103 protein-coding genes, 2 tRNA genes and 1 pseudogene (2 of these 106 cut by a window edge) are annotated in these 115343 nt (G+C 52.7%); 54 read left to right on the forward strand and 52 right to left on the reverse strand.

Translation table 11 applies throughout. The annotated features are described in order from the left end of the window. The 9 genes from EBAPG3_RS00245 to purL all read right to left on the reverse strand — a co-directional run. A protein-coding gene (locus tag EBAPG3_RS00245) for a tetratricopeptide repeat protein (RefSeq protein ID WP_004180251.1) crosses the window boundary here: on the reverse strand, positions 1-146 show its start. Its footprint begins 493 nt before the window's first position; only the first 146 of its 639 coding nucleotides appear in the window; it begins with the start codon at positions 144-146; the stop codon falls past the left edge of the window. 27 nt (positions 147-173) lie between these two features. Beyond that, positions 174-1445, reverse strand: coding sequence for a histidine--tRNA ligase (gene hisS, locus EBAPG3_RS00250; RefSeq protein WP_004180249.1), 1272 nt, complete (start codon positions 1443-1445; stop codon positions 174-176). Continuing rightward, on the reverse strand, positions 1442-2695 hold the full coding sequence (ispG, locus tag EBAPG3_RS00255; protein ID WP_004180243.1) for a flavodoxin-dependent (E)-4-hydroxy-3-methylbut-2-enyl-diphosphate synthase: 1254 nt from the start codon (positions 2693-2695) through the stop codon (positions 1442-1444). The genes hisS and ispG overlap by 4 nt, the downstream gene beginning before the upstream one ends. A 39-nt stretch (positions 2696-2734) precedes the next feature. After that, positions 2735-3715 carry a RodZ domain-containing protein gene (locus tag EBAPG3_RS00260; protein ID WP_004180241.1) on the reverse strand — a complete coding sequence of 327 codons (981 nt, stop codon included), beginning with the start codon at positions 3713-3715 and terminating at the stop codon, positions 2735-2737. Between the two features lie 109 nt (positions 3716-3824). Beyond that, the gene (rlmN, locus tag EBAPG3_RS00265) at positions 3825-4991 is read right to left on the reverse strand and encodes a 23S rRNA (adenine(2503)-C(2))-methyltransferase RlmN (RefSeq protein ID WP_004180238.1); all 1167 of its coding nucleotides are present in this window, start codon (positions 4989-4991) and stop codon (positions 3825-3827) included. Positions 4992-5013: 22 nt separating this feature from the next. Next, the gene (gene ndk, locus EBAPG3_RS00270) at positions 5014-5439 is read right to left on the reverse strand and encodes a nucleoside-diphosphate kinase (RefSeq protein ID WP_004180236.1); all 426 of its coding nucleotides are present in this window, start codon (positions 5437-5439) and stop codon (positions 5014-5016) included. Positions 5440-5806: 367 nt separating this feature from the next. Then, the gene (locus EBAPG3_RS00275) at positions 5807-7864 is read right to left on the reverse strand and encodes a M1 family metallopeptidase (RefSeq protein WP_004180234.1); all 2058 of its coding nucleotides are present in this window, start codon (positions 7862-7864) and stop codon (positions 5807-5809) included. Next, positions 7861-9099: a ChaN family lipoprotein gene (locus EBAPG3_RS00280; RefSeq protein WP_227869240.1), complete on the reverse strand. Its 1239-nt coding sequence runs from the start codon at positions 9097-9099 to the stop codon at positions 7861-7863. The genes EBAPG3_RS00275 and EBAPG3_RS00280 overlap by 4 nt, the downstream gene beginning before the upstream one ends. Before the next feature lie 85 nt (positions 9100-9184). Next, entirely contained in the window at positions 9185-13219 is a 4035-nt protein-coding gene (gene purL / locus EBAPG3_RS00285) for a phosphoribosylformylglycinamidine synthase (RefSeq protein WP_004180222.1), read from the reverse strand. A gap of 89 nt (positions 13220-13308) precedes the next feature. Between purL and EBAPG3_RS00290 the strand changes: the two genes are divergently transcribed. After that, a complete protein-coding gene (locus EBAPG3_RS00290; RefSeq protein WP_004180221.1) occupies positions 13309-14823 on the forward strand; it encodes a bifunctional ADP-dependent NAD(P)H-hydrate dehydratase/NAD(P)H-hydrate epimerase in 1515 nt (504 codons plus the stop codon). A 169-nt stretch (positions 14824-14992) separates the two neighbouring features. Here the strand turns inward: EBAPG3_RS00290 and EBAPG3_RS00295 are convergent, their stop codons facing one another. Further along, positions 14993-17863, reverse strand: coding sequence for an AMP-binding protein (locus tag EBAPG3_RS00295; protein WP_004180220.1), 2871 nt, complete (start codon positions 17861-17863; stop codon positions 14993-14995). A gap of 391 nt (positions 17864-18254) precedes the next feature. On the opposite strand from EBAPG3_RS00295, the gene EBAPG3_RS00300 reads away from it, so the two are divergent. Together EBAPG3_RS00300 and EBAPG3_RS00305 are read left to right on the forward strand one after the other, a co-directional pair. Next, positions 18255-18857, forward strand: coding sequence for a peroxiredoxin (locus tag EBAPG3_RS00300; protein WP_004180219.1), 603 nt, complete (start codon positions 18255-18257; stop codon positions 18855-18857). Positions 18858-19047: 190 nt separating this feature from the next. Beyond that, the gene (locus EBAPG3_RS00305; RefSeq protein ID WP_004180218.1) at positions 19048-19506 is read left to right on the forward strand and encodes a ferritin-like domain-containing protein; all 459 of its coding nucleotides are present in this window, start codon (positions 19048-19050) and stop codon (positions 19504-19506) included. 58 nt (positions 19507-19564) lie between these two features. On the opposite strand, the gene EBAPG3_RS00310 is transcribed toward EBAPG3_RS00305, so the two are convergent. The 12 genes from EBAPG3_RS00310 to hemP all read right to left on the reverse strand — a co-directional run bounded on the left by EBAPG3_RS00310 (position 19565) and on the right by hemP (position 29139). Then, complete coding sequence (locus EBAPG3_RS00310; RefSeq protein WP_161493767.1) at positions 19565-19756, reverse strand: hypothetical protein; 192 nt, start codon at positions 19754-19756, stop codon at positions 19565-19567. A 96-nt stretch (positions 19757-19852) separates the two neighbouring features. Next, complete coding sequence (locus EBAPG3_RS00315; protein ID WP_040853052.1) at positions 19853-20125, reverse strand: hypothetical protein; 273 nt, start codon at positions 20123-20125, stop codon at positions 19853-19855. A 152-nt stretch (positions 20126-20277) separates the two neighbouring features. Further along, positions 20278-20763: a hypothetical protein gene (locus tag EBAPG3_RS00320; RefSeq protein WP_004180212.1), complete on the reverse strand. Its 486-nt coding sequence runs from the start codon at positions 20761-20763 to the stop codon at positions 20278-20280. Further along, entirely contained in the window at positions 20760-21374 is a 615-nt protein-coding gene (locus EBAPG3_RS00325; RefSeq protein ID WP_004180210.1) for an acyl-homoserine-lactone synthase, read from the reverse strand. Before EBAPG3_RS00325 ends, EBAPG3_RS00320 begins: the two co-directional genes overlap by 4 nt. 595 nt (positions 21375-21969) lie before the next feature. Beyond that, complete coding sequence (locus tag EBAPG3_RS00330; RefSeq protein ID WP_227869241.1) at positions 21970-24126, reverse strand: TonB-dependent receptor; 2157 nt, start codon at positions 24124-24126, stop codon at positions 21970-21972. Positions 24127-24343: 217 nt separating this feature from the next. Further along, positions 24344-25120, reverse strand: coding sequence for a PepSY-associated TM helix domain-containing protein (locus EBAPG3_RS00335; RefSeq protein WP_004180204.1), 777 nt, complete (start codon positions 25118-25120; stop codon positions 24344-24346). After that, positions 25117-25773 (reverse strand): DUF4198 domain-containing protein, encoded by a 657-nt coding sequence (locus tag EBAPG3_RS00340; RefSeq protein ID WP_004180201.1) that lies wholly within the window; start codon positions 25771-25773, stop codon positions 25117-25119. Before EBAPG3_RS00340 ends, EBAPG3_RS00335 begins: the two co-directional genes overlap by 4 nt. A 79-nt stretch (positions 25774-25852) precedes the next feature. After that, positions 25853-26884 carry a multicopper oxidase domain-containing protein gene (locus tag EBAPG3_RS00345; RefSeq protein ID WP_081607295.1) on the reverse strand — a complete coding sequence of 344 codons (1032 nt, stop codon included), beginning with the start codon at positions 26882-26884 and terminating at the stop codon, positions 25853-25855. 292 nt (positions 26885-27176) lie between these two features. Beyond that, entirely contained in the window at positions 27177-28136 is a 960-nt protein-coding gene (locus EBAPG3_RS00350) for a DUF2325 domain-containing protein (protein WP_161493768.1), read from the reverse strand. Between the two features lie 99 nt (positions 28137-28235). Further along, positions 28236-28700 carry a bacterioferritin gene (bfr, locus tag EBAPG3_RS00355; RefSeq protein WP_085921872.1) on the reverse strand — a complete coding sequence of 155 codons (465 nt, stop codon included), beginning with the start codon at positions 28698-28700 and terminating at the stop codon, positions 28236-28238. A 39-nt stretch (positions 28701-28739) separates the two neighbouring features. Further along, a complete protein-coding gene (locus EBAPG3_RS00360; protein WP_085921873.1) occupies positions 28740-28934 on the reverse strand; it encodes a (2Fe-2S)-binding protein in 195 nt (64 codons plus the stop codon). Positions 28935-28953: 19 nt separating this feature from the next. Continuing rightward, positions 28954-29139 carry a hemin uptake protein HemP gene (gene hemP / locus EBAPG3_RS00365; protein ID WP_085921874.1) on the reverse strand — a complete coding sequence of 62 codons (186 nt, stop codon included), beginning with the start codon at positions 29137-29139 and terminating at the stop codon, positions 28954-28956. Positions 29140-29929: 790 nt separating this feature from the next. Here hemP and EBAPG3_RS00370 point away from each other — a divergent pair. The 7 genes from EBAPG3_RS00370 (at position 29930) to EBAPG3_RS00400 (ending at position 36524) form a co-directional block, all read left to right on the forward strand. Beyond that, positions 29930-30712, forward strand: coding sequence for an ABC transporter permease (locus EBAPG3_RS00370; RefSeq protein ID WP_004180518.1), 783 nt, complete (start codon positions 29930-29932; stop codon positions 30710-30712). A gap of 4 nt (positions 30713-30716) precedes the next feature. Beyond that, the gene (locus EBAPG3_RS00375; protein WP_004180520.1) at positions 30717-31487 is read left to right on the forward strand and encodes an ABC transporter ATP-binding protein; all 771 of its coding nucleotides are present in this window, start codon (positions 30717-30719) and stop codon (positions 31485-31487) included. 531 nt (positions 31488-32018) lie between these two features. Next, complete coding sequence (locus EBAPG3_RS00380) at positions 32019-32519, forward strand: glycoside hydrolase family protein (protein ID WP_193791344.1); 501 nt, start codon at positions 32019-32021, stop codon at positions 32517-32519. Continuing rightward, positions 32491-33795 (forward strand): glycosyltransferase family 2 protein, encoded by a 1305-nt coding sequence (locus tag EBAPG3_RS00385; RefSeq protein ID WP_004180523.1) that lies wholly within the window; start codon positions 32491-32493, stop codon positions 33793-33795. The genes EBAPG3_RS00380 and EBAPG3_RS00385 overlap by 29 nt, the downstream gene beginning before the upstream one ends. Positions 33796-33804: 9 nt before the next feature. Beyond that, positions 33805-34524, forward strand: coding sequence for a class I SAM-dependent methyltransferase (locus EBAPG3_RS00390; RefSeq protein ID WP_081607299.1), 720 nt, complete (start codon positions 33805-33807; stop codon positions 34522-34524). Between the two features lie 34 nt (positions 34525-34558). Further along, positions 34559-35338, forward strand: a complete 780-nt coding sequence (locus tag EBAPG3_RS00395; protein ID WP_004180524.1) for a TylF/MycF/NovP-related O-methyltransferase — start codon at positions 34559-34561, stop codon at positions 35336-35338. Positions 35339-35351: 13 nt separating this feature from the next. Continuing rightward, on the forward strand, positions 35352-36524 hold the full coding sequence (locus tag EBAPG3_RS00400) for a DegT/DnrJ/EryC1/StrS family aminotransferase (protein ID WP_004180527.1): 1173 nt from the start codon (positions 35352-35354) through the stop codon (positions 36522-36524). Positions 36525-36805: 281 nt separating this feature from the next. Here the strand turns inward: EBAPG3_RS00400 and EBAPG3_RS00405 are convergent, their stop codons facing one another. After that, a complete protein-coding gene (locus EBAPG3_RS00405) occupies positions 36806-37903 on the reverse strand; it encodes a glycosyltransferase family 2 protein (RefSeq protein WP_040853117.1) in 1098 nt (365 codons plus the stop codon). A 74-nt stretch (positions 37904-37977) separates the two neighbouring features. On the opposite strand from EBAPG3_RS00405, the gene EBAPG3_RS00410 reads away from it, so the two are divergent. Continuing rightward, positions 37978-38799 carry a phytanoyl-CoA dioxygenase family protein gene (locus EBAPG3_RS00410; protein WP_004180530.1) on the forward strand — a complete coding sequence of 274 codons (822 nt, stop codon included), beginning with the start codon at positions 37978-37980 and terminating at the stop codon, positions 38797-38799. A 91-nt stretch (positions 38800-38890) separates the two neighbouring features. Continuing rightward, positions 38891-39526 (forward strand): WbqC family protein, encoded by a 636-nt coding sequence (locus tag EBAPG3_RS00415; RefSeq protein ID WP_227869309.1) that lies wholly within the window; start codon positions 38891-38893, stop codon positions 39524-39526. Between the two features lie 75 nt (positions 39527-39601). Here the strand turns inward: EBAPG3_RS00415 and EBAPG3_RS00420 are convergent, their stop codons facing one another. After that, positions 39602-40318, reverse strand: a complete 717-nt coding sequence (locus EBAPG3_RS00420; RefSeq protein ID WP_004180532.1) for an acetyltransferase — start codon at positions 40316-40318, stop codon at positions 39602-39604. Between the two features lie 123 nt (positions 40319-40441). On the opposite strand from EBAPG3_RS00420, the gene EBAPG3_RS00425 reads away from it, so the two are divergent. From EBAPG3_RS00425 to arfB, 6 genes are all read left to right on the forward strand, one after another. Continuing rightward, positions 40442-41395, forward strand: coding sequence for a glycosyltransferase family 2 protein (locus tag EBAPG3_RS00425; protein WP_004180534.1), 954 nt, complete (start codon positions 40442-40444; stop codon positions 41393-41395). A 209-nt stretch (positions 41396-41604) separates the two neighbouring features. Further along, on the forward strand, positions 41605-41847 hold the full coding sequence (locus EBAPG3_RS00430) for an AbrB/MazE/SpoVT family DNA-binding domain-containing protein (RefSeq protein WP_004180535.1): 243 nt from the start codon (positions 41605-41607) through the stop codon (positions 41845-41847). Continuing rightward, positions 41847-42185, forward strand: coding sequence for an endoribonuclease MazF (gene mazF / locus EBAPG3_RS00435; protein ID WP_040853119.1), 339 nt, complete (start codon positions 41847-41849; stop codon positions 42183-42185). Before EBAPG3_RS00430 ends, mazF begins: the two co-directional genes overlap by 1 nt. A gap of 76 nt (positions 42186-42261) precedes the next feature. Next, positions 42262-43176 (forward strand): glycosyltransferase family 2 protein, encoded by a 915-nt coding sequence (locus tag EBAPG3_RS00440; protein WP_004180537.1) that lies wholly within the window; start codon positions 42262-42264, stop codon positions 43174-43176. Between the two features lie 155 nt (positions 43177-43331). Further along, positions 43332-44222, forward strand: a complete 891-nt coding sequence (locus EBAPG3_RS00445) for an NAD(P)H-binding protein (protein ID WP_040853121.1) — start codon at positions 43332-43334, stop codon at positions 44220-44222. Between the two features lie 82 nt (positions 44223-44304). Beyond that, a complete protein-coding gene (arfB, locus tag EBAPG3_RS00450; RefSeq protein ID WP_004180540.1) occupies positions 44305-44808 on the forward strand; it encodes an alternative ribosome rescue aminoacyl-tRNA hydrolase ArfB in 504 nt (167 codons plus the stop codon). Between the two features lie 59 nt (positions 44809-44867). Here arfB and EBAPG3_RS00455 read toward each other — a convergent pair whose 3' ends face one another. From EBAPG3_RS00455 to EBAPG3_RS00465, 3 genes are all read right to left on the reverse strand, one after another. Continuing rightward, on the reverse strand, positions 44868-46376 hold the full coding sequence (locus EBAPG3_RS00455) for a sensor histidine kinase (protein ID WP_004180542.1): 1509 nt from the start codon (positions 46374-46376) through the stop codon (positions 44868-44870). A 27-nt stretch (positions 46377-46403) separates the two neighbouring features. After that, positions 46404-46877 (reverse strand): response regulator transcription factor, encoded by a 474-nt coding sequence (locus EBAPG3_RS00460; RefSeq protein WP_004180552.1) that lies wholly within the window; start codon positions 46875-46877, stop codon positions 46404-46406. Positions 46878-47287: 410 nt separating this feature from the next. Further along, a complete protein-coding gene (locus tag EBAPG3_RS00465; protein ID WP_004180554.1) occupies positions 47288-47974 on the reverse strand; it encodes an alpha/beta hydrolase in 687 nt (228 codons plus the stop codon). Positions 47975-48087: 113 nt separating this feature from the next. Between EBAPG3_RS00465 and EBAPG3_RS00470 the strand changes: the two genes are divergently transcribed. Then, on the forward strand, positions 48088-49194 hold the full coding sequence (locus tag EBAPG3_RS00470) for a transglutaminase-like domain-containing protein (protein ID WP_004180556.1): 1107 nt from the start codon (positions 48088-48090) through the stop codon (positions 49192-49194). Between the two features lie 226 nt (positions 49195-49420). On the opposite strand, the gene yjgA is transcribed toward EBAPG3_RS00470, so the two are convergent. Continuing rightward, the gene (gene yjgA, locus EBAPG3_RS00475; protein ID WP_004180559.1) at positions 49421-49996 is read right to left on the reverse strand and encodes a ribosome biogenesis factor YjgA; all 576 of its coding nucleotides are present in this window, start codon (positions 49994-49996) and stop codon (positions 49421-49423) included. Positions 49997-50636: 640 nt separating this feature from the next. On the opposite strand from yjgA, the gene pmbA reads away from it, so the two are divergent. The 3 genes from pmbA to EBAPG3_RS00490 all read left to right on the forward strand — a co-directional run bounded on the left by pmbA (position 50637) and on the right by EBAPG3_RS00490 (position 54512). Then, the gene (gene pmbA, locus EBAPG3_RS00480; protein ID WP_004180561.1) at positions 50637-51995 is read left to right on the forward strand and encodes a metalloprotease PmbA; all 1359 of its coding nucleotides are present in this window, start codon (positions 50637-50639) and stop codon (positions 51993-51995) included. 156 nt (positions 51996-52151) lie between these two features. Continuing rightward, positions 52152-53192 (forward strand): Regulatory protein, RpfE type, encoded by a 1041-nt coding sequence (locus tag EBAPG3_RS00485; protein ID WP_004180562.1) that lies wholly within the window; start codon positions 52152-52154, stop codon positions 53190-53192. 585 nt (positions 53193-53777) lie between these two features. Beyond that, positions 53778-54512 (forward strand): LuxR family transcriptional regulator, encoded by a 735-nt coding sequence (locus EBAPG3_RS00490; protein WP_004180566.1) that lies wholly within the window; start codon positions 53778-53780, stop codon positions 54510-54512. A gap of 32 nt (positions 54513-54544) precedes the next feature. Here EBAPG3_RS00490 and xth read toward each other — a convergent pair whose 3' ends face one another. Next, the gene (gene xth / locus EBAPG3_RS00495) at positions 54545-55339 is read right to left on the reverse strand and encodes an exodeoxyribonuclease III (protein WP_040853185.1); all 795 of its coding nucleotides are present in this window, start codon (positions 55337-55339) and stop codon (positions 54545-54547) included. Positions 55340-56022: 683 nt separating this feature from the next. On the opposite strand from xth, the gene folE reads away from it, so the two are divergent. Together folE and EBAPG3_RS00510 are read left to right on the forward strand one after the other, a co-directional pair. Continuing rightward, on the forward strand, positions 56023-56592 hold the full coding sequence (gene folE / locus EBAPG3_RS00505; protein WP_040853186.1) for a GTP cyclohydrolase I FolE: 570 nt from the start codon (positions 56023-56025) through the stop codon (positions 56590-56592). A 276-nt stretch (positions 56593-56868) separates the two neighbouring features. Then, the gene (locus tag EBAPG3_RS00510) at positions 56869-57762 is read left to right on the forward strand and encodes a hypothetical protein (RefSeq protein ID WP_004180570.1); all 894 of its coding nucleotides are present in this window, start codon (positions 56869-56871) and stop codon (positions 57760-57762) included. Positions 57763-57821: 59 nt separating this feature from the next. Here the strand turns inward: EBAPG3_RS00510 and recN are convergent, their stop codons facing one another. Both recN and EBAPG3_RS00520 read right to left on the reverse strand, forming a co-directional pair. Further along, entirely contained in the window at positions 57822-59498 is a 1677-nt protein-coding gene (gene recN, locus EBAPG3_RS00515) for a DNA repair protein RecN (protein WP_004180571.1), read from the reverse strand. Positions 59499-59742: 244 nt separating this feature from the next. Continuing rightward, positions 59743-60627 (reverse strand): NAD kinase, encoded by an 885-nt coding sequence (locus EBAPG3_RS00520; protein WP_040853123.1) that lies wholly within the window; start codon positions 60625-60627, stop codon positions 59743-59745. Between the two features lie 455 nt (positions 60628-61082). Between EBAPG3_RS00520 and hrcA the strand changes: the two genes are divergently transcribed. Both hrcA and hemH read left to right on the forward strand, forming a co-directional pair. Then, positions 61083-62102: a heat-inducible transcriptional repressor HrcA gene (hrcA, locus tag EBAPG3_RS00530; protein WP_004180575.1), complete on the forward strand. Its 1020-nt coding sequence runs from the start codon at positions 61083-61085 to the stop codon at positions 62100-62102. A 207-nt stretch (positions 62103-62309) separates the two neighbouring features. Continuing rightward, positions 62310-63416 carry a ferrochelatase gene (gene hemH, locus EBAPG3_RS00535; RefSeq protein ID WP_004180576.1) on the forward strand — a complete coding sequence of 369 codons (1107 nt, stop codon included), beginning with the start codon at positions 62310-62312 and terminating at the stop codon, positions 63414-63416. 16 nt (positions 63417-63432) lie between these two features. Here the strand turns inward: hemH and EBAPG3_RS00540 are convergent, their stop codons facing one another. The 6 genes from EBAPG3_RS00540 to queA form a co-directional block, all read right to left on the reverse strand. Further along, complete coding sequence (locus tag EBAPG3_RS00540) at positions 63433-64086, reverse strand: DedA family protein (protein ID WP_004180577.1); 654 nt, start codon at positions 64084-64086, stop codon at positions 63433-63435. Positions 64087-64157: 71 nt separating this feature from the next. Then, positions 64158-65093: a protein translocase subunit SecF gene (gene secF, locus EBAPG3_RS00545; protein ID WP_004180579.1), complete on the reverse strand. Its 936-nt coding sequence runs from the start codon at positions 65091-65093 to the stop codon at positions 64158-64160. Positions 65094-65151: 58 nt separating this feature from the next. Continuing rightward, a complete protein-coding gene (gene secD / locus EBAPG3_RS00550) occupies positions 65152-67047 on the reverse strand; it encodes a protein translocase subunit SecD (RefSeq protein WP_004180580.1) in 1896 nt (631 codons plus the stop codon). Between the two features lie 81 nt (positions 67048-67128). Continuing rightward, a complete protein-coding gene (yajC, locus tag EBAPG3_RS00555; RefSeq protein WP_004180581.1) occupies positions 67129-67461 on the reverse strand; it encodes a preprotein translocase subunit YajC in 333 nt (110 codons plus the stop codon). A gap of 36 nt (positions 67462-67497) precedes the next feature. After that, positions 67498-68607, reverse strand: a complete 1110-nt coding sequence (gene tgt / locus EBAPG3_RS00560; protein WP_040853127.1) for a tRNA guanosine(34) transglycosylase Tgt — start codon at positions 68605-68607, stop codon at positions 67498-67500. A gap of 204 nt (positions 68608-68811) precedes the next feature. Further along, positions 68812-69846, reverse strand: a complete 1035-nt coding sequence (gene queA / locus EBAPG3_RS00565; RefSeq protein ID WP_004180584.1) for a tRNA preQ1(34) S-adenosylmethionine ribosyltransferase-isomerase QueA — start codon at positions 69844-69846, stop codon at positions 68812-68814. Between the two features lie 80 nt (positions 69847-69926). Here queA and EBAPG3_RS00570 point away from each other — a divergent pair. After that, positions 69927-70013 (forward strand) — tRNA-Leu (locus EBAPG3_RS00570). Between the two features lie 162 nt (positions 70014-70175). Here the strand turns inward: EBAPG3_RS00570 and EBAPG3_RS15325 are convergent. After that, a pseudogene (locus EBAPG3_RS15325) lies at positions 70176-70407 on the reverse strand (transposase); the annotation flags it as partial. A 97-nt stretch (positions 70408-70504) separates the two neighbouring features. Continuing rightward, positions 70505-70798: a hypothetical protein gene (locus EBAPG3_RS14855; protein WP_151898835.1), complete on the reverse strand. Its 294-nt coding sequence runs from the start codon at positions 70796-70798 to the stop codon at positions 70505-70507. Between the two features lie 893 nt (positions 70799-71691). Here EBAPG3_RS14855 and EBAPG3_RS00580 point away from each other — a divergent pair. Continuing rightward, positions 71692-72465, forward strand: coding sequence for a hypothetical protein (locus tag EBAPG3_RS00580; protein WP_004180589.1), 774 nt, complete (start codon positions 71692-71694; stop codon positions 72463-72465). A 182-nt stretch (positions 72466-72647) separates the two neighbouring features. Here EBAPG3_RS00580 and EBAPG3_RS00585 read toward each other — a convergent pair whose 3' ends face one another. Both EBAPG3_RS00585 and EBAPG3_RS00590 read right to left on the reverse strand, forming a co-directional pair. Beyond that, positions 72648-72977 (reverse strand): BON domain-containing protein, encoded by a 330-nt coding sequence (locus EBAPG3_RS00585; protein WP_004180591.1) that lies wholly within the window; start codon positions 72975-72977, stop codon positions 72648-72650. 309 nt (positions 72978-73286) lie between these two features. Further along, positions 73287-73362, reverse strand: a tRNA-Met gene (locus EBAPG3_RS00590). Between the two features lie 235 nt (positions 73363-73597). Between EBAPG3_RS00590 and EBAPG3_RS00595 the strand changes: the two genes are divergently transcribed. Both EBAPG3_RS00595 and EBAPG3_RS00600 read left to right on the forward strand, forming a co-directional pair. After that, positions 73598-74767 carry a UbiH/UbiF family hydroxylase gene (locus EBAPG3_RS00595; RefSeq protein WP_004180593.1) on the forward strand — a complete coding sequence of 390 codons (1170 nt, stop codon included), beginning with the start codon at positions 73598-73600 and terminating at the stop codon, positions 74765-74767. A 264-nt stretch (positions 74768-75031) separates the two neighbouring features. Beyond that, positions 75032-75748: a DsbC family protein gene (locus EBAPG3_RS00600; protein ID WP_004180595.1), complete on the forward strand. Its 717-nt coding sequence runs from the start codon at positions 75032-75034 to the stop codon at positions 75746-75748. Between the two features lie 43 nt (positions 75749-75791). Here EBAPG3_RS00600 and mltA read toward each other — a convergent pair whose 3' ends face one another. Further along, positions 75792-76985, reverse strand: coding sequence for a murein transglycosylase A (mltA, locus tag EBAPG3_RS00605; RefSeq protein WP_004180596.1), 1194 nt, complete (start codon positions 76983-76985; stop codon positions 75792-75794). Between the two features lie 258 nt (positions 76986-77243). Here mltA and gdhA point away from each other — a divergent pair, with 258 nt between their 5' ends. Then, the gene (gdhA, locus tag EBAPG3_RS00610) at positions 77244-78587 is read left to right on the forward strand and encodes an NADP-specific glutamate dehydrogenase (RefSeq protein WP_004180599.1); all 1344 of its coding nucleotides are present in this window, start codon (positions 77244-77246) and stop codon (positions 78585-78587) included. A 79-nt stretch (positions 78588-78666) separates the two neighbouring features. Here gdhA and EBAPG3_RS00615 read toward each other — a convergent pair whose 3' ends face one another. Continuing rightward, the gene (locus tag EBAPG3_RS00615) at positions 78667-80031 is read right to left on the reverse strand and encodes an NAD-dependent succinate-semialdehyde dehydrogenase (RefSeq protein WP_004180601.1); all 1365 of its coding nucleotides are present in this window, start codon (positions 80029-80031) and stop codon (positions 78667-78669) included. A gap of 95 nt (positions 80032-80126) precedes the next feature. Between EBAPG3_RS00615 and EBAPG3_RS00620 the strand changes: the two genes are divergently transcribed. The 3 genes from EBAPG3_RS00620 to EBAPG3_RS00630 are packed head-to-tail and all read left to right on the forward strand — an operon-like array spanning position 80127 to position 84298. After that, the gene (locus EBAPG3_RS00620; RefSeq protein WP_004180603.1) at positions 80127-82118 is read left to right on the forward strand and encodes a lytic transglycosylase domain-containing protein; all 1992 of its coding nucleotides are present in this window, start codon (positions 80127-80129) and stop codon (positions 82116-82118) included. Continuing rightward, the gene (locus EBAPG3_RS00625) at positions 82105-83043 is read left to right on the forward strand and encodes a complex I NDUFA9 subunit family protein (RefSeq protein ID WP_004180604.1); all 939 of its coding nucleotides are present in this window, start codon (positions 82105-82107) and stop codon (positions 83041-83043) included. The genes EBAPG3_RS00620 and EBAPG3_RS00625 overlap by 14 nt, the downstream gene beginning before the upstream one ends. Before the next feature lie 22 nt (positions 83044-83065). Further along, entirely contained in the window at positions 83066-84298 is a 1233-nt protein-coding gene (locus tag EBAPG3_RS00630; protein WP_040853193.1) for a multifunctional CCA addition/repair protein, read from the forward strand. Positions 84299-84379: 81 nt separating this feature from the next. On the opposite strand, the gene EBAPG3_RS15115 is transcribed toward EBAPG3_RS00630, so the two are convergent. The 6 genes from EBAPG3_RS15115 to EBAPG3_RS00655 form a co-directional block, all read right to left on the reverse strand. Beyond that, the gene (locus EBAPG3_RS15115; protein WP_004180608.1) at positions 84380-84541 is read right to left on the reverse strand and encodes a hypothetical protein; all 162 of its coding nucleotides are present in this window, start codon (positions 84539-84541) and stop codon (positions 84380-84382) included. A 193-nt stretch (positions 84542-84734) separates the two neighbouring features. Then, on the reverse strand, positions 84735-85487 hold the full coding sequence (locus EBAPG3_RS00635) for an SDR family oxidoreductase (RefSeq protein ID WP_004180612.1): 753 nt from the start codon (positions 85485-85487) through the stop codon (positions 84735-84737). Between the two features lie 47 nt (positions 85488-85534). After that, positions 85535-86185 (reverse strand): thiol:disulfide interchange protein DsbA/DsbL, encoded by a 651-nt coding sequence (locus EBAPG3_RS00640; protein ID WP_004180614.1) that lies wholly within the window; start codon positions 86183-86185, stop codon positions 85535-85537. Positions 86186-86243: 58 nt separating this feature from the next. Further along, on the reverse strand, positions 86244-86927 hold the full coding sequence (locus EBAPG3_RS00645; protein WP_227869242.1) for an SPOR domain-containing protein: 684 nt from the start codon (positions 86925-86927) through the stop codon (positions 86244-86246). 85 nt (positions 86928-87012) lie between these two features. Next, positions 87013-88761 carry an arginine--tRNA ligase gene (gene argS / locus EBAPG3_RS00650; protein ID WP_004180618.1) on the reverse strand — a complete coding sequence of 583 codons (1749 nt, stop codon included), beginning with the start codon at positions 88759-88761 and terminating at the stop codon, positions 87013-87015. Positions 88762-88885: 124 nt separating this feature from the next. Beyond that, positions 88886-90121 carry a TIGR03790 family protein gene (locus EBAPG3_RS00655; RefSeq protein ID WP_004180620.1) on the reverse strand — a complete coding sequence of 412 codons (1236 nt, stop codon included), beginning with the start codon at positions 90119-90121 and terminating at the stop codon, positions 88886-88888. Between the two features lie 208 nt (positions 90122-90329). On the opposite strand from EBAPG3_RS00655, the gene EBAPG3_RS00660 reads away from it, so the two are divergent. The 13 genes from EBAPG3_RS00660 to EBAPG3_RS00720 all read left to right on the forward strand — a co-directional run bounded on the left by EBAPG3_RS00660 (position 90330) and on the right by EBAPG3_RS00720 (position 104100). Continuing rightward, entirely contained in the window at positions 90330-91415 is a 1086-nt protein-coding gene (locus EBAPG3_RS00660; protein WP_004180624.1) for a rhomboid family intramembrane serine protease, read from the forward strand. A gap of 244 nt (positions 91416-91659) precedes the next feature. Then, positions 91660-94494: a ribonucleoside-diphosphate reductase subunit alpha gene (locus EBAPG3_RS00665; RefSeq protein WP_004180627.1), complete on the forward strand. Its 2835-nt coding sequence runs from the start codon at positions 91660-91662 to the stop codon at positions 94492-94494. 30 nt (positions 94495-94524) lie between these two features. Further along, positions 94525-95691 carry a ribonucleotide-diphosphate reductase subunit beta gene (locus EBAPG3_RS00670; protein ID WP_004180629.1) on the forward strand — a complete coding sequence of 389 codons (1167 nt, stop codon included), beginning with the start codon at positions 94525-94527 and terminating at the stop codon, positions 95689-95691. A gap of 317 nt (positions 95692-96008) precedes the next feature. Continuing rightward, complete coding sequence (locus tag EBAPG3_RS00675) at positions 96009-96596, forward strand: hypothetical protein (protein ID WP_004180631.1); 588 nt, start codon at positions 96009-96011, stop codon at positions 96594-96596. 349 nt (positions 96597-96945) lie between these two features. Then, complete coding sequence (locus tag EBAPG3_RS00680; protein WP_004180632.1) at positions 96946-97224, forward strand: hypothetical protein; 279 nt, start codon at positions 96946-96948, stop codon at positions 97222-97224. Between the two features lie 412 nt (positions 97225-97636). Further along, on the forward strand, positions 97637-99025 hold the full coding sequence (fumC, locus tag EBAPG3_RS00685) for a class II fumarate hydratase (protein ID WP_004180634.1): 1389 nt from the start codon (positions 97637-97639) through the stop codon (positions 99023-99025). Between the two features lie 328 nt (positions 99026-99353). Next, positions 99354-99608, forward strand: coding sequence for a hypothetical protein (locus EBAPG3_RS00690; RefSeq protein WP_004180635.1), 255 nt, complete (start codon positions 99354-99356; stop codon positions 99606-99608). Next, a complete protein-coding gene (locus EBAPG3_RS00695; RefSeq protein ID WP_004180636.1) occupies positions 99605-100795 on the forward strand; it encodes a patatin-like phospholipase family protein in 1191 nt (396 codons plus the stop codon). Before EBAPG3_RS00690 ends, EBAPG3_RS00695 begins: the two co-directional genes overlap by 4 nt. An 84-nt stretch (positions 100796-100879) precedes the next feature. Next, positions 100880-101608, forward strand: coding sequence for a TerC family protein (locus tag EBAPG3_RS00700; RefSeq protein WP_004180637.1), 729 nt, complete (start codon positions 100880-100882; stop codon positions 101606-101608). 119 nt (positions 101609-101727) lie between these two features. Beyond that, positions 101728-102153 carry a universal stress protein gene (locus EBAPG3_RS00705; protein ID WP_004180639.1) on the forward strand — a complete coding sequence of 142 codons (426 nt, stop codon included), beginning with the start codon at positions 101728-101730 and terminating at the stop codon, positions 102151-102153. An 88-nt stretch (positions 102154-102241) separates the two neighbouring features. Then, complete coding sequence (locus EBAPG3_RS00710) at positions 102242-102730, forward strand: pilin (RefSeq protein WP_004180641.1); 489 nt, start codon at positions 102242-102244, stop codon at positions 102728-102730. A gap of 372 nt (positions 102731-103102) precedes the next feature. Further along, a complete protein-coding gene (locus EBAPG3_RS00715; RefSeq protein ID WP_004180653.1) occupies positions 103103-103552 on the forward strand; it encodes a hypothetical protein in 450 nt (149 codons plus the stop codon). A gap of 272 nt (positions 103553-103824) precedes the next feature. Next, positions 103825-104100: a hypothetical protein gene (locus tag EBAPG3_RS00720; protein WP_004180654.1), complete on the forward strand. Its 276-nt coding sequence runs from the start codon at positions 103825-103827 to the stop codon at positions 104098-104100. 232 nt (positions 104101-104332) lie between these two features. On the opposite strand, the gene EBAPG3_RS00725 is transcribed toward EBAPG3_RS00720, so the two are convergent. Continuing rightward, on the reverse strand, positions 104333-104794 hold the full coding sequence (locus EBAPG3_RS00725; RefSeq protein WP_004180656.1) for a hypothetical protein: 462 nt from the start codon (positions 104792-104794) through the stop codon (positions 104333-104335). A 212-nt stretch (positions 104795-105006) separates the two neighbouring features. Here EBAPG3_RS00725 and EBAPG3_RS00730 point away from each other — a divergent pair, with 212 nt between their 5' ends. The 7 genes from EBAPG3_RS00730 to EBAPG3_RS00760 all read left to right on the forward strand — a co-directional run bounded on the left by EBAPG3_RS00730 (position 105007) and on the right by EBAPG3_RS00760 (position 112082). Next, positions 105007-105567: a YqgE/AlgH family protein gene (locus EBAPG3_RS00730; RefSeq protein WP_040853196.1), complete on the forward strand. Its 561-nt coding sequence runs from the start codon at positions 105007-105009 to the stop codon at positions 105565-105567. A gap of 67 nt (positions 105568-105634) precedes the next feature. Further along, entirely contained in the window at positions 105635-106114 is a 480-nt protein-coding gene (ruvX, locus tag EBAPG3_RS00735) for a Holliday junction resolvase RuvX (RefSeq protein ID WP_004180660.1), read from the forward strand. Beyond that, positions 106101-106610, forward strand: a complete 510-nt coding sequence (gene pyrR, locus EBAPG3_RS00740) for a bifunctional pyr operon transcriptional regulator/uracil phosphoribosyltransferase PyrR (protein ID WP_004180663.1) — start codon at positions 106101-106103, stop codon at positions 106608-106610. Before ruvX ends, pyrR begins: the two co-directional genes overlap by 14 nt. Continuing rightward, complete coding sequence (locus EBAPG3_RS00745; protein ID WP_004180665.1) at positions 106607-107554, forward strand: aspartate carbamoyltransferase catalytic subunit; 948 nt, start codon at positions 106607-106609, stop codon at positions 107552-107554. The genes pyrR and EBAPG3_RS00745 overlap by 4 nt, the downstream gene beginning before the upstream one ends. 131 nt (positions 107555-107685) lie before the next feature. Then, positions 107686-108960 (forward strand): dihydroorotase, encoded by a 1275-nt coding sequence (locus tag EBAPG3_RS00750; RefSeq protein ID WP_040853130.1) that lies wholly within the window; start codon positions 107686-107688, stop codon positions 108958-108960. A 53-nt stretch (positions 108961-109013) separates the two neighbouring features. Beyond that, positions 109014-111089, forward strand: coding sequence for a M3 family metallopeptidase (locus tag EBAPG3_RS00755; RefSeq protein WP_004180669.1), 2076 nt, complete (start codon positions 109014-109016; stop codon positions 111087-111089). Between the two features lie 438 nt (positions 111090-111527). Then, on the forward strand, positions 111528-112082 hold the full coding sequence (locus EBAPG3_RS00760; RefSeq protein WP_004180672.1) for a cytochrome P460 family protein: 555 nt from the start codon (positions 111528-111530) through the stop codon (positions 112080-112082). A 55-nt stretch (positions 112083-112137) separates the two neighbouring features. Here the strand turns inward: EBAPG3_RS00760 and secA are convergent, their stop codons facing one another. Both secA and EBAPG3_RS00770 read right to left on the reverse strand, forming a co-directional pair. After that, entirely contained in the window at positions 112138-114876 is a 2739-nt protein-coding gene (gene secA, locus EBAPG3_RS00765) for a preprotein translocase subunit SecA (protein WP_004180674.1), read from the reverse strand. Positions 114877-114967: 91 nt separating this feature from the next. Continuing rightward, a protein-coding gene (locus EBAPG3_RS00770; RefSeq protein WP_004180676.1) for a M23 family metallopeptidase crosses the window boundary here: on the reverse strand, positions 114968-115343 show its final stretch. The gene runs 542 nt beyond the window's last position; the window shows 376 of its 918 coding nt (coding positions 543-918); its start codon lies beyond the right edge, outside the window — the gene reads right to left on this strand; it ends in the stop codon at positions 114968-114970.

Below are 115343 nucleotides of genomic sequence, written 5' to 3' on the forward strand. Positions count from 1 at the left end.
TGTGTCTTATAGTATTTCCACGCCTGCTGACCCGCCATCCCGGCGATTAAAATCGCCACAATTATGATCACCAGTGTGCCATAGGCTTCCCACCAGGATTTAAGCCCATCTATTTTTTCCTGCTCTTCCAGATCATAGGTTGCCATTTGATTTCCTGATAAGAATTTTCCGATTCAAGTTCTCTTAAGCAGATCCACCGCTTCCGCCATTCCGACTCTCACCTGCCCGGCTGCCTCGCGCAGCGGCTTGATGCTTATCTCACCCGCTTGTACCTCGTCATCGCCAATAATAACGGCAAAACGCGCACCACTGACATCCGCCTTTTTCATTTGCGCCTTGAAACCGCCTGCGCCACAATGCAGGATTGCCCTGAGTCCGCTATCGCGCAAATATCTGACGGTCTTCCACGCGGCTCCATTCGCGGCCTCGCCCTGATGTATCACATACACATCCGGTACCGGGCGCAGTATTTCACTGCCGCATTCCACCATCAGCGCCAGCACACGCTCCACGCCCATGGCAAAACCGCACGCTGGCGCCGCTGATGCCGGTTTGCCGCCAATCTGCTCCACCAGTCCGTCATACCGGCCGCCGGCGCATATGGCGCCTTGCGCACCAAGCTTCCCGGTGATCCATTCGAATACGGTGCGGTTGTAATAATCCAGCCCTCTTACCAGCCGCGGATTGATCTCGAAGTCTACTCCTTGGTCACGCAGAAGCCGCTGTAACGTTTCAAAATGCGCCAGCGAGTCCTCGTCGAGGTCATCCAGCAACCGTGGCGCCCCATCAATAATCTCTCTCATCTCCGAATTCTTGCTATCGAGTATCCGTAATGGATTGCTGTGCAGCCGCCGGCGAGCATCATCATCGAGCCTGCCCAGATGCCGCTCCAGATACCCGATTAACCGCGTTCGGTGCAAGGCGCGCGATTCGGCACTACCCAGCGTGCCGATTTCCAGGCGCACATCAGAAATACCCAGCTTCTTCCATAATTCCGCACACATGACGATGAGCTCGGCGTCAATATCAGGTCCGGAGTAACCCAGTGCTTCGACACCCACTTGGTGGAACTGTCGGTAACGTCCCTTTTGCGGACGCTCGTGGCGAAACATGGGCCCGGAATAGTACAGCCTCTGCGGCCCCGCGTAGAGCAGGTTATGTTCCAGCACTGCACGCACACAGGAAGCGGTCCCTTCAGGCCGCAGTGCCAGACTGTCGCCGTTGAGGCTATCCAGAAAGGAATACATCTCCTTCTCGACGATATCGGTCACCGCGCCTATGGAGCGCACGAACAGATCAGTCTGCTCGACAATCGGCATGCGGATGTTACGGTAACCATACGCCGTCATCCAATCACGCACGGTCTGCTCAAAAAATTCCCAAAGGTATATCTGATCAGGCAGGATGTCATTCATCCCGCGGATGGCCTGAATGGTTCTGGTCATTGACTGATTTCTGCGGCGCCTGACTTCTTCGGGTATTTCATCTGTACATATTCATCGACTATCTGGCGGAATTCGCCCGCAATATTATCGCCTTTCAAGGTCACCGATTTCTGCCCATCCACATATACCGGCGCCACCGGCCTCTCACCTGAACCGGGCAGACTGATACCGATGTTGGCATGCTTGCTTTCCCCCGGGCCGTTGACCACGCACCCCATCACCGCCAGCGTCATGTTTTCCACGCCTTCGTATTCCTCGCGCCACACCAGCATCTGGGTGCGTACATAGCCCTGAATACTTTCCGCCAGTTCCTGGAAATAGGTGCTGGTGGTACGCCCGCAACCGGGACATGCCGCCACCAGCGGGACAAACGCGCGCAGACCCGTGGTTTGCAGAATCTCCTGCGCCACCACCACTTCGCGAGAGCGGTCACCGCCAGGCTCCGGTGTAAGCGATATGCGGATGGTGTCGCCAATGCCATCAAGAAGCAGCACCGACAGCGCGGCGGTGGAGGCAACGATTCCTTTCGAACCCATACCGGCTTCGGTCAGTCCAAGATGCAAGGCATAATCGCAACGCGATGCCAAGTCGCGATAAACGGCAATCAAGTCCTGTACGCCGCTTACCTTGCAGGACAATATGATCCTGTCGCGCCCCAGTCCGATCTCTTCAGCCCTGGCCGCACTTTCCAGTGCGGAGGTGATCAATGCCTCACGCATGACCAGCACCGCGTCCTTCGGATCACCGGACCGGGCATTCTCATCCATGAGGCGGGCCAGCAGTTCGGGATCGAGACTCCCCCAGTTGACGCCGATACGTACCGGCTTACCATATTTACAGGCAGCTTCTATCAGGATGGAAAATTGCTCGTCGCGTTTTTTTCCATGCCCCACGTTGCCCGGGTTGATACGGTATTTGGCAAGCGCCTTCGCGCAATCGGGATATTCAGTCACCAGTTTGTGACCGTTAAAATGAAAATCGCCTATCAGCGGCACGTGACAGTCCATGTCATCGAGACGCGCGCGGATACCCGGCACTGCTTTAGCGGCGGCGGCGGTATTGACGGTTATACGCACCAGTTCCGATCCCGCCCGCGCGAGTTGGGCCACCTGGACCGTGGTGGCGATTTCATTTTCCGTATCGGTATTGGTCATGGATTGCACCACCACCGGCGCACCGCCGCCAACTGTAATGGGACCTACACGGACGCCGACGCTGTTTCGGCGCGGCGGAAAAATATTTTGTGACATAGTCATGATAAGTATGAGAATCTTATAAATGTAAAGGTTTCATTTGAGTGACAGACGTGCTGTTCCCCCATAAGCATTGGTATACGGTGCCAGATCCACCGGCTTGTTATTGTAGACCAGCTTGACTTCGGCGGCGTTGCCTATCGTAAGGGAGAATGGCGGCTTGCCGTGTAACACCTGCTCGGTGCCTCGGGGATTAATCCGCGAAAGAAGCAGCCTGCCTCCATTATCCCTGACTTCAGTCCATGATTCTCCCTCAAATACGAGACGAAGAACATCTCCGCTGCTTGCCGGTTCAGGAGCGGCAATATTCACTGATTCACGGGCAGGGACGCTTGCCGCTTCAGGGACGATGACCGCTGGCGCACCTTGCGGTGCGAGCGGCGCAGCAGGAATGGGAACAGGAAGAGGAGCGGGCACTTCGCGTTTTTGTTCAGCTACCACGGCTTTGTCAGTGGATGCCCCCGTGTCGCCGGTCGTTTTTGCGGATGGCGGTTGATTTTGAGGTAGCGCGTCAGCCCGGTCAGCCCCGGTTCGGGTTTCCGTTTTCACCTCCGGTTGCGGTTGCTTCCCTTTATTGCCTTCGCTGCCATCATAAATTTCAAAAATCAGCAGCAGCACCAGAATGGCCACTCCCGCAATGATCAGATTACGTTTCCCGCCTCCCTGATTTGAGGGAAAAGGGATGCCCTCGGTCTGATACGAGATGGTTGGGGCAGGAGTGGGCGGAAGCGATTGCTCCAGCCGCTGCAATAACGGTCCAGCATCCATCTGCAACAGCTTGGCGTAGTTCCGTACGAAGCCGCGCAAAAATGTTCCGCTTGCAAGATTGTCGTAATCATCCTGCTCCAGCGCCGTAACCTGTCGCACCGATAACCGCAGCTGTCGTGCTACGTCTTCAATATTCATTCCGCGCGCCAGCCGCACAGCGCGAAATTCGTGCCCCACGCCTGTTCCTACCTCGGCCTGGCCCGCTTCCGCACCATGGCCGGCACCGCTGTTGCTGTCAGTGGCGTTCATTACTCGAATCCGCGATCATGCAGCGCCAATGCCTGTTTGGAATTCGGAAACTGTTTCCATGACATGCACGGGGCCAATGGCACTGTGAAGATATCCATCCGTCTTTGCTTCATCTCGCCGCTTCCACAATTGCGCGGCTAGTCCGCCGGGTCTTGTCATGCACTTTTCCGGCGAGTTGCCCGCAGGCAGCGGCAATATCGTCACCGCGGGTCTTGCGCACGGTCGTTATCAATCCAGCCTGCATCAGCACATCGCGGAAGCGATGCACCGCCTCCTGCGATGAGCGCCTGTACCCCGAATTGGGAAAAGGATTAAACGGGATCAGATTGAATTTACAAGGCGTATCCCGTACCAGTTGGACCAATTCACGCGCATGGGCCAAGCTGTCATTGACACCATCCAGCATGACATATTCAAAAGTGATGAAATCCCGCGGTGCGGACTGAAGGTAGCGCTGGCAGGCCGCCAGCAATTCCCTGATCGGATATTTCTTGTTAATGGGCACCAGCTCGTCACGCAGCGCATCGTTCGACGCATGCAGCGACACCGCAAGCGCCACCGGGCAACGTTCCCGCAGCCGGTCCATCGCCGGAACCAGGCCCGAAGTACTCACCGTCACGCGCCGCCGCGACAGCCCATAGGCATTGCCATCCAGCATCAGATGGAGCGCGGTCACCACGTTCTCAAAATTGGCCAGTGGCTCGCCCATACCCATCATGACTACATTCGTGACGGCACGACTATGGTTCTGAAAATTGGGGTGGCTTGGAGGACTCACACCTTTCTGACCGCTCGCGATCCCCTCAAGTTCCGTGATGGACTTGCCAGCGGAGGCTCCCGCCAGCGTTTTATTCGCCCACCACAACTGGCCGATGATTTCCGCAACCGTCAGATTGCGATTAAATCCCTGCCTGCCGGTGGAGCAAAAGGTACATGCCAGCGCACAACCCACCTGGCTGGAAATACATAGTGTGCCGCGACTGGTTTCGGGTATGAAAACAGTCTCGATGCCATTACCCGCACCTACTGACAACAGCCACTTTCGGGTGCCGTCCGCGGCGATATGATCGCTGATTACCTTGGGAGGCTCAATCACCGCGCCTGTGGAAAGCTTGTCCCGCAATCCCTTCGCCAAATCACTCATACTCGCGAAATCGGCCTCGCCGAACCGGTGTATCCAGCGCAGCAACTGCTTGGCACGAAATGGCTTCTCACCTATTTCAGCACAGAAACCGGCAAGAGCATTCGCATCAAAATCCAGCAGGTTGACACTCATGATGTTGAACTAGAAACCATTCTTATCTGGAATAAATGTTCAGCGCCGGAAAATAATAGGCAATTTCAACCGCCGCGGTTTCCGGCGCATCGGAACCATGCACGGCGTTGGCATCTATACTGTCGGCAAAATCTGCGCGAATGGTTCCTTTTTCCGCTTTTTTTGGGTCGGTTGCACCCATCAGGTCCCGGTTCTTCCTGATCGCGTCTTCGCCTTCGAGCACCTGCACCATGACAGGCCCGGAAATCATGAATTTCACCAGATCACTAAAAAATGGGCGGCTGCGATGCACAGCGTAAAAGCCCTCGGCCTCCGCCTGTGAAAGATGCAGCATGCGGGCTGCAATTACTTTCAGTCCGCTGGTTTCAAAACGGGAATAGATTTCTCCAATCACGTTTTTAGCCACCGCATCCGGCTTGATAATAGACAATGTTCTTTCGACAGCCATCAAACACTCCACTAAATTAAGAAATGAAAAAACCTCTGAATAAGTCCTCCGTCGAGCGCGCTGCGGCAAAATCGGAAGGATCACAAGGCACGTCACGAAGGTAGCACGAGTCGTAATTTGACCTGCGATACCAAAGCGAAGCGCGCAACGCAATGAGCACCCAACTTGCCGCAACTGAAGGGACGCCCATATGGGACTTATTCAGAGGTTCCTTTTTGTATTTTAACAAAAAAACCGATTCCGAAGTCGGAAAAAGCAAAAAGCCCGGTGTTGACCGGGCTTTGAGCCGAGAAATGCACGACCGCTCGGTTACGTAATGATTTTCACGGTAAGCTTGCGTACAGTTTCAGGCATTCTTGCGATACCTTCAATCGAGCTTCAACACCTGCGCACGTGTGGGCCACGCGCCCCGCCCGATCGCCTTGGCTCCCTCAAAAATGACATAACTCTGACGGCCGTAGTGCGGCAGAGGCCGTATCAGCGCAGTGAGCGAGGCCGCATCCCGCGCGGACACCATCGCCAGCGTCACGCCATCGGAACGGCTGATCGTCCAGGCCTGCGCCGAGCCTTTGCCCCGCACGATCTCCGGCCGGCCAGGCAACTGATGCCGCGCAAGCCACGCATCGACTTGTTCCTCCAACCCAATCACCAGTGCAGGCACAGACGGCAGGTTATCTGTCGCCGGGACCAGTTTCAGGGATCGATTTTGAAGTTTGCCGGCAAGCGTCTCGGCGGTACTGCGCAGCTCGCCGCTTTCCGGCAGTAGAATGGCCATCGCTGTCCGGTCAACCATGATCTGGCGCAGAATCGGCGGCGCCTCGTCGGGTGTCAAGCGCCGGAATAACCGCAGATCCGGATCCAGGATCACTTCCAGCGGAAGGGTGCGTACCTCAAGTGTAAAAGTCTGGCGTCCGCGCTCCAAATCGAGCATGTGCATCTCTTCACCTTCCCCGGTACGAATCGCAACGGGCACACGCAACCGGTATTCGGGCTCCGTTTGTTCAAGCGTGACGCTGATGCGATAACCGGAGTCGGACTTCGTACGTCCGGCTTCCGCAATGCGCACGACAGGTGCTCCCGCGCGCGTGAGCCACTGGTCGAAGAAACCATGTAAATCCTGTTTGGACACTGTCTGGAATGTGCTCCGTAGATCCGCCCACGAAGCGATACGGAAGCGTTGCTCGCGCCAGAATGCCTGCAATGCATGATCGAAGGTCTCGCGTCCGAGCAGGTCGCGCAGCATGAGGAACATCATCGCAGCCTTGTTGTAACCCACGATCTGGGAAGCCCCATGAGTACGCGAGGTAAAAGTCGTAAGCGGCGCGTCCTGACCGGGTGACAGTGCGGCGAAATCGCGCAGCCAGCCGCGGCGCATTTCTCGCGCGGCATCGGGACCTTCACGCTCCTTGTACGCATAATCCGCCATGAACGTGGTCAACCCCTCGGACCAGTTACCCTGAGCGTAATCGGGATACACACCGTTTCCCCACCAGTTATGCAGCACTTCGTGGCCGAGCGACGTGGAACGGATGAACGGCAGCCGCAGCACCTCGATGCCGAGATAGGTGAGCGTCGGCATGCCGAAACCCGTCGGCGTTGGACTCGATACGACGCTGAACTCAGTAAACGGATACTTCCCGATCCATGACTCGTAGAATTCGATATAGCCCTTTACCGACCTGAGATAGGCGGGCGCGAGGTCTGCAATCTGGGGATGGAAGTAAGTCCGCAACTGGATTGGCTTGCCGCCCGCGCCGCGCATTGTACTTGTTTCCACTTTGTACGGACCGGCCATGAGATCGATGCCGCCGGTCGGTGCAAGAAACTCGAAACGTGCACGATATCCCTCATCCGTTTCAGATTCCTCGGCAAGGCGGCCCGCGACAATACCGCGCTGGCCGCCGGGAAGTTCGATACTCACCCGGTAGCTTGCGAGTTTGTCCGCTATATAAGGATACCAGCCGCTCGAGTCCGGCAGGAAAGTACCCTCGCCGCTACTTGCCGGTTCGCTCCTTCCCAGTGTCTGCGGGTGATCGAGCGAGGTATCAAGTGCCGCAAGTTCGCCACGCCAGTGAACCTCGATACGGCGTGGCATCTGCTTGTCGCCCGGGATACGCCAGGCACGCATCCTGCCGGTAATCGCGGACGGACCGAGCGACATGGCGTCAATACGTCCGCGCATCATCTCGAAACGACGGCCCATTACCAGGGTCAACTCCTCTGATGTCTTTGCTGTTATGACACTGCGCCCCTCTATGGTGCGTGCAACCGGATCAATGCGCACTGTAATGTCATAGTGGATCTCGGCATCCGCTGCCGGGGCAGATTCGGCGGATGTGGCGGTTGCCATAAAAAACGAAAGTAGAATGCAGACAATATCCCTACTGACACCCGGAATGCGCGCCCCCCTTGTCAGCTGCCTCATTTCGGCACCGCCGGAAACCTGGCAATAATTTCCATCGTCTCGCTACCACGTTTTACCTTGAGCGGCAGCCATGTCCCCGGGGCCTGGCGTTTGACGATATCCACAATATCGTTGATGCGCTTGAGTGCGACGCCGGCGGCCTCCATGATGAGATCACTGTCGCGGATACCGGCTGTTTCGGCGATACTGCCCTTCTCCACCTGCAGCACGCGGGCACCGCCATCCTGTGCCACTTCGAAGCGGATACCCAGGCGCTGCCGCGGCAGCTCATGCGAAACGAATGCCAACGAACCAACGCCAAATACCGCATCGGCCAGTCCTCCGACAACCTGTCCGCAATGGGTGCCGCTATTCCATGGCAACAGCGTGCCGACGTCCGTAACGCGCAGGTCCTTCAACTGGTGGGGGACCCCGTAACCATATTTGATATGTCCCGAACCCATAATGCCGACTACCAGGGGACGCCCCGGCCGGTCCAGCGCCGAGTGTATGGCTTGTGCCATTGCCCTGTCCCAGAGCTGCTGGCTCTCCACAAAGCGCCGAAAATCCGGGTCATCCCGATTGGCTTCACCCTTCTTCTTGCCGCCGCGCTCATGCTCACCGTAAAACGGCAGTAGGTAATCAAGATAAGCCGTGCTTGGCGCGGCGGGTGGCATCACGCCTTCACGCTCATTCTCCGGAACCCCCTCGAAACCCTTCTGGGTAGTCGCTCGACGCAAGCGCGCGTCGATATTGAGCGCCACCATTGGCACACGATTCATGCGTGCAAAATGAAACAGCGGCAGGTAAAGGCTCGCGTCCGTACCCCAGACGGCGTTCCAGTCCGCGGCGGCGAGAAATTGCGCTTCCGAAAACTCCCCGGCCACCCACTGATCGAGCGCCTTCTGTACCCTGCGCGGAAACATCTCGAAACCGATTACCATGTCGGGGCGCATTGCATGCAGCGCAGCCAGCACCTGCAATTGCCATCGGTGATGTTCAGGGTTATCGTGCATTTCACCCAGCAACACCACCGAGTTCCTTGCGGCGCGGGCAATGACATCAGGGCCGGATATCTTCCCGCCGCCAGGCAGGGTCCAGCTTCCGACCGGCACACACCCCTCATTTTCCTTGTTGCCCGCCTTGGTTTGAGCCCATGCGATATGCGGACCGGCGACGAATGCGAATAGCATGACAGCCAGGAATCCCCCTTTGTACAGGGCATGCCGGAGCGGGGCGCATTGAAAAATTGTCAAGCTGGATACTCCCTTATCGTGAATTATCGAACTCATCTCATCCGTATCCGGATTATTATAGTCGCACCAGGCTACCTTGACGGTATCACCCCACCCATTTTCTGGCGTTCCTGAACATGCGCATCCACGGCGCGTCGCCCCGCCAGCCGGGATGCCAGGAATGCTGGACGGCGCGAAACCCGCGCTCCGGGTGTGGCATGAGTATGCTGAAGCGTCCATCCGGGGTGGTCACGCCGGCCATGCCATGGGGAGAGCCGCTGGGATTGAGTGGGTAAATCTCGGTGGGCTGGCCCCGATTATCGACGAAACGCAATGCAACCAGAGATGCAATAGCTGAGACCCTGTTCGATCCGGTAAATTCAGCACGGCCCTCCCCGTGCGCAACGACAACAGGCATTCGGCTCCCGGCCATGCCGTCAAAAAAGAGCGATGGACTCTCCTGGATTTCCACCATGACGAATCGCGCCTCGAACTGCTCCGATTTATTGCGCGCAAATCGCGGCCAATGTTCGGTGCCGGGAATGATTTCATGCAGATTACTCATCATCTGGCATCCGTTGCAGACACCCAGCGCAAAGCTGTCGGTGCGCTCGAAGAACGCCTCAAATTCATCACGTGCGCGAGGATTGAACAGTATCGAGTTGGCCCAGCCTTCCCCTGCTCCCAGCACGTCGCCGTATGAAAATCCACCGCATGCGGCGAATCCCTTGTAGTCCCCGAGAGATGCACGTCCTTCGACGATATCGCTCATGTGCACGTCGGTGGCCAAAAATCCCGCCCGATCAAACGCGGCAGCCATTTCCACGTGACCGTTCACGCCTTGCTCGCGCAAAATGGCGATTCGGGGCCGGATGCCGCTATGGATGTAAGGCGCGGAAATATCATCGTCCACGTCGAAATTCAGGCGTGCATGCAGACCAGGATCGGTGATATCGAGAATGCGATCATATTCCTGCAGCGCGCATTCCGGATTGTCGCGCAGCGCCTGCATCCGATAAGTGGTCTCCGACCAGGCACGATGCAGGTCAACGCGTTTCTCGGCGAACACCGGCTTATTGTTGCGCAGGAACTGAACCTCATCCTTGTCATTGATCTCACCAATAACAAAACACGCATCGCGCAAGCCCGCTTCCGCCAGGATAGCCATCACATCACGGCGGTGTTCCGTTTTTACCTGGATTACCGCCCCCAATTCCTCATTGAACAGGACGGAGAGGATGCGCTCCATGAATCTTCCGCCCAGCGCCTCCGGGCGCAACTCATGGCCATCGACGTCGTTCGCGAGCACATCGAAACATAGCTGATCCAGGTTGATGGTTATGCCAACGTGGCTGGCGAATGCCATTTCACACAATGTTGCAAATACACCTCCATCGGAGCGGTCATGATAGGCAATTATTTTGTTCTCATGATTCATACGCTGTATCGCGGTGAAAAAGCCCCGGAGTTTCTCCGCTCCCTCCAGGCCCGCCATGTCCGGCGCGTCATCTCCCACCTGCTTGTAGACTTGTGCCAGCGCCGAACCGCCCAAGCGGTTCCTGCCGCCACCCAGATCGATCAGTACAAGTGCCGTCTCGCCACAATCCTTGCATAACTGCGGCGTGAGCGTTTTGCGCGCATCCGTTACTCTCGCAAAGGCGGAAACGATCAACGAAAGCGGCGCAGTCACCTCTTTTCTGATCCCCGCGCCGCCATGGCCGGATTCCGATTCCCATATGGTCTTCATCGACATGGAATCCTTGCCCACCGGGATGCTGATTCCCAATTGGGGGCAGAATTCCATGCCTACCGCGTGCACGGCGTCGAACAGTGCCGCATCTTCGCCTGGATGCCCCGCCGCAGCCATCCAGTTGGCGGAAAGCTTGATCTCTCCGATATGCTCAATTCTCGCGGCCGCAATGTTGGTGATGGCTTCGCCCACCGCCATGCGTGCTGAAGCGGCGGGATCTATTAGTGCCACCGGGGTGCGCTCGCCCACAGCGAAAGCTTCACCCAGGCAAGTCCGGTAACCCATCAGTGTCACCGCCACATCCGCTACTGGCACCTGCCACGGCCCCACCATTTGGTCACGCGCGGTCATACCGCCGACGGTGCGATCGCCGATGCTTATGAGAAAGGTCTTGTCCGCCACTGCGGGCAGCCGCAGCACCCGATAGGCTGCTTCCCGCAGATTCAATTCCGCCGTATCGAACGGCAACAGCGTTCTCCCGATATGCATCACATCACGGATCATTTTAGGCGGCTTGCCCAATAATACGGAGAGATCCATATCAACCGGCTGATTGCCGAATACAGGGTCGGCCACGGTGAGTTGCTGCTGCGCCGTCGCTGTGCCCACTACCGCGAACGGACAGCGTTCACGCTCACAAATTGACTGGAACAGTGCCATCGACTCCGGCCTGATTGCGAGCACATAGCGTTCTTGCGCCTCGTTGCTCCAAATTTGCATGGGCGACATCCCCGGCTCTTCCAAGGGGATATCGCGCAAATTGAAACAGCCCCCGCGTCCGGAACCATGCAACAGCTCGGGCAGCGCATTCGACAAGCCGCCGGCGCCAACATCGTGAATCGAAAGAACCGGATTAGGTTCGCCCCGTCTCTCCATCTGCCAGCAACAGTCGATGACTTCTTGCGCGCGCCGCTCCATTTCCGCATTGCCGCGCTGCACCGAATCGAAATCGAGACGCTCCGCGTTCACCCCGGTATCCATGCTGGAAGCCGCACCGCCGCCCAGACCGATCAGCATCCCGGGTCCGCCCAGTTGAATCAGCAGCGCACCGGCTGAGAACTCTTCCTTGAATGAATGGCGTTCGGCGATATGGCCTATGCCTCCAGCCAGCATGATGGGCTTGTGATAACCGCGCATTTCGCCAGCGACGAGCTCCTCGAAGGTACGGAAATACCCCGCCAGATTGGGCCGCCCGAATTCATTGTTGAACGCCGCGCCGCCAATGGGGCCCTCCAGCATGATTTGCAGGGCCGATGCAATGCGCGATGGCTTGCCGTAAGAATGCTCCTTTCCTGATCGGTGCACTTCCCAAGGCTGAATAAATCCGGGAATGTTCAGGTTGGAAACCGAGAAACCGCCAAGTCCGGCCCTGGGTTTGGCGCCCCGGCCAGTCGCCCCTTCATCGCGGATTTCCCCGCCTACCCCGGTGGCGGCGCCCGGATAAGGCGAAATCGCGGTGGGATGATTGTGCGTTTCCACTTTCATCAGGATATGCGTTGACTCCTCTCCATAACCGTAAGCGTCATCCTCGCCGGGATAAAAACGGGCGACCTTTGCTCCTTCGATAATGGAAGAATTATCCGCATAAGCCACCACGGTGCCTTGCGGATTCTGCTGGTGAGTATTGCGTATCATCGAGAACAGCGACTTCGCCCGCGGCTCGCCGTCTATCACCCAGTCAGCGTTGAAAATCTTGTGGCGGCAATGCTCGGAATTGGCCTGGGCAAACATCATCAATTCCACATCGGTAGGATTGCGTCCGATCCGGGTGAAGTAGGCCGCAAAATAGTCGATTTCGTCCTGCGACAATGCAAGTCCCATCGCGCTATTGGCACTCTGCAATGCATCGCTTCCGCCTGTCCGCACATCCACGGTGGTGAATGGCGCGGGCTCAAAATGTCTGAACAATTTCTCCGCATCATCGAATGAGCCGAATACCGCTTCGGTCATGCGGTCATGTATCAGCGCAAGCAGCGCAATCCTGCCATCGGTGGAAAGTCCGGGGGTGGGCGTGCCTCCCGTCTGAATATAAAATGCCACGCCGCGTTCCAGCCGCTCCACCGCTTCGAGTCCGCAATGACGGGCAATATCGGTGGCTTTGGATGACCATGGAGATATGGTACCGGGCCGGGGCAGGACCAAGAGCAACTCACCCGGGGCATGACGGGCCTGCCGTTCGATATCGCTCCTCAGAAAGATTTCTTCCGGCGCAGACTTGAGCAGCCTTTCAAGAACGGCGCTTTCAGCCGGCCCAAGATCGCGCTTGAGCGCGCAAAAATGCCAATATTCCGCGTAAATGTGGGAAACTTGCGGAGCGGCAATCTTGAGTGCGCTCGCCAATTTTTCCAGGCGGAATGGAGAAAGCGCGCTGCCACCACGAAGTCGAAGCATCCGGCGAAATGGGTCAAGAGGTTGAAAATGCAATTTTACACGAGAAGACAAGCTGGCCGCAGCCTGATAAGCGTTTGATAAACGATAATATGCGTAATTACTCCACCGCTATTTATACCACTGCCGAGATCCGCGAAATCGAGCAACTCGCGGCTGCATTGCCTGACCCCCCCGCCTTGATGGAAAAAGCCGGTCTTGCCGCAGCTGAAGAAGCGCGGGACAGGTTGCTGATCCACGGGCGGATCCGGGTGCTGGTACTCGCAGGTCCGGGTAATAATGGTGGCGATGCTTTCGCAGTGGCACGCCATCTGCAAGCGTGGTGGTTCAAAGTAACGCTTGTGTTCACCGGCGAACGCTCAACCTTGTCCAGCGATGCGCGGCACATGCTGGACGCATGGCTTGCTGCGGGGGGCAAAATATATGCCGAAATCCCGAAAAATGAAAAATGGGATGCGGTGATAGACGGATTATTTGGCATTGGTCTCGATCGCCACGAGGGTCGAGAACTCGAGGGTAGATACCTGGCTCTGGTCAACGCCGTCAACCGCATGAACCTGCCAGTGCTTGCCATCGATATTCCCAGCGGCTTGGGCAGCGACAGCGGCCGGGTTCGTGGCGCAGCGATCCGGGCAGTCATGACGGTCACGTTCATTGGCCTCAAACCCGGCCTCATGACTCATCAGGGTCCCGAATATTGCGGGGAAATTTGCCTGCACGATCTCGACCTCAATACGCTTTCGCTGAAAGAACCCGGCTCATGGATGATGGATCAGATTTTGGCTCAAAAGTTATTGCCGCCACCCCGCCTCGCCAGCAGCCACAAGGGCACGTATGGCAGCGTCGGCATAATTGGCGGCTCAACAGGGATGATGGGTGCGGCACTTCTGGCGGGCGCAGCGGCATTGAAATCGGGCGCGGGGCGCGTCTATCTCGGTTTGATTGCCGGCAAGGCGCTTGAGGTGGACACTGCGCAGCCTGAGCTGATGCTGCGCCCCGTGCATGAAATGTTCAAGCTCGATCAGCTGAGCTGCCTTGTTGTCGGCCCAGGGCTGGGAATGAAAGCCGATGCGCGTTTCTGGCTGAGTTCCGCGCTGGAATCCACTCTGCCCCTGGTGCTGGATGCCGACGCGCTGAATCTCATCGCCGCCCATTCCAGCATTGCCAATCTGTTACGGGAGCGCAAGGGTCCGTCCATCCTCACACCACATCCCGCCGAAGCCGCACGTCTTCTGAACACGGACACCCCGACGATTCAAAATGACCGCATGGCCGCTGCGGCGGATCTGGCGAAGCGCTTCAATTGCCGCGCGGTATTGAAAGGCGGGGGCAGCATTTGCGCTGTGTCCGGCGGCAAACGCTATATCAATACCAGCGGCAATCCTGGCTTAAGCAGCGCGGGAACGGGCGATGTATTGTCCGGCATCACGGGCGCTTTGCTGGCGCAGGGATTAAGTTCGGACAATGCACTCTTGCTGGCGGTTTATCTGCACGGAGCCGCGGCGGATATGCTGCTCAAACAACAGGGCGGGCCGGTGGGAATGACCGCCTCGGAAATCCCGAATGCTGCACGCTACCTGTTGAATCAGTGGATCCACAATTCCTGATGGCCAGCGGAAAGAAGTTGGATATTGCGCTGCCGCCAGCACAAAAAAAGGCACGCGCTCATTATTCGCGGGTCTTGGACGAATTATAAAAAAGGCACTTTGTCACGGCAAGATGCCTTCAGGGCAAAGCGGACGCTCCGTTTTGGTCAAACAGCTTTACAAGCCCGGCCTAAATTTCCTCCCCGGGTTGAGCATCCTGCTCTTGCAGTGTTCCCCTCATGAGATCAGGTTCTCCGCAAAGCCGCAAGATTTCCGCACGAGCGGAGTCCCTCAAATGAATGGCGGCAGCCCAATCCTTGGTATCCGGCAAGATAGGCTTGCTGATCGTGATGGTAATAATCCCGCGGCGAGGCAACCAATGTCCGGCGCGAAGGATGGAGCGAGTACCACGAATGGTTACGGGCACTATCGGCACTCCCGCTTCGGCAGCCACCATAAATGCACCCATCCGGAAAGGCAGCAAGCCGGGCATGCGGGTGAATGTGCCCTCGGGAAAAAATATCGGACGGCTACCAGACCGCAATGAGCGGGACACCTGCTTTAATTCCTCCACACCGCGTTCCGGATCGAAGCGATCGACGAAATTCGACCCGATATGCCGTAGATATACGCGCGAAACAATACTGTCCAGCAGCTCCCGTTTGGCTACAAAACTGAAATGCTCCTTGGCATGGAATCCGCCCGGCAGGGCTGCTACCAGCATGATTCCGTCGAGATAGCTGGCATGGTTTGCCACCAGCACAAACGGCGCCTTGCAGGGCAGATTTTCCAACCCGCGAACCACTAATGGCGTTCCCGACAAACGTGCAAGGAGGCGTGCGCTTCCCCTGCTTAATGCCCACCCCCAGGCGGGGCGGGGTAGCAATGCGGTTGCCAGCCAGGTCACGGGTGCCAGCAGGCAGAACAGGACCCATACATATGCAGCATATAAAATGCCGGATGCCACCCTGCTGCCGCGGCGCAACTGAGGCAGCGCACCGGCCCACGCCAGCCGCACCACCTGCCACCATACCGGGCGCGGGGGGGGCGCCCCCTTTTCATACAACTCACGGCAGGCTGCCCGGCGGATCTTGCCGCTCGAGGTTTTGAGCACGCTATGGACAGGCGCCAGCACAATATCGTCTGCCGGCATTCCCAGCATATCCAGAGTCAGGGCGTTGATCTGACCGCGCAACTCCTCCTGCTTTCCGGAATCGATATCGCGCATCTCGGCCAGCACCACCAGTCGCTCTGTACCGGAAGCCGGGTCCGGGCTGCCAAAAACCGCGACGCACCCCTTACGAATGCCGGAGATATTACCGACCGCCTCTTCCAGCTCATGGGGGTGGATATTGCGCCCGGCACGAATGATAATGTCCTTTGCACGTCCGGTCAGATAAATATCACCTGCAGCAAGGTAAGCAAAATCGCCGGAATCCAGCCACCCTTCGCGAAACAACAGGCGATTCTGCTCCGGGTTGCGGAAGTAACCACTGGTAGCGGACGGTCCTTTGAATTTCAGGTATCCTTCCACCCGCTCCCCCACTTCATTGCCTGTGGCATCAACAATTTTGATTTGGTGGCCCGGAAGCGGCCGGCCACAGGCCACAAAGCGCAATACCTCCGCATTTTCGCCTCCCGCTGGATCCGCCCGACCGGAACGTGTGAATTCTTCCCGCTTGATACAGTCGATCAACGGCCCGCGGCCCGGCGGCGGAAAGGCGAGCCCAACCGAGCATTCTGCCAACCCGTATACCGGCGCCATCGCTTCCGGCCGCAGCCCGTAGCGGGCAAAGCGCTGCGTGAAATTGACGACAGTCGCGGGACTCACCGGCTCGGCACCGTTAAAAGCCATACGCCAGCTCGACAGATCCAATCCATCGATAACATCGTCCGGGATCTTGTGCAGGCACAACTCATAGCCAAAGTTGGGAGATGCCGAAAGGGTGCCGCGGTGCTGATGGATCGCCCACAGCCAGCGTTCCGGCCGCGCCAGAAAGGTGATGGGTGACATCACCACCAGCGGACACGCGTAGTACAGGCTGCCCAGCCAGGCCCCGATCAAGCCCATGTCATGATAGAGCGGCAGCCAGCTGACAAACACGTCCGTGGAAGTGACCCCCGCCGCCTGTCCCATCGCGCGGATATTGGTGAGTAAATTGGCATGAGTCAAGGCAACGCCCTTCGGATTGGCGGTACTCCCGGAGGTGTACTGCAACAGCGCGATATTATCGGCCTGGACGGGATACTCCGCCGCCTGTCCGGAAACGGACAACTCCGCCGCAGTCGTAATTGCGCGCAGTGTCTCCACCTGAGCCCGGAGCAGTCGAGCCACCGGTTTCGCCTCGGGCACCGTAATCAGGATCGTGGCGAGCGCATTGGACAGAATGCCCGCATGCCGGCGCAGATGATCCTCGATCTGTGAGACGCGAACGGGGGGATAAATTGGCACAGGAACCCCGCCCGCGAGCAGTGTCCCAAAGAAGCAGCAGAAGTAGTCATGGCTGGTCGGCAGCATGATCGCCACGGACTGTCCGGGCTGCAACCCGAATTCCACCAGTCCCGCCGCTATTTTCATGGCGCCTTGCTGCAATGCGACGTAGGAGATGACGTCTTCCCTGCCCGCTTCATCCAGCAACGTGATATGCGTGCGGTGCGGATGGGCGCGCACGTGCCAATCAAGAACTCCTGGCAGCGTCAGCGCATCGGCTGGTTCCGCCGATACCTGAAGTGGAGCTTCACTTCGCTGTATTCCCTTCAGCGCTGCCGCGGCGGGCGCGGCCGTCAATACCGCTCGCAACAGATCGCGTGGTGTCTCGGCATTGGCCAGCACCTGTTCGGGTAGACTGATCCCGAAGACACGCTCAATGCGAGCGAGCAGTTCTACCCTCGCGAGACTGTCAAAACCCAGATCCTGCTCCAGAGAGTTGTCCAGCGTTGCCGAAATTTCCCCACTGGAGCGTCGATGCAATTCAGCTGCCAGCTGCCGCGCGGTTTCCAGCAGAACGCCAGCCGCATCTTCCGCGCTTACCGCCTGTCCTGTTGGCCGCTCTCCAATCAAGCCTGATTTCCCCCGCGGTATAAATTCACACTGCCCCCTGCGGGCATCAATTTACCTTTGAGCATGATGTGATCTCCTCAATTTCCCTCTCAGAGGTCAATGATCGTGTGTCACAACTTTCTTTATAGCATAGAGCCTTCCCGAAATTAGGTTCGTACAGGGGTCGGATTGCCGGATTGCCTCGATCGAAGGATAACTCGGGAGCACACAGCCTTTTTAACCCGCGGATATACTAATAGGGGCCCATGGATACCAGAGGTTCTTGCTTTCATAAGATATTTCCTACAAATTTCATTTCATGCGCGGCAGCGCACAGATGAGATGTTTTTTTTTATGTATGTTATAAAGTATTGAGGCAGATTCCCATTTCCATCACAAAGGAGAAATACCAATGTCCGTGCTCGTCACCCATCTCGCACCTGACTTCACCAAGCCCGCTGTCCTGCCGAACGGAAGTTTCAATGACGCTTTCAATTTTCATACCGAAATTTCGGGCAGGTACGCTGTGCTGTTTTTTTATCCGCTGGATTTCACCTTCGTCTGCCCTTCCGAAATCATCGCTCACTCCCACAGGGCGGAAGAGTTCCGCAAACGCAATGTGGAAGTAATCGGAGTTTCGGTGGACTCCCAGTTCACCCACTATGCCTGGCGCAATACCACTGTGGACAAAGGAGGGATCGGCCCGGTAGGCATTACTCTGGTGGCCGACGTGGGTGGGGAGGTCATGCATGCCTATGGGGTCGCTCATCCGGATCACGTCGCCCTGCGCGCTTCTTTCCTGATTGATAAACACGGCATTGTGCGCCACCAGGTGGTCAACGACCTGCCGCTGGGACGCGACGTGGACGAAATGCTGCGCATGGTGGACGCATTGCAGTTCTACGAAAGCCATGGCGAGCTATGCCCAGCCGGCTGGAAGACGGGAGACCCTGGGATGAAGGCATCTCCCGAGGGCGTAGCGGAATATCTGGGCGCGCACGCCGAGGCGCTTTGATTTGATGAGCCCATAAAGCACGACGACCGGAGAGCGAATACAGGTGATTATTATGCAATTGACCGTCAAATGCTTGGAGAAGGCCCCCTGAATTACCACTTCCGGGAAAAAACAAAGCTCCCTGTTTAATGACTGTCTCTATGAGAGACCTGTGCCGCGCGGATGATTTGCAAATCAAAAGGAGAAAAACATGAACTTCGATAAAGACAAGGCCATCGCGTTGTTGAACAAGATCATGGAACTTGAGCTCGCCGGCGTGGTGCGTTATACGCATTATTCATTGATGGTCTTCGGTTACAATCGCATCCCTGTCGTGGAATGGCTTAAAAAAGAGGCTGAAGAGGGATTGATGCACGCCCACAAAGCGGGCGAGCTCGTTACCTTGCTGGGAGGATATCCTTCACTTTCCATAGGCCCGCTGCTGGAGACCCATCATCATGACATCGGCGATATCCTTCGGGAATCCCTGGCGCATGAAGGCGAAGCCTGTACGGCTTACTATGAACTGCTGGAACTGACTCAAGGCAAATCGGTACTGCTTGAAGATTACGCACGAAGTCTCATTGTCGCTGAAGAGATGCATGCCGACGAAGTTAACAAGATGCTGCGACGAACGGGTAAAACGGGCGTGTACGAGCCCGCCAGGTAACCGCTTTTCAATGTGGGCCGGGGTTCCCGGCCTCTGGTTTCCCTGATGCGGAGCGGAATTATTCGTCGCTTCGCAAATCGTTGTATACCATGCCGCTTAACTGAATCATCAGCTCAACCTCGCTTTCCTCTTCCTCGAGAGTCTCGCCAGACTCGTAGAGCTCCATTAACGAGCGGAGAGCATCGACAGGATTCGCATCAAAGATGTCAGCCTGCTCACCTGGCTGCAAGGTAATTTCAACAGGGTTCATGCCCGCCTCTTTAATGCGGATAATCATCAAAAACCGGTTATGTACATATAGTGAATCAACCTGGCGTTCTTCATGCGGGCGCACGTCGCATAAATCCTACCCAAAGCGCTTTTTCCTGGTCACAACGGACAACGCGGCATGTCCGGTACGCCGGTTGAAACTGGCGGAATCCCATAAGCCGATGGTTCTGCCGCGATGCGAGTCTTTGAAGACGCCGGGGTCATTGAATATGCCATGGGGATCAATCACGTGATCGACCTCATTTTTCATGGCTGGCAATTCCTGCCCAGACTGCCTGTCAAGTGAAGGCTGATCAGCCTGGCTCACTGATGATGCGGGCATCACCAACGCGGATAGTTCGGGTTTCATGTTGCCTCCTGTGAATGTAGGAACTAAACCAGGATAAATTCGTAAATTTGATCGATGTGTTCAGGCTAACTAAAATAGATGGCGTTTCAATGAAGGATTTATGAAGGTTTTACAATCGATTGAGTACAGATCGAGTGGGAATGGAATATGTTTCAGCTTTGCTTCTTTGAAATTTCCATCATGTTCCATTTGGGACCCGAATATTCAAAAGTAACCGGCTCGAGCGGCGTCCGCTCGCACCCATCACGCATCAACGCGGCCGTTTCTCCCAAGGCTATTTCCTGCAGGCGGCAGCGCATATTCAATACGCCATCGCTGGACTCGAAGACGCCGCAGGTACGCGAGGTCTCACCATCCGCCCGATAGCCTTCGGATGCTGCGTGAGACCCCACATCGTTCATGATTGCCACGGGCAAATGGGGATAGCGCCGCCGGGCTTCCCGAATCCATCGCAACAGACTTGCCTGTTGAGCGCAATCGTATACGTTGCCGTCAACAAGAACCATGTCGTAATCTTCCAGGTCTGGCTCAGGAAAGCTTTCCAGCGATTTTCGTTCCAGCCTGTGCTTTGATTTCTCAAGCAGCAGTTGCAGGATTCGACGCGCATCCTGTTTTTCTCCAACCAGAAGAATATTCATGCGGCCTTCCTTTGCGCATCCTCGGGAAGCGTACCGAACAGGGCAAACTCCGTCATGGCGTCGATCTCGATGTAGCAGGCTACGGTTAAAACCCGTCCAATCTTGATAGGTGCTCCCAGTCTGGAAACGTTGACACCAAGTTTGCGTATCAGCCTCTCCACGGCAACGGTAGTTACGGTCACGTAGCGCTTTATTCCGTTGTTTTGCGCAAAAAGAAACAAGGTTCGCATCATTTGGATGGGAATATCGCTAAACCCGAATCCCGCACTTTCATACTTGGGAACCGCCACGGCAAACCGGCTCAATTCCCACACATCGGTTTGCCGGGGTGCCGGCTGCCCATGCAATAGCTGTGGAAACGTATCCTTCAGCATGTTGGGACCGGTAGTGGGAAGCAGCCGCCAACAGCCCAGTATCTCATCCTCATCGCCTTTTGCCAGGACATATACCGGATTTGCATGATCGAACTCATCATGCTCCATTCCATTATCGTTGGTTACCTCCCACCCCAGCCGATCATGAAAAACTTCGTGTCTCAGTCGATACATTCCAATCACCGCCCGTTGATCCAGTGAAGCATTTCCGTGCTGCGCAAGCATGATCTGTCCCATTTCTGGCCCCGTCCTGGTTGTTAATGACGGTGCTATGAAACAACGGAATGGAGGCTTCCGATAGCTGTAGAATCTTACAGGAAAAAATGCCAGATACTCGCTGTAACCGTTATCTGTAGCGGATTACAGGCCTCCGCACCGGATCAATTTGAACCGGATTTTTGGTGATATTTCCGGGAAATAATAGGTTCGAACAGGGGTAACGTTCAGTTCTTTTTGTACTTTTTTCTTCGACACAGGTAAGGCGCATAAACCGTAGGACGCTATAAGCAAAGCACATTATGCCGAATGTCTGGATAACCATTCTTCTCAACCATTCGGCGAAAAGTCGAATATGGCCACTCACTTACCCGCCTCACTAAACCGCGCTTGAAGTCTCACCGCCTCGCGAAGCAATTCTATATAGACGTTACCCTGCCGTCGCGGCAGGGTAACGTCGAATAAATATATACCATATGAATAATAAATTTCATTTGGCATTATGGGTTTCAGATATTACGCCTTACGTCTTGGATAAGTCGTTTGCAGGCGCGGAACCCCGGCCATGCGGCGGCATGACCGCGACTATGGCCGACTTCTGGCGAAGATGATTCCGCTAATTAAAATTAAAGCGGATAGAACCGAATGCGCTAAGTGGATTTCCCGGCAATGCCCCGGCAAATGTGGGATTGGTATAATAGGTTGCATCCGTCAGATTCTTTATATTGACGGCGAGATCCATCCTTTTGATGCGATAGGAAACGGCGGCGTCAAGCACGACGTAAGACGGTATCTTCAGAAGATTCAAGGTGTCAGCGAAACTATCGCCTTTGTATGTAACGCCGAAACCGAACATCAAGCCACGCGCCAAGCCGCTTTGCAGCGTATAGGTTCCCCATAAGCTGCCCATATGGGTCGCAACGCCGGCCGGGCGGGTTCCAAAAACACTTCTCGTTACGCCAAGTACACTATTGGTGGCCACATTGCGTGACAATGTTTCAGGATCCATCCACACCCCGTTACCGATAATATTCAGGCCGGGCATGGGACGCACGCCGAGAGACATTTCTACCCCACGCGACCGGTCATTGCCATCCTGAGTGGCTTGCCCCCCTGAACCAGGCAACGTGATGAAATAGTTGTTGCGGCTGGTTTGGAACAGTGCCACGTTAAAATCAGCTTTGCCATCCAGTAATGTGGTTTTGGCGCCCACCTCTATCTGATCCGAGGTTTCAGGTGCTGTGGATACATTTTGAGCTTCGGTTGCAAGGTTGATGAAAGCGCCCGTGCTATAACCCGCGTAAAAAGCCAGAAACTTGGTGGGTTGATATACCCCTCCGGTCGAATAAGTGGTCAACGACTTCGTCTGCACAATTTCGCGATACCCATAATTACCCGAAACAAATTGAAAACCCTTGTCGCTGTACTTTACCAAATCGTTGCGGATGCCGAGACGAAGCTTGAATTTGTCGGTTAAATCAATCTGATCCTGGGCGTAGAAAGACGTTTGATCGCTGCTGATCCTGCGGTCGAAGATTGGCCTGCGGACAAGCCCGTTCAATGAAGTTTCCAGTATCACCGGGCTTAAAAGATTGACGTTGGGTAATGTAAAGTCAGCGCGAGTGGTGGTGATGTCCGTATTCTTGTATTCAAATCCGCCCAGGAACGTATGCTTGACCGGACCGGTATTCGTTTTCCAGATAAACTCGTTTTGCAATTGCGTATAGCCCGCGATATCGAATTGCGAGCGGGCGTCGCGCCCGGTAACAATACCCGCCGCATTCCCCTGATTACCCCCGCCATTTCGTATGATCTCAAGAGTCCGCGCATCGTATGTGAAGGCTGTGCGCATGCTTAAAACATCGGATATCGCCCAATTATGGATAAGGCCGAGACGATTGATCGTGTGATCTGTTTTATTGAAAGGCGTGTAGTAGCGGGTTTCCCGGGAGACATTGGCTAAATGGGAGTTGCCATCGAAAAGTATCCCGTAATTATCCGGCTTGATTTTCATCTCCCGATGATCAAAGTCTATCAAGAGGGTTTTGTCCGGCGCCAGACGCCAGATGAAGCTGGGGGAAGCCTCGACGATATTGCGCTCAAGCCCGCGGAAACCATCGGTATGCTCCATATTGGCAATCACGCGTCCCGCCAGGTTTGGCATGTACGGGATAACGCCAGTCAGGTCGAGAAAGCCATTACGCGTACCGAAACTGCCGAGCATGGTGCCCACGGACAGGTCAAAATTATACTGGGGTTTCTTGGTAATCATGTTGATACTGCCGCCGGGACCGGCCACACCGAATAGAGCGGAGCCCGGACCCTTTAATACCTCGATGCGGTCGACATCGTACATGGTGCGGAAATAGCTGTTTTGCGCCCCCCCGTCGGGCAGATCGTCGCGTAAATAGCTCAGCGCCAGTCCGCGTGAAGTGAAGCTGTTGCCGAAGCCATATCCGCCCCCCATCAAAGGCTGCACACTGCTGACGTTGCGCATGGCGTCATTCATGTCGGTGACGCCTTGCTCTTGCAGCAACGCTGCCGGCACGACGGCAATGCTGGCGGGAATGTCGCGTAACGGCGTATCTGTCTTGCTTCCCGTTCGCGCTATATCCTCCAGGGTACCGGGACGGACCCGCCCGGTGGTAATCTTGATTTCAGGCAACGCTGTGCTTTTTGCCTCACTTTTTACCTCGTTCTTTGCCTCTTTACCGGTGTTATCCTGAGCCGTTGCATGCAGCGGCAACAATACCCATGTTGATAAGAATGCCATTAGGCCCATATGGGCACGCCTCAATCTGAATCCAGCCACACGTTTCATTGGTAACGTCTCTATTTTTAATGTTATTGGCTGGCTACAAGCTGCTGACTACAGGCTGCGAGGCTTACTGGCTGGCTGGGGATGCCTCCCGGCGAACGCGGGAGGCGGAAGAACACAGTTTATATAGGCATCGCAATACCAATGCTTCGATTGATAAAAAGGTGCAATTTCATGATAGCGCGAGCGTGTTGAGTATAAGAACGAGTAAAGCGGAAAGCGTGGTGCCGATCAGGCCCGCCGCCAGCAGTCGCGGCCCGTGCAGGCGGCTCCATAGCAGTGTTCCGGTTATCGCCAGAATAAGGAGGGCGCCTGCCAGGGTATCGGTGAGCAATATCCACGCATTGGACATCCCGCTCCCTTTGTGAAAATTGGCGAGAGTTGCCCAGAGGTTGGCTTCTTTCTGCTCAATATGCGTATCCGTATCGCCTTTCCAATACTCCGCCGTGACGCTCAGGTTGGGTGCTATGAGCATAATTCGCCAGTTTTCCGGTTGCTCGATCTGGCCTCCCCCCCAGGGAACAGGGCTGGCAGGTTTTTTCTGGACGCGGGACTTGGCGTCAGGCAGCTTGAATTCCGCCCGTAACCATGTTTCCAGGGCTTCCGGGGTTTGCAGGCTGGCAGCGGGTGGCGTGAATAGCTGGCGGGTTTCTTCCTGCTTGGCGAGCGGGATTTTCATCTCGCTGCGGTGATTGAGCAGAATACCGGACACGCCAAACATCAAGCCCATCACCGCTCCCCATAACCCCATCCAGGCATGCGTGCGGCGCAGCCAGACAAGAAAACGGCCGCGCTTCATGCCTTGCGACAGAAACAGATAGCCGCGCGGCTCAACAGGAGGCGGTCGGCGCAGGTCGATTGCAGGCGACTGGGCGATGTGTGCCTCAGCCAGACGCGCCCCGGTTGACCGCGGCTCAGGCTCGCTTGTACCGGATTGCGGTGTACTCATTTATAAATACTAAACGTGACTTTATGGCTCTCGATGGCGTAAGCCTTGCCCTCGAATTCCCCTGGATTCCTAAGCTCATATTTCGCCTCGATCACATAAAGGCCGGATTCAGGCAGCGAAAAAGAAACTTCCCCTTTCTCATCAGTCGTCAGATGCTTCTCCCAACCATTCGGCGCAATAATGATGACCTCGGTTTTTGCCGCAGGCTTGCCCATGAAGCTCAAGCGCAGCAAATTGCCGGTGTTCTCTATATCCAGCGGTAAACTGCCGCCTTTGCCAAAGCGCGCGTACAAAAAGCGTTTTGAAACAGGGGCGGGATTCTCGCCTTGTGGTTCACGTATAGGCTGTTTAAGTGCCTGCACCAACACCGCATTGCCCGTGGTACTACCGGGTATCGCAAAATAACCATTCTCGCGGATGGGTTTGACCGGACTCTCCTTACCTGTCGCGTCAATCACCACCGCCGTCGGCTCGACAATGCCGTCGAGCCTGCCGGGTGAGGTTTCACGCAGATTCTCGCTATATTCACCGAAATAAAGCTTGACAGCCTTGGCATCGTTCTCCAGCCACAACGCATGAGCCGACGCATCAAGGCTGAGAAAACCGCTAACAATAGCGGCAACGGCGGCGAGTGTCATTTGTGTGAATTTCATAAATCTTTTCCTTATCGGTGAGTTTTAATGTTTGATTCCTTTTACACCCGGGATGCAAAATCCGGCTCATGCATATCTTTTATGGGAGGACGCGCCAGCGAGTGGACATGCCCGCCATCATGTGATCGTCAACATGGCAGTGAAAGAGCCAGTGGCCCGGGGAGCGGGGAACCATATCGACCGAGGTCATGCTGGCGGGCAGGACTTCAACCACATCGGTGCGGCGCCCGTGATTGAGCACCGTCTGCCCATGCCAGTGCACGGTATGATTATCCGTTTCGTTACCCAGGGCGACGACGTGCCAGCGGACACGCTTGCCAAGCCGGGTTTCATACCCGGCCAGATTGCCAAAAATACGGCCGTTGATCGTATGTTTCACGCCGCTTTCTTTTCCTTCCTCTTCATTAAAAATCATATAGAGAGCAGTGAATTCCTGGTCCACGTCGCGCGGCGCGGGATCATGGGCGGAATGCGCCATCCCTTTGCGTGTAATGACGATGGTGCCTATCAGGCCAAGATTCGGCTCCTCTTCCTCCATTACATGCGAATGATAAAGCCAGACAATCGACGAGGGATCAGCAGGTCCGGGGCCTGCGTCCTCGTCCGCAACCCAGGTATAAGTATGGGACTTGCCCGGCGGGACGCTTGCTCCCGCACCGTTCCCATCCGCACCTTCGCTGTTTTTGTCGTAAAGCATTCCGTGGGGATGCATGGAAAGCGGCCTGTCTGTCCTGTTCAAAAAATGAATTTTGAGGGTGTCTCCCACCACGGCCCGAAGCTGCGGCCCCAGAATCCCCATCCACTCAGGCTGGGCCAGCGGCTTGGCATAGCTGGCATCCGTATAGCCGATATAGCGGTACTTGGTGTATGCGAGCGTTTCCCCCCACACGCCAAGTCCGGCATCAGGCTTGATCAGGTTTAGTCCTGAAGGCGCGTAATTCCATGTCGTTTTTTCGGCAGCGATCCAATATTCCCTCACCGCCGCCTGTGCCGGAAAAACCATCCAGCAGCTCACAATAAAAGCTGTCAGCGCGGTAAATCTGCTTGCGTAATTGGAGTTTCTCTCCACATCGACTACCCGATTGACATAGTAACTGCAACGATTAATCATAAAAATACTCCATCATCCTTATATGTTTGGGAGGCCGACGCCATGAACCTCGAATCAATATTAAATATACCCATAAACCCTGCCCGAGGTCGCAGAATGGATGAAGCGTAGCTCAAAACCCGGTAAAAAACGATGTATCAAACCACAGGCGGCTACTATTGCGGTTTGATTGGACAGGGAAAAAACCGAGGATGGATTGTGTTTTACTCCACCCATCCGGCCAAGACCGGATCGGTTTATGCGCGACATGGTAAAAAGCGGTAATTTTTTAGAAAACCAGTCATGTTTGCTATCAAGCAAGGTTAGAACTCATCGATTGAGCGGAATTACCGCCTGCGGCTGACCGCACGACCCGTGCAGCCAGTGACTCCACTCCCTTGCGAAACGTCGGCAAACCAGAACGATCAAGCAATACACAGGCCTTGCCGGAACGTTTGCAGTAGCGCTTCACGGTGAAATAGGTATGATGGTTTACGCAATCCACCGGACAAACCACCATATCGGCATGAGCAAGCAGTAGAGGCAGAGGGTCCTCATCACTCTGATGATCGCCTCGGTAAATTAACAAGCTACCACCCGACGCCTCTATCAGACGACGGTATTCCGAATACAGCCCGGCGCGCCCGCCCACGCAGAGAACGCAATTTCCCGCAAGATCAAAATCACCTGCGCCGGGTGGCGTTTCGTCACGAGCATCGCATTTCGACGCGTTGCAACCCAGTGTGCGGGCTGGAGCAGATGGCGCTCCAGGTGGGACGGCAGCCTTGATCAGTGGAATCCAGTCTGTCTCATGCTGTGTAGGCGTTCCAGTATCGGCGAGTTTGCACTCCGGCAAAGTGGTGCAGTCATGTAACGACTGTTGCCGATGAGCTGATGTGGGTCCAGCAGCGCAAAGCCCGGCCTCCTGCCTGGGTTCCCGTGCTGGTGATTTCCGCCTGTCTTCCTTAAAGCAGCGCGCAACCTTGGTTAACCCGCTGCGCCCTGGAAAAAAGGCGTTGCTGTTAGCCCTTAGGAATTGTTTGATGAGATCAAATTTATTTTCCAGCAGTGCCTGGACACGGCTGACCAAAGGATTATGGAGATCAGGGCCCGGGGCCTCATCAACCGGGTTACATAGCAACCCAGGTAACGGATGAGTGGACATGGCTTTCACGCCGTGAAGACAGGCAAGCAAGATTTCGCCGGCGCGTGGAGCCGTTCCAATGGGAAACGGGGCGATAATGCCCGAAGTTATTTTTTTTAGCCGCTTCACAGCCCATATTCCCGGCAAGTCAACAAAAGTGGCTGGCTTGCCCGGCATGGGCTGGCTGGCTAAATGCCGCTGATGAGAGATCAGCGGTAATGAATGAATCTATATCTGGCTCTGCAGCCAGTTCTGGGTCCCAATTTTTTGCAACACATCCAGCTGCGTCTCCAGCCAGTCGATATGCTCTTCTGTATCCACCAGAATATCCTCGAAAATCTCCCGCGATACGTAATCCTTGGCGGTTTCGCACGCGGCAATGGCGGCGACCAGCGTTTCACGGGAGATTACTTCCAGCTTGAGGTCACAAGCGACACATTCTTCCGCCTTTTCCCCGATCATGAGCTTGCCGAGTTCCTGCAGATTAGGCAGCCCCTCCAGAAACAGGATTCGTTCGATCAATGCGTCGGCATGTTTCATTTCCTCGATGGATTCGTCGTATTCGTGCTTGCCCAGGCTGTTGAAGCCCCAGCTTTTATACATGCGGGCATGGAGGAAATACTGATTGATGGCCGTCAACTCGTGCTGCAGTTGGCGGTTTAGCCACTGGATGATATCTGCGCTGCTTTTCATGTTTGCCTCCTCAGGCGGAATCTCGAATTAACGAGTGGGTTATGTGGGCTGGCATTGCGCCAGCGTTCTCTGCATCAGTGTTTGCTCCAATACCTCCTTCGCGTGGCAGGCGCATATTCCGCATTGCTCGCTCACGCCCAGGCAGGTTTTCAAGTCCCGCATCCGGTCAGCGCCTTTATAGACAGCCTCGCGGATTGCGCTATCGGTTACACCTTTGCAGACACAAATATACATGATAAGCGCCCCAAGTCTACTATTTGGTTAAGATCAGTTTGCCGTTACGGGTGCGGCGCAAACGATATTGCGCACCCTGATGCTGGATAAACACTTCATCCCCATGCTGAAACAAGGTATCGCTGTAGATGCGCTCGTTCTGCTCCAGCACGGGAAAATTTCTTTTATTAACATCCACTTCCGGAACTATGCCTGACTTTTCCATTCGGTGCTCCTTCTGCGACTATTAATGAGAATGATTCGTAATTATATTCACTTCTAAGGGAAATGCAATACCTAATAAAAAAATTTGGCAAAGTTACTGAAAATGGCATCAAAAAGATGGAAGACCGGCTTATCCGGGATAGCAGCAAGCGGGATTTTGAAATTTCCTGAGCGTAAGCGCGCGGGGCTTCAGAGAAATTATTTATGTTATGATGAAACGTAAGATAGCAATTGTTACGCCTCGACCCACCCATCCCGCTGAAAACCTATAGGGCATAAATGTTCTTTGAAGCACCCAACCCTTCCGCCAGCACCTGACGGAGCGGTCATGGATGGCATCCATTCGAAAAAATCCCCTAATGTCGTATGGTATGGCGGAAGGGTTCACCCCGAGGATCGAAGGTGAAATCCGGGAATTCACGGGCGTAAGCGCACCTTACGAACCGCCTGGCTCGCCTTATATGACAGTTGACACATCTATTGGGGACCCGGCGGAATGTACCCGAAAAGTGTTATGTGGAATAATCAATAGTATCGGGATATCCGCCAGCGTTAAATAGTCCTTCTCAGGCCTTTTGGATGGCTGATGATGGCATCGCTATCCATGGCCGAATCTTCACAAGAGCATCCATGTTTGAAAATCGTATGAATGCTTAAGACCTTTTATCCTCCGATTCCGGAATTCATCGGAAATTTGCCAAGAGGATACGATCGCGGGTTTTCGGGGACCCAGGCCCGCAGAATTTCCTCTATTTGATTTGTCTGAGAATGCGCCTACTTCTGGTATTTAAATGTTCTCAACTGCATTACAAGATTTGAGCGCAAGCCTTGCCGCGTGGCGGCTCTGGTCTCTGCTGGGTTGGCTGGAAATTCGCCAGCGTTATGCCCGGTCCCAACTCGGTCCCTTCTGGCTTACCATCAGCATGGGAGTGATAGTAGGTTCAATTGGCATGGTGTACGGCACACTCTTCAATCAGAATATCGCGGTCTATTTGCCGATGATGGGAATCGGACTGGTTTTCTGGAGTCTTCTTACCAGCATTATTAATGAAAGCTGCATGGCCTACATCAACTCGGCGGGCTATATCCGGCAGACCGTGACGCCCAAACTGCTCTTCATGCTCCAGGCAGGTTGGCGCAACTTCCTGATTTTTATTCATAATTTTGTTATAGTAATAATATTGCTGGCTGTTTTTGGCTCAGAGGATTGGTCTACGTTTCCTCTATTCATACCGGGCTTGATGCTATTTATTCTCAATGCGTTATGGATCGGACAAGTGGCTGGCATTATTTCAGCGCGATTCCGGGATCTGCCACAAATTATTTCGTCAATGCTGCAAATGGCATTCTACGTGACGCCTATTTTGTTCCCTCCCAGCATGCTCAATAAGCATCGGTGGATTCTGGACTATAACCCCTTCGCACACCTGCTTGACCTGGTCCGTGGCCCCCTGACCGGCAATGCACCCAGCCTCCTGACCTGGGGTGTAACAGCCGCTATGGCGGTGCTAGGCTGGCTGCTGGCACTGGCGCTGACCGAACGCTATCTCAAGCGAATCCCTTACTGGGTATAGCGCCATGAGCGTAATAAACTTACAAAACGTTAGCGTGGACCTGCCGGTGTTTGAAATGGGCGGACGTTCCCTGAAAAAAAGACTTGCCGGGTTGGGGCGCCGCAACCGCATTGCCGAAGACAGCGATGGGGTTGTGGTAGTACGAGCGCTGGACGATTTGAATTTATCTCTGCAAGAGGGGGACCGCGTGGGGCTGATAGGCCGTAATGGGGCGGGCAAGAGTACTCTACTGCGGGTGCTGGCCGGCATTTACCCCCCCACATCCGGACAAATATATACCAGTGGCCGTATCGTGCCATTACTTGACATTAGCCTGGGCATGGATGAACTCTCCACCGGCCGACAGAATGTCCGCCTCCGTGGCCTACTACTTGGCATGAGCGATGCTGAGATTCGACGCAAAACAGAGGAGATCTCCGCATTTACCGAGCTCGGCGACCACTTGGATTTACCCCTGCGCACCTACTCCAGCGGAATGCGGCTGCGACTGGCGTTTGCGGTTTCCACCGCAGTGGATGCGGATATCCTGCTACTGGATGAAGTGATTGGTGTGGGTGACGCATCCTTCATGAAAAAAGCCGAGGAACGCATGCTGGATCTGCATAACCGGGCGAAAATTGTGGTGCTTGCCTCTCATGGACATGAGGTGATTCGTCAGATGTGCAACAAAGTGCTCTGGATGGATCGCGGGCGCATCCGGGCGTTTGGCGAAGTTGATGTGATAATAACAACTTATATCGCTGAACAAATGTCGGTATCTGTGCCATCGTCTTGAGCCCTATGCACAATGCGCAATCAGTTTGGGTAGGATATGTCTATTTCAAGCCGTGGCTTAACAGGATTTCTTTACGTATAACGCCTGCCCAATAAAATGACTTGGAAAAAACTTGGAAGGATTGCGTATCTCGGAACATCTGACAGGCGGAAAACAACGCATATGCAGGGTCCGGTAGCGACAATCCTAAACGGAAGCATAAGAATTTATTTCGCTGCGCGAGATATTAATGGCAGGAGCTATGCGGCATACATAGATGTAGATAAAACTGATCCTCGACGACTTCTATATGTACACGAACAATCTGTAATATCCCCCGCTCCGTTGGGCACATTTGACGATGATGGGCAAATGCCTGCATGCGCAATTTCAGTTGGTGACAAGCTATGGCTGTACTATAGTGGGTGGAATCGAAGGGTATCTATCCCATATCACAATACAACGGGACTGGCGATAAGTTGCGACAACGGCGGGTCTTTCCAGAGAGCTTTTGATGGACCAATTCTGGAAAGAACTCCGGACGAACCCTATATGGCAGTTACCCCATGGGTATTGCGGGAGAACAACATCTGGCGTATGTGGTATGTCTCGGGTCTGAGTTGGCAAAATGTGGAGGGTTCCCTAGAGCCGATCTATGGAATTAAGTATGCGGATTCTAGTGATGGCATCGGTTGGCATCGCCCCAATCTCCTCGCCATTTCGCAGCAACACGCGATGGAAGCAATAGCGCGTCCAACGGTTATACATTACGGTAATAAATATCATATGTGGTTTTGCCATCGTGATAGCTTGGACTTCAGGGATGGAAAAGGAAGCTATCGCATTGGCTATGCTAATTCTACCGATGGTATGGCGTGGCAGCGTAATGATAAGCTGGCAGGCATCGAGCCATCCGATGAGGGCTGGGATTCGAAGATGCTGTGCTACCCCTATGTAATAGAGGTTGAAGGCGTACCTATTATGTTCTACAACGGCAATAGTTTCGGGCAAACCGGGATTGGGTGTGCTATTTGGGAAGGAACTTTACCCTGATTTTGATTTATATGGTTGGTCAAAGTATATGCTAGAACCACTAGAAAATCCGCGTCCTCTTAAAAACAGTGGCTTCTTGAGGAGATTAGCTCATACCCGAAGCCGACTACGCCAAGCACATACAGCATTCTCTACAAATACTGATATCAGACTAGTGGATCCGGGCGCACCTAAAGTTAGCGTGATGTTGATAACCTACAACCATGAAAAATATATCAGCGAAGCACTTGACAGTATTTTAATGCAGGAACGTGACTTCGACATCGAAATTAATGTGATTGATGATTGTTCCACTGATAGCACCCAAAATATTGTGCGAGACTATCAAGGACGCTACCCTGAAGTAATCAACTGTTATTTCAATGAACATAATGTAGGGTATATCGCAACGCAATTAAATACTTACCGTGGATTTCAGACATTGAGAGGTGAATATTTTGCCCTGTTAGAGGGTGATGATTACTGGACTGATCCCAAAAAACTTAAGGAGCAAGTGGCATTTTTGGAAGGCAACACCGAGTATGTCGCTTGCGCTCACGACACCCTCAAAATCTTTGAGGATGGTCGCCCTTCTGAGCATTTTCTCCCATTTAAAGCATTTGGACGTAATCGGGCAAAAATGCCTGACCTGGTCAGTATGGCTGGAGTATTTCATCTTAGCAGTATTGTGTATCGAAACAAATTTGGACTGAATCCTCCCCAATGTCTGGCTGACCCATACAGCTGCGAAGTCATAATAAATATGCTTTACGGTCAGTTTGGTGATTTTTATTGCATAAATAAATACATGTCTGCCTATCGAGTTCATGGGGCAGGGGTTTTCTCAACACGAAACTTAGAGAGCATATGGCTTTTTCATATGCACGGATATCGCCGATTCGCATTTTATATGGGTGCGCGCTATTGGGTATTGTTTTCCAGGTCTGTCATAGGGTTCTCAAGACATGCGTTATTGGCTCATCGGAAAGGGGAATGCCCATTACGACTTAAGACCCGGATGATTTTTGTTGCCCATTTATTGGTAGCGGGTTTGGTTTTCATTATTACTAAGCCCATAGATTTATTCACAAAGCGTGGTCAAGGATATGGCTTTGAATATGTTTATGTAATTGAACATATACGCGGTCGGCTAAAAAATAATTATCCTCGGATAGAATCATTAATACCGAATTCCTTGATTCGAATTTATCTCATTCTTGAAACACGAATCCCCGCTGTGCGCGATCTAAGGCTACGTTTGAAAAGATTCTCACAGCGTTCACAAGAAGAAAATTAGGAGGGAGTAATGACTGAGCATACATATGGTTGCTTGGAGAGCATGAAGTTCGACGATCGTAGACCAGCATATAATGAGGCATTAGAAGGATTAAAGAATTTGCAAATCCCACTTGAGGATTTATTGCACTATTTCCCCGCATATGTAGGTGACATGACCCTTAACCGTTATTTGACTTTATATGAGTTATACAAACGCACACTGGAACTTTCGGGACATATAGCCGAAGTGGGGGTTTATAAAGGGGCGGGATCGATTTTCTTCGCAAAGCTTATCAACATATTTGAGCCGATGTCACTCACTATGGTTCATGGGTTCGATTGGTTTAAAGGAAACATTCCGAATGAAGACGAATCTAAATTAATGCCGGTGGGGGGATATCGCGCCTCTTATACCGACCTCAGAATGCTTATTGACTTGCAAGGACTCACTAATACGCTGAAGATTCATAATCTGGACGCAGCTAACGAGCTGGGAAATTTCTTTTCTGAGAATAGACACTTAGTCTTTAAATTGGTATTTCTGGATGCAGGCGTTTATAAAGTTGTTAAACACTGTATCGAGAACTTTATGAATCGAATCGTTCCTGGTGGCATCTTAATATTCGATCAGTTTGCTCATGAATTAGCGCCTGGGGAAACTAGAGCAATCATGGAATTGCTTGGAGATCAGAGAATCGAGCGCCTACCTTGGAGCTGGATGCCGAATGCTTATATTGTGAAGAAATAATCAATCCAATCATTGCTTATTTGGGAAAGGTTCTATGGAAAAGCTAAGCTCGCAACAGGAACTTACATATCAAATTGAAACCACCGCATCCCGTGAGCAACTCTCTTTCCGGGAGCGATTGCAAGAAATGTTTGGTAGTAGCCCGCTATCCTTAGAGGATAGGTTGTTCAATATTGGCATGTTCACACGCAGTTCCGTGTTGGTTAAATTTTTAGTGATGAGCGAAATATACCAGCGGATCCTGCATGTTCCTGGTTGCTTGGTCGAATTTGGGACATGGTGGGGTCAGAACCTGATTCTTCTTGAGAACCTGCGTGCTATCCACGAGCCGTTCAATAAGCAACGTACCATTATCGGCTTTGATACCTTTAGCGGCTACACGCCGATAAGCAATCAAGACAAGAAGAGTGACGTCTGGAAAGAAAACTCCTATAGGACGGGTACAAATTATATTCAGTATTTACGCGATCTACTGGAGATTCATGAGGGATGTAACGTACTAGGGCACGTTCGAGGGCGTCATAAACTGATAGAAGGCAATGTAGAAATAACCGCACCTGAATATTTCAACGAACATCCTGAGGCAATTGTTGCTTTTGCCTATTTTGATATGGCGTTGTATATGCCTACTAAAGCGGCCTTGGAAGCAATCAAGCCACATTTAGTTTCGGGCAGCATTCTGTTATTGGATGAACTAACGTGGGAAGAGTCTCCCGGTGAAGCTATTGCATTCAAAGAGGTTTTCTCCCGCGATGAGGTAAGAATTGAGAAGTGCAAACTTTATCCATCCAAAGCAATTATTACCATTCGCTGACTTCATGCTAATCATGCAACCTTCACTTTTAACTAAAACGAAGATGACCCCGGCCCCATTCGCCAGCCCCATTTTGATCACTCGACCAACACTGCCCCCCATCGAACGATTTGAAGCACACCTTAAAGAAGTTTGGTTTAATCGGGTGCTGACCAATCAAGGCTCTAAGCATAGGCAGTTAGAAAACAATCTGACAACTATACTTGGAACGAGAAACGTCCGTCTTTTTAATAATGGTACATTGGCGCTAATATTGGGATTGAAAGCATTGGGTATTCGTGGTGAGGTAATCACCACTCCATTTACGTTCCCCGCCACGCCACATTCATTAGTATGGGCGGGAGCAACACCTGTTTTTTGCGATATTGACCCGATGTCGTTATGTATCGATCCAAATCGTATCGAGGCTCTAATTACGCCAAGGACAGAAGCAATCCTAGGCGTTCATGTGTACGGGATCCCATGCGACGTGGAGGCCATACAGGCAATTGCCAACAAATATAGCTTAAAGGTTATATATGATGCGGCGCATGCTTTTCTTACAGAGATTGACGATATCCCAATTGCCAGTTTTGGTGATATGACAATGTTCAGTTTTCATGCAACGAAACTCTTCCATACCATTGAGGGAGGATGTCTTGCTTTCAACAATACAGAACTGGGAGAAATCCTTAATTTACTGAAGAACTTCGGCATCAAGGATGGAGAGGCGGTTGTGATGCCAGGCTTAAATGCAAAAATGAATGAAATTCAGTGCGCGATGGGTATTGAGATGCTTAAGGAAGCTGGAGTGGAACGGGAGCGCAGAAAACCTCTACGTAAAAAATATGTCGAATTGCTGTCTGAGATCGAGGGTATCGATTGCATAGTATTACCTGACGGAGTCAGCGATAGTCTTCAATACATGGCTATACGTGTAGATGAAAATAAGTTCGGCCTTTCTCGGGATCAATTGCAAGAAGGACTTAACAATTTTAATGTCTTCCCACGCAGGTATTTTTTTCCACTATGTACCGATTATGAATGTTACAAGGAAGCGGTTAATGATGGTGTTCCTGCTGCTCGCCGGGCAGCCAATCAGCTATTGTGCCTCCCGTTCTATGGTGAGATAGAAATCGAGGCAATCGCGAGAATTGCTGAAATGATTGCATATTTGGGGAAAAACAAGGGCGATCATTTTTTGTAATTAGATGATCGAACATGAAATTTAGTGCAGAGCTTTTGAAAGAATTTAATATTAATAAGAAAAATGACTATTCAGATAATTGGGATGTGATGTCACGTGGCCCAGAACCTGAGCCTTATGATGATTCACTATTTCAGGAGATGAGCACCGGTTGGCGAATCCATCATCGAGAGAAATTACGCTATATCCTAAATGGCCTGATTGGGAAATTTTATCCTACACAAGAGTATCGTATTAAACTCAGGAAATATGACGGCATTGGATATCTGCATGATCTTCTATCACCCTCTCAATATTTTTTTGGACATCCGGTGCAACATATAGTGTGCACGAGGCGGTAATATGACTCCCGCTAACGATTTAAGTTTGCGCGAAAATCTACCCTCATCAATTGAGCCCAATGGATTTTGGGCAATAAAATGCCTATAGTCAACATGCGTAAAACGATGACAATTATATGCCTGATTCATTGAGATCTCATCAGCCCCCCACTCAAACATGGTGTCTACAGCGAATTGCAGGTGATGAAGGGAGCCTTGTTTACTCGCAAAATGTGCTAAATAAAACATTATAAGCAAATTATCGGCATTAATTGATATCTCTATCTCTGGAAAAATTTCCTGCAATTCCTTTAAGGTACGCACTTGCCAGAAGTGTCGGAGTAATCTGGAATATTCATACGTATAAATTGATCGGCTTATTCCTGAACCTGCGCTCATATTAGATCTATTTCGCGCTACTCGATAATGAGTTAGCTCATCATCTAAAATGTGAAGATCGAAGCCATTAATAGCAATTCTCAACCACATTTCCAAGTCTTGCAGTTGAATATAACGGCCATCAAAGGGACCAAGACTAGTCAGACACTCCCTACGGATAAGCGCACTAGAGGCACAAAATGGATTTCCCCTACTGAACATGTACTTCAACCACGATGGCCGGTCTCGATTTTTCGCACTAAATACCGACTGCAACTGATGGGAGTTTTCTTCCCAACACCCTCCCTTTTCATCGACCAGTGCTACGCGGGTAAAAACAGCACCACAATTCGGATTGGCTTGCATATAGTCAACTTGGCTCTGTAATTTGCTGCCTCGCCAATAGTCGTCAGAATTCAATATTGCAATGAAATCCCCCTTACAAGCGAGTAATCCCTTTATTGTTGTAGCACCGCCAAGGTTATTAGGTTGGCAAAAGAGATGGATTGAAGGATGTAATATTTTAGAGGCTACAAATACCGAATTATCAGACGATGCATCATCAATAACTATTATCTCATCCGGGACAAGGGTCTGATTAATAGCACTCATTAAGGTTTCATGAATGTAGTATTCATGATTATAAAGAGTGGTCAATACACTGATGAAAGGTTTGTTCAAGTATTGCCCTCTTCAATTTTCCCATGTCTGAGTTAGACTCGGGTATGTATTAACTTATTTAATTGGAGCAGAAGATGATAAGTGAAGCATTAGAACAATTCAAGAAGGAAGGTTTCTATATCGCAAGAAATCTTCTGCAAAATGATGAAGTTATCACCGTCAGGAATAGCATTCATAAAAGTTTCAACGATCAATTGGCTCACCTTGGATTTCCGGAGAATGGGAACGATCTCTTTAATTCCATGTTACTGCTTTATAACAAAGACATCGACAGATATAAAAGGCTGATTGGAGCTCTGTGGAGAAAATTGGAAATCTATAATCTCATGCATCACAATAATATTGTGGGCCTACTACGGGAACAATTCGGGTGGCAAGATATTTTTATGCCGGGAGGGCAAGTAGCGGTGATCATGGCTGAGGAGTTGAAGATTCCCAATGGGTATTTTGGTTTTGTGCCTCATCAGGACTTCCCTTCTGTTCAGGGTAGTTTGGATGGCGTGGTAGTCTGGCTTCCCCTAGTTGATGTGGGGCGCGACAACTACCCGCTGGAGATCATACCCCGCAGCCATTACGAAGGAGTATTACCTGCCATAGAAAATAATAGCTCGACTTGGGAAACAGATACCAGCCAATATACCGAGGACGACTATCTTCCAGTTGAAGTTAACGTGGGTGACGTTGTCTTTATGACTCTATTTACGATTCATCGCAGTTCTCAACGAGGCACTGCGGGGCAATTAAGAATTGCGCTATCAACTCGTTTCGATAATGCAAATGAAGCGACTTTCATAGATCGCTGCTATCCTACAGCGTATATAAGAACCATTCAAAGAGAACAATATTTTAAGGGATTCCCCTCCCGGGAACAGGTCGCAAAGATTTTCCCAAAATAATCTCATAATTATTTATGAATGATCACCCTGATAAAGTAGATATCTTTGGAAGAGAATATCAATGAAAGTTGCGATAATGCAACCTTATTTTATGCCATATGCAGGGTATTTCAGATTATTCGCTGCAGCGGATCTCTTCGTTGCCCTAGATTGTGTGCAATTTCCCAGGCGGGGATGGGTTCACCGAAATCGATTCACAGATGCGAATGGAGAAGCACAATGGCTTACGATATCGCTAAAAAAGGGCGACCGTGATACTACGCGTATTTGTGACCTAAGATTTCAGGACAATGCGAAAATGATGTTACTTGAGGAGACGAGGAGATTCTCCGCGCTTAAGTGCATAGGGGAGACTCATAGCGACTTGGCAGATCTACTTTTTGATTTGGGTAACGATCCTACTGATTACCTTATCTCAACATTGACGAAAATGGCAGGGATACTCGGTCTTCACCGCCCGGTTATCCGCTCAAGCGCGCTCAATATAGACCCCCAATTTAAAGCACAACAGCGAATTATTGAGATAGCTACACGGGTCGGGGCAACAGGCTACATCAATGCCCCAGGGGGGAAAGATCTGTATGATGAGGCAGCGTTTAAAAAAGCCGGGTTAACCCTAGATTTTCTACCTGATTATCGGGGAGGCTTCGCCAGCATACTAGAAAGAGTGATTGACAATGGCCCTAATCTGATAGCGGCAGAGATTCATAAAAATTTGCTCGCGTAAATTATATTATGTCTAGGTGACAAATTACTTTGGTCTTCTGTCCAGATGCAGTGATGGAATAAATTTCCTCCGAGATCATTGTCCCGATTGATTTTTCTGACGATTACGGCTTGACCTGGAAAGACTGCGAAAAAGCACAGCCTCGTTTAACTCAACTATTTCGCTGTTTATAGATTTTACCAAGGAATGTTCAGGAATATCCCCACTCAGTACAGTTCCGTGCCCAATCCAGGATGCATCACCAACCCGACAGTTGTTAGCTAATGTGCTGTTTACGCCTAGAAAGCAATGTGTACCAATATTACACCACCCAGATACCACTACATGTGATGTGAGGAAGCAATGATTCCCAATGAATGAATGGTGACCAATATGATTCCCGCTCCACATTACGACGTTGTCTCCAATTTTAACGAAGGGCTGTATGGTATTGTCCTCGAAAATAAAGCAATGCTCCCCCACACTTACGTTACGCCAAATAAAAGCGCGTGAACTAATATAGCTTGCAAGTCTGTAACCTTTATCCTTAATGCGAATGCAAGTTTCTTGCCGAACCCTGTTAAGCTTGCCATAAACTATGGCTGCGTAAACTTCATAACCGATGGCGGGGAATCGTTGTTCTAACTCTTCAAAACGCACAACGGGCAAACCGAATAACTCGGAAATGGAACAATAAGCACCATCAACTGTAAATGCCACTACTTCATAGTCCGAATCATATGTGAAATATTCATATGCCAATTGCGCAAAATCCTCAATGCCGAAGATAATTAGCTTTTTACTTTTCTTCATTAGAATATCCATTCCTAGAAAAAAACATGACTATTTTCAAAGATGAAATATAGTCACACTACCTTAATTTCTGTGGGGTTGGCAACAGAGTCTTCCCCTATTATTGAAGTTTGTACGTAACTCATGCAAATTGCGGTAGTAATAGTAACGTGGAACTCATCCCGATTACTGGGTAATGTTCTCAACGCATTGAATCACCAAACTTTATATCCAGATAAAGTACTAATCATTGATAACAATAGTAAGGATGTCGATGAAGTTATGAAGATTACGAAAAAATACTCATTTTGCGAGTTACTTCGTATGCAGAAAAATACGGGATTTGCTTCCGCCAACAATATTGCCATTGACCGATGTTGTGACTTCAAGTATCTAGCTCTTCTTAATCCTGACGCTTTTCCAGAACCAGATTGGCTCGAGCAATTGCTGACAGCTGCTAACGCTTACCCAGAAGTAGCGGCATTCGGATCCCGCCAGTTGCGCCATGATAATCCAAACATTTTAGACGGTATTGGTGACTGCTACCACATCAGCGGACGGGTTTGGCGCGAACGACGTGGGGAGCAACAACGACAAGATGACTTAGTAGATCGAGAAATATTTTCTCCATGTGCGGCAGCCGATTTGTATCGCCGGCAGATTCTGGTTGACGTAGGGGGATTCGATGAAGATTTTTTTTGTTACTTGGAGGATGTAGATTTAGGATTTCGCCTCCGTTTGGCCGGACATAAAGCCAGATACGTCCCAGGCGCGGTCGTGCATCATATAGGTTCAGCAACCACAGGCGGCCAGCATAGCGATTTTTCCGTGTATTACGGCCATAGAAATCTGGTTTGGACATTCATCAAGAATATGCCTGGAGTTCTGTTCTGGATATTACTTCCATTGCATGTGCTTCTGAATTTTGTAACCATAATATATTTTATCAGCCGCGGGCAAGGTAAGGTGATATGGAAAGCAAAACAGGATGCGATCAAAGGCATCCCAAAAATGTGGCGCAAACGACACAGTATTCAGATCGGTCGACGTGCATCCATTATTGATATCTGGCGTGTTCTGGATAAAGGGCTAAATTAGCAGGCTCGCTTTAATCCGGCGTACGGTAGCTAAGTCATAAAAGTTGGGGCATCGGCGCGGTGCCTTGGTAGTCGAAGCGCACATCATTTCCATGGGGACTTACCGCACCACCTGATCCAATCGGGCTCAAGTACCCATGGAGTATCAACAATGTTGACACGCTCCAGTTTCGCCGTTATTGTATTGACATTGTTCTATAGGAGACAGTCATGCGCGTAATCGTGAAGAAATGGGGAAATAGTGCATCCGTTCGCATCCCTGCCGGGGTCATGGAAGCTGCACATTTAAGCCTGGATGACCCGGTTGACATTCGTGAAGAGGAAGGGCGCATCATCATCGAACCGATTTGCACACATAAATACGACCTCGCTCAGTTGCTTGCCGGCATAACGCCAGAAAATCTGCATGGCGAAGTTGATTTCGGGGTGCCTGTCGGCAAAGAGCTTTTGTAATGGTTCATCGCCGTGTCCCTGAGGCTGGCGACATTGTGTGGCTACACTTCGACCCGCAAGCTGGACACGAGCAGGCTGGGCACCGCCCGGCGCTCGTGGTTAGCCCATCGTCCTATAATGGCAAAACCGGCCTTATGTTGTGTTGCCCAATAACGACGCGGGTTAAGGGGTACCCTTTCGAGGTTCTGCTTTCTGAAGATCGTCCCAGTGCTGTTCTAGCCGACCAAATTAAAAGTCTCGATTGGGTTGCACGTAAAGCCCGCTACAAAGGCAAGGTCTCGCGCAGCGAATTATCCCAAGTGCTGGCAAAAATTTCCGTTCTCATTGAAAAACTATAATAATTGCGCTTTATTCCACTCATTCTGTTAAGACCCCAGTCACAAAGCCAAATAGACGATATAGATGGTTATTGAGATGGATTTGCACACCGATATGCCATCGATCTCAGTCGTGATTGTCAATTACAACGCCGGGCAATTCCTGACCGCTTGCATTGATTCAGCATTGGCACAGGTGTCACAGGTAAGTGAGGTGCTGGTGGTGGACAATGCCTCCACAGATTTGAGTCTTGAGCTTTGCACGGAGCATTTTCCTGAAGAACCAAAACTCAAGATCATTCGCAATACAACTAATCTCGGTTTTGCGGCGGCCTGCAATATTGGCATCACGCGGGCTACGGGTGCTTATGTGCTGTTCCTGAATCCTGATTGTGTTTTGGGTGCGGATTCGTTGCTGCGCATGTTCCAGGTGATGGAGGCGCACCCTGAGGCAGGCATGGTGGGGGGACTTTTAACCAATGAGGATGGCACCGAGCAGGCGGGCGGGCGCCGCGCGGTGCCCACTCCATGGCGTTCGTTTGTCCGTGCCTTTGGGCTGTATCGGTTTGCAGAATATTGGCCTCGCTTGTTTTTTGATTTTCATCTGCACAAGCAGGCCTTACCCGATCACCCGGTCGAAGTAGAAGCTGTTTCAGGCGCCCTCATGCTGGTGCGACGAGAGGCGATTGAGGATGTTGGCCTTTGGGATGAAGGCTATTTTCTGCACTGCGAAGACTTTGACTGGTGCATGCGCTTTCGGCAGAAAGGGTGGAAGATTCTATTTGTGCCCGATGCCCCGGTTATGCATCATAAGGGAATATGCAGCCGATCTCGTCCCATCTTTGTGGAATGGCACAAGCATAAGGGAATGATGCGGTTCTACCGCAAATTCTTCCGGCATCAGTATCCCGGTGTTTTGATGTGGCTGGTGGCGCTGGGAGTCTGGTTGCGCTTTGCTGCTGTGGCGTTATATTACTCCATGCGTCACGCCGCCGGGCCTAGGCGAGGATGAGCGGCATCCCCCTGCCTTCCCTGTGGTCCTTGTGCGGAAATGATATTCATGGCTCAGTCTGCATTTAGTTATTTATCCGGCGAGAAAATCTGATGAATTTCATCATTCCCGGCTTGCGCCAGTATGGCTTTGGTACTTTTCGGGATCAATAATCGATGCCTGGCCCCGCTTCTCCTAAAATCGTTGTGACTGGGGCAACCAGTATCATCGGATATTTCTTGCTGCCCCGGCTGGTGAATGCGGGTTACGAAGTGCATGCCATCAGCCGCAATCGCCGCGAGAAGCCAGGCGAGACTGATAAGAAGGTGTTTTGGCATCCGGTGGATATCAGTCATCCAGATCAGTTGCCCAGGATTAATGCGCAGGCGCTCATTCATCTTGCCCCGCTTTGGCTGCTGCCGCCGCTTTTACCCATTTTAAGTTCCTTCCAGATCAAGCGGGTGATTGGCTTTGGTTCAACCAGCCTGTTCAGCAAGGCCAAGTCTGCCAATGATGGTGAAAAGCAGTTGGTAGCGCGCTTTGTTACGGCGGAAGAAGACATTATGTGTCGTGGCAGCGCCTTGAAAATGAATTGGACGATATTTCGCCCGACGCTGGTTTATGATTGCGTGCACGATAAGAATATTGCGGTGATCGCACGCTTTATCCAGCGCTATGGTTTCTTTCCACTATTGGGGAAGGCCTTGGGATTACGGCAACCGGTCCATGCCGATGATCTGGCGGGGGCATGCATCATGGCGCTTGATCAGCCTATTACGTTTTGTAAGGCATATAACCTGAGCGGCGGCGAGACGTTGAGTTACCGCCGGATGGTTGAAAGAATATTTAATTCCCTTGGCAAATCCGTACGTTTTCTGAGTATCCCCGCGTGGCTGTTTCGTAGTGCGATACGTGTCATCATGCTAATGCCCGGCAAGCGGAACATGACGCCGGAAATGGCGCTGCGCATGAATGTCGATCTGTGTTTCGATCACACTGATGCGACGCGGGATTTCGGATTTTCGCCGAGACCGTTTTTACCGTGTTGGGAGGATCCAAAGGAGTGAGTCTCGCCAGGCCCAAAGCCGAATGATGGGTTGCGCCCCGCCTCTCCATCCTACCACTGACCATATAGAGGCATAATGGATCATGCATACAGAAGGTGCGCAACGTGTTGTGGTCCCTGATCTTGCATCTGCCGCGAATTACCCGAAGGTAGCGAGAAAACTTCATATGGATATTACCATTCCCGAAAACGAGGTCGAGATAAGTGCGATTCGGGCCCAGGGATCTGGCGGGCAAAATGTAAACAAGGTTTCCAGCGCTATTCATTTACGCTTCGATATTGGCGCTTCATCGCTGCCCGATATCTTCAAGGAACGGCTTGTGAAGCTGAGCGATCAGCGTATTACCAAAGAAGGGATTGTCGTTATCAAGGCGCAGCGGTATCGTAGTCAGGAGAAAAACCGCGAAGAGGCATGGAGACGATTGTATGAGCTTATTGATAGCGTAGCCAAAGTCCCCCAGATACGTAAACCCACTAAACCCACCCGTAGCTCGCAAGCAAAGAGGCTCGACAGCAAAATACAGCGGGGACAGCTTAAGACGTCGAGAAAAAAATTACCGACCGAACCTGGCCGGGACGGCTCATGAGGGCAGGCAAACAAACTGTACCGCGAATGAGTAGATAGCTCCGAGCGAACATCCCCTTTTTATCCGGTTGGTTCCAGCGACCCCGCCTGCGGGGTGGCTGGATGCACAACCGGACTTCCAGGTTTTTGCACGCTTTTTTCCGCAACCGATGCGCTTCTCACGCCCTGAAAGACGACGGAAAAGGCTGTCCCCCTATTGGGCTCGCTGGAAACCTTGATTTGCAGTTTGTTATTTTCCGCGACGGTTTTTACTATCGATAACCCTATCCCGCTTGATGTTCTATTGTGGAGCACGGCTCTGGGCGTATAAAAATATTCATCGAAAATATGGGGCAAGTCTTTTTCTCCGATTCCAATTCCGTGATCGGTGACTGTCACCACAGTGGACAAGGTTTGCCTGTCAATGCTCGATGCGATCTCTATGGATGCGCCATTATATGAATAGGCGATGGCATTTGAAATGATATTCTCGAAGAGAATTTCCATCTGATTGCGAATACCTTCAACCACGAAATCCTCAATCGACACCTTGACGTCGATTTGTCGTGAACTGGCGATGGGGCTTAATTTGTCAACGCACTTGTGAATGACCGCTGCGATATTGACATGTTCCCGCGCATTTTCACTTCGGGCAGCCGCTTTCAATCGCTCAAGTTTGAGCACATCCAGAATCAAGCCTGCCATACCGGAAGCACGGTAATCGATCTTTAATATGACATCCTTTATTTCAGGTGAAACTTCCCCGCAATAATCGCCCTTTATCAGGTTTATTTTACTGCGAATGGCATCGAGTGGCGCCTTGAGCTGGTGTGTCATCAGAACCGCGTACCGGTCTTTCTCGACCTGAGCCCGGCTGATCTGTTCGTAAGCATCCAGGAGCTGGTGCTCGCGTGTACGCACGACGATAGCAAGCCGTGAAACCACATACCAGACAATGACAAACAGTACATCAAGGGTAAACATCCATGAAAGGATATCAATTTTATGCGGATTTATGCCGGATGTACCGGAAGCGATCAGCACGGATTGGGGAGAGAGAAAAAGAAGGGGAGTTTCTATCAGTAAAACGATTGCATACATGAGGCAAACCAGGATCGCCACGATCAGGCTTTCCATTGCCGAGAAAAAAATACACGATAAGGCAATGTGCAGCACATAAAAGAATGGAGCCGGTGTCGCGATACTGCCAACAAAATGTACGACAACCGAAAGGCATAGAAGGTCGATGATAATCTGCGCCCAGATATTGATTGACGGAGAGTTGTACCGGGATTGCCGGCGTGAATCCAGAGCATAGATGCAAGCAATGTTTGCCAGGCATAATATCAATGTGATAGCAAGCGGCCAGCCCTGTTGATGAGTGATGCCCGCTTCGGTGAGCGTATCTGAGGCAATAACCGCTACTATCTGAAAAAGAATGAGAATACCAATCACGCCCCATCGAAAAATGATAAACCAGCGAGCGTTGCCGATTAATACTTCGTCACTGAGCTTCGAGCCGGTCACCCCGATATTGGAGAACGCAAAACGATTCCTCGAGGTGTCCCAGGAAAATTCGGCAAGCGCCATGATTAAGTTCTCTAGGAAAAATCCACTTTAAACTTTTGCGTTACTTGCACTATCCAGACGGTTACGAATAATTGATAAGAAACTGGCCGGTTCCACCGGCTTCTCCACGATCAGAATCCATTCGTCGGATATGCCTGTAAAATAAGGACGGATCTCTTCCCCGAGAGAAGTCATGAATATCATGTGAAGCTGTGGAAGGCGTTTCCGGATTTCAACAAAGGCCTCCAAACCGGCATCCATGGTCTCGACCATCACATCGAGAATTGCCAGATCAGGCGGATTTCCCGATTCCCGCAAGGATTCGACAAAATCACCCATTGTCTGGTAGCTATCAACTATATATCCATTGGCGCTCAGGATACGCGCGACCGTATCCCGGATATCCGGATCGTCATCGACATGGGCAATCCGTTGTTTTGTGCCATTTTCTTTTGCGAGTACGGAATTCGACCGTTGACCCGTCAGTTTGCCGGGTTCCAGGTGGTGAATGGTTGCATGCATTTTAGTCCCCTCCGTTTCTGTTATATATATATGTGTAGAAATACCCTATTGTTAGCAGGGTAATATAGTATGTGTGAAGGCAGCGTCAGGCGCAAGTCAAGAATTCGTTAAGATTGCAGCGAACCGGGGGTTAAGTGAAATACAAAGGCGGCACACTCTACGGCGTATTGCGGCAGGTTTCGCGCTCAAAGCGCCGGCGCCGGGAATCTATGTAAACTGTAGGAAGCCAATAAGTGAAACGCATTGCGCCGCAAGTCGTTGGACCGGTAAACGAAATCGCATTCGGCTTCTCACCTGATAGTTAAAAAGAGCACCCAGCGAGCGGATTGAAGAGGGAATGATGGCGATATGCTTGCATAGGGGACTGATTGACATGCGGCGTAATGCGCTGCGCTTGTTGTGCCCTACGCCTATATCAGAACCCGCTTCAGCCAACCACCGATATCGGCTATTTCGTTTGCGCAAACAGAATGCGCCATCGGATATTCGTGCCACTCCACGGCGTAGCCTGATTCTTGCAGCTTCCGCCTTGCAGCCGCCGCCAGTGCCATGGGTACGATATTGTCCGCGCTCCCGTGCGCCATGAAAATCGATATGCCGGAATTGGCTCGATGCGCCTCCGCCGCGAGCGTTTGTGACGCCGGCAGATAACACGATAATGCCATGACGCCGGCGAGTTCTTCAGGGTAACGCAGACCGGTATGCAGCGCCATGGCTCCACCTTGGGAAAAGCCCGCCAGAACGATATTCCCCGGCTCGACACCGCGCTGCTTCTCGCGGTCGATCAGTGCTTCGATGGCCCGTTGTGAATCGCGCAGGCTTGTCATTTCTTCATGAAGGCCGGAATCTGGATCGACTACATCATAGTCATGCCATGCCCGCATCACCAAGCCCCGGTTGATGCTTACCGGCCGCATGGGCGCGTGTGGAAACACGAAGCGGACGTGAAGATTTGAAGGCAACCCGAGTTCATCCACGATGGGAACAAAATCGCGGCCATCGGCTCCGAGACCATGCATCCACAAGATCGTGTGACTGGGACGAACCCCGGTTTCGAGTTCAATGGCGGGAAGCAGTCCGGCGGGAGGAGGAGTCATTGATAAAAAAGGAATTTGGAATGAGGGTTGAAAATGTCGGTTGACTTAGCCGAAAGGCAGGATTAGATTCGCGCTTTCGATTGTTAAGATTGCACGAATAGCGGGGAAAGATCATGAAGCGTAGGGATTTTATCAAACTAGCAGGGGTCAGTGGGGTAAGCGCCGCATTATTTCCGATTCCGTCATCCGTATTCGGTCAGCAGGCTGTCCGGCCGCGATCGCGCAGCTACCGTCTGACCTATAAAGTCGACCTTCCCAGTGAAGGCAAAAAAGCGCGTCTATGGCTGCCGTTACCGGATACCAACGATACCGCCCATCAGTTTTCCCAGGGCAGTGTATGGAGCGGTAACGCGGACATCGCCCGGTTTGACAACATACCAGGAACAACCTCCCCGATGTTTTATGCTGAGTGGCGGGGCACCGGTCCACGCAGCGTCGCGGTAAGCAGCGTTATAAAGACAACCGATCGCGTGGTCGATTTGAGCCGCTATGCGGAGCATGGTACCGCCAGCATCCCCGCGGAGGTGAAACGTTATTTGCAGCCGACCAGGCATATTCCGCTGGATGGCATCGTGCGCAAGACCGCTTTATCCATCGTCAAGGGAGCCAATGCCCAAACGTCGCTGAAGAAAGCCCAGGCGGTATACGATTGGGTGGTGGAGAACTCCTATCGCGATCCGGCAACGCGGGGATGCGGGCGGGGTGATATCAAATCCATGCTGGAATCCGGCAATCTGGGTGGAAAATGCGCCGACCTTAACGCCCTGTTTGTGGGTCTCACACGGGCCGCAGGCGTTCCCGCGAGGGATAATTACGGAATTCGCATCGATGAGTCTGCGGCGCATAAGACGCTCGGTCAATCAGGCGATGTCTCCACCGCCCAGCACTGCCGTCCTGAATTCTATCTTGCCGGTCTGGGGTGGGTGCCTGTGGACCCCGCTGATGTGCGCCAATTGGCGCTGGATGAAGATTTGCCCATTACTAATCCGCGCGTGGCCGCGCTGCGCGAGAAATTGTTTGGTGCATGGGAAATGAATTGGGTAGCGTTCAATCATGCCAGGGATGTCACCCTGGCGAAAGATAGCATGTTGGGCGAACTCCCGTTTTTTATGTACCCCCAGGCTGAGGTCGCCGGTCATCTACAGGATAGCCTTGAGCCAGCGGAATTCGTTTACAAGATTGTTTCGTCGGAACTGGTCGGCACCGGCGTCAAATTCTAGCACTTGCCACAACGCAGGATGGGTGGCGCGCAGCGCAATACATCATTTGGCTTTTATTCCATACCGCCGGCATTGTAAGCCGGTAAACCCTGGGAAAACAGCGCGTTAATGCGCGCCAGTGGCAGGAATATTGGTGGGGCGCCGTGGGGGTTTGATGGGTTACGCTGCGCGCCACCCATCCTGCGCACGCTGCAACGAGTATGGCACATGCAATACTGCCGTCCGCTCAGTGCCCCCATCCTTCATCTGCCGCCACATTGTCTGTATCGACTTTCCCGGATTCTTCCGGAATGATCTTCTGCAATTCTTGAAATAACGCACGAAAGCTCCTGGGCGGCTTGTTCGCGAGTTTCTCCTTAGGAGCGTTGCGCGCGAGCGCGCGCAAATGCTGCAAGTCAGCGTGAGGATAGTTTCGCGCAAGTTCTGCGAAGGCCTGCTCATCCGCAAGCAGGCGGTCGCGCCAGCGTTCCAGCAGGTGAAGCCGTACGGTATGTTGCACGGTTGCGCCGTTCCATACATTAAACTTTTCCAGAATAGGTACCGCATCAACGTCGCGCATCAATTTGCCGATATATTGCATCTGCCGGCGGCGGGCTTCATGCTTATGTATCCGTCTGGCTTCGAGTATGGCGTCTGTGAGCGCTTCCGGCAAAGCCAACTCGGTCAGTCGCTTGACATCGAGCAGCACCAATTGTTCGCCAATGTCCTGCAGGGCATGCATTTCTTGCTTGCGGCGGGTCTTGCTGGGCAAGAGATCGGGCTCTGAATTCTGCCCAAAATCGTTGATCGGCTTTTTTTGCATGGCGGCTTGTTAGGAATCTCTGAATAAGTCCCACGTGGGCACGACGACGGCTTTGCGGGATGGAATGCGCGAAAGGCGAAGACGTGAATGGTGCTCCCCTTCGCTAGGAGCCTGACAAAGCGGGCCGCCCGCAAAGCCCCGTCCCCTTCGGTTGCTGGTAAAATCGGGCGCTCACTGCGTTACACTCCTTGGCATCGTAGACTACGACCTGCGTCGTGCGCCTTGTGATCATCCCAATTTTACCAGCAATGCGCTCCACGGCGGACTTATTCAGAGGTTCCTCAATGGCAATCAGAAACTGCTATCATAGCGCATTCAACACATTATCCTGAATCCGGCAGTTGGACAGGGCGGAGTGGATGGTTTCTGGGGCGCGGAGCAAGGCGCCACGACGCGGAATAGTCTTTCCATTCCAATGAGTTGCAACGTAGCCATGAAAAATCATCCAACCCGCTCTGTAGCGAATCATCAAAGATCAAAGGTAAAGGAAGTCTTTGTGGATCATAGCGCCAAACTGAAAAATGAGCGGTCAACTGCTGGATTTAGGATGTTCTTATTTAATCGCGTCGAACTTGTCTTTTTGGCCAGAAAATGATGTGCCCTTCGATAGTCAATCCAATGTTACTTCCGTAAAGTCGCCATGAACGAGAACACCAAGTCTTCGCCACATTTTTCCTATCCTTTTACCGTGCTCCAGAATATCGCGCGTGATGTGCTGGATCATGCCAGGAAGGCTGGCGCTACCGCCTGCGAAACCGATGTCTCGGATGGATTCGGCCAGAATGTCACGGTGCGCCGGGGTGAGGTGGAAACCATTGAATACAACCGGGATAAAGGGCTGTCGGTAACGGTATATATTGGCCAGAAGCGTGGTCATGCGAGTACTTCGGATTTCTCGCCCCAAGCGGTAAACGACACCGTGGCGGCGGCACTGTCCATCGCGGGGTACACCGCCGCCGATGATTGCGCGGGATTGGCCGATGCCGACTTATTGGCGCGGGAATTTCCCGATCTCGATTTGTACTTCCCATGGGAATTGCCAGTGGAGCAGGCAATACAGCTTGCCCAGGCCTGCGAAGCGGCCGCGTTCTCGGTTGACAAGCGTATCACCAACTCCGAGGGGGCAAGTGTTTCGCTGAATGAATCTCAGTTTGTTTATGCAAACAGTCTCGGTTTCATGGGCGGCTACCCTTCCTCTCGCCATAGCATCAGTTGTGCAGTAATCGCAAGCCACGATGACACCATGCAGCGCGATTATTGGTACAGCACGGTGCGCGATGCCGTCGATCTGGAGCAGGCCGACAGTGTCGGCAGGAAAGCGGGAATGCGTAGTGTCGCGCGGCTGGGCGCAAGAAAAATTGCTACCTGTGAAGTACCGGTGCTGTTCGAGGCACCGATCGCCTCGAGCCTGATGGGACATTTTGTCAGCGCCGTGAGCGGTGGCAGCCTTTACCGGAAGTCGTCATTCCTGCTGGATAGCGTTGGCAAACAGGTATTCGCGCCGGATATACAGATCCGGGAATTGCCTCACCTGAAGAAAGGACTGGCGAGCGGGGTGTTCGATGATGAGGGGGTTGCCACCCGTGAACGCCAGTTGATAGAGAATGGCGTGGTACAAGGTTATTTTCTCAGCAGCTATTCCGCTCGTAAACTTGGGTTGCGCACTACGGGCAACGCCGGTGGCAATCACAACCTGATTCTGGATAACGGTGCCGCCCTTGAATTCTCCGCATTGCTCAAGAAAATGGGCAGAGGGCTGCTGGTAACCGAATTGCTTGGCCATGGCGTGAACCCTGTTACTGGCGACTATTCGCGAGGAGCTGCCGGCTATTGGGTTGAAGGAGGGGAAATCTGTTATGCAGTCGAGGAAATCACGATTGCAGGTAACCTCAAGGACATGCTGCTCGGTATTTCCGCAGTGGGTAACGATGTAATAGTACGTGGCTCAAAACAGTGCGGATCACTTCTGATAGATCGGATGACAGTGGCGGGCGGCTAAAAGTCCCGGCACGGAATGGCGTGGTTTCCCCCCAATTGATTTCCATGCGGATCGCCACCGTTATCTCATCCGGGTTCCCGCATTAATCCGGCAACCATCCACTATCAGCCTTCTCCCACTTCCGCACCCCCATCTCCGACTGCCGGATTCAGGATAATGAATCTACATTTATTCATACCTTCCCTTTTCTGGCCGGATGCGTCCCTGCCCGAGATTTACCGCGATTTATCATTGCCCGGGTTGGAAAATCTGCTGGCAAAAAGTTTGCGCATTGACGATAAATCGCACGAGGTCGAAGCGTGGCTTTGCTGCGCTTTTGGCGTGTCAAAGCAGCGGGATTGGCCGGTGGCCCCCATTACCCTGGAAACCGATGGTGCGGGAAGCGTAATAGCTGGAGACGATTACTGGGTTCGTGCCGATCCCGTGCATCTGCACATAGAGCACGATCAAATCCTACTGGCTGACAGCCGTGTGTTTCGAATTTCGATGGAAGAAGCAGACCAGCTTACCCGTTTGCTTAACCGGCATTTTGAAGAAAATGGCCAGGAGATGGTATTTATGCCGCTGCGGCCTGATCGCTGGTATTTACGCGTGACGGCAATACCACCGGTGGAAACGCGTTTGCTCAGTGAGGTTGCCAATAAAGGACTGCGTGAATTATTGCCATTCGGCACGAACAATAAAATCTGGCGCGGCCTCTTCAACGAAATTCAGATGCTGCTGCATGAGCATCCGCTTAACCAGTCACGCGAGGCCCACGGCGAGCCAGCCATTAACGGCACCTGGTTCTGGGGCGGAGGAATCCTGCCGCAATCCATGACAAGTCGCTATACCCATGTATGGACCGATGAGGTTCTTGCCGCTTCCCTCGCATTGGCGTCCGGCGCTGACCAGCTATGGCTGCCGCCGGATGCGGCGACATGGCATCAATCCGCCGTGAGCGGCAATCATCTGGTCGTACTTGATTCCCTGCATGGAAAATCCCAGTATGCGGATGCCTATGGTTGGCGTGAGAGCTTAAAAGAATTGGAGCGTAACTGGTTCATGCCCTTATGGGCAATGTGCAGGCAAGGCAAATTCAATCAGCTAACGCTGACAAGTACCGGCAGCCGCAATACACAAAGTTTCACCCTTAAACGTGGTGATACGAGAAAATTCTGGCGTAGTACGAAATTACTTGCCGATTATGCTCGATGAAACCTACAGGATCTAGGGCCTGTTAACACTTATTTTGCACCCGCGACGGCGACGGATTTCATCCAGGACGAGGCATGAGCCGCGCGGCGGAGCAGACCTCCGTAAGCGGCGAGTAACGAAGGGCTGGATGAAATCCGTCCCGTCCCTTTGGGTTGCGCACAAAAAAAGCGGATGCCGCGTTTGCCCATAGACCTACTATGGCCTGCGCTTCGCGCCTTGCCTCCGCGTTTTTGTAGTAACGCGGGCGCGAAATAAATGTTAACAGGCCCTAGGTTGAATGATTCTCCTAGTATTCATAAAAATCCCCACCCCGCTGTATAAATGCTTTCCACAGTATATACTTTACGTAAATAGCTATTTTGGGCTATTTGGACTATCTTATTTGGATGAATAGTCATATTGTAGAAGCGATGAATGAAGGTATGATTAACAAGCAGATTGTTACGAATTTTCCGGCCTCTGTAACAAATCTGTAATTAACATATTGTAATATTGGAAGTTTTGATAGAATTTCCCCAACTGAATGAAGTGGCCTTGAAGGGATTCTCGAGAAGAAAGGAGAATGACTCATGAAAGGAAGAAGTCATGACTGATTTAAGCCTGTTCGAATCGTTGCTAAATTGCAACACAGTGGAGGAATTGCATACCAATACGACGGCCATCATCGGCCAGATGGGTTTTGAGCATTTTCTTTACGGCGTGCAAGTGAATACTTCGCTTACCCGTCCTTATCGATTTATCCTCAGTTGTTATCCGGAAGCATGGCGCAAGCATTATGATGAAGAGGGTTATGCCGGTATCGATCCTACCGTGGCACATTGCGCCAGAACCACCATTCCCATTATCTGGAAAAACGAGGTTTTCAAGGGACGCAAGGAAGCCCGGGTAAGGAGCGAAGCAAAGGATTCCGGCCTGGTGAGCGGCGCCAGTTTCTCAGTACACGGCGGACGCGGGGAAGCCGCAATGCTGAGTCTTGCCACCTCACGGGAATCCCGCGAAGCACAGGATGACATTTTGGCGACGATGGGCCGTGCTCAACTGTTAACCTGTTATCTGCATGAGGCGGTGCAGCGTATCGTGCTTAGCCAAGGTCCCCTGCCCCTGAAGCAAATCAGCCTGACAGAGCGGGAAAGGGAATGTTTATTATGGGCGGCGGAAGGTAAAACGGGCTGGGAGATCGCCAACATCGTCAGTATTTCGGAGCGAACGGTGACTTTTCATCTCCAGAACGCAGCGCAGAAAATGGGGGTGGTCAACCGTCAGCAGGCAATCTCCCGCGCCCTCTCCATGGGGCTTATCGCGCCCTGCACTATTACGTGAAGCCGCGCTAGCCGCGAAGAAAAAGAAAGGCATTACAGATCTGTTTCAAGTTCCGACGACTCCGTCCGGAGCTCCACCATTACGGGAGCATGATCGGAAGGCCGGTCAAGCTTGCGTGTTGCCTTATCTATGACACACGTGGTGCATAGTTTTGCAAGCGCATCACTCAGCAAAATATGGTCTATTCGCAAGCCCATATTACGGCGAAACGCCATCATGCGGTAGTCCCACCATGTATAGGATTTTTCCGGCTGATCAAACAAACGAAAGCTGTCCAGAAGACCCAGGTTGAGTACTTCGCGAAACGCATCGCGCTCCGGCAGACTGAACAGCACCTGCCCTTCCCATAATTTGGGGTCATGCACATCGCAGTCTTCCGGCGCAATGTTGAAGTCACCCAGCAGCACCAGCTTCTGGTGTCTGCTTAACATGTCCCGTAGCCAGCCATTGAGCGCGGCCAGCCATTTCAACTTGTATTGATACTTTTCCGACTCGATGCTCTCCCCATTGGGAACATAGATGCAAACGACCCGCATATCCCCGTAAATCGCCGACAGGATGCGTTTCTGAGGATCGTCGAATCCGGGGATGGCCGTAATAACTTCGGTGCCCGGTTGCTTGCTGAGCAAGGCGACGCCGTTATAAGTTTTTTGACCGGTATGGATTGTCTGATATCCCGCCGCAGCAATTGCCGCTATGGGGAAATTCTCGTCCTGCAGCTTGGTTTCCTGTAGACACAATACATCGGGTTGATTTGCCGCGAGCCAATCGAGTACCTGTGGAAGGCGTACTTTGAGGGAATTGACATTCCATGTGGCAATTTTCATTGTCTGTATCTTCGCTGAATCCACACAGGTTGTTTCTTTAACTCGCTGACTGAGACTATCGCTAATGGCCATCAAGACCCTGTTCAAGATATTATTTCGCTTGGCTGGTAAGGAAATAACCTTTGTCAGTCCTGCAAGCAAAAAACCCAGGATGGGGACCATTCTCCCACAATTTCAAGAACTCCGGAAATTGGGAGGGTTCGCTTTTGCGAAAACCCGGGAATCACACGCTCACTCATTCTGCCCAAAACATAACCCAAAAAATGGTCTGGTGATAACAACTTATACCCGAGGCGGGATTTTATATGCCGGATAACATATCCGGGAATGAATGGCGGTAAGCGGATTCGATCTTGTAGCGTCAGAAGCTCTTCATGCGCTATTTCTCCGCGGGCAAATTTCATGGCATCGTTACGTTTGAACAAGCCGAATAGATAGCCAGGGATCAATACTGAATAGTTACACATTTATGTTGTGCTATCATGGATGTGGACGTGTTGCAAAATGCGTCCTTCCTCTCACGGAGAGATTGGCGGATTCTGCACATCCCGCTGCCGCAATTAATCATTTGCGTCACCCTCCTGCCAGCACCTGGAGACCCGATAACCGGCATGGGTGCCGATGTGAGTAAATGCTCTGTCGATACTTTGGACAATCTTCATCTAAATAAAGGCAAAGTTACAATGACCACTCCACGCGATTCAGAATTTGGCGTAGCCGACTGGCAACGGCTGTTGCGCTCAATTGGCGAGGACCCTGAACGTCAGGGCCTGACCGACACACCGAACCGGGTTGCCCGCGCCTGGGCGCATTGGATGCGAGGTTATAAGCAAGACCCGGCAACGATTCTCAAGACATTCGCCGATGGGGGTGAATGCTACGATGAATTGATTGTTGTCAGGCAGATACCGGTTTACTCGCATTGTGAGCACCATCTGGCGCCCTTCTTCGGCCATGCGACCGTTGGGTATCTTCCGAGCGGCCATATTGTCGGGCTATCGAAATTGACCCGGCTGGTCAACTGCTTTGCCGCACGGCTGCAGGTGCAGGAACGCCTGACGCAACAGATTGCGCAATCCCTGCTTGAGCATCTGCAACCCAAGGCGGTCGGTGTGATAATCCGGTGTCGTCACATGTGCATGGAGTCGCGCGGGATCGCGGTTGTGGGGGAAGAAACAGTCACGTCCGCAATGCTCGGCGATCTGAAGACGAACGCCGCTCAGCGAGCGGAGTTTCTGGCATTGGCAGAGTAGAAAGCAGCCTCCGGAACTACCTCAAAACCACACGTCAAGCCTCAGTCCGACATTTTTACCTGACATTCCTCTGCAATAATATATAAGTAAACTTGCGTATATATTCTGGCTTATGTTCAGCATTTGGATTCAAGATGCAAAATTAACGCTTGGTTTGCCATAATATCAAAGTCATACAAAGTCATATCTTGTCAACCATAATTCTTCTGGTTCGTTTTTACTATCAAGTGAAATGGAGGAAATTAAATTAGCAATACTATTGAGGAGCAGAAGTTTATGAAGTCAGGAAAATATTGTTCGATCTTCTCTCCCGCGACAAAACAGCAAAGAAAAGAAAATTTTGAAAATTACTGGGAATTCACTCAGCATCATGGTGGCGAACTTTTTGAAGATGATAGGGATCTAGCCAAGAAACGTGCCCGCCTTCAGTATTTTCAGGATAACCCGGTAAAATTACGGCAGCCACTGGCTGATCCTGAAAGCTTTTATCGAAACTACGTTGAAATGCAGGATGACCTTCATTCCCTTGATCGCATGACATTGATGCTGACGGGGATGTACAAATTCGCCAGGCACGAGTGGGTGGGGATAAAAGGCGCATGGGATTCGGTTCCGGATATGGCAAATTCGTGCCGGGTCGAGGATAAAATCAGCCGCGTGCATTTAGCCGAAGAGTTCTGTCACGTACGCCTGTTCAATGAAATGCTGGTGACATGTGGCCTGGACAGGGTTGAGTGGGTACCTTTAGGACCAATCAAGGAAAAAATCTACGAACAGTTTCCCAAGTTTCCGGGATTCCTGATGGACTCACCCGCTTTTGTAACTGAATTAATGGGTGTAACTTACTACTCTCATCTAAACCGCCTGTTTGACGACATATTGGTTGATGAACCGGAAGTCCGCGGTCGTTTGAAAGAACTTCTGGATGAAATTACCATTGATGAAGTCGCCCATGTGGGACAACGAAGAAATTTCATCGGCCCGCTGGGCATGAAAATTTCAAAGGCGCTGGTCAGACCTTTTTATACATTTTTTTTCAATGACATTCCTGAAATCAAATACTTGTTCAATGTTGGGCAGATGATTGAGGATGGCATCGCTTTCGACTTTAATAAACTGCCCAATCATATGATTGAACGTAGCTGGGTTCCTTCTTACTGCAAAGCCTGAGAGGCATTCCGTACGAACAGGAATCCGTTTCACGACCGCTATATCGCCGGCCGGGCATTTCACCCGTTCCGCAACATTTCGGCCGCGTGTTTACGCGTAGTTTCGGTGATCTGCTCGCCACCCAGCATGCGGGCAATCTCTTCGACTCGCTCCTGCTTTTCAAGCACGGTGATCCGACTCGATACTTTCCCTCCATTAGCTGGATCGACCGATTTGGTGACCTGCCATTGGTGGTCTGCCGCCGCTGCGACTTGTGCGAGATGGGTGATGCACATGACTTGACGTTCGGTGCCCAGTTTTTTGAGCAACCCCCCCACAATCTCGGCCACGCGCCCGCCTATGCCTGCATCCACCTCATCGAATATAAGTGTGGGCGCCGCACCAAGCTTGCTGGTGATAACCTGTATTGCCAGGCTGATTCGCGACAATTCACCACCCGATGCCACTTTTGCCAACGGGCGAAGCGGCAACCCCTGATGAGCTGAAACCTGAAATTCGATTTGCTCCATGCCATGCGCATTACCTTGTTCAAGCGGGGTCAGCGCCACCGAAAATTCCCCACCCGACATCGCCATGGTTTGCATTGCGGAGGTAACTTGCTGCGCAAGCGCTATAGCCGCCTTTCTTCTCGCCTCACTCAGCTTTTTTGCAAGCTGGAAATATTCATCCCGGGCTTCCGCCTCTTCCCTCGCCAACGTTTCGCCGTCATCCTCCTGGCCGAGTTCTTCCAGGCGCCCTCCTACTGTTCTCAACAGATCCGGCAATTCCTCGGGAGTAACACGATATTTTCTGGCGGTGGCGTGGATCGCCGATAACCGTTCTTCCATTTCCTGCAAGCGTTGCGGGTCGAGATCGAGTCGCTGCTGATAACGTCCCAGTTCATACACGCCTTCCTGCAACTGAATCTGCGCCGATTCGAGTAAATCAAGCACGGTTTTAAGATCAGTGTCGCAATCAAGCAGATTGTTCAGGCGCGAAATAACCGAGTTTATTTGCGCAAGCGCGGCCGATTCTCCTTCCGACAGCGCTTCCAGCCCCATCTGTGCCGCTTCAAGCAAGCTGGCCGCATGCGCCAGACGACTGTGATCGGCTTGCAGCGCTTGCCATTCTCCAAGTGAAAAGTTCAAGGCGGTAATTTCGTTGACTTGCCACTCCAATTGCTCGCGCTCTTGCATGAAGGCGGCTGCATTCTGCTCCCAGGCCATGCGCCGCTGCTGCAAGCCCTGCCAGCGGCGATAAATTTCTGCCGTAGTCCGGTGCAACTCATGACTGCCCGAGAATGCATCAAGCAGATCGCGTTGCGCATCGCTGCGCAACATGGACTGATGTGCATGCTGACCATGAATATCCACCAGCCTTTCACCCGCCGTGCGTAGTTGCTGCAAGGTAGCGGGATATCCGTTGATAAAACCGCGTGACCGCCCGCCAATATCCACAATCCTGCGCATCAGGCATATGCCGCTATCATCACCATTACTTTCAAATCCGTTGTCACGCAACCAGTCTCCCAGCTCCGGCTGTTCTCTAATGTCGAACTCCGCGCTGATTTCGGCACGCTCGCAACCATTTCGCACCTCGCCGGGGTCGCTGCGCTCACCCAGAACGAGTGAAAGCGCATCAATCAGAATGGATTTTCCCGCCCCCGTTTCGCCTGTAAGTACCGTAAAACCGGGAACGAACTCCAGCTCCATGCGATCGACAATGACAAAATCCCGAATGGTCAGAAACGTCAGCATGATAAAAGATTCATCCTAAATCCGGTAGTTGGACGGGGTGAAGTGTGCGGTTTTTGGGGTGCAGGGCAAGGCGCAACGATGCGGAATGGTGGTTCCATTCCAAGAAGTTGCAACGCAACCATGCGCCCCAAAAACTGTGCAATCCACCCCGTAGCGGACACACTCGAAAGGTGAGAATCAAGTGACACAAAATTCCCTACCAATCATAGACTGATAAATGAGCGATCAACTGCCGGATTTAGGTTCATACCGGATTTCTCGGAAAACCGCTCCAGCCAAGTTTCTCGCGCAGCATTCGGTAATAGCTGTGATCGGCAGAATGCAGCAAGGTTGCTTCGTGGGGAGAGCGCTGCACTACCACTCTGTCATGTTCCCGCAGGTCGAAATGGGAATGGCTGTCGGAGTGAACACGAGCAACCGCGGTGCGATGCATCAGGATTTCCACGATGGCATCAGGTTCCACCACGATCGGCCGATTGCTCAGTGTATGCGGGCTGACAGGGACCAGCGCGATTAAATCCAGACTGGGATGAAGAATCGGACCGCCCGCCGACAGCGCATAAGCGGTAGAGCCGGTTGGAGTCGCCACAATCAGACCATCGGAACGCAGCGAGTAGACGTATTCGCCATTGATACGTACCTCGAACTCAATCATATTGCCACCCACCCCCCGGTTCACCGCGACGTCGTTCAATGCCAGGGCGCCAAATACGCATGTATTATCGCGCATGACTTCAACATATAGCAGCATGCGCCGTTCCATGACATATTGGCCGTCGAGCATGGCGCCAAGCGTCTTCACCATGGAATCGATGGAAAGATCCGTAAGGAATCCGAGCCTGCCCTGATTGATACCGACCAACGGCACGTCGAAAGGCGCCAGCTTTCGCGCAATATTGAGCATGGTGCCATCTCCGCCCAGCACAATCGCCAGATCGGCGCGTACGCCGATCTCCTCCATCGTCACGGCGGGATATGCGTTTTCTGCTATATTCGCGGCGGTAAGGCAATCCACCAGAACTTCCACATCCCGGCTCTCCAGATATCGCCCCAGGCGCAGCAATGGAGCTGCAATCTCCGGATTCTTGTGCTTGCCGATAAGCGCTATTGTGTTGAACGGGGAACTCATGGATGGATTTAGAATGGGAGGCCTGCTCCACGGGGAATGATCCATTATTCAGGAATCTCCCGGTACCTGCTCCACTAAGGATTTATTGAGATTTCCTGAGAATTGTTTTCAAGATTAAACCATATCGGGCGCCGGGTGACAAAAGATTCCAGCAGTAGTGCGATAAATCTGCACGATATGGTCCGCATGGCACCGATTGAAACTGACTCCCGCAGTTGATTGTTCATTTTCTTAATCAGCGTGCCATGATTCACAAGGATTGGTGACATTTCTTGACCTTGATCTGTGTCTGCAAATCGACGCTCCCGGCTGAACAGAATTTCTCTTTGCCGGTCCAAGATAAGCGTAACGCGTGATTTCCACACTGGCTGGTGTCTCGTTCATAATGGTGTTGCATTAAGCGGGATAACGCAATCCCGGAGCCGGAAAACAGAATCCTGGTGTAAAATAATCCCATGCTCAATCAACGCGCAAAAATTCTGCTCAAGACCCTGGTGGAACGGTATATCAGCGAAGGCCAGCCGGTAGGCTCCCGCTCGCTTTCCAAGTTTTCCGGCCTGGATCTGAGTCCAGCCACCATACGCAACGTGATGGCTGACCTCGAGGAGATGGGCTTCGTGGCCAGTCCCCATACTTCGGCCGGACGTGTGCCGACTCATCGAGGCTATCGTTTTTTTATCGATACGCTGCTGGTGGTCAAGCCCCTGGACGTTATCGAAATCCACCAGCTTGAAGACCAGTTGTACCCGGACCATCCTTCACGGTTGATCAATTCCGCGTCACAGTTGCTGTCGGAATTGACACGTTTCGCGGGCGTGGTGGTAACCCCCAAGCGCAGCAGCGCGGTGTTCCGTTATATCGAGTTCATGGCCTTGTCGGAGAAGCGCATTCTACTTATTATCGTCACGCCGGAGGGTGATGTTCAGAATCGCGTGCTGTTCACCGACAGGCCCTACAACCAGACGGAGCTGATTGAGGCGGGCAATTTCATTAATCAGAATTACGCCGGTTGCACCTTTGATGAAATCCGCGTTCGTCTTCAAAGCGAATTGAAGCAATTGCGCCACGATATGACCAATCTCATGACCGCAGCCATTGAGCTGGGTAACGAGGCACTCCAGTCAAATAGCGAAGCAGTAGTGGTCGCCGGCGAACGCAAGCTGCTGGATGTACATGATTTAGCCAGCAACATGACCAGCCTGAAGAAACTGTTTGATCTGTTCGAACGTAAAACCGTATTGCTGCAGTTGCTGGAATTCAGCCGCAAGGCGGAAGGTGTACAGATCTTCATTGGCGACGAGTCGGGTGTGTTGACGCTGGATGAATTCAGCGTAGTTACCGCACCTTACGAGGTAGACGGAAAAGTCGTGGGGACCGTGGGGGTCGTCGGCCCCACGCGCATGGCTTACGAACGTATCATTCCGATTGTGGATGCGACTGCCAGACTGCTCTCCAGTGCACTGTCGCACCACTAATTATCCCCTATTCCGTCCCGAACCGGCGCCCGTTCCCATCTCCCGAGCTCGCTGTCCGATGCTATCTCTCGTCAGAAACGCAAGCAAGGATGAGGGCGGTACCCGCGGAGCTGAGACACGGTCAGGGCACACCACTACGGGTTCGGACTGGATTCCGGGTCAAGCACGGAATGACGCAATCCATGGGATTTTCCTGCCCGATCAATAATGAGAATTCAGGATAATTTGATTTCCCCCGAACCCGCTTATGAGCACGGCACCCAAGACCGGACGGGCATTCTGCTGGTCAATCTTGGCACGCCCGATGCCCCTACCGCTCAGGCGCTGCGGCCCTATCTCAAACAATTTCTGAGCAATCCACGAGTCATTGAAATATCGCCGTGGGCATGGTGGCCGATTCTGAACGGCATCATACTCAATACGCGGCCCAAAAAATCGGCGGAAAAATATGCACAGGTGTGGATGCCGGAAGGCTCGCCATTGAAAGTCCACACCGAGCGCCAGACCAGATTGCTGCGTGCCGCCCTGGCGGATCGCACTCATCCCGCGCCGATGGTTGAATATGCAATGAGCATTGGGAGCCCCTCCATAGCGGAAGTGCTGGGGCGAATGAAACAGCATGGTTGTGAACGCATCCTGGTGCTGCCGCTCTACCCCCAGTATGCCTCCAGTAGCACCGCCTCGGCCTTTGATGAAATCTTTGCGCAACTGGGAAAGATGCGTAACACGCCTGCCCTGCGCACGGTGAAGCATTATCACGACCATCCGGGCTACATCGCCGCGCTGGCGCGGAATGTACAGGATTACTGGATGAAAACCGGCAAGCCCGACAAGCTTGTAATAAGTTTTCACGGCGTGCCGCGCTTCACCCTGGACAAAGGCGATCCCTACCACTGCGAATGCCAGAAAACGGGACGATTGCTGGTGGAGGCGCTGGAACTCAACGCGGATGAATACCAGATTTGTTTTCAGTCACGCTTTGGACGGACGGAATGGTTAAGACCCTACACCGCAGTAACATTGGAACAACTCGGCAAACAAGGTATCCGGCGCGTGGATACCGTCTGTCCCGGCTTCGTTTCCGATTGCCTTGAAACCCTCGAAGAAATCGCCATGGAAGGCAAGGCCATCTTCATCCAAGCCGGTGGCCAAGAGTTTCATTACATTCCCTGCCTCAATGAACGCGACGACTGGATCCAGGCCCTGGCCGATATCGCACTTGCCAATTTGCAGGGATGGCTGGATCTGGAGCACCCGGAAGAACAACTGACCCAATCACGGCAGCGGGCGCTGGAAATGGGGGCTCAGAGGTAGCGATGCCAGCAGTCTGTTAAGCTTTCTGCCCCCCGTTGCCAAACCGGCTGCGTATAAATTGAATAATGCCCGGCAAGATCGAAATGATAATGATCCCAAAAATGAAAAAGGTCAGATTATTTTTGACGATCGGCACGTTGCCGAAGAAAAAGCCGCCAAATACAAAGAAACTGATCCAGAAGATGCTGCCGAATGCGCTGTACGCCATGAAACGCGGATAGACCATACGCCCAACCCCGGCAACGAAAGGCGCAAAAGTGCGCACGATGGGCAGAAAGCGCGCGAAGATAATGGTCTTGCCGCCATGCTTTGCATAGAACTGGTGAGTCTTTTCCAGATGAGCGCGATTCAATAATCGCGAATCCGCGCGGCTGAATATCCTGGGACCGAAATAACGTCCGATCCAATAATTCGTGTTGTCGCCGCAAAATGCGGCCAGCATCAGCATTGCCGCCAGCCATTGAACGTCCATGGCGCCGCTTGCGGCAATCGCACCCGCCACGAACAGCAACGAGTCCCCCGGCAGGAACGGTGTCACCACCAACCCGGTCTCACAAAAGATTATCAGGAACAGAATGAGGTAAATCCAGCTGCCGTAATTCTGCACCAGCCAGATGAGATGCTGATCCAGATGCAGGATGATATCGATAAAAGTCGTAAGGAGTTCCAAAACGAGCCTTGGAAAAAACGGAACCGAAACTGCGATGAAACCGGGAAGCGTCTAAAAAGATCGAGACTAAATCAAGGTACCGCTTCCGCCTCTTCCTTCTTTTTTTCCGGCTTGACAATATCCTCGCGCGAGACACCCAGCAACATGAGGAGAGGGCTTGCCACCAGCACCGAGGAATAAATGCCAAACAGGATGCCGATAGTCAGCGCCAACGCAAAGTAATGCAGCGCCTCGCCGCCGAACAACAGCATGGAAATTACGACCATTTGCGTACTGCCATGGGTGATAATGGTGCGCGACATGGTGCGGGTAATTGCATTATCTATGACCTGCGCCACAGGGGCCTTGCGCATCTTGCGGAAATTTTCCCGTATCCGGTCGAATATCACCACCGATTCATTTACCGAATAGCCAAGAATTGCCAATATGGCCGCCAGCACGGTGAGCGAGAACTCCCATTGGAAAAAAGCAAAGAAACCCAGAATGATCACGACGTCATGAAGGTTGGCGATGATCCCGGAGACACCGAATTTCCACTCGAAACGTACCGCCAGATAAGCCACGATACCCAGCGACACGATCAGTAACGCCAGCGCACCGTTCTCGACCAACTCTTTGCCCACTTGGGGGCCGACAAACTCCACCCGGCGTATCTCTGCGGTTTCGTCATCCTGACGCAGGGCGGCAATGACTGTTTCGGACAACTTGGCGCTTGACATATCCGACTTGGCAGGCAGTCTTATCAGCACATCCCGGGATGTGCCGAAATTCTGTACGCTGACATCCGGCATCCCCAGTTTCACGAGTACATTCCGTACCTTGTTGATGTCCGCCGAATGGGTATAGCCGACCTCCATTACCGTGCCGCCGGTAAAATCCACACCCAGATTCAGACCCTTGGTAAAGAGAAAAAATACCGACACAATAAAAGTCAGCAACGAAATGGTGGTGGTATATTTCCCCCAACTCATGAAGGGGATGTCGCGCTTGATTCTGAAAAATTCCATGCGGCCTTTATCTCCTGCTTGTTTTCTGCCTGTTCTTCACTTGTTTTTTACTTATTCGTCACTTACTTTTCAGTCTGGCAGGCCGCTGGGCCCCGCTCATTCCCGGCGTCGGCGCTTGTTCACTCACCGGCTTCCAAACCTGTCCAATGGAAACCTTGTCCAGTTTGCGGCGGCTGCCGTACATTAAATTAACCAAACCGCGCGAAACCATCACCGCACTGAATACCGAAGTCAGAATACCCAGACACAACACCACGGCAAATCCCTTGATGGGACCGCTCCCGAACGCAAATAAAGCGATGCCTGCGATCAAGGTAGTAATGTTGGAATCAAGTATGGTGCCAAATGCCCGTTCATATCCCGCATTAATCGCGGCTTGCGGCGACATGCCGTTGCGAAGCTCATCGCGAACACGTTCATTGATCAGCACATTCGCATCGATTGCCATGCCTATGGTAAGCGCGATCGCCGCCATGCCCGGAAGCGTCAATGTAGCCTGCAAGATCGAGAGCAGGCCGATCAGAAGCAGCAGGTTCACACCCAGCGCCATCACGGAAATGACACCAAACATCAGATAATAGGCCATCATGAAAATGGCGATCGCCAGAAAGCCATACAATGTGGAATTAAACCCGCGTGCGATATTGTCCGCACCCAGACTGGGGCCTACCGTGCGTTCCTCGATGATATCCATCGGCGCGGCCAGCGCTCCGGCACGTAACAGCAGCGCCACATCCCTGGCTTCCTCGGTACTCATGCGTCCGCTGATTTGCACCCTCCCGCCGCCGATCTCCTCGCGGATCACCGGAGCCGTCACGACTTCCGCCTGATTCTTTTCGATCAGCAAAATAGCCATGCGCTTGCCGACATTGTCACGTGTCAATTGTCTGAAAATTCGCGCCCCATTGTTGTCGAGGTTAAGATGCACCGCTGGCTGATTGTTGCTATCGAAACCCGCCTGCGCGTCATTGATGCGATCGCCCGTCAACACTACCTGCTTTTTCACCAGCAACGGACCCCCGCCGCGCTCATTGTAGAGCTCTGTTCCGAACGGAACCTGCCCGCGCAGTGCCGCGGCCAGGTCACGCTCCTCGTCCACCATGCGCACTTCCAGCGTGGCGGTACGTCCCAGAATATCCTTGGCTTTGGCAGTGTCCTGTACACCGGGCAATTGCACGACCACCCGATCAGCTCCAGCCTGTTGAATAATGGGTTCGGCCACACCCAGTTCATTGACGCGGTTGCGCAGCGTGGTGATATTCTGCTGCACGGCGGTATCCTGGATGAGCTTCTGCGCTTCCGGCTTGAGGGTAGCGGTAAGATGAAACTCGTCTCTCACACTCTGCTCACGCAAGCTTAGATCGGCATAGGTCTTCTTGATCTCGGCCTCAGCCTTGGCGCGAGACTCGGGATCACGAAATTTGACAGTGATCATCGAGCTATCCTTATCGAGTCCGATATACTGGATTTTCTGCTCGCGCAGGCTGCTGCGTATATCGGCGCTGAAACGGTCAAGCGCTTTGGAGAGCGCCCCGTGCATATCCACCTGCAGCATGAAATGGACGCCACCCCGCAGGTCAAGTCCCAGATACATGGGCAATGCGCCGATGCTGGTCAACCACTGCGGAGAATTGGGGAGAAGATTCAGCGCCACCATATAACTGTTACCGAGTACCGACTGGAGCGTATCCTTGGCCTTGATCTGCGTATCGGTGTCGGCAAAGCGCACTTTGACACCGCCAGCCTCAAGGAACATTCCGGTAGGGAGAAGGTTAGCCTTCTTTAACGACTCCTCAACCCGCTGCAGCAGTGCGGTATCGGCTTTGGCAGCGGTCCGTAATGGCGAAACCTGCACTGCGGGCGACTCACCATAAAAATTCGGCAGGGTATAGAGCAGTCCGAGCAGTATCGAAACCGCGATAATCAGGTATTTCCAGGCAGGGTAGCGGTTCATGGTTTTGGGATGGATACTAGGGAAAAGAAGGTACAAAAAGGACGATGCCGCACCCTCATGTCTTGCCTTACCGGAATCTGGTTAATCCTTCTCTATACTGTTCAAGGTTCCCTTGGGCAGCAGGGTCTGTATGGCAGTCTTTTGAATGACGATCTGCACATTTTCGGCAATCTGGAGTATTACGTAATTACCGCTGACCTTGCTCACGCGTCCCAGCTGACCCCCTGTGGTCGCCACCTCGTCGCCCTTTTGCAGCGCCTCTATCATCAGTTTCTGTTCCTTGGCGCGCTTCGCCTGAGGACGAATCAGCAGAAGGTAAAATACGGCGAATATGCCGATCAGCGGAAGCAGGCTCATAAAATCAGCACCTGTTGGAGCAGAAGCGGCCTGGGCGAAAGCTTCACTAATCAACATGACATTCTCCGATGATAGTTGAAAAAAAACGCGATTTTAGCATGATGCGGCGCGGGCTTGAAATTCTTGCGCATAATCTTCAAACTTGCCCATCTCGATTGCGACACGGATTTCACCCATTAACTGCTGGTAGTAATACAGATTGTGCAGCGTATTGAGACGGGCGCCAAGGATCTCATTGATCCGTTGCAAATGATGCAGATAAGCGCGCGTAAAATGGCGGCACGTATAACAGCCGCACTGCGCATCCGGCGGCGCCGTATCGAGGCGGTACCGGCTGTTGCGCAGCTTGATTATCCCGTTGCGCGTAAACAGCCAGCCATTGCGCGCATTGCGCGTAGGGAGTACGCAGTCGAACATGTCCACTCCCTGCGCTACCGCGTTGACGATATCCGCAGGCGTTCCGACACCCATCAGGTAGCGCGGCCGCTCGGCGGGCAGGCGGGGCGCGACATGCCTGAGAATGCGCTGCATGTCATCCTTGGGCTCGCCCACCGATAGCCCCCCGATGGCATAACCGTCGAAACCGATATCCCGTAGTTCCATAAGAGATTTATCACGCAGATTCTCGTACATCCCCCCCTGGACGATACCGAACAATGCATTGGGATTTCCCCCATCATTATCATGCGCACGTTTTGAGCGTTCCGCCCAGCGCAAACTCAATTCCATGGATTTACCGGCTCTGGGCTCGTCCGCCGGATAAGGCGTGCACTCGTCGAAAATCATCGCAATGTCGGAATTGAGTATGCGCTGGATGCGCATCGATTCCTCCGGGGTAAGAAAACACGTATCGCCATTCACCGGCGAGCGAAACTTGACCCCCTGTTCGGTAATCTTGTTCAGAACCCCCAGGCTGAATACCTGAAACCCCCCGGAATCGGTCAGTATGGGCCCATTCCAGCCCATGAAGCCATGGAGCCCGCCATGCGCCTCGATCACGTCGAGGCCGGGACGCAGCCACAAATGGAAGGTGTTGCCAAGCACAATATGCGCGTTAACTTCCCGCAACTCCGCGGGCGACATTGTTTTTACCGCACCGTAGGTTCCAACCGGCATGAACGCGGGTGTTTCCACCACGCCATGCATGAGCGTCAGAGTGGCACGGCGAGCCAGGCCGTCACTGCGGTGAAGTTGAAATCTCATGTTGGGTCACGCATGATATTGATGAGCGCCTGGCGGCAAACGATTTTTACCGGTGAAAAAATATTATAAATTTCATTACTTCGAGCTTTGACGCGAAATCCAGCCCAAACCAGCAGCGGCGTGCCTGCACGTCACAGGATACCGGCTGCCGCCGGTATGACCCTTGTACTGTCCACTCGAGGACCCGTACAAGAGGATTCAGGTTTATGATCCCCTTTCGATCAGCATGGCATCACCATAGCTGAAAAAACGATAGCGCTCATTTATTGCGTGCTGATAAGCGCGGCGAATATTTTCCGCTCCCCCAAATGCAGACACAAGCATCAGGAGAGTTGAACGGGGCAAATGAAAATTGGTCAGCAAACGCTCCACCACACGCAAGCGATAGCCCGGCGTAATAAAAATATCCGTATCGCCATGACCCGATTGCAGTTCGCCCTTACCGGCCGCGGCCGCCGCTTCCAGCGCTCGCAGTGATGTCGTCCCGATCGCCAGCACCCGCCCGCCACCGGCTTTCGCGCGCCTGATCGAGTCCACCGTTTCCTGCGGCACATCAAAAATTTCTTTGTGCATTTTGTGATCGGCAATGTTCTCCACCCGCACGGGCTGGAATGTGCCCAACCCTACATGCAGCGTCACGTGCGCAAGCACCACACCCATTTCGCTTAATGTGCTCAGCATGCTTTCATCGAAATGCAGACCTGCGGTAGGCGCCGCAACGGCACCCGCCTGTTTCGCGTAAACTGTCTGGTAGCGCGCTTCGTCCGTTTCTGTCGCCGGGCGTGAAATATAAGGCGGCAGCGGCAGACTGCCATAGCATTCCAGTAACTCGATCACTGTCCGCTCATGATCGAAGCGCAAGGTATAAAGATCCTGCTCATGCGCCAATACCGTCACCTCGATTGCATCCGCGAGAAGAAGCTTGGAGCCGGGTTTCGGTGAATGACTGGCGCGAATGACCGTCAGCGCGCAATGCGCGTCCAGTACCCGTTCTACCATCACCTCCACCCTGCCGCCGCTGCTCTTCACGCCAAACAAGCGCGCCTTGATGACGCGAGTATCATTGAATACCATCACGTCACCGGCGCGTAAATATCTGGGCAAATCAGCAAACATCGCATCCCGCAGCACGCCGCTTGATCCTTCGAGATGCAGCATGCGGCTGCTGGCCCGCTCCTCGGTCGGGAACTGCGTAACCAGCTCGGAGGGAAGATCGAAATCGAAATCCTGAATTTTCATCGCGCGTATTATACCGATGTGGGCTGTCCCGGTTGCCGCAACCTATGTTTTCAGTAATAATGCCCCTCGTGAAAAGTATTGCCGGGATGGCGGAATTGGTAGACGCACGGGACTCAAAATCCCGCGACTGTGAGGTCATGGGGGTTCGATTCCCCCTCCCGGCACCACGGATCAGCTAATATATTTAGTTTATTCAATAAGCTACGATGGACTTAGTTTCCTTGCGGTGGTGCTTTTGTGGTACCGCACATAAAACTACGGCTCTAAAGCATATTCAGAGTGTCAATCCGATTCGTCTATCAGAGGATTTCATTCTCCCGCTTGTTGAATCGGCCGGTCTCGGTGCGTAACCGGGATAGCTCCATCTGTTCCGGTGTGACTACCTTGGCTCCAGACCGTTGAGCTTGCCTGCCGCGCTGCAGCCTTAACTCAGTTCCGCAACGTCTGGTCGCTGACCCCCAGCTCCTTACTTACCGCGCCGGCGGTCAGCCCTTCCTCGATGTGCTTGACTGCTAATTTCTTGAACTCGGTTGTATATTCCTGCTCCGGTATCTTCATCATCTTCCTCTCCAATGGGACTTCTATTTTACATACCCTTGGAAGACGATTTTTCGGGGGAAGCTCAGGTTGGTTTACGCGTAATAAACTGAGTCATTTGCTAATCTCCCCACGCCGGGAAAGCCTTGGAAGGTAACGTTCTGTTGACCAACTCGAATCCCTTTTCATTCATGCAGGCCAATACATATTCATCAACGTAACTCAACCAGACGGCAGTCCCGGTATCTGCGTAATTATCCTTATTGGCCTGATTCCTTGCTACAACTCGACATTCCTTTAGTGCCGCCATGTAAGGTACCCGTTCTCCTCCACGAGTATATTCTCCGTAGTAAGTAGAGGGAGTCGTCGAACATCCGGCCAACCCAACCAGAAACAGCGCCGCACTCATTCTCATTTTTGCCCCTCCCTGTTGAATAACACATTTCATTGTGTGCTAATGGATGATTTAATAACCGAAGCAAAATCTACAGAGTTTGCCCCGTCTACCTTAGCGGCTGAAAGGCCATTTTGTGGGACTCTTGTTGTACTTTTTCAGACTCGCCGTCACCACAGGAACCAGCATTGACGCGGCTTTGTGGTAACAGTTGGAGTGCCTTATTCCCCTCCCGGCACCAACACAGTGCATCGGTGATTATCACAGCACGCCGAAAACCCTGTAAATACGCGGTATAAGCAATAAAATTCGTATCACAACATATCAAAGAATAAAAAAATGCGATAATTTTTCTCGGTCAGTCGAGGTTGTTTTCATCACACCGCTTAAAAATACGCGAATTTCGGACGCTGGGAATAGTTCTCCATTGCCTGCTGACGTCAAACTCCCCCGCGCACTCTCGTTTCGTCATAAGCCTTAGATCCCTGCAATATGCGGCAATTGTCACGCTATCCGCCGCACCTCCTCCAGTAAAGATTTTGATAGAGCGGTTACTAACATATGATCCCGCTGCGCTGCCTTGTTCGATCGGAGCATGACCTATCTCAATACGGGCCTTCTGAAGCTCTTCTGGGCATCACGTAATTAGACCCGCCATCTCCATGGCACGCATAGATCTTCAGTCATGGTTATCCTCGAATTAGCCTATGGTTTCCAGTCTTGAAAGATTATCTTGACTATGAAATAAACGCTGCTATGAATAAATTCAGGGACCTTATAAAGTTCGGGGGCTACCCTTCATTCGAAATGACTAGAGGTTAAATGATATTCATGATTCTTATCCATGACATTTAATTTCCATTCGTAATTGGCTGGATAATTTGTGCCGTACTCAAACCAAGGAGGTGACTATCATGAAACAGACGCGCGTGATCGGAGTCTTGGCCATTTTGGCGGGAATATGGGGAGGGTTTGGCCCCACCGAAGTTATTCCGGCATCCCAGGCAGAGACAATAAAGCCTTCGAAGACAATCAAAACGGAGTATCAATATGCTGCAAAAGTCGTCTGTTCGCTATTGCTGCCGCATCAGGACGGTACCTTGGCCAAAGGTACCTACCGCACGACCGTCAATATACACAATCCTACCAACAAGCAAATCACTGTTGCCGCCAAGGTGGCGCTTGCAACACAGTTTGGCTCCGAACCAGGCCCCTTCGGCGTAACGCCATTCAAGGAAGCTGTGCTCCAGCCGGACGGGGCGGTTGGTATGAGCTGCTTTGACGTTGCGGGCTACTTTTGCCCCATCGACGGAGTTTGTGTCGATTTCGCGTTCCTGGAAGGATTCCTGGTTATAAAAAGTCCCGTGCCTTTGGATGTTGTCGGCGTGTATACCGCCCGCCACACGGATGGAGAGGTGGAGTCCATCGATGTCGAAACCGTACAGCCCAAGCAAGTTCGCGAGATGGTTAAGGTGGGATCAACAGAGACCACTAAACCGGGCGGTGGGAAGCGTGTCGATTATCCGCCCAAAGGTAGCCCCGCGTACGGCGATAAGGAACCTAAGCAAATGTGCGGCGGGATAGCCGGATTTCCCTGCCCAGCCGGCAAGACTTGCGTGGATGATCCCTCGGACAATTGCGATCCGACCCGGGGTGGCGCCGATTGCGCCGGTATCTGTGTGAAGTAGCCACGGCGCATGAAAGGGATTCTTTGTATAGGGGACACAGCGGCTAGAGTGGCCTTGGTGTCACGGAAGCTGTAAATCTGCAGATGCTGCCCGGTTGCTGCGCCTCCCCTTCACGATGAAAAATTGGCCGGGATATCCCGGCCAATTTATTTCCAGTGGCGCTCGGACGCGAGCAGACTCGCCTAATGCTCTTTCTTAATCTTAATGTGATTCACGACCTTCGTAACACCTTCGACAGAGTGCGCGATTGAATGCGCTTTATCCTTTTCAGTCTGACTTCCGGCTGTACCGCCCAGAACCACTACACCATTCTTGTCTGTATCAACGGTGATGTGCATCGCGCTGACATTCTTTTCGGTGGCCAGCTTGGTTTTGATCTTGCTGGTGATTACCGAATCCTTAACAAATTCACCGACACTTGAATCGGGGTCTTTATCTGCGGAAAAGCTCGCAACAGGCGTCAGAAAGGCTCCGATCACAAATAGACTTGCCAAAAGTTTGATCGTTTTCATGAATTTCTCCTTGGGGATTGAGGAATCCGCATGATGCGATTTTTTTTTCGGTCGGTCTGTTCGGTTCCACACAGCTGATCGTTCCCAATGCTCTAGCTGACGCTATTTAGCTTTCAGGAAAGATACGAGATAAATATATGTACAGGGAAAGAAATCGGGGCTTTGTCGGCAGCTAGGGGATAGGATTAAGGTTATCCATCGATACACGCTCGATAACCATTACCCAAATGGAACAGGAAAATAGTATCATCTCGACGACCCGCCACTTGCCCACAGAGAAGAAATTAAGTAGTCATATACCTGATTGATTGGTAGCGAATCCCAGATTCGAACTGGGGACCAACGGATTATGATTCCGCTGCTCTAACCACTGAGCTAATTCGCCACATGCAAGCACCCAAGGGGATGGCATTGTGCCTTCAGAGACCTACTCTGTCAAGATTTACAAGGGTTTGCGCGGAATTTACATAAGACTTCAGGAAAGCCGGACAGGTTCTAAATGACTGATTCCAGCGAACCTCCGGATAAACCGGTATCAGAGTCGTCGCTTCTGTTGAATCAAATCTTGGAAAGTTACATACCTGAGCCCGGCATCTTGAAACCACCTGTATAATACCCTTATGAAATTCGATGTCGTTATTGTTGGCGGCGGACTGGTTGGGGCAAGCCTGGCGCTTGCGCTCAAGGATAGCGGTCTCAGAATCGCATTGGTGGAATCGCGGCCTGCGGCTTCTCTTCCTGCTGACGACAGTTGGGATAGCAGAGTTTATGCAATGAGTCCCGGAAGCGCCAAATTTCTGCAAAACTTTGGTGTTTGGCAAGCGCTCGACGAGGACCGGATTACGCCGGTTTATAAAATGGCGGTATTCGGCGACGACAGCGCCGCACGTCTCGATTTTAGCGCCTACAATATTGGATTGACGGAACTGGCTTTTATTGTGGAGAATCGCCAGCTCCAGGCCGCTGTTTGGAATGCCCTCAAACGCCAAAAAAAACATGTCAAGATATTCTGTCCTGCGGAGTGCGCTTCGATAACCTGGAACGACTCTCACGCCGATTTGCTTCTGGCGGATGGCAATGTGCTGCAGGCGGCATTGATTGTTGGCGCGGACGGGCTGAATTCCTGGGTGCGGGAACAGGCGGAAATCGGGGTCGTGCGGCATTCCTATCAGCAATTAGGAGTGGTGGCTAATTTCAACGCCGAGCAAAGCCACCATAATGTCGCTCATCAATGGTTCCGGCGGGATGGAGTGCTGGCACTCCTGCCATTGCCGGAAACACTGGTATCCATGGTATGGTCGGCAAATGAAGAACGGGCGCGCATATTGCTTGATTTATCTGAAGCGGAATTATGCCATCAGGTTACCCAGGCTTCCTGCCGTACGTTAGGCGAATTGCGGCTTATTACGCGGCCCGCCGCTTTTCCGCTGAATTTCGTGCACGTGAAGAAACTGGTGCAGCCGCGTCTCGCCCTCATCGGCGATGCCGCCCACGGCATTCACCCTCTTGCGGGACAAGGTGTAAATCTGGGGTTGCGCGATGCGCGCGAACTGGCCGAGACCATCATTGCGCGCGGGTTGGAACCGGATTGTGGCGATTACTTGTTGCTGCGCCGCTACGAGCGTGCGCGCAAGGAAGATATTCTGGCAATGGAACTTGCCACCGATGGCCTGCAGAAATTATTCAGCAACACTAACCCGACGCTTGTTCGCTGGCGTAACCTGGGGCTGGAAATCACCAATCGGCTACCCATGCTGAAAGACCGGTTAATGCAGCATGCGTTGAGTTGAAGCAGAACCAGTGAGTTTCAGGATGCGCTGTGCCGGATATCACCAGAAATTCTGAGTGCCAAGTGAATCCAATCCGCCGACTGAGGATACGCAGTGGGATACAGACAATCCGCAGTGGGTGCCCGTAAAGATTTGCGAACGCCGCATATACTTAATATGCCAACGCCAAGATTCGTGAGTAACGCCGTATCTCGGGTCATGACGCGGGATAGGGATTCATAGAGGCATCCACCAATATTTATTTGAACTGGAGTAACCCACATCATGCGTTTGAATCCTATTTTTCCCGCCTTATTTCTCTGCCTCCTTCCCGGTGCGGCTCTTGCCGATGAAGCCGCCGTGAAAAAGGCGGTCGTGACACATTTTCCCGGCGAGAAAATTGAAAGCGTAAAAAAAACCCCTTATCTCGGATTATATGAAGTTGTAGTTGGGGGCGAGTTACTCTATACCGACGAAAAAGCGACCTACTTCTTTCTTGGTCATGTGGTCGATCCCCAGACCAGACAGAGTCTGACCAGCGAACGCTTGCAGCAGATAAAGGACGCCCGGCGGATAAGCCTTGATTCCCTCCCGCTTGATCATGCGATTAAAACGGTCAAAGGCAACGGAAAACGCAAGCTGGCAGTTTTTTCCGATCCGAATTGCCCTTATTGCAAGCGTCTGGAAAAGGAATTGACCAAGATTACCGATGTGACCATTTATACCCTGCTCTATCCGGTACTTAACGGCTCGTTACCCACCGCCACTTCGATATGGTGTTCCGCGGATCGCCTCAAGGCGTGGGATGACTTCATGCTGAAAGGTATCGCTCCAACCGGAAAGGACTGTGAAACGCCCATCGAAACGCTCATTCAGGCAGGCAAGAAAAATGGCATAAATGGTACCCCGACGCTGATCTTTGCCGATGGCTCGATCATACCGGGGATGATAACCGCTGACGTCATAGAGAAGAAACTAAGTGGAGGGGCGGCCGCGAAATGACAGACATAGGCTTGCGGACAACCCGGTGGAAACATCGATATTTCTACTGTGTCTGGATTTGCGAGACATACCCGGTGGGCATTAATACCCACATCCGGCCGCTCTGTCTCATCTTCCCCGCCTGATCTCCGGCCTCTGGACCAAAGCCCCAGAAGAAATCCGCACGGACGCTCCCCTTGATGGCACCACCGGTATCCTGCGCCACCATCAATCGATGCAGCCGCTTGTCGGTGTTTGGCCAAGTCGTGGCAAGAAACACCGGCGCTCCCTGGGGTACTGAGCGCGGGTCGATAGCAAGACTCCTGCCGGCAGTCAGGGGCACCCCAAGCGAACCCAGAGGCCCCGGCACTCCCGCAGGCAGCTCGCGGAAAAAAACAAAGCTCGAATTCTGCTGCAACAATTCATTCAATCTGGCCGGATTTTTTTGCCCCCAGGCCTTGATTCCCTGCATGGAAGCTTTTTCCAGGGGTAATTCCCCGCGCTCCACCAGCAACCGTCCAACGGATTTATAGGGATGGCCATTTTGATCGGAATAACCAATGCGCACGATTTCGCCATTCTCAAGTTCTACCCGGCCCGATCCCTGGATCTGCAGGAAAAATAAATCAATCGCATCATCCACCCATAAAAGCTCTTTCCCCTGCAGGGACACCGGGTTTCTCTCTATTTCGGAGCGGCTATAGTACGGTACTACCTTGCGTCCTTGCAAACGCCCGCGCAACCGCATATTCTTGAGCTCGGGATAAACTTCACCTAAATCGATCACGAGAAGCTCATCGGGCGTGGTATAAAGTGGAAAACGGTAACGCTTTGATTGCTTGCGGCTGCCTTTCAATAAAGGTTCATAGTAGCCGGTGATCAGGCCATCACCGCTGCCATCGGAATTTAATACCTGGTGGGGCACAAAACGGCTCTCGAAGAATTGCCGTAGCGTGGCGCTATCCTGTCCCCGCATGGTGTCAGCCTGAGAACAGGTTTCCTGCCATAGCGGCTGATTTCTCAGCACGGCGCAGCTTTGAAGGAATGCGTCCAATGCGGGCAGAATATCGTCATCCATCCAACCCGTCAGCGCGTTCCAGTCAGCTGGTTTGAGCACGGTCACGGGAGGTGCCGCAACTCGCGGAACCGCGGACGCAGCCGGTTTGTCCGGAACCACGGGGGCGCTCGTGGGCACAGTCGTACAGGCATTGAGCAACAGCAGCCAGGCGACGGCCAGAAAACTTAATTGGTTTTTCATCGAATTTTGGTTAAAGTTGCATTTGACAAATATACATCATGCCAGACCCTATGTGGATACTACTGCTGGAAGCGGGCGTAGCGTTGTCGCTACTGATTCTCATCGTCTGGTGGACCAGGCCGCGAAAAAAAGATGATGACAAAAAAAACGATGAATCCAACTGATGCGACGGGAACACAGTGCGATTCGACAAGAAATCTGGCAGAATACCTATTTTGCCAGTATGGTTTTGTATAAAGGAACAAAGGGGAGATCACAATGAAATACCAAAGCTTTCAGGAATTCTGCGCCTACATAGCCGAGCACAATCCAGGTCAACCCGAGTATCTGCAAGCGGTTGCTGAGGTCATGGAAAGCCTGTGGCCCTTTATCACCGAACATCCCCGTTATGCCGAACATGGTCTTCTGGACCGCCTTATCGAGCCGGAGCGGATTATCATTTTCCGCGTCGCCTGGGTGGATGATCACGGAGAGGTGCATGTCAACCGCGGTTATAGAATACAGCACAGTTCCGCCATTGGCCCTTACAAGGGGGGCACGCGCTTTCATCCTTCGGTAAATCTTTCCATTCTCAAGTTTCTGGCGTTCGAGCAGACTTTCAAGAACGCGCTGACCACCCTGCCGATGGGTGGCGGCAAAGGGGGCTCGAATTTCGACCCCAAAGGTCGAAGCCCGGGCGAGATCATGCGTTTCTGTCAGGCTTATATGACCGAATTGTTTCGCCATATCGGTTCCGACACGGATGTGCCGGCCGGCGACATAGGGGTTGGCGGGCGGGAAGTTGGCTACATGGCGGGCATGATGAAAAAGCTGTCCAACCGCGCCGACTGCGTTTTCACGGGCAAGGGTCTGAGTTTCGGCGGATCTCTGATACGCCCGGAAGCCACTGGTTACGGTACCGTATACTTTGCCGAAGAAATGCTCAAGCAATCCGGCCGCTCGCTCGACGGCTTACGGGTTTCCGTTTCGGGCTCGGGGAACGTCGCCCAATATGCCGTGGAAAAAGCAATGGCGCTCGGCGCCAAAGTAATCACCGTATCCGACTCCAGCGGCACGGTGGTGGATGAAGAAGGATTCACCCCCGAAAAGCTGAATGAGCTGATGGAATGTAAAAATCTTCGCTATGCTCGGATCAGCAGCTACGCTGAATGCGCGAAAGCCACATTTATTCCCGGAACGCGTCCGTGGCATGTACCGGTTGATGTCGCCCTGCCCTGCGCCACGCAGAACGAGCTGAATGAGGAGGATGCGGCAACTCTGATCAAGAATGGTGTAATCTGTGTCGCCGAAGGCGCCAATATGCCTTCCACGGCGGAGGCCGTGAAGCGTTTCGAGCACGCCAAGGTGCTGTTTGCCCCCGGCAAGGCCAGTAACGCGGGCGGAGTGGCGACTTCCGGCCTGGAAATGAGTCAGAACGCGATGCGTCTTTCCTGGCCTCGCGAAGAGGTGGATGCCCGATTGCTCGAGATCATGCAGGCCATTCACAGATCCTGTCTGAAATACGGTCAACGCAAAGACGGGAGCGTCAGTTATGTGGATGGCGCCAATGTAGCCGGTTTCGTAAAAGTGGCCGACGCGATGATCGGCCAGGGGGTCGTCTGAGAAGTCTCTGAACAAATTCTTCGTGGAGCAGGGGCTGACAGAAATCTTTTACTGGCGAACGATCGGCTTCCCGGAAGCTTTACCGGATCCAGACCGTTTTGATATTAGCGAACTCTCGAATGCCATGGTACGACAGTTCCCTGCCAAAACCGGAAGCCTTGGTGCCGCCAAAGGGCAGGCGCGGGTCAGACCGAACCATGCCATTGATAAAGGTGCAACCGGCCTGAATTCGCCGCGCGATTTTCTCCGCATATTCGGTATCCCGGCTCCAGATGCTGGAGCCAAGACCAAAACGGGTATCGTTGGCAATATGAACAGCCTCTTCTTCATCAGTGGCGCGTATCACCGCAGCCACCGGTCCGAATAATTCTTCATGGTACGCACGGGTTTTCGCAGTTACTCCGTCAAGTATCGATGGTGGGTAGAATGCCCCTTCTCCCGATATCGGCTCGCATCCAAGTATTGCCTGCGCACCTTGCGCGATCGAATCGGTTACCTGCTCATGCAACGCCTCCCGCAAATCAAGGCGTGCCATTGGACCCATCTGTGTTGCTTCATCCAGCGGATCGCCCATTCTCAAATCCTCAGCTTTCTTAATGAACAGCGATAGAAATTCGTCGGCGATTTCCGCAACGGGAATAATACGCTTGGCTGCAATGCACGATTGACCGCAGTTCTGGAACCGCGATCTCACCGCAATATTGGCGGCTTGTTCCAGATCCGCATCCTTCAATATAATGAACGCATCCGATCCACCCAGCTCCAGTACACATTTCTTCAAATGCTGGCCTGCATGCGCGGCGACTTCACGCCCGGCGGTCTCCGAACCGGTAAGCGTCACCGCATGAACGTAGTGACTGGCGATGGCTTCAGCCACATCGGCGGCCTCTATCATGAGCGTGGTGAAGAGATACGGAGGAAATCCCGCGTCACGGAACAATTGCTCCAGCGCCAACGCGCATTGCGGTACGCTGGAGGCGTGTTTCAGGACACAGGCGTTACCCGCCATCAGCGCGGGCGCCGCAAAGCGGATGACCTGAAAAAACGGGAAGTTCCAGGGCATCACACCCAAAACGACACCGATGGGATCATAAGATACATAACTCTTGCCCGCATCGGTCCGGACCCTCTCGCTTTGCATGAAATGTTCGGCATGCACCGCATAATAATCACAGGCAAGCGCACATTTTTCCACCTCCGCGCGACCCTCGCGCAGCGGCTTCCCCATTTCGACAGCCATCAGCGCCGCATACTCATTAGCCCGCCCGTGCAGCAGCGTGGCGGCTCGGTTCATATGCTCTGCGCGTTCGGCAAATGTTGTGTGCAATGAGAGTTGCTGAGAGTCGTATGCCTGCTCCAGAATTGACGCGAGATGATGGCTATCCCAGCTGGTATAAGTTTTCAATGTCTTATTGCTTGCGGGGTTCAGGCTGATATACGGCATGGTGTGCTATTCTTTAAAATGAAGTGTCAAAGATAAAAGACGATGGGGTGACGGTTCGATTTTTCATTCCGGATATTTATTATATATAGCAGGTTATGGGAAACTTTTTTGCGGGATCAGCAGGCGTAGCGGGATTAGCGGGGTTATCCCTTGCAATCTACGCAGGTATTCTAGCGGCCAGCCCGGATGATGACTTCATCGCCATGAGGCAGGCATTTCAGGTGGGAGATTCCGCCCGCGTGGCTCTTTACGCCCAGCGGCTGCAAGGGCATGTGCTGGAACCCTATGCCGCTTACTACCAGCTCCGTCCACAGTTGGAAAATACTAGTGGGAGTGCGGATAGCATTAAAAAGTTTCTTTCCCGCTATCAGGACAGCCCTCTAAGTGATCGCCTGCAGGGTGAATGGCTGAAAGCTCTAGGCAAGACCCAGCAATGGGAGCTATTTGCCGAAGCATATCCGGGGGTGATTAATGGGGATACTGAACTCACCTGCTATTCCCTGCAACAGCGCCTTGGCACAAATGATGACAATGCGTTTAACGCGGCCCGTCCGCTATGGTTTAACGGACGCGACCTGCCGGCAAGCTGTACGCCGGTATTCGAGATGCTTATCAGCGCGGGAACACTGACATTGGACGATGTGTGGACACGATTGCGCCTGGCACTGGAAACGGGCAACGTGAGCGTGGCAAAACGCATCAACCAGTACCTGCCGGGTAATCAGGCACTCAATGAACGCAAGTTGACCGCCGCCACAGACAATCCCCTGCGCTATCTGGAAAAACACCGCAACGAAATCAAGACTCGCGCCGACCGGGAAATTGCCCTTTTCGCAATGCTGCGCCTGCTTCGCAGTGGCCCCGATCAGGCCTATGTGTACTGGACCAGGATACGCGGGCAATTCAACGAAAAGGACCGATCTTATTTCATGGTGCAATTGGCGGATCAGGCTGCGCGCAGACTGAACCCGCGTGCACTGGGCTGGTTCAAGGAAGCTGCCGGTGCCGGCAGCGCACGGGTCCCGTTGTCGGACGCGCAGCTTGGATGGAAAACCCGCGCGGCGCTGCGCGTTGGGGATTGGGGGCTGGTATTGGAGACCATCGAGGCCATGTCGGCTGCGGAACAAGAAACAGGAGTATGGCGTTACTGGAAGGCGCGAGCCCTGAAGGCCCAGGGCAAGATAGTGGAGGCGAACGCCATCCTTGCCCCTTTAAGTGCCGAGCACAATTTTTACGGCCAACTGGCCGAAGAGGATCTAGGGGTTGTGATGAGCGCCCTCGCCGACCCTTATAAAGCCACAAGAGAGGAAATTACCGTTATCGAGCGGACACCCGGAATTCAACGGGCGCTCGCTTTGTATCGCCTGAATCTGCGTACCGAAGCCATACGTGAGTGGGCCTGGGCGATACGCGATTTCGACGACCGGCAGCTACTTGCCGCCGCTGAAGTCGCACGGCGTAACGGACTCTATGATCGTGCCATTCATACCGCTGATAAAACCCGGCTTCAGCATGATTTCAGCCTGCGTTTCCTCGCTCCTCATCGAGAAGCCATGCGTGATGCCTTGAAGCAACAGGAGCTTGACGAAGCCTGGGTGTACGGTCTTATCCGCCAGGAGAGCCGCTTCGTTAGCGATGCCAGATCCAGCGCCGGAGCAATGGGCCTGATGCAATTGATGCCGGGTACCGCAAAATGGGTGGCAAGAAAATTAGGGATGCAGAAATACCATAAAACCCTTGTCACGGATGTCAATACCAATCTGATGTTGGGCACGTACTATCTCAAGCACGTTCTGACGTTGTTCGATGACCAGTCGCTGATGGCTTCCGCAGCTTACAATGCCGGTCCGGGACGGGCACGGCAATGGCGGGACGAGAAGCCGCTGGAAGGCGCTATCTACGCCGAAACCATCCCTTTCAATGAGACCCGCGACTACGTAAAAAAAGTGATGAGCAACTCCATGTACTATGCCAGCACCTTTGGTCATCAGATGAGGACTCTGACGCAACGTCTCGGCGTCGTTGCACCAAAATCGAACGGCGTGAATGTTTCGGAAGAGGAAGATAAGCCAGATGAAAATCAATAATGTATGCATTATTGGTGGCAGCGGGTTTGTCGGCAAGCACATTGCAAACCTGCTGACGACGCAGGAAATCAACCTCCGTATCCCGACCCGCCACCGCGAGCGCGCCAAGGAATTGCTGGTGCTGCCGACGGCGGATGTCGTGGAAGCCGATGTACACGACGATGCGGCGCTTGATCGCCTGCTCGTGGGCATGGATGCGGTTATCAATCTGGCCGGCATTCTGCATGGTGACTTCAAGGCAGTGCATGTGGAACTGCCTCGAAAAGTCGTAGCTGCATGTACGCGTAATGGAATAACGCGGCTGTTGCACATGAGCGCGCTCAACGCAGGCATTGATCGCCCCAGTGCATACCTGCGTTCCAAGGGGGAAGGCGAACGCATCGTGATGGCGTCCAGCTTGGCGGCCACCGCTTTTCGGCCGTCGGTCATCTTCGGACCCGGGGATTCTTCTCTTAGCCTATTTGCCAGGCTGGGACGGTGGCTGCCGGTACTGCCTCTGGCCTCGCCCCGCGCAAAATTTCAACCGGTATTTGTGGAAAATGTGGCGCACGCATTCGCGGCCAGTCTGGAGGATCCAAACACCTTCGGTCGGAGTTACGATCTATGCGGTCCCCGATGCTATACCCTGAGGCAATTGGTAGAATATGCTGCGCATATAACGGGACATAACCCGGCCATTATCGGCCTTAATGATGGCCTGTCTTATCTGCAGGCGCTGGTGACAGAGTTTCTGCCCGGCAAGCTTATGACCCGGGATAATTATTACTCGATGAAAATGGATAGCGTATGCGGTTCCGGTGTCAATAATCTCGTGGAGGTCTGGGGTATCCAGCCCGCCGCACTGGAAGAGATAGCGCCGCTGTATCTGGCAAACCTCATGCCGCGTGAACGGTATGATCGCTTCCGCCATCGGGCAGGGCGATAAAAATTCCCGCTCTTTCCAGCTCATGAAAATATACCTGGTTGGCGGCTCGGTTCGCGACGAGATTCTGGGTCTGCCGGTTACTGACCACGATTACGTCGTGGTGGGGTCTACTCCGGACGACATGGTTCGGCTTGGGTATCGACCGGTAGGTAAAGATTTCCCCGTTTTCCTTCATCCTCAAAGCCAGGAGCAATATGCGTTGGCCCGCACCGAGCGTAAGGTTTCGCGCGGTTACAAGGGTTTTGAGGTTTACGCTTCCCCTGAAGTCACGTTGCGGGAAGATCTGGCGCGACGCGACCTCACTATCAACGCCATCGCCAAGGACCCGGACGGCAATATCATTGACCCGTTTGACGGCGTGGCCGATCTCGAGGCGGGACTGCTGCGCCATATCAGTCCGGCATTTACCGAAGACCCGGTACGAGTGCTGAGAACAGCCCGTTTCGCCGCGCGCTTCGGCTTTCACATTGCGCCGGAGACCCTTGCACTGATGAACGAGATGGTACACAACGGCGAGGTGGATGCGCTGGTGCCGGAACGCGTGTGGCAGGAGTTTGCTCGCGGATTGATGGAGCACAAGCCTTCACGCATGTTTTATGCGCTCCGCGAATGCAGCGCGCTGACCCGTATCATGCCCGAGGTGGACGCGTTGTTTGGCGTACCCCAGCCGGCGCAATATCATCCCGAGATTGATACGGGTGTGCATGTGATGATGGTTATCGATCACGCCGCGTCAAGAAATTATTCGCTGCCGGTACGCTTTGCGTCACTGACCCATGATCTCGGCAAAGGCACCACACCTCCCGAGGAATGGCCGCGTCATGTCGGGCATGAAATCCGCAGCGTGAAGCTGGTGAGGGACCTATGTGAGCGCATCCGGACTCCCAACGATGCGCGTGATCTGGCATTGCTGGTCGCACGCTACCATGGTGATGTCCACCGCGCGGCGGAACTGCGTCCCGCCACCATTGCCAACATGCTGCAAGGCGTGGATGCCTATCGCAAGCCAGAACGCTTCGAAGAGTTTCTGCAGTCCTGCTCATGCGATTTTCACGGCCGGCCCGGCTATGCCGAAAAACCCTACCCCCAGGCTGGACGGCTGCGCGAAGCATTAGCTGCGGCCAGAAGTGTGGATGCAGGTGCAATTGCCACGGAATTGACCAGGTCCATTGCTGATTCCACCCGCTTGCCGGCTGCAATCAATGCCAGGGTAAGCGAGGCGCGCATCAATGAAATCAAGGCACGGCTGGCTTAAACTCAGTCCCGTGCCGTATTTCAAGAAGTAGAATACGGAACAAGCTTCGGCCTGACTCCTGGGCAACCTATGCCGAATTCATCATGTCTTTTCATCGGTATTTTGATGCTCTTTGGGAACATGATGATCCGGCGTAATGACTTTCCCGTATGCTGAAGGATCAGGGGAATCCGGCGCTGTGGGTTTACCGCAGGCGGCCAGGGTGAATGCCACGAGTATGACGGTGAGGGATGCGAATTTCATTATCTGATCTCCATAATAAATAGAACGCTCATGCTTTCTGTATTGTTACGGATCAGATGATGTCTGGTATGGCCTTAACTTGTGTTGACCTGGATCAACTCTGATGGCTATTCCGCTTGAGTTCCACGCACTTTACAAATCGCGGGGAAGACGACGAAAAAACAATGGGGATTCCCCCGACCAATAACCAATATTATCGCGGCTTGCGTGGCGCCTTGGCGAAAAGCCGGTCATAAAGGAAATTGGGGAGGAGTTTCAAGAGCCGTGCGACAATAGCCATTTGCCAGGGAATGACGGCAAACAATGTTTTGTCCCTGATAATACGAGCAATTTTTCCGGCAGCATCGTCCGCCGTCAGGATAAAAGGCATGCGAAAGGGATTATTCGCCGTCATCGGTGTGACAATATAGCCGGGACAAACCGTAATGACGGACACGCCCTTGCCGTGCATTTCCACGCGCAGGCTTTCCAGATAGCTGATGGCGGCGGCTTTGGATGCTGAGTAGGCACCGCCACCGGGAAGGCCTCGATACCCTGCAACACTGGCGATACCGACCAGGCTGCCTTGGCCAGATGTCCGCATTGCGGCGATAAACGGCTGAAAAAGATTGACCATCCCCGTGACATTGGTAGCGATGATGTTCTCGAAAACCTGGCTGTCTTCGGCATATTCCGTGAGAGTACCTCGACTGATACCCGCATTGGCGATGACAATATCGGGACAGCCATGGCGCTGCATGAAATCTTGCGCCGCCGCCTGGATTGCAGGCGCGTCGCGGACATCCACGGCATAGATTGACGCGCCGGATAGTCCCACGGAAAGGATTTCCAGCAGGTCCTGGCGCCTTGCGATCAAACCAAGCGTTGCACCCAGGCCCGCATAGTGTTGCGCCAGTGCTTGGCCCAAGCCGCTGGACGCGCCGCTAATAATGACTTTTAACGGCATCAGGTGTACCGGGTTTGCGTAAACCAATCAAACCGGGAACTATCGCGCTATTTTTTTAACCTCTCCTTGCGCACTTTCTCAATCAGTTCATCCAGTATCCTGATGGTATCCTCCGGTGTGCCGCCCATCCTGCCGCTGGTCAGGTACCTGCCGTCCACTACCAAAGCGGGAACACCGGAAAGCCTATATTCCTTCGACATACGCACGGACTGGGGCACCTGCTGGTTTTGAACCGAAAAAGAATTGTAGGCGCCGATAAATTTCTGACGGTCTATTCCCTGTTTGGCCACCCAGTCGAACAGCACGTCATCATTGGTCAGATCAACCTTGCCGATATGAATCGCATCGTAGACTTTATCGTGCAGCCTGTCTCTTTCCCCAAGCGCTTCCAGTGCGTAAAAGGTTTTTGCGCCGGGAGTCCAGTTGACCCGAAAGATAGCCGGAACGTAACGAAAGCTCACATCTTTCGGCATTCTCTTGAGCCAGGCGCTGATGTGTGGATGCAAAGCGTAGCAGTGCGGGCAACCGTACCAGAAGAATTCAAGAACCTCGATGTTTTTCCCGCTGTTCACGGGCTGAGGTTGGGACAGAACCGTGTAATCACGTCCTTCCACGAGTTCGGCTCGAGCGCTGGAGATGCCGGTAATATTCATGCCGGCAAGCAGAAGAACCGCCGCTAGTAAACGCATTGAATTCATTTTTTCTCCTTGGGATAAACGGATGCCTTGCTCGCACTGGCTGCGGAACGGGCCGCCCTTACTGCACACCTTCATGCACTTTCATGAGACTGCTCTGAATACCATTTTGTTGCAAGGAAGCACGAACCTGATTAATGTCGTTCATTGAAGTAAAAGGCCCTACGCGCACTCTGTGCCAGATCCCTTTCTCCGACAAATCGGCAGACTGGACAGACGCTTCTACGCCCAGCATCGCCAGTTTCGCTTTCAGATTATCGGCATCATCGCTATTCTGGAAAGATCCTGCCTGAAGAAAGTACTTATCCCCGGACGACGGCTGCTGTGCTGCCTGCTTGAATTGCTGTTCTGTTACAGATTCCTCGGCGCCAGGCAGTATTTTGTAAAATTCGAAGCGCGGCTTGCCGTCGGATGCTTTCGCTGATTTGTCTTCAATACCGGATGCGACACTCTTTTGAGTTTGGCCAGCCTGATCTGCTGTGCTTTTTACTGCCGCGCTGTCCGCGAGCTTGTCCTGGGAGATGAATGGACTCGGCGCATTGTTAATGATCATCCACATGCCTATGGCACTGAGCAGACCCAGCGCATAGCCGATAAACAAACCCAACAATAGAGGATTTCCCATTATGCCGGAGGCTGGAGAATTCGGACGGGTTTTGTAATCTCGGCTCATGAAAAATATTATCCTAAATCCGGCGGCTGACCACTCAGGAACCACCCATTCTTTTGCTGAGCGCCATGACATATAATAACTTTTTGCATCACTTGACCTTTGCTTCCTCTTTGTTTCCTGTTGAATTCGCAACCCACCATCGGATGAATATTCTTTTTTACATCTTCTCGGGAGCACTCACGCCCAGCAGCTCCAGCCCATTCATCAGCACCTGCCTTACCGCGGCAATCAGTCCCAGCCGGGCGAGCCGCAACGGGATTTCCGGCACAAGAAATCGGGTAGCATTATAATAACTGTGAAACTCCCCTGCCAGTTCCCTGAGATAGAAGGCGATCAGATGGGGGGAAAGTTCCCGCGCCGCCGCCTCCACCATTTCGGGATAATCAATCAGTTTCTGCAGCAGAGATAATTCCACCGGGCTCGTAAGCGGGGTCATATCGGCGGTGACAAGCGTCTCACGCGCTTCGCCCCATTGTTCCAGCACGCTGCAAACTCTTGCATGGGCATACTGGATGTAATATACCGGGTTATCGTTGCTTTGTGATTTAGCCAGATCCAGGTCAAAATCCAGATGCTGATCGCTTTTGCGCAACACGTAAAAGAATCTTGCCGCATCGTTCCCCACTTCCTGGCGTAATTCCCGCAACGTCACGAATTCTCCCGAGCGGGTAGACATGGAGGCTTTCTGGCCATTGCGGTAAAGCACCGCGAATTGCACGAGGGCGATTTCAAGTCTTGCGGGGTCAAGCGCCAGTGCCTGCAGGGCACTTTTCACCCGCGGGATATAGCCATGATGATCGGCTCCCCACACATCGATCACGCGTTCGAAGCCGCGCTCGAATTTGTTGAGATGATAGGCGATATCGGAAGCAAAATAGGTGAATTGCCCATTCTCCCGTTGTACAACCCGGTCTTTCTCGTCGCCGAAATGCATTGAACGGAACCACTTGGCGCCATCCTGCTGGTACAGATAATTCTGCTGGTCGAGCAATTGCACCGCCTGTGCTACCGCCCCGCTGTCAAACAACGATTGTTCAGAAAACCAGGTATCGAAAACGACTCCGAATTCCATCAAGTCATTGCGGCAATCCCCCAATTGTTCGGTAAGAACAAAATTATGAATATATGCATAATCCTGTCCCAGCAATTTCTTGGCACTGGCAATTAACCGGTCGAGCTGGGCCTCCGTATCCGCATCCGCTTCGGAGGAGATGCCTTCGAACAGCAAATCGGGCTGATGCAGATAGCGCCCTCCATGCGCTTTATGAATCAGCCGCGCCATATCGCGTACATACTCGCCTTGATAGGCGTTGCCGGGAAAGCGCAACGCGGCTCCATGCAGTTCCAGATAACGTAGCCAGGTGGAAAGCGCCAGAATATCCATCTGCCGTCCCGCATCGTTAACATAATATTCGCGGGCAACGGAAAAACCGGCGGCGGCCAGCACGTTCGCCAGGCTTGCGCCAAATGCGGCACCGCGCCCATGACCCACATGCAGCGGCCCGGTAGGGTTGGCCGAAACGAATTCCACCTGAATTTTTATACCCGCGCCCATGTTGCCATGACCAAACTTTCCGCCACCTTCCAGTACATAGCGCGGGAACCACTGTTTGACGATCGTCTTGAGGAACAGGTTGATGAACCCGGCACCCGCGATCTCGATTTTTTCCAGATAAGGCGAAGTGGATAGCGCATCAATGAGCAGTCCGGCAATATCGCGTGGGCTCCGACGCAATGGCTTGGCCAGTTGCATCGCGAGATTGCAGGAATAATCACCATGATCAGCCTGCTTGGGACGTGCGAACTCGATATCCACATCCAAATCCTGCGGTGCGATTTCACTCAGGACCGGGCGTAGAAGTTCAATTAAATGGGATTTGAAGTTGGGCTGCGCTGGCGGGTTCATGTCTATGTCATAATCACGGGTTATTTGCAGCCGTTATTATAACGATGTTGAGGCGGATTACATTCGCCAGTTTGATTTACACGGGAATGCAGCAGGACTCATCGGTAAAATAGAGGGCGTCATCTCACCATCGTACCCTGAGGTAACCTTCTTTTTCAGCAAAATTGAAGCGTACCCGATTCGCGCCGCGGCGCAATGAAGGATGCTGCGCAATGGGCTTGAACGGGCCGGCGGCTGAATGAGATCGTTCAATTCTCAGCAGCCGTTCACGCGGCGAGAAAATGCGCAATTCGAATTGTCCGGCGCGAATCTCCCGCAGGCTGGGTGCAAATGGCCGGGCCAGCGGTTCGCCTATAAATACGCCTTCTCCCGGCCACGCTACGCTCTTCCAGTAGGCTTCAATGGCACTTGCGCCAAGCGCATAGTGAAACATGGCGATACCTGGAAAAGGAAACTTCTGCATATGATTGCAGGGCTCCACTACGGTACCGTAGCTCGCCGTGGCGCCCGCTTCCAGCCAGCGCAAACTGCTCATCTGACTTGAATCGGTAAGCTGGCCCCCGGTCGATGTCAAATGATCCGCCAACGCACCGGGCATGAAATCCAGCGTATGGAGCTGCGGCACATGCGCCAGTCCCGTGAAATAAAACAGAATATCGTGACGGCCGGTAATTGCGTCGGTCTCGAGAATCGAGATGGGGAAAACCCCGGCCAGTTCTTTTGCGGTCCGCTCGAAATAACTCGCTCGCACACTGCGCGCTTTATCGGACGTAATAACCAGGTAAGCACGTCCCTCCGGGAAGCTGTAGTCAGCTGCGACACCCCGGTCGATCAGCGCCTTAACCTGTTCGAAATGGGTGCCCGCCAGCATCATCGCCGGCCGTAATTTATGATCGCTGGCGGGGCTAAGACTGGGGGAATTGAAATATGGGCTCGGTGCAGTCGGGCCACATCCGGATGAACAGTAGCCTTCGTCGAAGCCGAAAGCCAGCGCGGAAGTCAGAGACATGCAGTCCACCCGGTAGGGATCCGCCCAGGCCACGGCGTAGGCTTGAACATGTGCGGGCGTTGCCCGGTCAATCTCGGCTTTCAGTTGCTGAAACTCATCCTTCGAAAGCGCGTTACGACCGGGCTGGAAACGCAAATGGATCATGTTGGCTGCCGGGATGTGGCGTGCCTTCTGATAGTAATCTCCGATTTGCCGTGATAACGGATCGTCGTCGTTAATGATGACAGCAAGATCTTCCGGCGTCAGTCCCGTGCGCGGTAACTGGACTTTTACCTGCGCATCGACAGGCAAGGGACTGAATAACAGCGCAGCCAGCAGGGCGACGGTGAATTGTGATAAAAGTCTTATCATGGGGAACCGGCTGGCAATATGGCATGGTGACGCCTGCTCATTTGCAGGCGATCCTGTTTCGACACGTTACACCCATATTGGTAAATCATCTGCGGAACCGATTGCTTGCAAATCGAGAATTGAGAGGGGTTTATACTTTATCGAATTGGATAAGCGAATTTCATCCTCATGCATAATAGCGGCTCCAGGAAAATGAATCCACGGCCCCATGCTGTCTCTCCATGATCTTCTTTACCAGCGAACGCCCCGGGTGCCCGTAACGAAACTGCTGGTAGGCATCAATCTGCTGGTTTTCGTGGCGATGCTCGCCGGAGGCGCCGGCCTGTGGCATTCATCCAATAGCGTGCAACTGGCCTGGGGAGCGAATTTTGGCCCGGCTACCCAGGATGGGGAATGGTGGCGGCTCGGTAGCGCCATGTTCCTCCATTTCGGCGCCGTGCATCTGACGCTGAATCTCTGGGCACTCTGGGATGGAGGACAACTGGTTGAGCGCATGTATGGGCACGTTCGTTTTGCCGGCATTTATTTTATTAGTGGACTGACCGGTAATCTGCTATCGCTGGTCGCGCATCGAGGACTGGCCGTGTCCGGCGGTGCGTCAGGCGCCATTTTTGGCCTGTATGGCGCACTGCTGATATTTCTCTGGCGCGAACGGCACAATCTTCATCCCCAGGAATTCCGCTGGTTTTTCTGGGGAGCTTCCGGTTTTACGGCAGCCACCCTTATTCTCGGTTTTCTAATTACCGGTATCGACAATGCCGCACATATAGGCGGTTTCTTGACCGGAATGCTGGCTGGAATAATACTTGCCCGGCCAGTAAGCGGAGCCAAACAGGCATCGGGCCGCAGCCGCCTGCTCGCGGGAAGCGCTTTTGCATTGGCTGTTGTCCTCCTGATCAGCCAGATTCCGGTGCGGACCTACCGATGGAGCGAAGAGGTGTTGGCACGCAAAGAGATTGGGGAATTTTTGCGTGACGATATGGCGATCAGCCAAGCGTGGCAGGGCATACTTGATGAGGGCAACCGTGGCGGCATCTCATTCGATGAGCTTGCCGGACGCATCGATACAGCAGTTGGAGATCGTTACGAAGAGAGCTTTGAGCAACTTTCCCACCTCCCCCCCAATCCTGCCCTGCCTTCCGCCGCGACAGTGGAAATGCTGCGCCATTATGCCGAGCTCCGCAGGGATGCCTCGCGCGCCTTGGCGGAAGGCTTGCGCGCCCACAAGCCGGAACAGATTCGCGATGCCCTCGAAATGGCAAAACAGGCGCGGCAACTATCTCAGCCAGACTGACTCGGCCTGATGGAGCTGCTCAGCGTAGATGGGCAACTTCACAATGCCATGGGCACTCATCCAATATTCAATCTCGAGAAAAATTTTGACACACATCAAAAAATATTGCACTATGGCATGACGCACTAGTAATAGTAAATTGTGCCGGACAGGAATACTAGATGTAGTGGTTTTGTTGGTGCCACAGCATCCAACTTCAGTCAATGGAAAGCATGCATTTCCCGTACCGATGAGGAGAATCCATATGCAGCTTGTAACAGACAATACAACCCACCCGGCAGTACCCGGGTACGATTTTTCTTCAGCCCTCCCCATGCCGGATTCTCGCTATTCCCAATACAAGATCATTCGCCGCAATGGCTCCGTTGTCGCATTCGAGCCGAATAAGATTTCCATCGCCATGACCAAGGCATTCATCGCCGTCAACGGCGGTCAAGGCGTGGCTTCCGCCAGGGTTCGCGAAGTGGTGGCACGACTGACAGATGATGTGGTCAATGCGTTGATTCGCCGCCAGCCCACAGGCGGTACTTTTCATATCGAGGATATCCAGGATCAGGTAGAGCTGGCATTAATGCGCTCCGGTGAGCACGATGTGGCGCGCTCTTATGTGCTTTACCGCGAAGACCGTGCGCGCAAGCGGGCAAAACAGAAGGAAATGGCGGTGGTGGAAGTGCCGGCCAATATTCTGAATGTAGTGGAAAATGGGCGTAAATTCCCGCTTGACACAGCGCAACTGCTGTCGCTGATCGAATCTTCCTGCGCGAATTTGGGTGAGGGGGTAAACGCCACGCTGATACTTAAAGCCACGTTGAAAGACCTGTACGACGGGGTGCCAGTGGAAGAGGTAAGAAAATCGGTTGTCCTGTCGGCACGCGCATTAATCGAGAAAGAGCCCGCCTACAGCTACGTCACCGCGCGCCTGTTGTTGCATACCATTCGTTTCGAGGTACTGGGCGAAGAAGTCATACAGCAGGACATGGTGGATCGCTACGCGGACTATTTCCCCGATTTCATTAAACGCGGTATCGAGGCTGAATTGCTGGATGAGCGCCTGGCGCAGTTTGATCTGCCGCGTTTGGCCAGGACACTGGATGCCGGCCGCGACCTCAAATTCGGTTATCTCGGTTTGCAGACTTTGTATGACCGCTATTTCCTGCATGTGCAGGACCGGCGCATCGAGTTGCCGCAGGCTTTCTTCATGCGTGTAGCGATGGGGCTTGCGCTGAACGAAGTTGACCGCGAGGCACGCGCCATAGAGTTCTACCACGTGCTGTCAAATTTCGATTTCATGAGTTCTACCCCAACCCTGTTTAATTCAGGCACCCGCCGCCCGCAATTATCCTCGTGTTATCTCACCACGGTGGCAGATAATCTCGATGGCATTTACGAGGCAATCAAGGAAAACGCGTTGCTTGCCAAGTATGCCGGCGGACTCGGAAATGACTGGACGCCAGTGCGGGCGATGGGTTCGCGTATCAAGGGTACCAATGGCAAATCACAGGGGGTGGTACCGTTTCTTAAAGTGGTATCCGATACCGCGGTAGCGGTGAACCAAGGCGGTAAGCGCAAGGGTGCGGTTTGCTCTTATCTGGAATCATGGCATCTGGATATCGAGGAATTTCTGGAGTTGCGCAAGAACACGGGGGATGACCGCCGCCGCACCCATGATATGAATACCGCTACCTGGGTTCCGGACCTGTTCATGAAGCGGGTAATGGAAGGGGGCGAATGGACACTTTTTTCACCCTCCGACGTGCCTGATCTGCATGAAAAATTTGGCAAACAGTTTGAGCAGGCCTACCTTGCCTACGAGGAAAAGGTCGCGCGTGGGGAGTTGAGTCTGCACAAGAAAATTCCCGCGCAGCAATTATGGCGCAAAATGCTCAGCATGCTGTTTGAAACAGGACACCCATGGATCACCTTCAAAGACCCATGCAATATCCGCTCGCCGCAAAACCACGCCGGTGTGGTACACAGCTCCAATCTCTGTACGGAGATAACACTGAATACCAATGATCATGAAATCGCGGTATGCAATCTCGGTTCGGTCAATCTGGCGGCCCATATCAATGACGGTGAGCTTGACGCCGGCAAGCTCAAGCGTACTGTCAGCACCGCCATGCGCATGCTCGACAACGTAATCGATATAAATTTCTATGCCGTCCCCAAGGCACGCAATTCAAACCTCAGGCACCGTCCGGTGGGGCTGGGCATTATGGGCTTCCAGGATTGCCTGCACAGGCTGCGCGTTCCTTACGCCTCGCAAGAGGCAGTGGAATTCGCCGATCATGCAATGGAAGCGGTCGCCTACCATGCCTATTGGGCTTCCACTGAATTGGCCGAGGAGCGGGGCCGTTATGCTTCTTATCGCGGAAGCCTGTGGGATCGCGGCATACTGCCGCAGGATACTCTCGATCTATTGCGTGAGGAACGGGGAGGTTATGTCGATGTGGACATGTCGGCCACCCTGGAATGGGATGCGTTGCGTGAACGCATAAAAAAGCATGGCATGCGCAATTCCAATTGCCTTGCGATTGCACCCACCGCCACCATTTCCAATATCATTGGCGTATCCGCCAGTATCGAGCCGACCTTTCAGAATCTTTACGTCAAGTCCAACTTGTCGGGAGAATTCACCATGGCTGGCGAACAGCTGGTAAACGACTTGAAAAAACTTGGACTCTGGGACGAAGTCATGATTTCCGATCTCAAGTATTTTGATGGCGCCTTAAGCAAGATCGACCGGGTACCAGCTGATATTCGCAGACTTTACGCCACCGCCTTCGAGATCGATCCCCAGTGGTTGATCGAAGCGGCGTCACGGCGGCAGAAATGGATTGACCAGGCGCAATCACTCAACATTTATATAGCGGGCGTTTCGGGCAAAAAGCTGGATGAAACCTATAAACTGGCGTGGCTGCGCGGTCTGAAAACAACCTATTACTTGCGCTCTCTGGGAGCGACATCGGCGGAAAAATCCACGGTTGAAGCCGGCACCTTGAACGCAGTCCCCGCAGAGGGAAACATGACCGCGATGAGTTGCGCCATTGATAATCCCGAGTGCGAGTCATGTCAATAATTCAAGGTATCGGAAATAAAGGAGAAGGTTATGCTGACATTTGAGGACGAGACAGTGCAGTCAGGAATACCGGGCGCATCCGGGCTGAACCTGCACGCTTCCAATTGCTTGACGGATATCAGGAGTCCTGAGATGGCAAACGGCAAGAAGGATGAGCATTATGCCGCCGTCAATGTTAATCGACGCTTGTCAGTGGAGGACAAGCGGATTATCAATTGCAAGGCGGATGTCAACCAGCTGGTGCCGTTCAAATACAAGTGGGCATGGGAGAAGTATCTTGCCGCCTGCGCTAACCACTGGATGCCGCAGGAAATCAATATGAGCCGCGACATCGCCCTCTGGAAAGATCCCGAGGGACTGACTGAGGACGAACGCCGCCTGGTTAAACGTAACTTGGGTTTCTTTGTTACCGCTGATTCGCTGGCCGCCAACAATATCGTACTCGGCACCTACCGCCACATCACCAATCCGGAATGCCGTCAATACCTCTTGCGCCAGGCATTCGAAGAGGCGATTCATACACATGCCTATCAGTATATCGTCGAATCGCTGGGGCTGAACGAAGGGGAGATTTTCAACGCCTATCATGAAGTGACGTCAATCCGCGAAAAGGACGAATTCCTGATTCCGTTCATTGACACGCTCACCGATCCCGCATTCAAGACCGGTACGCCCGAGACGGATCAGAAACTGCTAAGGAGCTTGATCGTATTCGCTTGCATCATGGAAGGATTGTTCTTCTATGTGGGTTTTACGCAAATCCTGGCGCTGGGGAGGCAAAATAAAATGACCGGTGCGGCGGAACAATATCAATACATCCTGCGGGATGAGTCCATGCACTGCAACTTCGGTATAGATGTCATTAACCAGATCAAAATGGAGAACCCGCATCTATGGACCAAGGAATTCCGTGGTGAAATCAGCTCACTGATGCAAAAAGCCGTGGAGCTCGAATACCGTTATGCGGAAGACACCATGCCGCGCGGAGTTCTGGGAATGAACGCGCCGATGTTCAAGGAATACTTGCGCTACATCGCAAACCGCCGCTGCCAGCAGATCGGTCTGGACATACTCTATCCGGGAGCGAACAATCCTTTCCCGTGGATGTCGGAAATGATTGATCTGAAGAAGGAGAAAAACTTTTTTGAAACTCGCGTTACCGAGTACCAGACCGGCGGTGCGCTAAGCTGGGATTAGGCGAAGAAATAAAATCCATGCGTCACGCCTTTTATCCATCTATGACGCTTTCAACATATGACCAGATTTCGTCAATAGTATATTTATATGAACTGTATGGCACCCGTGTCATGAAAAGATGATATCAACCTGAGTTCCGGCACACTTGAGGATTCTCTTGCAAACAGGGCCAAAAAAGCCATGCTGCATAAAACGAACTGCCGCCCGATTGGGTAAATGCGGCTCAATTTATCCGCTGACCCGTAATCGTGCATGGAGCGGTAGGTGTAGTAACGTAGTGAGTTGTAATCCCCTGTAACTTTTATCTGGAGGTTGAAATGGCAACTACCAAGAAACCCGCAGCAAAAAAACCTGCCGACAAGAAATCCGCGTCTGTGAAAAAGCCGGCAACCGAAAAAGAAGTGTCCGCAAAAAAAGAGGTATCCATAAAAAAATCAGCAACCAAGAAACCTGGCGAGAAGAAAGCCGAGAAGAAGGTTGAAAAAAAAGCTGACAAGAAGGCTGAGAAAAATGTCGAGAAGAAGGCGGAAAAGAAAACCACGACTTCAACTAAAAAATCGGCGTTAACGACAAAAGCGCCAGCCAAGAAAACTGCTCCCACAAAAAAAGTAGTGGCGAAAGAGGAAGCTCCAACCAAAACTACGGCGGCAAAAAAACCGGTGGAGAAAAAAACCGCCGCTTCAGCTAAAAAACCGGCAGCAAAGAAAGATGCCCCCGCCAAGAAATCTGCTCCAGCCACGAAAAGCGGAGCCAAGGCATCTACGGGAGAAAAGGCTTCGATCAAGAAACCCGCCGCTGAGAAAAAGACCTCTACCAAGAAAACAGCAGAAAAGTCCACAACTACATCCGGCACAGCAGGCCCTGCTTCCAGCTGGCCGTTTCCCCTTTCGGGATCACGCTCTTAAGCTTGGCAATACCTCTGCGGAGCAGTCTATTTTCTTCCCGGATATAGGCTATTCCGCAGATTTTACTATAGAGACTGGTTTCCTTAAGGAGCCGGGGGCATTTTAGTCCCTATCGCAATAATAAACATACCCACTCGTGTTGGTCTCCAGACCGGCTATTTTCCATTTTGGGCTTGAGAACCAATGTCCTCCAGAGTTTTTCCTTTCCGCCATGACGGAGTTCATCCTGACCCGACTGTCGATCCAAGGTGAGTTTACGCAGCAGCGAATATATACGCTGGTAAAATTTGACAGACGAGGTTAACATTAACGCTGACTTAAACCGATAAATCGTTTTGTGAGGGTAGTCATGGCTTATACAATTCCACAAACGTCACGCGACTACGACACCACACGTGTTGTCGAACGTCCCGATGGTTTTTATTGGCATGATGAGAACGAGAGTGAGAAGGTCTTCGGCCCCTTTCCCACCTTGCTCGAAGCCATTCAGGATATGGAATATAACGCTGAATCCGATTATGAGCCGGGGGAGACCCTGGAACAGGCGGAAGACGAGATTGGCATATCCGGCTGGATCGATCAGGAAACGGGGGAGCCAAGCGAAGAATCATTCCGTCATGACAATTAATCCAGATGGTCAATCCTGCATGCTTTGATCGACATCCGGTGCTTCTCCGGAAAATCCGGAGGCATGCATCGTTCAGGCCAGCGGAAGCACATGCGACAGTGAACAATGAGTCTCTAAAAAGACGAGTTGAGTCGTTGGCCAGGATCCCATGCGGCTGACGCGACGTATTAACACCCCATCCTATCCTCAAGCATTAAGCCGAAATCCGGTAGCCGACAGCTCATTTTTTCAGTTTAATGCCATGATCGACAAAAACTCTCTGCGTCACTTGAGCTTCACCTTTATGGTGAGCCTGCCATTCCTGCCAGATTGAGATTAAATCCGAATCCGGTTCGGTAAGACAGGCATTGCTTTGGCGCCGCAGTAATCGGAATATGAGCCGCCTTTTTTATTTCTTTAGCCAAAGATCTCCATGAGCCACCGCGAAGAACAAGACACCATGGGCACGGTGCAGGTGCCAGCCACCGCGCTCTGGGGTGCGCAGACACAACGTTCCTTGCAGAACTTCAGAATTTCCGGTGAAACTATGCCAAGTGCATTGATTCACGCGCTTGCGCTGGTGAAACGCGTCGCGGCGAGCGTGAATCGCGATCTGGGTCTGCTCGATGCGCATAAAGCCGATGCCATCATTCATGCCGCCGATGAGGTGATCGAGGGGCGTCACGAAACGGAATTCCCTCTCGTGGTGTGGCAGACAGGTTCGGGAACGCAAACTAATATGAACATGAATGAGGTTCTGGCGAACCGTGCCTCCGAATTGCTTGGCAGCGGACGGGGCGTTGAACGCAAAATTCATCCAAATGATGATGTGAACATGGGACAGTCATCCAACGATGTTTTTCCGTCAGCCATGCATGTGGCGGCAGCTCGTTCTATCCATCATCAATTGAAACCCGCCATTGGCGCGCTACGGCAGACCTTTGCCGCCAAAGTCGAGGAATTTTCCGGTATCGTCAAAATTGGCCGTACACATTTGCAGGATGCGACACCCCTGACGTTGGGGCAGGAATTCTCGGGATATGTTTCGCAGCTGGATCACGGGTTAGCACATGTGGATGCGTCGCTTCCGCATTTATATGAGCTGGCCCTGGGTGGCACTGCCGTGGGTACAGGCTTGAATACTCATCCTGAATTCGCTGCCCGGACGGCAGCAGAATTGGCAAGATTGACGGAACTGCCATTTATCACCGCATTCAATAAGTTTGAGGCGCTTGCCGCCAATGATGCACTGGTTCATGCACACGGCGCACTGAAAACGCTGGCTGCATCCTTGATGAAAATCGCCAACGACATCCGCTGGCTCGCGTCGGGACCTCGCTGCGGCATCGGTGAACTGAAAATCCCTGAAAACGAACCCGGCAGTTCCATTATGCCAGGCAAGGTCAACCCCACTCAATCCGAGGCGGTAACCATGCTTTGTTGCCAGGTGATGGGCAACGATGTGGCGATCAACATGGGGGGAGCAATGGGTAATTTTGAGCTTAATGTCATGAAGCCGCTCATCATTCACAATTTTCTGCAAAGTGTGCGCCTGCTCTCGGATGGAATGATGAGTTTCAATGACCATTGCGCAAGCGGAATAACCGCCAATATCGAACATATCGACAAACTGATGCGTAATTCCTTGATGCTGGTGACCGCGCTTGCCCCTCACATCGGCTACAACAAGGCCGCGGAGATTGCCAAGAAGGCGCACCGCGAGGGTACCACGTTAAAAGTAGCCGCAATTGCGTCGGGCCATGTTACAGCGAATCAATACGACACCTGGATCAGGCCGGAAGATATGACCGGAAGCAAGTAATCCGGAATAATCCAAATCCTCCATTTGATCTTCCCTTCCCCCTCCCATACCACTTCCACTTGCTTCTTGTTGACTGACCCTCCATTGGCTGACTGCGCTTATTGCTCATCCCCTGGCGGGCAGCCTGATGGATCTGACTTGTTGCAGTATCATTTCATACGCACTACACTGGCTGAGTCCTGAACCCGGCGGTGGATCGCTCATTTGTCATGCGTTTTCCAGCCCGATGACCTGATCCTAAATCCACAAAGACTTTTACATCAACTAATTTTTACCTTTTGATATGTTCGCCGCCACCACCGGATCTGGACTAACAGGATAAAAACCCATGCCCCACATGCTAAAAGAACAGGAAATTTCCATGCTGCGCGCCGAAATCGAAATGTTGATAAGCGAGCGTCAGAGTCTTCTCAAAACGACTGGTGCGGCCGCAGTATTTATCGCCAATCTGGACAGTGACGCGCTGCCGGAAGGCACATATGAAGCAGCTGAGATGTTGTCCAACTGTCTGAATGATCTTCCGGAGGAAACCTTGCGGGATGCGCTGGAAAAGGTAAGAGCGGAACTGGCCGCTGGTGAATGAGTTTAATACATCTGCCATCTTCACCTAAGGTCGGGCTTGTTCTGACCGGGGGTGGCGCTCGCGCCGCCTATCAGGTTGGAGTATTGCAAGCCATCGCTGCCATGTTGCCGGAAAAAACGCGTAATCCCTTTCCCGTAATTTGCGGCACCTCCGCTGGCGCGGTAAATGCCGCCAGCGTTGCCCTTTCCGCACGAAATTTTCATGAAGGGGTGCGCCTGCTATCGGCGGTGTGGGAAAATGCCCATGTCAATCAGGCTTATCGCTCCGATCCCATCGGCGTTTTTGGAAATGTCGCGCGCTTGCTGTCTTCCCTGCTGTTTGGCGGACTGTCAAAGCGCACCCCAGTCTCGATGCTGGACAGTTCGCCACTATCCCAGCTGCTGGACCGTAGTTTGCCGCTTCACGGCATTCAGCGGAGCATCGAGACAGGCGCTTTGCACGCCTTGGGTATTACCGCTTGGGGCTATACCTCTGGCCAATCAGTTACGTTTTATGAGGGGGCGAAAAACATAGTACCCTGGAAGCGAGAACGCCGTATCGGTGTTGCGGCGCGCATCGGCGTCGAACATCTGATGGCATCTTCCGCGATCCCGATTCTTTTCCCGGCAATAAGAGTCAATCGGGAATATTTCGGTGATGGCTCCATGCGCCAGCTGGCACCCATCAGCCCGGCGCTGCATCTCGGCGCGGAACGTGTGCTGGTAATAGGCGTACGCAAGACTGCCGAAACGCAACCAGAGCGCGTTACCGTGGACAGCTATCCGACACTGGCGCAAATTGGGGGCCACATCATGGGCAGTATTTTCCTTGATAGCCTGGACCTTGATCTGGAACGCTTGCAACGCATTAACAATACGCTCCGAATGATTCCGGACGAAAAGCTGAAAGATAACAGCATGCCGCTGCGTCAGGTGAAATCCATGGTCATTTCTCCCAGCGTGGAAATCAATACCATTGCGGAACACCACGCCCATACGCTGCCCCGCACCATACGTCTTTTTTATCGCGCCATTGGAGCACTGAGGCGCGATGGCTCATCGCTTCTGAGCTATGTTCTGTTTGAAGAGCCCTTTTGTCGCGCATTGATCGACTTGGGTTACCGGGACACCATGCCCCTCGGACCCCAGATTTTGCAATTTATCGGAGCTGAGACAAGCGAGCCGACGGACGCTGGTATAATTCGGTAACGATCCTGTCACGGCCCAATCCCCGGATGGGCGCTAACGTTCTTATCCGGCATTCACAAACCGTCATTTTTTCAGGAATTATTTATGGATATCGCAAATCCGCAATTCTGGATCGCGGTATTGCAGATTATCGCTATTGATATTGTGCTGGGCGGAGACAATGCGGTGGTTATTGCGCTCGCATGCCGGCGGCTGCCGGAGAAGCAACGTAATCTGGGAATTTTCTGGGGGGTATTCGGCGCCATCGGTCTGCGAGTCATTTTGATCTTTTTTGCCCTTTCGTTGCTTGCGATTCCATTTCTGAAAATAATCGCCGCGTTGCTGCTGTTATGGATCGGCATCAAGCTGCTTCAGCCTGAACCGGATAGTAACGGACACCAGGTTGACGCCAGCACCACACTGATGGGTGCAATTAAAACCATTATTATCGCCGATGCCGTAATGAGTCTCGATAACGTAATCGCCATTGCCGGCGCAGCCAAAGATAGTATTGGTCTGGTGATTTTTGGTTTGGTGGTGAGCGTGCCCATTATTGTCTGGGGCAGCAAATTGGTGATGAAACTCATGGATCGCTTTCCCATCGTCATTGTCATAGGTGCGGGCCTGCTTGGCTGGATAGCGGGAGATATGAGCGTTACCGACGCCATCACCCGGGAATGGGTAAATGCCAATGCTGCCTTTTTGCATTGGCTGGTTCCTGCCGGCGGCGTGCTGCTGGTAGTGGTTATTGGCAAATGGCTTGCTGCAAGAACACAGGCGAAAATGGCGCCTATTGTGGATCTGGCGGATGACATAAACAAACCATTATCCTGAATCCGGCAGCTGCGGGCGAACCAAAAAACAAGTAACAGACGAGCTAAAAATGAGCGCGGTCAACTGCCGGGTTGGAATTTCGCTGCCGTGAATATAACTGCCGCATAAAGGGAGATACAATGTTGAAATTCCTGCTGCCCGTGGATGGCTCTGAGGCTTCCAATAAAGCGGTTACCAAACTCATCAGACTGCTCGATTGGTACAAGGAAGTGCCGGCAATCCACCTGCTGAACGTGCAATTCCCGCAGCACGGGAATGTAGCCCTGTTTATCGACAAAAAGAGCATTGACCTGTATCACCAGGAAGAAGGCATGAAGGGGTTGCAATCCGCACGGGACCTGCTGGACCAGGCGGGAATCGCCTGTGAGTTCCACATCACGGTGGGCAGCCCGGAAGAAATGATTACCCGCTATGCCAGAGAGATGGGGTTCGACCAGATAGTCATCGGACCGCGCGGGCTCGGCGGGGTGAAAGGCTTGCTGCTAGGTTCCGTAGCCAGCAAGGTAATGCAGCTTTCGACCGTACCCGTGTTACTGATCAAATGAAAATGTAGCCCAGTCCGGCACAACTACCGGATTCGGTTTAATGCCCGTATTAAAGTGTATGGATGTCAATCAAAGGAGTTTTATCACGATGGAGCGGGATCAAAAAGGTTTAACTTTGATCGAAACAATGATGATGTTCGCCATTATCGGTATTCTGGCGACGATAGCTATTCCACCAGCATATCAGCTTTATGAGGATTCCGTGGCGCGGGATCAGGTAACGGAAGCACTCAGTCTCCTGCAAAGCGTGGAATCCCCTGTTGCCGGATTTTATTCCGATAAGGGAAGATGGCCGACGAAGCCGGAGTTTGATAGCTTGGTGGCGACCCGGACAGGCCGATATGTCGCCAGTCTCACGCCTTTAGCGTTGACTTCCGGTTTTCAGGTCACGGCAGCGTTCAAAAATAACGGGGTGAGCAAAGGCCTTTTGAACGAAGGTACCGGCAGAACCCTAGTGGTCGCGACAAAAGATGGCGTGCAGTGGATTTGCAACGATAATACCAATCCCGCGACCGGAGTTCCCGGTCTTGTGCCGGGAAACATACTACCTCAACATCGCCCCGCTGTTTGCAAGTAGCATGAGATGAGTACGATTGCGAATAGTGGAACCGGGGTTTGGGCAAATAGCTGGAGCCAAGTGGGTGGTAATCCAATCATTTTCACGTAACGGTATTCCTGACGCACTGCAGCATGGTTGGCTAAAATCCATTTATGGGACAATTGACCTAACCCTTTAAAGCTTATAATCTCCATATGACCATTTGCTCCTGTCAGGTGAGCCGCGCCGCATCTTGAATCGATTCATCAGAGTTTAACCGCCGCCTCTGCCCTTGGCTGAGTTCAAAAGAGATGGCGAGGGAATAAGAAAAAAACAGGATAGGAAACAGGATGAAGGGTACGATACCCATCCTTAAGCCTGCAATACAACCGGAAACCCGGAAAGGAATACATGAACGAATACACCGACCAGATATCCGGATATTTTAACCAGGTACCCATGTGGCCCTTGGTTTTACTCGCTGTGGCAATCGTTTTCTCGGGAATATACGAATTATTCCACCGCAGGCAACGTGCTCATGCCATCGATGATTTTCGCTCAGCTATTCTCTCTACGCTCTCCGGTCTGTATCCTGAACCCACCAACTGGCCTAAAAGCATAGATACCTATCTTTGCGCCCGGTTGCCTGTCATGCAGGAAATCATCGATGATTTCAAACCCACCGTTCGCCAGGAAAGCCTCCCGGCTTACAACAGGGATTGGGATAACTATTACCAGTTCTGCCGCGCTGAAATAACTGACGATAAATGCACCGCAGCGGAGTTGAATCCTGGCACTGAGCCCGATCCCAAAAAAAAATTTCACACGCTTGTCTCGAATCTTTTACGACACGCAAACTGAATTCTTGATCAAATTTTGACCGGGGATTCATTTAGCTATAGTATAAATGTTGTCTATCAAACTTGGCATTGCGTCCGCAAGAACCCGGCAGGACCAGCTAAAAATTTAGCTAGCAGTTTTTCTTATTGGGGCGGTAAGTTTCGATACCTGTCAACCATTGGCCATACGCTACACTGGTGTAATTAAAAAAACAGGGGATATACAGGAGTGGGAGAATCACAGAACCGCGTTTTATTTACCAATTAATACCGTACTGAACTTTGGAGAAAAAAATGAACAAACTGTTATCGATACTGATCGCAATGATCTTTGCCGCAGCCTTCAGTTTTAACGCCGCAGCCGAAAAGCATGATAGTCATGGTGCTCACGGTTCGCATTCATCAAAAGCCCACGGCAACAAAGTACACGCCGAGAAAGATGAAGCCCATGCAAAGAAGGCACGTGAGCATGCCGAAAAAGATGAAGCTCATGCGAAGAAGGCACGTGAGCATGCCGAAAAAGATGAAGCTCATGCCAAGGATGCAAAGACAAGCGCCGAGAAAAAATAATCCCGGCTCGTTTCCTACCCACAGAAAGGCAGGACTATCCCCTGCCTTTTTTATCGCGCTATTTTCCAATTCTTGAGAAAATCAGGAGCGGCTGCGGAACCAATAGCCGCTTAACCCGAATCCGGGACTTGGGCAGGGCGAGCCCCCCACAAGGGCGAAAGCCAATAACATAAGCAATTTTTATGAATCATGACGCTAACTGAAAAAAGAACGATCAACCGCTGGGTCAGGCTTAAAGCTCCTGCCTGGCAAATGCCTTGTATGTACCAGCCATTGAAATTCCAAACACGATATGCGCAAGGATCGTAATCCAATCGCGGGCCTCCCAGAACCAGGGGAAAATGAGCGTTAAGCCATACATGTTTATCCCATACAGGATCAGCCCGAAAATAGAGCCCGCGAGCAATGACAACGCCATTTCCAGACGTGAAATCAAACATGCCAGAATCAGGCTGTAGGTAATAGAAATTGCAAAATGAATCAGCGTGGCGACCATCATCACGGTCCAGTCGAAAGTGGCGGGCGGCGGCAAGATCTCCCGCCCCATAAGGATTGCTGCAGTCAGGCGCGCATCCCTGTATAACATCCAGGGCAGCGCATCCAGGAAAGCCCACCAGAGAAAGAGTTGTATTGCAGTGGCTAATGTTCCTGCGACAATACCCGCACCGACCGCGGCAGCCCAGTTCAATGACATAGGTCACCAGACAAGAGAATTGGTAAAGTCCCGCATAATTGCCGCTGTGGCAATTGTGTATTCCAGAGCTCCTTCAAAACGTACTGCTGGAAACCGATTCGTTCTACAATGATAACTAGTCAGGTGGTTTGATGGGAATAAGCATTGAGACTCATTCGGTCAAATCAGGATTCCGGGAGATACGCAATAACCAGCATGCGGTCGATAACTTTATGCAAAGCGTTGATTTAACAAATCATTTTCTGATCGCGATGCCTGCCATGGCAGATCCTTTCTTTTCCAAGACGCTCACATATATCTGTGAGCATAATGAACAGGGCGCATTGGGTCTGGTGGTTAACCGGCCCATTGACCTCACGCTGAAAGATCTCTTCGATCAACTCGGTATTTCTTCTGATGATGAGGCTGCTGGGGGGTTGCAGATAATGTTCGGTGGACCCGTACAGCTGGATCGCGGTTTCGTGCTGCATCAGCCAGTGGGCGACTGGCAATCCACCATGATAGTGAATCAAGAAGTTGGGCTTACCACATCACTGGATATTTTGCGGGCCATTGCGAGCGGCGACAGTCCCAAACGGATAATGGTTGCCCTCGGCTATTCCGGATGGGCACCTGGTCAGATAGAACATGAGCTGTCCCAGAATGCCTGGCTCACAGTGCCCGCATCGCCTACCATCATATTCGAGCTTCCGTCCGAAGAGCGGCTGACTGCGGCGATGCACTCGCTGGGAATAGATTTCTCAAGCCTGTCGGACGAGGTGGGACATTCCTGAAATTGACCTAAATGGGCGGCCGCCTGCCGAAGCAGGTTTAGTTTTTCATCAGCGGATGCCCGCAACCATGCAAATACAGACAACACAGCACTTGTCACCGGATATCGGAAGCAGCCATCGTCCCATAGGGGCAATTCTGGCTTTTGATTTTGGTAAAAGGCGCATCGGTGTGGCGGTAGGTGACCTGGAGCTGGGTTTGGCGCACCCGCTTGCCACGATTAGCGACGAGACCACGGTGCGGCGTTTCGAAACTATCGCCAGCCTCATTGCGGAATGGCGGCCAGTCCTGCTGGTGGTGGGCCTACCCACTTATACCGATGGCGCGGAACACGAACTGACCCGGTTGAGCCGACGTTTCGCGCGGCGTCTCGAGGGCCGCTTTGGCATTAAGGCTGTGTTGGTGGATGAACGCTACACTTCGGTCAGTGCCGGCGCTGCATTACGGGAAGCGGGTGTCAAAAAAAAGAAACGGAAACCTGTACTTGATCAGGTGGCGGCACAACTGATATTGCAATCCTATTTCGACGGCCAAGATGCAGCTACCTGATGCAGAACAACTGCTCGTCAGCCTGACCGGCGCGATAAAGCCTGACGTTACCGCAAGCACCGCGCTGGTGGGAATATATACGGGAGGCGTATGGCTGGCGGAACGGCTGCACCAGGAGCTGGGGCTTGCGCTTCCCCTGGGTACTCTGGATGTTTCGTTCTATCGCGATGATTTTGGTCAAATCGGCCTGCACCCGCAGGTCAAGCCTTCGGATATCCCGTTCGAGGTGGAAGGCAGCCATATCATCCTGATAGATGATGTACTCTATACCGGCCGCACTATTCGCGCCGCCATCAACGAGTTATTCGACTATGGGCGCCCGACAAGCATCCGTCTCGCGGCATTGGTGGATCGGGGCGGCAGAGAGCTCCCGATTGCCGCCAAGTATGTCGGTGCAACACTTGCCCTACCGTCGGATAAAATGCTGGCGCTGGAAAAGGATATGGATGGAAAACTGGGTTTGAGCCTATACAACAAAAATTCTCCGGAACAATGAGCTACAATCCGCAACTGAACAAGCATGGGGAATTGCAACACCTTCTGACCACCGAGGGGCTACCCGCCTCCATTCTGCTTCACATACTGGATACCGCCGAATCCTTTGTCGGAGTTACCGAACGCGATATCAAAAAAGTGCCCCTGCTGCGGGGTAAGTCCATATTCAATTTATTCTTCGAACCCAGCACGCGCACTCGCACCACGTTCGAAATCGCGGCAAAACGACTTTCGGCAGATGTAGTAAATCTTAATATCGCGGCTTCCTCGCAAACAAAAGGCGAGACACTGCTGGATACGGTCGATAATCTCTCCGCCATGCATGCCGACATGTTTGTAGTGCGTCATTCACAAAGCGGAGCAGCGCATTTGATAGCACACCATGTGCGACCCGAAATTCATGTTATCAATGCTGGGGATGGCCGGCATGCGCACCCCACTCAGGGATTACTGGATATGTTTACCATCCGCCATTACAAGAGCGATTTCCATAATCTGCGGGTGGCCATCGTCGGCGACATCCTGCACTCGCGGGTGGCACGCTCCCAGATTCATGCGCTTACCACACTGGGCGTACCGGAGGTGCGCGTCATTGCGCCTAAAACCCTGTTGCCCGCCAAGGTTGAGCGGCTTGGCGTACATGTTTATCACGAAATGGAGCGAGGGTTGAAGGATGTGGATGTGTTGCTGATGCTGCGCCTGCAGAATGAACGCATGCTGAGCGCACGCCTTCCCAGCACGGAAGAATACTTCAAGTATTATGGGCTTACGCAGGAAAAACTGTCCCTGGCGAAGCGCGATGCCATTGTGCTGCATCCGGGACCGATGAATCGTGGTGTGGAAATCGATTCCGCGGTAGCCGACGGCGGACAGTCGGTGATTCTGCCGCAAGTCACATTCGGCATCGCGGTGCGAATGGCCGTGATGTCGATCCTGGCCGGGTAACTAGTCGTCCCGCAGGCGGCTGCACTTATGGGATTACGAGCATGATTAATAAAGATATCTTGTGTCATCCAAGCCCTATGTCTTGGGTGAGTCCGCTATCTTCCAGCTGCCGGACTTAGATTAAAAGCAGCATGAAACTCCTTATTAAAAACGGCCGCGTTGTAGATCCCGGAAACGGGATCGACGCCATCATGGACGTATTCGTCGCCGCCGGTAAAATTGTCGGCATGGGCGCGGCCCCGGCTGGCTTCCACGCCAATCGTGAAATAAATGCGAAGGACTTGGTGGTGTGTCCCGGTCTGGTGGATCTGTCCGCGCGCCTGCGCGAGCCGGGTTTTGAGTATAAGGCTACGCTGGAATCCGAAATGGAAGCGGCTGTAGCGGGCGGTATCACCAGCCTGGCATGCTCGCCGGACACAGATCCACCGCTGGACGAACCGGGGCTGGTGGAAATGCTGAAGCATCGTGCCAGAAGCCTCAACCAGGCCCATGTCTATCCCATCGGAGCGCTCACTCAAGGCCTGCAGGGAGAAAGGCTCACGGAAATGGCTGAATTACGCGACGCGGGCTGCGTTGCTTTTGGCCAGTCAGATATGCCGCTTACCAACGCGCGAGTCATGATGCATGCGATGCAATACGCTTCCACCTTCGGCTTCGGAGTATGGCTGCGTCCGCAGGATGCGAGTCTCGCCGACGGTGGCGTGGCCCATGACGGCGAAGTGGCGACACGGTTGGGCCTGCCAGCGGTTTCCGTATGCGCGGAAACCGTAGCCTTATCAAATATTATTCTGATGGCGAGGGAGACAGGCGCTGCCGTGCACTTGTGCAGAATCTCCAGTGCGGAAGGTGTTGCCATGGTGCGGGCGGCGAGGCTGCAAGGTCTGCCGGTTACCTGTGATGTGACGGCCAATCACATCCATCTCTCGGAAATGGATATCGGGTTTTTTGATTCCAATTGCCATCTCGTTCCTCCGTTGCGGGGATTAAGTGATCGGAATGCGCTACGCGCGGGCCTGTTGGACGGCACGATAGACGCGATATGTTCCGACCACACGCCCGTGGACGACGATGCCAAGCTATTACCCTTTGGTGAGGCTGAAGCGGGTGCCACCGGCCTGGAGTTGTTGTTGCCGCTGACCTTGAAATGGGCAATGGAGATGAAGATTCCATTGGCTGCAGCGGTGGCCAGGATTACCGTGGAGCCGGCCCGGATACTGGGTATAGATGCGGGTCACCTATCTCCCGGCACCGCCGCTGATCTGTGTATTTTTGACCCTGATCAATACTGGAAGGTAGAAGCGGCAGCACTCAAAAGCCAGGGCAAAAATACGCCGTTTCTGGGTATGGAACTACAAGGCAGAGTAAAATATACCTTGGTTAACGGCAACATTGTGCATCAAGGCTAACGCAGCCTGCAGCCAGATATCCTCCCACATCTGTAATCACTATTTGGAACATCATGACAAACCCTCTGCTGGATTTTTCCGGACTCCCGCGCTTCGCGGATATTCGAACCGAACATATCACTCCGGCGGTAACGCTACTGCTTGCTGATAACCGCGCCATCATTGCCAGGATACGTGATGATACCGCCATGCCCACCTGGCGGAATTTCGTGCAACCGTTGGATGATGCCAACGAGCGCCTGTCTCGTGCCTGGGGCCAGGTAGCGCATTTGAACGCCGTGGTGAACAGCCCGGAATTACGCGAAATATATAACGCCAATCTGCCGTACGTAACTCAGTATTATGCGGAATTGAGTCAGGATCCGGCGTTATTCGAGAAATTCAAGCAGCTCCGCAATGGTTCGGAATTTGAAAGCCTGAATCGTGCGCGAAAAAAAATTGTCGAGAACGAGTTACGGGATTTCCGTTTGGGCGGAGCGGAGCTCCAGTCACAGGAAAAAAAACGTTTTCTCGAGATCCAGGAAGAGCTGTCGGCGCTTTCTTCCAGATTCAACGATAACCTGCTGGATGCCACCAACAGTTTTATGCTGCATGTGGAGAATGCGGACGAGTTATCCGGTATCCCCGCGGACGTACTGGAAACGGCAAGGGAAACCGCCGCAAAAGAGGGTACGCCAGGCTGGAAATTCACATTGCACGCCCCTTCTTATATGCCCATCATGCAGTATGCGGACAATCGGGCACTACGCGAGAAAATGTATCATGCCTATTCCACCCGCGCGAGCGAGCTGGGCAAAGTGGAGTGGAACAATACGCCGTTGATCAGCAAGATACTTGAGCTGCGCGAGGAAGAGGCGCGGATGCTCGGATTTGAGTGCTACGCCGAGGCGTCGCTCGTGACAAAAATGGCTTCGACCCCAAAACAGGTACTGGATTTTCTGGGTGAGCTTGCCACCAAGGCCAGACCTTACGCTGAACGCGATCTGGAAGAATTGTCCCGGTTTGCGGCCGGCAAGCTACAGTTGGGAAAATTGGAGGCATGGGATCTGGCTTATGCCAGTGAGAAGCTGCGCCTTGACCGCTATGCGTTCTCCGAGCAGGAAGTAAAGCAATATTTCCCTGAAAGCAGTGTACTGCGGGGCATGTTCGCGCTGGTGGAGAATCTCTATGGCATTGTTATTTCCCCGCCGCCGGAGGCGGCCGGTATTCAGCTCTGGCACCCTGATGTAAAGTTTTTTATGATAAGGGATTCTGAAGGAAACCTGATCGGGCAATTCTATCTTGACCTCTATGCGCGTCCCGGCAAGCGTGGCGGAGGATGGATGGATGACGCCATCAATCGCCGCCGGATCGGAACCGGGGAACTCAGCATCCAGGCGCCTGTGGCGTATCTCACATGCAATTTCTCCGCACCCGTGCCCTTGAACGGACAAATTCGCCCTGCCCTGTTTACTCATGACGAAGTCATTACGCTATTCCATGAATTCGGTCATGGCCTCCATCATCTTCTTACCCAGGTTGAAGACCTGGGTGTGTCCGGGATCAATGGCGTGGAGTGGGATGCGGTGGAACTGCCCAGTCAATTCATGGAAAACTTTTGCTGGGAACGTGAAGTGCTGATGAACATGACAAACCATGTGGATACGGGCGAGCCTATTCCACGGGTGCTTTTCGACAAAATGCTGGCCGCAAGGAACTTTCAGAGCGGTCTTCAAATGCTTCGCCAGATAGAATTTGCACTGTTTGATATGCGGCTGCATTCTGATTTCAACCCGCGGGGGAAGAAAACGGTACAGCAATTACTGGATGAGATTCGCGCACGGGTTGCGGTCGTCATTCCGCCGCCATTTAATCGCTTCCCCAACAGCTTCTCGCATATCTTTGGCGGGGGTTATGCGGCGGGATATTACAGCTACAAATGGGCGGAAGTTTTGTCCGCCGACGCATACAGCCTGTTTGAGGAAAGCAATGACGGGGAACTAATCAATGCCAAAACCGGCGCCCGCTTCCGGAATGAAATTCTCGCCGTCGGCGGAAGCCGTCCGGCGCTGGAATCGTTCATCGCATTCCGCGGGCGTGGGCCAAAAATTGATGCGCTGCTGCGCCACCATGGTATGGCGGAAGCATGAAATGCCACGCGGAATGTGGCGTCCCCTCACTCCCCTTGCGAAGCAAATCTGCATAAAAAAGCGCCCCCGCAAAGCGGGCGCAACAATTATCAGGCAAGGCGCCGCATGACCGGATTTTCATGTGGCGCGATGCGCTTTGCTTATCGCGTCCTGCATCTTGACTGACTGCGTCATATAGCAAAAAAATCCGGGCAGACGCACGAGGGGGGCGCAGGGACCGGCGCGGAACAAATACGGATGGCAGCGTGTATTAATCCTTGCAACGACATCTGTCCAACGCTAGTATAGTAAAGGCATTCCGGCACACACAATTCAAGTCCGTAATATAAATATTCATGCAAATTCCTTTCTGTCATTTACGGACTCAATGGGGAAACCATCGGTCAAAGTGATGGAAGAAAGGTGATTAAATCCCGCTCGACAACAGGAGAAAACCAGATGAAATATGTTAAATGGGTTGCCACAGCCACGATATTGACTACGGTACTGATGGGTTGCGCGCAGACGCCTCCCGCGCCCCAGGCCCAGAAATACAAAGATGGCGAATTACCCGTTCCCGCGAATTACAAGGGCTGGCCTAAATTTTTGTCTGAAATCCAGCGCGCCGATACTAAACAGGTCCGCGAAATCTATATTAACCCTATCGGGCATAGCACAAAAATGGGCGAGGCTTTCCCCAACGGTACTATTTCTGTAATGGAAATCTACAAGGCGCGTGAAGCCGCGGATGGCACGCCGCTGAAGGGTGCCGATGGCAAGTTTGTCAAAGGCGACCTGCTGAAAGTGGCCGTAATGGGCAAAGGTGCCGGCTGGGGCGAAAGCGTAATGCCTCCCGATCTCAGGAATGGCGACTGGATATACGCCATGTATATGGCGGATGGAAAAACGAAGGCACCGGATGATACCGTCACCTGCCGTGCCTGTCATCTACCGCTGACAGACAAGGATTATATTTTCCGCTATGACGAGTATTTTCAGAAGCGAATAAACTAATACGCGGATACGCGATGATTCATTTACGCTCGGCTGCCTCAATCAGCGAGCGCAATTAACTCAGTTTGCCGTGGCATTGTTTATACTTCTTTCCTGATCCGCATGGACATGGATCGTTGCGGCCGACCTTCCCGCCCTGGCGTACAAATGGTTGATGTTTTTCCAGGCGCTGTTCGTCACGACCTTCGTGATCGCCCGCCTCATCCAGCGCCTCCTCGTAAGCCGCATGGTGATACTGGACATTCACTGGCGCCTGCTGTGTTTCCGCTACCGCTTCCACCTGCTGCTCACTTCTGATCTGAACGGTCATGAGTACCCGGGTGACCTCTGTCTTGATCTCTTCAAGCATGGAAGTAAATAGCTCAAAGGCCTCGCGTTTGTATTCCTGCTTGGGATTTTTCTGTGCATACCCCCGCAAATGAATACCCTGACGCAGATGATCGAGCGCCGCGAGATGCTCCCGCCAGTGGGTGTCGAGGCTTTGCAGCATCACTGCCCTCTCGTATTGATGCATAACGTTGACGCCGACCTGATCTACTTTTGCGGAATAATGTTCCTGCGCTATCCCGGTGATGCGCTGGTGAAGACTTTCTTCATGCAGGTCAGGTTCTTTCTCCAGCCACTCCCGTAACGGTAACTGCAACTGATATTCGGCAGCCAATGCCTTTTCCAGTCCCGGTATATCCCACTGCTCCTCGACGCTTTGCGGCGGCACATAGAGGGCGATAAGACCGCCCAGCACGTCCCCGCGCATGGCGGTGACCGTCTCTGAAATATCCTGAGACTCGAGAAGTTCGTTACGCTGCTCATAGATCACCTTGCGCTGATCGTTGGCAACATCATCGTATTCCAGCAATTGTTTGCGCATGTCGAAATTACGGGCTTCCACCTTGCGCTGGGCATTTTCAATGGCGCGAGTAACCCAGGGGTGCTCAATGGCCTCGCCCTCCGGCATGTTGAGCTTCTGCATGATGTTTGCCACACGATCCGATGCGAAAATGCGCAGAAGCGGATCCTCCAGCGAAAGATAGAAACGGCTGGAACCGGGGTCTCCCTGGCGGCCGGAGCGGCCGCGCAACTGGTTATCCACGCGCCGGGATTCATGCCGTTCGGTGCCGATGATATGGAGGCCCCCTTGCTTCAGCACTTCCTCGTGAAGCCGCTGCCATTCCTCCTGCAATTCCGCGGTACGCTCAAGCTTCGCAGGTTCGCTCATGGTTTCGTCGGTACGGATGCGCTCGAGCTCCGGCTCCGGATTGCCTCCCAGCACAATGTCAGTACCTCTGCCCGCCATATTGGTGGCAATGGTAACCATCTTCGGGCGCCCTGCCTGGGTGACGATCTCCGCTTCTCTTGCATGCTGTTTGGCATTGAGTACCTGATGCGGCAACTGCTCCTGAGTAAGTAATCCGGACAGCAGCTCATTGTTCTCGATAGAGGTGGTTCCGACCAGAACAGGTTGCCCCCTCTCATAGCAGTCTTTGATATCCGCGATGATGGCACGATTCTTCTCGTCCATGGTGCGGAATACCTGATCCATGCGATCATTACGTATCATGGGACGATGGGTTGGAATGATCACCGTTTCCAATCCGTAAATCTGCTGAAACTCGTAAGCCTCGGTATCGGCCGTACCCGTCATGCCCGCCAATTTGTGATACATGCGGAAATAATTCTGAAAAGTGATCGAGGCCAGTGTCTGATTCTCTTTCTGGATCGGGACACCCTCTTTTGCTTCCACCGCCTGATGCAATCCTTCCGACCAGCGCCTGCCTGACATCAGCCGTCCGGTAAACTCATCGACGATGACGACTTCGCCGTCCTGCACCACATAATGCTGGTCACGAAGAAATAAGGCATGGGCACGCAGTCCCGCGTAAAGATGATGAACGAGGTTGATATTGGCGGGATCGTATAGGCTGGTGCCCGGCGTCAGCAGTCCGCTCTGGGCAAGCAGTTTTTCCGCATGCTCAAAACCCGCCTCGCTCAATAGCACCTGCTGGGATTTTTCATCCACGCTAAAATCGCCGGGGTGCTTCTCTGTTTCCTGGCGGACAAGCTTTGGAATTAGCACATTCATACGCAAATAGACGTCGGTGCTGCCTTCCGCCTGGCCAGATATGATCAGCGGAGTGCGCGCCTCGTCAATCAGAATGGAATCCACTTCGTCAACGATGGCATAATTGAGTAACCGCTGAACACGCTCGACAGGGTGATTCACCATATTGTCGCGCAGGTAATCAAACCCATATTCGTTGTTGGTGCCATAGGTAATGCCGGCGGCGTAGGCGGCCTGCTTGTCGCCGTGGTCCATTTGGGAAAGAATCACGCCGACGCTGATACCGAGGAATTGATAGATGCGTCCCATCCACTCCGCATCCCGCTTGGCGAGATAGTCATTCACTGTCACCAGATGAACGCCTTTGTCGGCCAGTGCATTGAGGTAGGCAGGCAAGGTCGCCATCAACGTTTTTCCTTCGCCTGTACGCATCTCGGCGATTTTTCCGCTATGCAGCACCATGCCGCCAATCAACTGTACGTCAAAATGCCGCATTCCGAGTATGCGTTTGCTGGTCTCGCGCACCACGGCAAACACCTCCGGCAACAATGCATCGAGCGTTGCGCCATCGGCAATGCGTTGCCTGAACTCATCGGTCTTGGCGCGTAACTCAGCGTCAGTCAGGGATGCTATCCTGGCTTCCAGCGCGTTGATCGTTCCCACAGCCTGGAAATACTGTTTGATCAGCCGGTCATTTCGGCTTCCGAAGACCTTCTTGAGCAGATTGTTCAGCATGAAATCTCGAAAAAATTCTATTTAAACAAACGTCCAAAAAATAAGGGGTGAGGTTTTTGGCCTCACCCCCGCAGCAGAGTATTAATCCGGCTCAACCAGGCATCTTCAAGAATCGTGACGGATTTTGCGGCAAGCCCTTGTGCCTGACTTCAAAATGCAGATGCGGGCCGGTGGAACGGCCAGTGCTGCCCACTTCCGCGATCTTCTGTCCCCGCACGACAACCTGGCCCACTTTGACCGTGCGCTTGGATGCGTGGGCATAACGGCTGACGAGATCATTGCCGTGGTCAACATCTATCATATTACCATATTCGGAATGGAAACCGGAATACACGACCACGCCTCCCGCGGCGGCGACGATCGGAGTACCCGTTGCGGCTGTGAAATCCACCCCTTCGTGGAAAACACTTCTTCCCGTGAAGGGATCGATGCGCACACCAAAACCGGAGGAGTACCATTTTGTACTG

This window comes from Nitrosospira lacus, assembly GCF_000355765.4.
Taxonomy (GTDB): Bacteria; Pseudomonadota; Gammaproteobacteria; order Burkholderiales; family Nitrosomonadaceae; genus Nitrosospira; species Nitrosospira lacus.

What these genes read in the sequence shown, in the direction of transcription:
- hisS (WP_004180249.1), bottom strand. Translation starts at nt 1,445, where the DNA reads ATGACCAGAACCATTCAGGCCATCCGCGGGATGAATGACATCCTGCCT.
- ispG (WP_004180243.1), bottom strand. Translation starts at nt 2,695, where the DNA reads ATGTCACAAAATATTTTTCCGCCGCGCCGAAACAGCGTCGGCGTCCGT.
- EBAPG3_RS00260 (WP_004180241.1), bottom strand. Translation starts at nt 3,715, where the DNA reads ATGAACGCCACTGACAGCAACAGCGGTGCCGGCCATGGTGCGGAAGCG.
- rlmN (WP_004180238.1), bottom strand. Translation starts at nt 4,991, where the DNA reads ATGAGTGTCAACCTGCTGGATTTTGATGCGAATGCTCTTGCCGGTTTC.
- ndk (WP_004180236.1), bottom strand. Translation starts at nt 5,439, where the DNA reads ATGGCTGTCGAAAGAACATTGTCTATTATCAAGCCGGATGCGGTGGCT.
- EBAPG3_RS00275 (WP_004180234.1), bottom strand. Translation starts at nt 7,864, where the DNA reads ATGAGGCAGCTGACAAGGGGGGCGCGCATTCCGGGTGTCAGTAGGGAT.
- purL (WP_004180222.1), bottom strand. Translation starts at nt 13,219, where the DNA reads ATGCTTCGACTTCGTGGTGGCAGCGCGCTTTCTCCATTCCGCCTGGAA.
- EBAPG3_RS00290 (WP_004180221.1), top strand. Translation starts at nt 13,309, where the DNA reads ATGCGTAATTACTCCACCGCTATTTATACCACTGCCGAGATCCGCGAA.
- EBAPG3_RS00300 (WP_004180219.1), top strand. Translation starts at nt 18,255, where the DNA reads ATGTCCGTGCTCGTCACCCATCTCGCACCTGACTTCACCAAGCCCGCT.
- EBAPG3_RS00305 (WP_004180218.1), top strand. Translation starts at nt 19,048, where the DNA reads ATGAACTTCGATAAAGACAAGGCCATCGCGTTGTTGAACAAGATCATG.
- EBAPG3_RS00310 (WP_161493767.1), bottom strand. Translation starts at nt 19,756, where the DNA reads ATGAACCCTGTTGAAATTACCTTGCAGCCAGGTGAGCAGGCTGACATC.
- EBAPG3_RS00315 (WP_040853052.1), bottom strand. Translation starts at nt 20,125, where the DNA reads ATGAAACCCGAACTATCCGCGTTGGTGATGCCCGCATCATCAGTGAGC.
- EBAPG3_RS00320 (WP_004180212.1), bottom strand. Translation starts at nt 20,763, where the DNA reads ATGAATATTCTTCTGGTTGGAGAAAAACAGGATGCGCGTCGAATCCTG.
- EBAPG3_RS00325 (WP_004180210.1), bottom strand. Translation starts at nt 21,374, where the DNA reads ATGGGACAGATCATGCTTGCGCAGCACGGAAATGCTTCACTGGATCAA.
- EBAPG3_RS00330 (WP_227869241.1), bottom strand. Translation starts at nt 24,126, where the DNA reads ATGGCATTCTTATCAACATGGGTATTGTTGCCGCTGCATGCAACGGCT.
- EBAPG3_RS00335 (WP_004180204.1), bottom strand. Translation starts at nt 25,120, where the DNA reads ATGAGTACACCGCAATCCGGTACAAGCGAGCCTGAGCCGCGGTCAACC.
- EBAPG3_RS00340 (WP_004180201.1), bottom strand. Translation starts at nt 25,773, where the DNA reads ATGAAATTCACACAAATGACACTCGCCGCCGTTGCCGCTATTGTTAGC.
- EBAPG3_RS00345 (WP_081607295.1), bottom strand. Translation starts at nt 26,884, where the DNA reads ATGATTAATCGTTGCAGTTACTATGTCAATCGGGTAGTCGATGTGGAG.
- bfr (WP_085921872.1), bottom strand. Translation starts at nt 28,700, where the DNA reads ATGAAAAGCAGCGCAGATATCATCCAGTGGCTAAACCGCCAACTGCAG.
- EBAPG3_RS00360 (WP_085921873.1), bottom strand. Translation starts at nt 28,934, where the DNA reads ATGTATATTTGTGTCTGCAAAGGTGTAACCGATAGCGCAATCCGCGAG.
- hemP (WP_085921874.1), bottom strand. Translation starts at nt 29,139, where the DNA reads ATGGAAAAGTCAGGCATAGTTCCGGAAGTGGATGTTAATAAAAGAAAT.
- EBAPG3_RS00370 (WP_004180518.1), top strand. Translation starts at nt 29,930, where the DNA reads ATGTTCTCAACTGCATTACAAGATTTGAGCGCAAGCCTTGCCGCGTGG.
- EBAPG3_RS00375 (WP_004180520.1), top strand. Translation starts at nt 30,717, where the DNA reads ATGAGCGTAATAAACTTACAAAACGTTAGCGTGGACCTGCCGGTGTTT.
- EBAPG3_RS00380 (WP_193791344.1), top strand. Translation starts at nt 32,019, where the DNA reads ATGGCAGTTACCCCATGGGTATTGCGGGAGAACAACATCTGGCGTATG.
- EBAPG3_RS00390 (WP_081607299.1), top strand. Translation starts at nt 33,805, where the DNA reads ATGACTGAGCATACATATGGTTGCTTGGAGAGCATGAAGTTCGACGAT.
- EBAPG3_RS00395 (WP_004180524.1), top strand. Translation starts at nt 34,559, where the DNA reads ATGGAAAAGCTAAGCTCGCAACAGGAACTTACATATCAAATTGAAACC.
- EBAPG3_RS00400 (WP_004180527.1), top strand. Translation starts at nt 35,352, where the DNA reads ATGCAACCTTCACTTTTAACTAAAACGAAGATGACCCCGGCCCCATTC.
- EBAPG3_RS00410 (WP_004180530.1), top strand. Translation starts at nt 37,978, where the DNA reads ATGATAAGTGAAGCATTAGAACAATTCAAGAAGGAAGGTTTCTATATC.
- EBAPG3_RS00415 (WP_227869309.1), top strand. Translation starts at nt 38,891, where the DNA reads ATGCCATATGCAGGGTATTTCAGATTATTCGCTGCAGCGGATCTCTTC.
- EBAPG3_RS00420 (WP_004180532.1), bottom strand. Translation starts at nt 40,318, where the DNA reads ATGAAGAAAAGTAAAAAGCTAATTATCTTCGGCATTGAGGATTTTGCG.
- EBAPG3_RS00425 (WP_004180534.1), top strand. Translation starts at nt 40,442, where the DNA reads ATGCAAATTGCGGTAGTAATAGTAACGTGGAACTCATCCCGATTACTG.
- EBAPG3_RS00430 (WP_004180535.1), top strand. Translation starts at nt 41,605, where the DNA reads ATGCGCGTAATCGTGAAGAAATGGGGAAATAGTGCATCCGTTCGCATC.
- mazF (WP_040853119.1), top strand. Translation starts at nt 41,847, where the DNA reads ATGGTTCATCGCCGTGTCCCTGAGGCTGGCGACATTGTGTGGCTACAC.
- EBAPG3_RS00440 (WP_004180537.1), top strand. Translation starts at nt 42,262, where the DNA reads ATGGATTTGCACACCGATATGCCATCGATCTCAGTCGTGATTGTCAAT.
- EBAPG3_RS00445 (WP_040853121.1), top strand. Translation starts at nt 43,332, where the DNA reads ATGCCTGGCCCCGCTTCTCCTAAAATCGTTGTGACTGGGGCAACCAGT.
- arfB (WP_004180540.1), top strand. Translation starts at nt 44,305, where the DNA reads ATGCATACAGAAGGTGCGCAACGTGTTGTGGTCCCTGATCTTGCATCT.
- EBAPG3_RS00455 (WP_004180542.1), bottom strand. Translation starts at nt 46,376, where the DNA reads ATGGCGCTTGCCGAATTTTCCTGGGACACCTCGAGGAATCGTTTTGCG.
- EBAPG3_RS00460 (WP_004180552.1), bottom strand. Translation starts at nt 46,877, where the DNA reads ATGCATGCAACCATTCACCACCTGGAACCCGGCAAACTGACGGGTCAA.
- EBAPG3_RS00465 (WP_004180554.1), bottom strand. Translation starts at nt 47,974, where the DNA reads ATGACTCCTCCTCCCGCCGGACTGCTTCCCGCCATTGAACTCGAAACC.
- EBAPG3_RS00470 (WP_004180556.1), top strand. Translation starts at nt 48,088, where the DNA reads ATGAAGCGTAGGGATTTTATCAAACTAGCAGGGGTCAGTGGGGTAAGC.
- yjgA (WP_004180559.1), bottom strand. Translation starts at nt 49,996, where the DNA reads ATGCAAAAAAAGCCGATCAACGATTTTGGGCAGAATTCAGAGCCCGAT.
- pmbA (WP_004180561.1), top strand. Translation starts at nt 50,637, where the DNA reads ATGAACGAGAACACCAAGTCTTCGCCACATTTTTCCTATCCTTTTACC.
- EBAPG3_RS00485 (WP_004180562.1), top strand. Translation starts at nt 52,152, where the DNA reads ATGAATCTACATTTATTCATACCTTCCCTTTTCTGGCCGGATGCGTCC.
- EBAPG3_RS00490 (WP_004180566.1), top strand. Translation starts at nt 53,778, where the DNA reads ATGACTGATTTAAGCCTGTTCGAATCGTTGCTAAATTGCAACACAGTG.
- xth (WP_040853185.1), bottom strand. Translation starts at nt 55,339, where the DNA reads ATGAAAATTGCCACATGGAATGTCAATTCCCTCAAAGTACGCCTTCCA.
- folE (WP_040853186.1), top strand. Translation starts at nt 56,023, where the DNA reads ATGACCACTCCACGCGATTCAGAATTTGGCGTAGCCGACTGGCAACGG.
- EBAPG3_RS00510 (WP_004180570.1), top strand. Translation starts at nt 56,869, where the DNA reads ATGAAGTCAGGAAAATATTGTTCGATCTTCTCTCCCGCGACAAAACAG.
- recN (WP_004180571.1), bottom strand. Translation starts at nt 59,498, where the DNA reads ATGCTGACGTTTCTGACCATTCGGGATTTTGTCATTGTCGATCGCATG.
- EBAPG3_RS00520 (WP_040853123.1), bottom strand. Translation starts at nt 60,627, where the DNA reads ATGAGTTCCCCGTTCAACACAATAGCGCTTATCGGCAAGCACAAGAAT.
- hrcA (WP_004180575.1), top strand. Translation starts at nt 61,083, where the DNA reads ATGCTCAATCAACGCGCAAAAATTCTGCTCAAGACCCTGGTGGAACGG.
- hemH (WP_004180576.1), top strand. Translation starts at nt 62,310, where the DNA reads ATGAGAATTCAGGATAATTTGATTTCCCCCGAACCCGCTTATGAGCAC.
- secF (WP_004180579.1), bottom strand. Translation starts at nt 65,093, where the DNA reads ATGGAATTTTTCAGAATCAAGCGCGACATCCCCTTCATGAGTTGGGGG.
- secD (WP_004180580.1), bottom strand. Translation starts at nt 67,047, where the DNA reads ATGAACCGCTACCCTGCCTGGAAATACCTGATTATCGCGGTTTCGATA.
- yajC (WP_004180581.1), bottom strand. Translation starts at nt 67,461, where the DNA reads ATGTTGATTAGTGAAGCTTTCGCCCAGGCCGCTTCTGCTCCAACAGGT.
- tgt (WP_040853127.1), bottom strand. Translation starts at nt 68,607, where the DNA reads ATGAGATTTCAACTTCACCGCAGTGACGGCCTGGCTCGCCGTGCCACT.
- queA (WP_004180584.1), bottom strand. Translation starts at nt 69,846, where the DNA reads ATGAAAATTCAGGATTTCGATTTCGATCTTCCCTCCGAGCTGGTTACG.
- EBAPG3_RS14855 (WP_151898835.1), bottom strand. Translation starts at nt 70,798, where the DNA reads ATGAGAATGAGTGCGGCGCTGTTTCTGGTTGGGTTGGCCGGATGTTCG.
- EBAPG3_RS00580 (WP_004180589.1), top strand. Translation starts at nt 71,692, where the DNA reads ATGAAACAGACGCGCGTGATCGGAGTCTTGGCCATTTTGGCGGGAATA.
- EBAPG3_RS00585 (WP_004180591.1), bottom strand. Translation starts at nt 72,977, where the DNA reads ATGAAAACGATCAAACTTTTGGCAAGTCTATTTGTGATCGGAGCCTTT.
- EBAPG3_RS00595 (WP_004180593.1), top strand. Translation starts at nt 73,598, where the DNA reads ATGAAATTCGATGTCGTTATTGTTGGCGGCGGACTGGTTGGGGCAAGC.
- EBAPG3_RS00600 (WP_004180595.1), top strand. Translation starts at nt 75,032, where the DNA reads ATGCGTTTGAATCCTATTTTTCCCGCCTTATTTCTCTGCCTCCTTCCC.
- mltA (WP_004180596.1), bottom strand. Translation starts at nt 76,985, where the DNA reads ATGAAAAACCAATTAAGTTTTCTGGCCGTCGCCTGGCTGCTGTTGCTC.
- gdhA (WP_004180599.1), top strand. Translation starts at nt 77,244, where the DNA reads ATGAAATACCAAAGCTTTCAGGAATTCTGCGCCTACATAGCCGAGCAC.
- EBAPG3_RS00615 (WP_004180601.1), bottom strand. Translation starts at nt 80,031, where the DNA reads ATGCCGTATATCAGCCTGAACCCCGCAAGCAATAAGACATTGAAAACT.
- EBAPG3_RS00620 (WP_004180603.1), top strand. Translation starts at nt 80,127, where the DNA reads ATGGGAAACTTTTTTGCGGGATCAGCAGGCGTAGCGGGATTAGCGGGG.
- EBAPG3_RS00625 (WP_004180604.1), top strand. Translation starts at nt 82,105, where the DNA reads ATGAAAATCAATAATGTATGCATTATTGGTGGCAGCGGGTTTGTCGGC.
- EBAPG3_RS00630 (WP_040853193.1), top strand. Translation starts at nt 83,066, where the DNA reads ATGAAAATATACCTGGTTGGCGGCTCGGTTCGCGACGAGATTCTGGGT.
- EBAPG3_RS15115 (WP_004180608.1), bottom strand. Translation starts at nt 84,541, where the DNA reads ATGAAATTCGCATCCCTCACCGTCATACTCGTGGCATTCACCCTGGCC.
- EBAPG3_RS00635 (WP_004180612.1), bottom strand. Translation starts at nt 85,487, where the DNA reads ATGCCGTTAAAAGTCATTATTAGCGGCGCGTCCAGCGGCTTGGGCCAA.
- EBAPG3_RS00640 (WP_004180614.1), bottom strand. Translation starts at nt 86,185, where the DNA reads ATGAATTCAATGCGTTTACTAGCGGCGGTTCTTCTGCTTGCCGGCATG.
- EBAPG3_RS00645 (WP_227869242.1), bottom strand. Translation starts at nt 86,927, where the DNA reads ATGTCATGGCGCTCAGCAAAAGAATGGGTGGTTCCTGAGTGGTCAGCC.
- argS (WP_004180618.1), bottom strand. Translation starts at nt 88,761, where the DNA reads ATGAACCCGCCAGCGCAGCCCAACTTCAAATCCCATTTAATTGAACTT.
- EBAPG3_RS00655 (WP_004180620.1), bottom strand. Translation starts at nt 90,121, where the DNA reads ATGATAAGACTTTTATCACAATTCACCGTCGCCCTGCTGGCTGCGCTG.
- EBAPG3_RS00660 (WP_004180624.1), top strand. Translation starts at nt 90,330, where the DNA reads ATGCTGTCTCTCCATGATCTTCTTTACCAGCGAACGCCCCGGGTGCCC.
- EBAPG3_RS00665 (WP_004180627.1), top strand. Translation starts at nt 91,660, where the DNA reads ATGCAGCTTGTAACAGACAATACAACCCACCCGGCAGTACCCGGGTAC.
- EBAPG3_RS00670 (WP_004180629.1), top strand. Translation starts at nt 94,525, where the DNA reads ATGCTGACATTTGAGGACGAGACAGTGCAGTCAGGAATACCGGGCGCA.
- EBAPG3_RS00675 (WP_004180631.1), top strand. Translation starts at nt 96,009, where the DNA reads ATGGCAACTACCAAGAAACCCGCAGCAAAAAAACCTGCCGACAAGAAA.
- EBAPG3_RS00680 (WP_004180632.1), top strand. Translation starts at nt 96,946, where the DNA reads ATGGCTTATACAATTCCACAAACGTCACGCGACTACGACACCACACGT.
- fumC (WP_004180634.1), top strand. Translation starts at nt 97,637, where the DNA reads ATGAGCCACCGCGAAGAACAAGACACCATGGGCACGGTGCAGGTGCCA.
- EBAPG3_RS00690 (WP_004180635.1), top strand. Translation starts at nt 99,354, where the DNA reads ATGCCCCACATGCTAAAAGAACAGGAAATTTCCATGCTGCGCGCCGAA.
- EBAPG3_RS00695 (WP_004180636.1), top strand. Translation starts at nt 99,605, where the DNA reads ATGAGTTTAATACATCTGCCATCTTCACCTAAGGTCGGGCTTGTTCTG.
- EBAPG3_RS00700 (WP_004180637.1), top strand. Translation starts at nt 100,880, where the DNA reads ATGGATATCGCAAATCCGCAATTCTGGATCGCGGTATTGCAGATTATC.
- EBAPG3_RS00705 (WP_004180639.1), top strand. Translation starts at nt 101,728, where the DNA reads ATGTTGAAATTCCTGCTGCCCGTGGATGGCTCTGAGGCTTCCAATAAA.
- EBAPG3_RS00710 (WP_004180641.1), top strand. Translation starts at nt 102,242, where the DNA reads ATGGAGCGGGATCAAAAAGGTTTAACTTTGATCGAAACAATGATGATG.
- EBAPG3_RS00715 (WP_004180653.1), top strand. Translation starts at nt 103,103, where the DNA reads ATGAACGAATACACCGACCAGATATCCGGATATTTTAACCAGGTACCC.
- EBAPG3_RS00720 (WP_004180654.1), top strand. Translation starts at nt 103,825, where the DNA reads ATGAACAAACTGTTATCGATACTGATCGCAATGATCTTTGCCGCAGCC.
- EBAPG3_RS00725 (WP_004180656.1), bottom strand. Translation starts at nt 104,794, where the DNA reads ATGTCATTGAACTGGGCTGCCGCGGTCGGTGCGGGTATTGTCGCAGGA.
- EBAPG3_RS00730 (WP_040853196.1), top strand. Translation starts at nt 105,007, where the DNA reads ATGCAAAGCGTTGATTTAACAAATCATTTTCTGATCGCGATGCCTGCC.
- ruvX (WP_004180660.1), top strand. Translation starts at nt 105,635, where the DNA reads ATGCAAATACAGACAACACAGCACTTGTCACCGGATATCGGAAGCAGC.
- pyrR (WP_004180663.1), top strand. Translation starts at nt 106,101, where the DNA reads ATGCAGCTACCTGATGCAGAACAACTGCTCGTCAGCCTGACCGGCGCG.
- EBAPG3_RS00745 (WP_004180665.1), top strand. Translation starts at nt 106,607, where the DNA reads ATGAGCTACAATCCGCAACTGAACAAGCATGGGGAATTGCAACACCTT.
- EBAPG3_RS00750 (WP_040853130.1), top strand. Translation starts at nt 107,686, where the DNA reads ATGAAACTCCTTATTAAAAACGGCCGCGTTGTAGATCCCGGAAACGGG.
- EBAPG3_RS00755 (WP_004180669.1), top strand. Translation starts at nt 109,014, where the DNA reads ATGACAAACCCTCTGCTGGATTTTTCCGGACTCCCGCGCTTCGCGGAT.
- EBAPG3_RS00760 (WP_004180672.1), top strand. Translation starts at nt 111,528, where the DNA reads ATGAAATATGTTAAATGGGTTGCCACAGCCACGATATTGACTACGGTA.
- secA (WP_004180674.1), bottom strand. Translation starts at nt 114,876, where the DNA reads ATGCTGAACAATCTGCTCAAGAAGGTCTTCGGAAGCCGAAATGACCGG.